Source organism: Pseudomonas sp. JAI115 (assembly GCF_014200835.1).
GTDB classification, from domain to species: domain Bacteria; phylum Pseudomonadota; class Gammaproteobacteria; order Pseudomonadales; family Pseudomonadaceae; genus Aquipseudomonas; species Aquipseudomonas putida_A.
Map to the genome: position 1 here is coordinate 57,672 of NZ_JACHCY010000011.1, position 114,194 is coordinate 171,865.

At 61.1% G+C, this 114,194-nt stretch carries 105 protein-coding genes, 1 pseudogene and 1 riboswitch (1 of these 107 only partly in view); of the genes and pseudogenes, 53 read left to right on the forward strand and 53 right to left on the reverse strand.

Annotation, left to right across the window (positions count from 1 at the left end; genetic code table 11):
* The 3 genes in view from rsmD to HDC30_RS21500 are tightly spaced (each overlapping or abutting the next) and all read right to left on the reverse strand, a layout consistent with a single transcriptional unit that may run on beyond the window.
* Positions 1-301: the start of a 16S rRNA (guanine(966)-N(2))-methyltransferase RsmD gene (gene rsmD, locus HDC30_RS21490; protein WP_041063575.1), read on the reverse strand. 305 nt of this gene lie to the left of the window's left edge; the window shows 301 of its 606 coding nt (coding positions 1-301); the start codon lies at positions 299-301; the stop codon falls past the left edge of the window.
* Positions 301-1,788, reverse strand: a complete 1,488-nt coding sequence (locus HDC30_RS21495; RefSeq protein ID WP_183784812.1) for a pitrilysin family protein — start codon at positions 1,786-1,788, stop codon at positions 301-303. Before HDC30_RS21495 ends, rsmD begins: the two co-directional genes overlap by 1 nt.
* Positions 1,781-3,136: a pitrilysin family protein gene (locus HDC30_RS21500; protein WP_098966083.1), complete on the reverse strand. Its 1,356-nt coding sequence runs from the start codon at positions 3,134-3,136 to the stop codon at positions 1,781-1,783. Before HDC30_RS21500 ends, HDC30_RS21495 begins: the two co-directional genes overlap by 8 nt.
* A gap of 344 nt (positions 3,137-3,480) precedes the next feature.
* On the opposite strand from HDC30_RS21500, the gene ftsY reads away from it, so the two are divergent.
* The 4 genes from ftsY (at position 3,481) to rpoH (ending at position 7,685) form a co-directional block, all read left to right on the forward strand.
* Entirely contained in the window at positions 3,481-5,025 is a 1,545-nt protein-coding gene (gene ftsY, locus HDC30_RS21505; RefSeq protein ID WP_183784814.1) for a signal recognition particle-docking protein FtsY, read from the forward strand.
* On the forward strand, positions 5,022-5,693 hold the full coding sequence (ftsE, locus tag HDC30_RS21510) for a cell division ATP-binding protein FtsE (protein ID WP_003229148.1): 672 nt from the start codon (positions 5,022-5,024) through the stop codon (positions 5,691-5,693). The genes ftsY and ftsE overlap by 4 nt, the downstream gene beginning before the upstream one ends.
* Positions 5,690-6,715 carry a permease-like cell division protein FtsX gene (ftsX, locus tag HDC30_RS21515; RefSeq protein WP_007964135.1) on the forward strand — a complete coding sequence of 342 codons (1,026 nt, stop codon included), beginning with the start codon at positions 5,690-5,692 and terminating at the stop codon, positions 6,713-6,715. The genes ftsE and ftsX overlap by 4 nt, the downstream gene beginning before the upstream one ends.
* Before the next feature lie 115 nt (positions 6,716-6,830).
* Positions 6,831-7,685 (forward strand): RNA polymerase sigma factor RpoH, encoded by an 855-nt coding sequence (gene rpoH, locus HDC30_RS21520; protein WP_003229146.1) that lies wholly within the window; start codon positions 6,831-6,833, stop codon positions 7,683-7,685.
* Positions 7,686-7,883: 198 nt separating this feature from the next.
* On the opposite strand, the gene mtgA is transcribed toward rpoH, so the two are convergent.
* Positions 7,884-8,606, reverse strand: coding sequence for a monofunctional biosynthetic peptidoglycan transglycosylase (gene mtgA / locus HDC30_RS21525; RefSeq protein ID WP_183784816.1), 723 nt, complete (start codon positions 8,604-8,606; stop codon positions 7,884-7,886).
* 74 nt (positions 8,607-8,680) lie between these two features.
* On the opposite strand from mtgA, the gene HDC30_RS21530 reads away from it, so the two are divergent.
* The 4 genes from HDC30_RS21530 (at position 8,681) to trmB (ending at position 10,922) form a co-directional block, all read left to right on the forward strand.
* Positions 8,681-9,052, forward strand: coding sequence for a DUF423 domain-containing protein (locus HDC30_RS21530; RefSeq protein WP_003229144.1), 372 nt, complete (start codon positions 8,681-8,683; stop codon positions 9,050-9,052).
* A gap of 80 nt (positions 9,053-9,132) precedes the next feature.
* A complete protein-coding gene (thiS, locus tag HDC30_RS21535; RefSeq protein WP_027610571.1) occupies positions 9,133-9,333 on the forward strand; it encodes a sulfur carrier protein ThiS in 201 nt (66 codons plus the stop codon).
* A 59-nt stretch (positions 9,334-9,392) separates the two neighbouring features.
* Positions 9,393-10,187: a thiazole synthase gene (locus HDC30_RS21540; protein ID WP_007964131.1), complete on the forward strand. Its 795-nt coding sequence runs from the start codon at positions 9,393-9,395 to the stop codon at positions 10,185-10,187.
* Positions 10,188-10,196: 9 nt separating this feature from the next.
* On the forward strand, positions 10,197-10,922 hold the full coding sequence (gene trmB / locus HDC30_RS21545) for a tRNA (guanosine(46)-N7)-methyltransferase TrmB (protein ID WP_027610572.1): 726 nt from the start codon (positions 10,197-10,199) through the stop codon (positions 10,920-10,922).
* Between the two features lie 238 nt (positions 10,923-11,160).
* Here trmB and HDC30_RS21550 read toward each other — a convergent pair whose 3' ends face one another.
* The 10 genes from HDC30_RS21550 to HDC30_RS21595 all read right to left on the reverse strand — a co-directional run bounded on the left by HDC30_RS21550 (position 11,161) and on the right by HDC30_RS21595 (position 18,192).
* A complete protein-coding gene (locus HDC30_RS21550) occupies positions 11,161-11,484 on the reverse strand; it encodes a DUF3392 domain-containing protein (protein WP_003229134.1) in 324 nt (107 codons plus the stop codon).
* Positions 11,485-11,513: 29 nt separating this feature from the next.
* The gene (hemW, locus tag HDC30_RS21555) at positions 11,514-12,719 is read right to left on the reverse strand and encodes a radical SAM family heme chaperone HemW (RefSeq protein ID WP_027610573.1); all 1,206 of its coding nucleotides are present in this window, start codon (positions 12,717-12,719) and stop codon (positions 11,514-11,516) included.
* Entirely contained in the window at positions 12,716-13,312 is a 597-nt protein-coding gene (rdgB, locus tag HDC30_RS21560; RefSeq protein WP_134784874.1) for an RdgB/HAM1 family non-canonical purine NTP pyrophosphatase, read from the reverse strand. The genes hemW and rdgB overlap by 4 nt, the downstream gene beginning before the upstream one ends.
* Positions 13,309-13,743: a DUF4426 domain-containing protein gene (locus HDC30_RS21565; RefSeq protein ID WP_027610575.1), complete on the reverse strand. Its 435-nt coding sequence runs from the start codon at positions 13,741-13,743 to the stop codon at positions 13,309-13,311. The genes rdgB and HDC30_RS21565 overlap by 4 nt, the downstream gene beginning before the upstream one ends.
* A gap of 26 nt (positions 13,744-13,769) precedes the next feature.
* The gene (gene metW, locus HDC30_RS21570; protein ID WP_003229126.1) at positions 13,770-14,390 is read right to left on the reverse strand and encodes a methionine biosynthesis protein MetW; all 621 of its coding nucleotides are present in this window, start codon (positions 14,388-14,390) and stop codon (positions 13,770-13,772) included.
* Positions 14,391-14,397: 7 nt separating this feature from the next.
* Positions 14,398-15,537, reverse strand: a complete 1,140-nt coding sequence (locus tag HDC30_RS21575; RefSeq protein WP_183784818.1) for a homoserine O-acetyltransferase — start codon at positions 15,535-15,537, stop codon at positions 14,398-14,400.
* Positions 15,538-15,767: 230 nt separating this feature from the next.
* Positions 15,768-16,061, reverse strand: coding sequence for a DUF167 domain-containing protein (locus HDC30_RS21580; RefSeq protein WP_096795761.1), 294 nt, complete (start codon positions 16,059-16,061; stop codon positions 15,768-15,770).
* Positions 16,058-16,648 carry a YggT family protein gene (locus HDC30_RS21585; RefSeq protein WP_027610578.1) on the reverse strand — a complete coding sequence of 197 codons (591 nt, stop codon included), beginning with the start codon at positions 16,646-16,648 and terminating at the stop codon, positions 16,058-16,060. The genes HDC30_RS21580 and HDC30_RS21585 overlap by 4 nt, the downstream gene beginning before the upstream one ends.
* A 10-nt stretch (positions 16,649-16,658) precedes the next feature.
* Positions 16,659-17,477, reverse strand: coding sequence for a pyrroline-5-carboxylate reductase (gene proC, locus HDC30_RS21590; protein WP_183784819.1), 819 nt, complete (start codon positions 17,475-17,477; stop codon positions 16,659-16,661).
* A 28-nt stretch (positions 17,478-17,505) separates the two neighbouring features.
* Positions 17,506-18,192, reverse strand: coding sequence for a YggS family pyridoxal phosphate-dependent enzyme (locus tag HDC30_RS21595; protein WP_027610580.1), 687 nt, complete (start codon positions 18,190-18,192; stop codon positions 17,506-17,508).
* A gap of 56 nt (positions 18,193-18,248) precedes the next feature.
* On the opposite strand from HDC30_RS21595, the gene HDC30_RS21600 reads away from it, so the two are divergent.
* Positions 18,249-19,283 (forward strand): type IV pilus twitching motility protein PilT, encoded by a 1,035-nt coding sequence (locus HDC30_RS21600; protein WP_003229114.1) that lies wholly within the window; start codon positions 18,249-18,251, stop codon positions 19,281-19,283.
* Positions 19,284-19,426: 143 nt separating this feature from the next.
* On the opposite strand, the gene HDC30_RS21605 is transcribed toward HDC30_RS21600, so the two are convergent.
* On the reverse strand, positions 19,427-20,053 hold the full coding sequence (locus tag HDC30_RS21605) for a C40 family peptidase (RefSeq protein ID WP_003229112.1): 627 nt from the start codon (positions 20,051-20,053) through the stop codon (positions 19,427-19,429).
* Between the two features lie 248 nt (positions 20,054-20,301).
* Here HDC30_RS21605 and HDC30_RS21610 point away from each other — a divergent pair, with 248 nt between their 5' ends.
* Entirely contained in the window at positions 20,302-20,733 is a 432-nt protein-coding gene (locus HDC30_RS21610; RefSeq protein WP_007964113.1) for a TM2 domain-containing protein, read from the forward strand.
* A 152-nt stretch (positions 20,734-20,885) separates the two neighbouring features.
* On the opposite strand, the gene HDC30_RS21615 is transcribed toward HDC30_RS21610, so the two are convergent.
* The 7 genes from HDC30_RS21615 to gshB form a co-directional block, all read right to left on the reverse strand.
* A complete protein-coding gene (locus tag HDC30_RS21615) occupies positions 20,886-22,157 on the reverse strand; it encodes a dihydroorotase (protein ID WP_183784821.1) in 1,272 nt (423 codons plus the stop codon).
* Positions 22,154-23,158 (reverse strand): aspartate carbamoyltransferase catalytic subunit, encoded by a 1,005-nt coding sequence (locus HDC30_RS21620; RefSeq protein WP_003229107.1) that lies wholly within the window; start codon positions 23,156-23,158, stop codon positions 22,154-22,156. Before HDC30_RS21620 ends, HDC30_RS21615 begins: the two co-directional genes overlap by 4 nt.
* 28 nt (positions 23,159-23,186) lie before the next feature.
* Entirely contained in the window at positions 23,187-23,693 is a 507-nt protein-coding gene (pyrR, locus tag HDC30_RS21625; RefSeq protein WP_027610583.1) for a bifunctional pyr operon transcriptional regulator/uracil phosphoribosyltransferase PyrR, read from the reverse strand.
* An 81-nt stretch (positions 23,694-23,774) separates the two neighbouring features.
* Entirely contained in the window at positions 23,775-24,212 is a 438-nt protein-coding gene (gene ruvX / locus HDC30_RS21630; protein ID WP_003229101.1) for a Holliday junction resolvase RuvX, read from the reverse strand.
* Positions 24,212-24,784: a YqgE/AlgH family protein gene (locus HDC30_RS21635; RefSeq protein WP_007964108.1), complete on the reverse strand. Its 573-nt coding sequence runs from the start codon at positions 24,782-24,784 to the stop codon at positions 24,212-24,214. The genes ruvX and HDC30_RS21635 overlap by 1 nt, the downstream gene beginning before the upstream one ends.
* A 235-nt stretch (positions 24,785-25,019) precedes the next feature.
* A complete protein-coding gene (locus HDC30_RS21640; protein WP_183784823.1) occupies positions 25,020-25,919 on the reverse strand; it encodes an energy transducer TonB in 900 nt (299 codons plus the stop codon).
* Positions 25,920-26,026: 107 nt separating this feature from the next.
* On the reverse strand, positions 26,027-26,998 hold the full coding sequence (gene gshB, locus HDC30_RS21645) for a glutathione synthase (RefSeq protein WP_183784825.1): 972 nt from the start codon (positions 26,996-26,998) through the stop codon (positions 26,027-26,029).
* A gap of 225 nt (positions 26,999-27,223) precedes the next feature.
* Between gshB and pilG the strand changes: the two genes are divergently transcribed.
* From pilG to madM, 16 genes are all read left to right on the forward strand, one after another.
* Positions 27,224-27,628: a twitching motility response regulator PilG gene (gene pilG, locus HDC30_RS21650; protein WP_003229093.1), complete on the forward strand. Its 405-nt coding sequence runs from the start codon at positions 27,224-27,226 to the stop codon at positions 27,626-27,628.
* A 60-nt stretch (positions 27,629-27,688) separates the two neighbouring features.
* Positions 27,689-28,054 carry a twitching motility response regulator PilH gene (gene pilH, locus HDC30_RS21655; RefSeq protein ID WP_025109154.1) on the forward strand — a complete coding sequence of 122 codons (366 nt, stop codon included), beginning with the start codon at positions 27,689-27,691 and terminating at the stop codon, positions 28,052-28,054.
* A gap of 10 nt (positions 28,055-28,064) precedes the next feature.
* Positions 28,065-28,604 (forward strand): chemotaxis protein CheW, encoded by a 540-nt coding sequence (locus HDC30_RS21660; protein WP_007964098.1) that lies wholly within the window; start codon positions 28,065-28,067, stop codon positions 28,602-28,604.
* 154 nt (positions 28,605-28,758) lie between these two features.
* Entirely contained in the window at positions 28,759-30,813 is a 2,055-nt protein-coding gene (locus HDC30_RS21665; protein ID WP_027610585.1) for a methyl-accepting chemotaxis protein, read from the forward strand.
* Between the two features lie 11 nt (positions 30,814-30,824).
* The gene (locus HDC30_RS21670) at positions 30,825-36,725 is read left to right on the forward strand and encodes an Hpt domain-containing protein (RefSeq protein ID WP_183784827.1); all 5,901 of its coding nucleotides are present in this window, start codon (positions 30,825-30,827) and stop codon (positions 36,723-36,725) included.
* Positions 36,718-37,188 carry a chemotaxis protein CheW gene (locus HDC30_RS21675; protein ID WP_183784829.1) on the forward strand — a complete coding sequence of 157 codons (471 nt, stop codon included), beginning with the start codon at positions 36,718-36,720 and terminating at the stop codon, positions 37,186-37,188. Before HDC30_RS21670 ends, HDC30_RS21675 begins: the two co-directional genes overlap by 8 nt.
* A 508-nt stretch (positions 37,189-37,696) precedes the next feature.
* A complete protein-coding gene (locus HDC30_RS21680; protein WP_183784831.1) occupies positions 37,697-38,062 on the forward strand; it encodes a DUF6124 family protein in 366 nt (121 codons plus the stop codon).
* Positions 38,063-38,382: 320 nt separating this feature from the next.
* On the forward strand, positions 38,383-40,053 hold the full coding sequence (gene mdcA / locus HDC30_RS21685) for a malonate decarboxylase subunit alpha (protein WP_183784833.1): 1,671 nt from the start codon (positions 38,383-38,385) through the stop codon (positions 40,051-40,053).
* Positions 40,053-40,925, forward strand: coding sequence for a triphosphoribosyl-dephospho-CoA synthase (locus HDC30_RS21690; RefSeq protein WP_183784835.1), 873 nt, complete (start codon positions 40,053-40,055; stop codon positions 40,923-40,925). The genes mdcA and HDC30_RS21690 overlap by 1 nt, the downstream gene beginning before the upstream one ends.
* Entirely contained in the window at positions 40,925-41,224 is a 300-nt protein-coding gene (locus HDC30_RS21695; RefSeq protein ID WP_183784837.1) for a malonate decarboxylase subunit delta, read from the forward strand. Before HDC30_RS21690 ends, HDC30_RS21695 begins: the two co-directional genes overlap by 1 nt.
* On the forward strand, positions 41,217-42,068 hold the full coding sequence (locus HDC30_RS21700; RefSeq protein ID WP_183784839.1) for a biotin-independent malonate decarboxylase subunit beta: 852 nt from the start codon (positions 41,217-41,219) through the stop codon (positions 42,066-42,068). Before HDC30_RS21695 ends, HDC30_RS21700 begins: the two co-directional genes overlap by 8 nt.
* Complete coding sequence (mdcE, locus tag HDC30_RS21705) at positions 42,065-42,850, forward strand: biotin-independent malonate decarboxylase subunit gamma (RefSeq protein ID WP_183784841.1); 786 nt, start codon at positions 42,065-42,067, stop codon at positions 42,848-42,850. Before HDC30_RS21700 ends, mdcE begins: the two co-directional genes overlap by 4 nt.
* Complete coding sequence (locus HDC30_RS21710) at positions 42,844-43,464, forward strand: malonate decarboxylase holo-ACP synthase (RefSeq protein WP_183784843.1); 621 nt, start codon at positions 42,844-42,846, stop codon at positions 43,462-43,464. The genes mdcE and HDC30_RS21710 overlap by 7 nt, the downstream gene beginning before the upstream one ends.
* A complete protein-coding gene (gene mdcH, locus HDC30_RS21715; protein ID WP_183784845.1) occupies positions 43,461-44,381 on the forward strand; it encodes a malonate decarboxylase subunit epsilon in 921 nt (306 codons plus the stop codon). Before HDC30_RS21710 ends, mdcH begins: the two co-directional genes overlap by 4 nt.
* Positions 44,382-44,447: 66 nt before the next feature.
* On the forward strand, positions 44,448-44,864 hold the full coding sequence (madL, locus tag HDC30_RS21720; RefSeq protein ID WP_183784847.1) for a malonate transporter subunit MadL: 417 nt from the start codon (positions 44,448-44,450) through the stop codon (positions 44,862-44,864).
* A 1-nt stretch (position 44,865) separates the two neighbouring features.
* Positions 44,866-45,630, forward strand: a complete 765-nt coding sequence (gene madM, locus HDC30_RS21725) for a malonate transporter subunit MadM (protein ID WP_135296751.1) — start codon at positions 44,866-44,868, stop codon at positions 45,628-45,630.
* A gap of 110 nt (positions 45,631-45,740) precedes the next feature.
* Here the strand turns inward: madM and HDC30_RS21730 are convergent, their stop codons facing one another.
* Complete coding sequence (locus HDC30_RS21730; RefSeq protein ID WP_108184070.1) at positions 45,741-46,655, reverse strand: LysR substrate-binding domain-containing protein; 915 nt, start codon at positions 46,653-46,655, stop codon at positions 45,741-45,743.
* Positions 46,656-46,797: 142 nt separating this feature from the next.
* Between HDC30_RS21730 and trhA the strand changes: the two genes are divergently transcribed.
* Complete coding sequence (gene trhA, locus HDC30_RS21735; RefSeq protein WP_007964065.1) at positions 46,798-47,415, forward strand: PAQR family membrane homeostasis protein TrhA; 618 nt, start codon at positions 46,798-46,800, stop codon at positions 47,413-47,415.
* Positions 47,416-47,458: 43 nt separating this feature from the next.
* Here the strand turns inward: trhA and HDC30_RS21740 are convergent, their stop codons facing one another.
* The gene (locus HDC30_RS21740) at positions 47,459-48,376 is read right to left on the reverse strand and encodes a LysR family transcriptional regulator (protein ID WP_027610598.1); all 918 of its coding nucleotides are present in this window, start codon (positions 48,374-48,376) and stop codon (positions 47,459-47,461) included.
* A gap of 108 nt (positions 48,377-48,484) precedes the next feature.
* On the opposite strand from HDC30_RS21740, the gene HDC30_RS21745 reads away from it, so the two are divergent.
* Positions 48,485-49,726, forward strand: a complete 1,242-nt coding sequence (locus tag HDC30_RS21745; protein ID WP_183784849.1) for a D-amino acid dehydrogenase — start codon at positions 48,485-48,487, stop codon at positions 49,724-49,726.
* Positions 49,727-49,767: 41 nt separating this feature from the next.
* A complete protein-coding gene (locus HDC30_RS21750) occupies positions 49,768-50,670 on the forward strand; it encodes a transporter substrate-binding domain-containing protein (protein WP_134784859.1) in 903 nt (300 codons plus the stop codon).
* A 121-nt stretch (positions 50,671-50,791) separates the two neighbouring features.
* Here HDC30_RS21750 and HDC30_RS21755 read toward each other — a convergent pair whose 3' ends face one another.
* Both HDC30_RS21755 and HDC30_RS21760 read right to left on the reverse strand, forming a co-directional pair.
* A complete protein-coding gene (locus HDC30_RS21755; protein WP_183784851.1) occupies positions 50,792-51,511 on the reverse strand; it encodes a 16S rRNA (uracil(1498)-N(3))-methyltransferase in 720 nt (239 codons plus the stop codon).
* A 142-nt stretch (positions 51,512-51,653) separates the two neighbouring features.
* Complete coding sequence (locus HDC30_RS21760) at positions 51,654-53,060, reverse strand: adenosylmethionine--8-amino-7-oxononanoate transaminase (protein ID WP_183784853.1); 1,407 nt, start codon at positions 53,058-53,060, stop codon at positions 51,654-51,656.
* Positions 53,061-53,284: 224 nt separating this feature from the next.
* Between HDC30_RS21760 and HDC30_RS21765 the strand changes: the two genes are divergently transcribed.
* From HDC30_RS21765 to HDC30_RS21775, 3 genes are all read left to right on the forward strand, one after another.
* Positions 53,285-55,066 carry a flavin monoamine oxidase family protein gene (locus HDC30_RS21765; RefSeq protein ID WP_183784855.1) on the forward strand — a complete coding sequence of 594 codons (1,782 nt, stop codon included), beginning with the start codon at positions 53,285-53,287 and terminating at the stop codon, positions 55,064-55,066.
* Positions 55,067-55,342: 276 nt separating this feature from the next.
* Entirely contained in the window at positions 55,343-55,894 is a 552-nt protein-coding gene (locus tag HDC30_RS21770; protein ID WP_096795741.1) for a cytochrome b, read from the forward strand.
* Positions 55,895-55,925: 31 nt separating this feature from the next.
* Positions 55,926-56,519 (forward strand): YceI family protein, encoded by a 594-nt coding sequence (locus HDC30_RS21775; RefSeq protein ID WP_096795740.1) that lies wholly within the window; start codon positions 55,926-55,928, stop codon positions 56,517-56,519.
* A 251-nt stretch (positions 56,520-56,770) separates the two neighbouring features.
* On the opposite strand, the gene HDC30_RS21780 is transcribed toward HDC30_RS21775, so the two are convergent.
* The 4 genes from HDC30_RS21780 to ahcY all read right to left on the reverse strand — a co-directional run bounded on the left by HDC30_RS21780 (position 56,771) and on the right by ahcY (position 62,232).
* Entirely contained in the window at positions 56,771-58,636 is a 1,866-nt protein-coding gene (locus HDC30_RS21780; protein WP_095137511.1) for a DEAD/DEAH box helicase, read from the reverse strand.
* Between the two features lie 221 nt (positions 58,637-58,857).
* Positions 58,858-59,670 carry an ABC transporter substrate-binding protein gene (locus tag HDC30_RS21785; protein ID WP_123588961.1) on the reverse strand — a complete coding sequence of 271 codons (813 nt, stop codon included), beginning with the start codon at positions 59,668-59,670 and terminating at the stop codon, positions 58,858-58,860.
* 146 nt (positions 59,671-59,816) lie between these two features.
* Positions 59,817-60,662, reverse strand: coding sequence for a methylenetetrahydrofolate reductase [NAD(P)H] (metF, locus tag HDC30_RS21790; protein WP_003229047.1), 846 nt, complete (start codon positions 60,660-60,662; stop codon positions 59,817-59,819).
* Between the two features lie 160 nt (positions 60,663-60,822).
* Entirely contained in the window at positions 60,823-62,232 is a 1,410-nt protein-coding gene (gene ahcY / locus HDC30_RS21795) for an adenosylhomocysteinase (protein WP_027610609.1), read from the reverse strand.
* A 23-nt stretch (positions 62,233-62,255) separates the two neighbouring features.
* A riboswitch (S-adenosyl-L-homocysteine riboswitch) is annotated at positions 62,256-62,354 on the reverse strand.
* Between the two features lie 196 nt (positions 62,355-62,550).
* On the opposite strand from ahcY, the gene HDC30_RS21800 reads away from it, so the two are divergent.
* Together HDC30_RS21800 and HDC30_RS21805 are read left to right on the forward strand one after the other, a co-directional pair.
* Positions 62,551-62,958, forward strand: a complete 408-nt coding sequence (locus HDC30_RS21800) for an acyl-CoA thioesterase (protein WP_003229043.1) — start codon at positions 62,551-62,553, stop codon at positions 62,956-62,958.
* A gap of 174 nt (positions 62,959-63,132) precedes the next feature.
* On the forward strand, positions 63,133-64,029 hold the full coding sequence (locus HDC30_RS21805; RefSeq protein ID WP_183784857.1) for a formate/nitrite transporter family protein: 897 nt from the start codon (positions 63,133-63,135) through the stop codon (positions 64,027-64,029).
* Between the two features lie 2 nt (positions 64,030-64,031).
* On the opposite strand, the gene HDC30_RS21810 is transcribed toward HDC30_RS21805, so the two are convergent.
* Positions 64,032-65,321, reverse strand: coding sequence for a cation:dicarboxylate symporter family transporter (locus tag HDC30_RS21810; RefSeq protein WP_245223408.1), 1,290 nt, complete (start codon positions 65,319-65,321; stop codon positions 64,032-64,034).
* Positions 65,322-65,360: 39 nt separating this feature from the next.
* Positions 65,361-65,774: a VOC family protein gene (locus HDC30_RS21815; RefSeq protein ID WP_027610613.1), complete on the reverse strand. Its 414-nt coding sequence runs from the start codon at positions 65,772-65,774 to the stop codon at positions 65,361-65,363.
* A 91-nt stretch (positions 65,775-65,865) separates the two neighbouring features.
* Between HDC30_RS21815 and HDC30_RS21820 the strand changes: the two genes are divergently transcribed.
* Positions 65,866-66,729, forward strand: coding sequence for a LysR family transcriptional regulator (locus tag HDC30_RS21820; RefSeq protein ID WP_183784859.1), 864 nt, complete (start codon positions 65,866-65,868; stop codon positions 66,727-66,729).
* A 30-nt stretch (positions 66,730-66,759) separates the two neighbouring features.
* On the opposite strand, the gene HDC30_RS21825 is transcribed toward HDC30_RS21820, so the two are convergent.
* On the reverse strand, positions 66,760-68,022 hold the full coding sequence (locus HDC30_RS21825) for a sodium:proton antiporter (RefSeq protein ID WP_027610615.1): 1,263 nt from the start codon (positions 68,020-68,022) through the stop codon (positions 66,760-66,762).
* 155 nt (positions 68,023-68,177) lie between these two features.
* Between HDC30_RS21825 and HDC30_RS21830 the strand changes: the two genes are divergently transcribed.
* On the forward strand, positions 68,178-69,011 hold the full coding sequence (locus HDC30_RS21830; RefSeq protein ID WP_027610616.1) for an EamA family transporter: 834 nt from the start codon (positions 68,178-68,180) through the stop codon (positions 69,009-69,011).
* A gap of 39 nt (positions 69,012-69,050) precedes the next feature.
* A complete protein-coding gene (locus HDC30_RS21835; RefSeq protein ID WP_183784861.1) occupies positions 69,051-69,434 on the forward strand; it encodes an MAPEG family protein in 384 nt (127 codons plus the stop codon).
* A gap of 140 nt (positions 69,435-69,574) precedes the next feature.
* On the opposite strand, the gene HDC30_RS21840 is transcribed toward HDC30_RS21835, so the two are convergent.
* Positions 69,575-70,759 carry a murein transglycosylase A gene (locus HDC30_RS21840; protein WP_027610618.1) on the reverse strand — a complete coding sequence of 395 codons (1,185 nt, stop codon included), beginning with the start codon at positions 70,757-70,759 and terminating at the stop codon, positions 69,575-69,577.
* Between the two features lie 128 nt (positions 70,760-70,887).
* On the opposite strand from HDC30_RS21840, the gene HDC30_RS21845 reads away from it, so the two are divergent.
* Positions 70,888-71,337: a cytochrome c gene (locus HDC30_RS21845; protein ID WP_183784863.1), complete on the forward strand. Its 450-nt coding sequence runs from the start codon at positions 70,888-70,890 to the stop codon at positions 71,335-71,337.
* Between the two features lie 126 nt (positions 71,338-71,463).
* On the opposite strand, the gene HDC30_RS21850 is transcribed toward HDC30_RS21845, so the two are convergent.
* The 4 genes from HDC30_RS21850 to HDC30_RS21865 form a co-directional block, all read right to left on the reverse strand.
* Complete coding sequence (locus HDC30_RS21850; RefSeq protein ID WP_007961884.1) at positions 71,464-71,859, reverse strand: DUF1090 domain-containing protein; 396 nt, start codon at positions 71,857-71,859, stop codon at positions 71,464-71,466.
* A 95-nt stretch (positions 71,860-71,954) separates the two neighbouring features.
* The gene (gene ligB / locus HDC30_RS21855) at positions 71,955-73,631 is read right to left on the reverse strand and encodes an NAD-dependent DNA ligase LigB (protein WP_183784865.1); all 1,677 of its coding nucleotides are present in this window, start codon (positions 73,629-73,631) and stop codon (positions 71,955-71,957) included.
* A gap of 235 nt (positions 73,632-73,866) precedes the next feature.
* Positions 73,867-75,057: a methionine adenosyltransferase gene (gene metK, locus HDC30_RS21860; protein WP_027610621.1), complete on the reverse strand. Its 1,191-nt coding sequence runs from the start codon at positions 75,055-75,057 to the stop codon at positions 73,867-73,869.
* An 18-nt stretch (positions 75,058-75,075) separates the two neighbouring features.
* Complete coding sequence (locus HDC30_RS21865; protein WP_183784867.1) at positions 75,076-76,071, reverse strand: metalloregulator ArsR/SmtB family transcription factor; 996 nt, start codon at positions 76,069-76,071, stop codon at positions 75,076-75,078.
* A 259-nt stretch (positions 76,072-76,330) separates the two neighbouring features.
* On the opposite strand from HDC30_RS21865, the gene tkt reads away from it, so the two are divergent.
* The 8 genes from tkt (at position 76,331) to HDC30_RS21905 (ending at position 84,475) form a co-directional block, all read left to right on the forward strand.
* On the forward strand, positions 76,331-78,328 hold the full coding sequence (gene tkt, locus HDC30_RS21870; protein ID WP_183784869.1) for a transketolase: 1,998 nt from the start codon (positions 76,331-76,333) through the stop codon (positions 78,326-78,328).
* Between the two features lie 150 nt (positions 78,329-78,478).
* On the forward strand, positions 78,479-79,537 hold the full coding sequence (epd, locus tag HDC30_RS21875; RefSeq protein WP_027610624.1) for an erythrose-4-phosphate dehydrogenase: 1,059 nt from the start codon (positions 78,479-78,481) through the stop codon (positions 79,535-79,537).
* A gap of 26 nt (positions 79,538-79,563) precedes the next feature.
* The gene (locus HDC30_RS21880; RefSeq protein ID WP_183784871.1) at positions 79,564-80,727 is read left to right on the forward strand and encodes a phosphoglycerate kinase; all 1,164 of its coding nucleotides are present in this window, start codon (positions 79,564-79,566) and stop codon (positions 80,725-80,727) included.
* A gap of 34 nt (positions 80,728-80,761) precedes the next feature.
* Positions 80,762-80,983 (forward strand): hypothetical protein, encoded by a 222-nt coding sequence (locus HDC30_RS21885; protein ID WP_007961876.1) that lies wholly within the window; start codon positions 80,762-80,764, stop codon positions 80,981-80,983.
* Positions 80,984-81,040: 57 nt separating this feature from the next.
* Positions 81,041-81,373 (forward strand): MliC family protein, encoded by a 333-nt coding sequence (locus HDC30_RS21890; RefSeq protein ID WP_183784873.1) that lies wholly within the window; start codon positions 81,041-81,043, stop codon positions 81,371-81,373.
* Positions 81,374-81,652: 279 nt separating this feature from the next.
* A complete protein-coding gene (gene fba / locus HDC30_RS21895) occupies positions 81,653-82,717 on the forward strand; it encodes a class II fructose-bisphosphate aldolase (RefSeq protein WP_003229012.1) in 1,065 nt (354 codons plus the stop codon).
* 622 nt (positions 82,718-83,339) lie between these two features.
* On the forward strand, positions 83,340-83,765 hold the full coding sequence (locus HDC30_RS21900) for a hypothetical protein (RefSeq protein WP_183784874.1): 426 nt from the start codon (positions 83,340-83,342) through the stop codon (positions 83,763-83,765).
* Positions 83,766-84,085: 320 nt separating this feature from the next.
* Entirely contained in the window at positions 84,086-84,475 is a 390-nt protein-coding gene (locus tag HDC30_RS21905; RefSeq protein WP_183784875.1) for a hypothetical protein, read from the forward strand.
* Between the two features lie 92 nt (positions 84,476-84,567).
* Here the strand turns inward: HDC30_RS21905 and HDC30_RS21910 are convergent, their stop codons facing one another.
* On the reverse strand, positions 84,568-85,236 hold the full coding sequence (locus HDC30_RS21910; RefSeq protein ID WP_183784876.1) for a polysaccharide lyase family 7 protein: 669 nt from the start codon (positions 85,234-85,236) through the stop codon (positions 84,568-84,570).
* Between the two features lie 334 nt (positions 85,237-85,570).
* Between HDC30_RS21910 and HDC30_RS21915 the strand changes: the two genes are divergently transcribed.
* The 3 genes and pseudogenes from HDC30_RS21915 to HDC30_RS21925 all read left to right on the forward strand — a co-directional run bounded on the left by HDC30_RS21915 (position 85,571) and on the right by HDC30_RS21925 (position 88,545).
* The gene (locus HDC30_RS21915; RefSeq protein ID WP_183784877.1) at positions 85,571-87,694 is read left to right on the forward strand and encodes a bifunctional diguanylate cyclase/phosphodiesterase; all 2,124 of its coding nucleotides are present in this window, start codon (positions 85,571-85,573) and stop codon (positions 87,692-87,694) included.
* Between the two features lie 43 nt (positions 87,695-87,737).
* Positions 87,738-88,229 (forward strand): M48 family metallopeptidase, encoded by a 492-nt coding sequence (locus tag HDC30_RS21920; protein ID WP_108184051.1) that lies wholly within the window; start codon positions 87,738-87,740, stop codon positions 88,227-88,229.
* 20 nt (positions 88,230-88,249) lie between these two features.
* Positions 88,250-88,545, forward strand: a pseudogene (locus HDC30_RS21925) (helix-turn-helix domain-containing protein).
* 115 nt (positions 88,546-88,660) lie between these two features.
* Here HDC30_RS21925 and HDC30_RS21930 read toward each other — a convergent pair.
* A complete protein-coding gene (locus tag HDC30_RS21930; protein WP_183784878.1) occupies positions 88,661-89,113 on the reverse strand; it encodes a GNAT family N-acetyltransferase in 453 nt (150 codons plus the stop codon).
* 256 nt (positions 89,114-89,369) lie between these two features.
* Here HDC30_RS21930 and HDC30_RS21935 point away from each other — a divergent pair, with 256 nt between their 5' ends.
* Positions 89,370-90,107, forward strand: a complete 738-nt coding sequence (locus HDC30_RS21935) for an ABC transporter substrate-binding protein (protein WP_027610632.1) — start codon at positions 89,370-89,372, stop codon at positions 90,105-90,107.
* A gap of 112 nt (positions 90,108-90,219) precedes the next feature.
* On the opposite strand, the gene yccS is transcribed toward HDC30_RS21935, so the two are convergent.
* From yccS to betI, 9 genes are all read right to left on the reverse strand, one after another.
* Positions 90,220-92,412: a YccS family putative transporter gene (gene yccS / locus HDC30_RS21940; RefSeq protein WP_183784879.1), complete on the reverse strand. Its 2,193-nt coding sequence runs from the start codon at positions 92,410-92,412 to the stop codon at positions 90,220-90,222.
* Positions 92,413-92,641: 229 nt separating this feature from the next.
* Positions 92,642-93,820, reverse strand: coding sequence for an NAD(P)/FAD-dependent oxidoreductase (locus HDC30_RS21945; protein ID WP_115988727.1), 1,179 nt, complete (start codon positions 93,818-93,820; stop codon positions 92,642-92,644).
* Between the two features lie 146 nt (positions 93,821-93,966).
* The gene (gene dbpA, locus HDC30_RS21950) at positions 93,967-95,352 is read right to left on the reverse strand and encodes an ATP-dependent RNA helicase DbpA (RefSeq protein ID WP_183784881.1); all 1,386 of its coding nucleotides are present in this window, start codon (positions 95,350-95,352) and stop codon (positions 93,967-93,969) included.
* Positions 95,353-95,642: 290 nt separating this feature from the next.
* Positions 95,643-97,082: a multidrug transporter subunit MdtD gene (gene mdtD / locus HDC30_RS21955; RefSeq protein ID WP_183784882.1), complete on the reverse strand. Its 1,440-nt coding sequence runs from the start codon at positions 97,080-97,082 to the stop codon at positions 95,643-95,645.
* A 151-nt stretch (positions 97,083-97,233) separates the two neighbouring features.
* Positions 97,234-98,571 carry a TldD/PmbA family protein gene (locus HDC30_RS21960; protein WP_183784884.1) on the reverse strand — a complete coding sequence of 446 codons (1,338 nt, stop codon included), beginning with the start codon at positions 98,569-98,571 and terminating at the stop codon, positions 97,234-97,236.
* Complete coding sequence (locus HDC30_RS21965) at positions 98,571-100,013, reverse strand: TldD/PmbA family protein (RefSeq protein ID WP_027610637.1); 1,443 nt, start codon at positions 100,011-100,013, stop codon at positions 98,571-98,573. The genes HDC30_RS21960 and HDC30_RS21965 overlap by 1 nt, the downstream gene beginning before the upstream one ends.
* A gap of 285 nt (positions 100,014-100,298) precedes the next feature.
* On the reverse strand, positions 100,299-102,002 hold the full coding sequence (gene betA, locus HDC30_RS21970) for a choline dehydrogenase (RefSeq protein ID WP_027610638.1): 1,704 nt from the start codon (positions 102,000-102,002) through the stop codon (positions 100,299-100,301).
* Positions 102,003-102,155: 153 nt separating this feature from the next.
* Positions 102,156-103,628 carry a betaine-aldehyde dehydrogenase gene (gene betB / locus HDC30_RS21975; RefSeq protein WP_027610639.1) on the reverse strand — a complete coding sequence of 491 codons (1,473 nt, stop codon included), beginning with the start codon at positions 103,626-103,628 and terminating at the stop codon, positions 102,156-102,158.
* Positions 103,629-103,690: 62 nt separating this feature from the next.
* Positions 103,691-104,311: a transcriptional regulator BetI gene (betI, locus tag HDC30_RS21980; protein WP_041063389.1), complete on the reverse strand. Its 621-nt coding sequence runs from the start codon at positions 104,309-104,311 to the stop codon at positions 103,691-103,693.
* Between the two features lie 485 nt (positions 104,312-104,796).
* On the opposite strand from betI, the gene HDC30_RS21985 reads away from it, so the two are divergent.
* Entirely contained in the window at positions 104,797-106,737 is a 1,941-nt protein-coding gene (locus tag HDC30_RS21985; RefSeq protein WP_311662212.1) for a BCCT family transporter, read from the forward strand.
* A gap of 249 nt (positions 106,738-106,986) precedes the next feature.
* Here the strand turns inward: HDC30_RS21985 and choV are convergent, their stop codons facing one another.
* The 3 genes from choV to HDC30_RS22000 all read right to left on the reverse strand — a co-directional run bounded on the left by choV (position 106,987) and on the right by HDC30_RS22000 (position 110,021).
* Complete coding sequence (gene choV, locus HDC30_RS21990; protein ID WP_007962646.1) at positions 106,987-108,165, reverse strand: choline ABC transporter ATP-binding protein; 1,179 nt, start codon at positions 108,163-108,165, stop codon at positions 106,987-106,989.
* Positions 108,162-109,007: a choline ABC transporter permease subunit gene (gene choW / locus HDC30_RS21995; protein WP_007962645.1), complete on the reverse strand. Its 846-nt coding sequence runs from the start codon at positions 109,005-109,007 to the stop codon at positions 108,162-108,164. Before choW ends, choV begins: the two co-directional genes overlap by 4 nt.
* A gap of 66 nt (positions 109,008-109,073) precedes the next feature.
* Positions 109,074-110,021, reverse strand: a complete 948-nt coding sequence (locus HDC30_RS22000; RefSeq protein ID WP_027610641.1) for a choline ABC transporter substrate-binding protein — start codon at positions 110,019-110,021, stop codon at positions 109,074-109,076.
* 436 nt (positions 110,022-110,457) lie between these two features.
* Here HDC30_RS22000 and HDC30_RS22005 point away from each other — a divergent pair, with 436 nt between their 5' ends.
* A complete protein-coding gene (locus HDC30_RS22005; protein ID WP_115985992.1) occupies positions 110,458-111,834 on the forward strand; it encodes an L-serine ammonia-lyase in 1,377 nt (458 codons plus the stop codon).
* Positions 111,835-112,434: 600 nt separating this feature from the next.
* Positions 112,435-113,538, forward strand: a complete 1,104-nt coding sequence (locus HDC30_RS22010; RefSeq protein ID WP_007949927.1) for a GlxA family transcriptional regulator — start codon at positions 112,435-112,437, stop codon at positions 113,536-113,538.
* A gap of 87 nt (positions 113,539-113,625) precedes the next feature.
* Here the strand turns inward: HDC30_RS22010 and HDC30_RS22015 are convergent, their stop codons facing one another.
* Positions 113,626-113,889 carry a hypothetical protein gene (locus tag HDC30_RS22015; protein ID WP_007962640.1) on the reverse strand — a complete coding sequence of 88 codons (264 nt, stop codon included), beginning with the start codon at positions 113,887-113,889 and terminating at the stop codon, positions 113,626-113,628.
* Positions 113,890-114,194: the final 305 nt, after the last annotated feature.

Sequence of the window (114,194 nt, forward strand, 5' to 3'; positions counted from 1 at the left end):
GTTCTTTCAGGCTCGACACCGCAACGTGGCTGGCATCCAGCGCCTGACCCATGGCCGCGCCACGCGACAGTGCTTCAAGAAACAGCGCGCCGCTGCCGGCGAACGGGTCCAGCACCTTGGCCCCGGCCACATACGGCGCGAGCCAGTTGAACAGGGTTTCGCGCACGCGGTCCGGTGTCGGGCGCAGGCCCGGTGCATCGGGGAAGCTCAGTTTGCGGCTGCGCCATTCGCCGCCGATGATGCGCAACTGGTTCACACCGTTGTGGACGTTCTGCGCAGGTTTTTTAGGACGAGTAGCCATTAATGCTCCGGAACCCCGAGCGGTTGCTCGGCAGGTTTATCAGATGGGGCCGGTAACGGCTTTTGCGGCACGGTCGGGCCAGCGCTGACGATGACCAGTTTGTCCGTGCTCAGGTGTTTGTTCATCGCGTCTTTGACCTGCTCGACAGTCAGGCTCTGGGACTGACGCATGAAGTCATTCAGATAGCTCAACGGCAGATTATAGAAGCCCATGGCGCCCAGTTGGCCGACGATATCGGCGTTGCTCGCGGTGGACAGCGGGAAGCTGCCGGCCAGCTCGCGCTTGGCGTCGTCGAGTTCTTTCTGGGTCGGGCCGGTCTTCAGATAATCGGCGAGCACGTCCTGCACCAGTTTCAGCGTGCCTTCGCTCATTTCCGCGCGAGTCTGCAGGTTGATCATGAACGGGCCGCGAGCCTGCATCGGGCTGAAACCCGAGTACACGCCGTAGGTCAGGCCACGCTTCTCGCGCACTTCGCTCATCAGGCGGGTACCGAAACCGCCGCCACCGAGGATCTGGTTACCCATCGACAGCGCCGCGTAATCCGGATCGTCACGGTCGATGCCCAGTTGCGCGAGCAACAGGTTGGTCTGCTTCGACGGGAACTCGATGTGATTGACGCTGGCTTTCGGTTCCTGCGGCTGGGCGATCTTCGCCAGCGCCGGGCCTTTAGGCAGCGCGCCGGAGACCTGATTGGCAATCGCCTCGGCTTCGGCGCGAGACAAGTCACCGACCAGCGCGATCACCACGTTGCCGGCCGCGTAGGCCTTGGCGTGGAATTCACGCAGTTGCGCCAGAGTGATCTTCGGCACGCTCTGCGGGTTGCCGTCGCTGGAATGCGCATACGGGTGGTCGCCGTACAAGCGCTTCATCAGCTCGAGGCTGGCGAGTTTGCCGGGGTTCTGTTTCTGGTATTCGAAACCGGCGAGCATCTGGTTCTTGATGCGCGCAAAGGAATCGGCCGGGAAGGTCGGTTTGCCCACCACTTCTGAGAACAGCTTGAGCGCCGGTTCACGTTGCTCGGCGGCACTCAGACTGCGCAGCGAAGCCAGCGCCATGTCCTTGTAGGCGCCGTTGCCGAAATCCGCACCGAGGCCTTCGAAGCCTTGGGCGATGGCGCCAACGTCCTTGCCGGCCACGCCTTCGTTGAGCATGGCGTTGGTCAGGACTGCCAGGCCCGGTGCATTGCCGTCCTGACTGCTGCCGGCGGCGAAGATCAGGCGCATGTCGAACATCGGCAGCTCATGGGCTTCGACGAACAGCACCTTGGCGCCTTCGGCGGTGTTCCAGGTCTGCACGTCGAGCTTGCGGCTGGCCGGGGCCTTGCCGTCGAGTTCGGCCAGCGATTGCAGCTTCTGGCTGGTCTTGGCGTTGTCCAGTGCTTCGCTGGCGTCGGTTTTGACACCGGGCATCAGATAGAACGCAGCGGAGCCGATGACCGCCACGGCGATCAGACCAAGCAACAGGCGTGGGGATTTGCGCTCACTCATGAGTCGTCTCCAGTGGCAGGACGTGGGCGACGCTGAGACGTTCGCGGGTGAAATACAGCTTGGCGGCGTTCTGGATGTCTTGCGGGGTCACGCTTTCCAGATCGGCGAGTTCGGTGTCCATCAACTTCCACGACAGACCGACCGTTTCCAGTTGGCCGATGGCGGTGGCCTGACTGGTGATCGAATCGCGTTCGAACACCAGACCAGCGATCACTTGTGCCCGCACGCGCTCGAGTTCTTCGGCGGACGGTGCGGTGGTTTTCAGCTGTTCCAGCAATTTCCACAGACCGGCTTCAGCTTGCGCCATGGTCTTGTTCTTCTGCGTGTTCGGCGTCGCCGACAGGGTGAAAAGGCTGTCGCCACGGGTGTAGGCGTCGTAGCTCGACGAACCGCCCGAGACCAGCTCTTCGCCGCGTTCCAGTTGCGTCGGGATACGCCCGCTGTAGCCGCCGTCGAGCAGCGCCGAGATCAGGCGCAGGGCGTTGACCGAGCGCTTGTCTTCAGCAGTGGCGATGCTGGGCACGTTGAAGCCGAGCATCAGGCTGGGAAGTTGGGTCTGCACATGCAGGGTGATCTGGCGCTCACCCGGTTCGGCCAGCTCCAGCGGTTTCTTCGCCGGTGGCACGTCACGTTTGGCAATCGGGCCGAAGTAGCGCTGGGCGAGGGTCTTCACTTCGTCCGGTGTGACGTCGCCGACCACCACCAGCGTGGCGTTGTTCGGCACATACCAGGACTGATACCAGTGCCGCAGCTCTTCGACCTTCATCCGGTCCAGGTCCGCCATCCAGCCGATGGTCGGTGTGTGGTAGCCGCTGGCCGGGTAAGCCATCGCCTTGTAACGCTCGTAAGCCTTGGACATCGGCTTATCGTCAGTGCGCAGGCGACGCTCTTCCTTGATGACTTCGATTTCCTTGGCGAACTCGTCAGCCGGCAGGCGCAGATTGGCCATGCGGTCGGCTTCCAGTTCGAACGCTACGCCCAGACGGTCGCGGGCCAGCACTTGGTAATAAGCGGTGAAATCGTCGCTGGTGAAGGCGTTTTCTTCGGCGCCCAGGTCGCGCAGGATCAGCGAGGCTTCGCCAGGGCCGACTTTCTCGCTGCCCTTGAACATCATGTGCTCGAGTGCGTGGGACAGACCGGTCTGGCCCGGAGTTTCGTAGCTGGAACCGACCTTGTACCAGACCTGCGACACCACCACCGGCGCGCGATGGTCTTCGCGCACGACGACCTTCAGGCCATTGTCGAGGGTGAATTCGTGGGTCGGTTGCGGGTCGGCCGCCAGGGCCGAAAGGGGCAGGCAGACTGTGCTGAGCAGCAGGCCTGCAGCGCGGCGGGCTAGAGCATTCATTCGTTTTTTAACCTGTTGGGCTGCCCGCTTGGTCTTAGCGTCGGCGGGCGAGAGGGTGCTAGGATACTGATCCGTTTTACCGGCGACCACGCCTATCAGGTTTTCAGGCCTGATGCGGTTGTATAGGTTGGCGGCAGAAAGCTGCGGTTTATCGACTAGACTTCGCTTTTTCGCCGATTTTGCCGGTTTAGTCCTTCGTTAATACGAATCTTTGGGGTGCCGCTGGCGCCTCGACAAAATGTTGCGCGTGAACAAGCTGGATGAAACACAGTCTGTTCTGCATCGAATATTTATTTGCCGGGGCGCCCTTATGGCGCGTCGCTACCGTGAGATAGCCGTCCTCCATGTTTGGTTCCAACGACGACAAGAAGACCCCAGCTGCGGCTGGCGAGAAGAAAAGCCTGTTCGGATGGCTGCGTAAGAAACCGCAGGAACCCGTCGTCGAACAGCCGCCCGCGATTCCTGAACCGGCTCCGACGCCAGCGCCTGCCATAGAAGAAGAGCCGGCGCCGATCGTGCTGCCGATTGCCGAGCCGGTGCTGCAACCGGCTGAGCCCGAGCCAGAACCTGAAACCCCGGTGGCGGCCGAGCTGCCACTGACGCCGGCGGCCGAGCCGTGGCTGACCTTGCCGGTGGCGGAAGAACCGGTGGCCTTGGTCGAAGAGGCCGCGCCGCATGTGACGCCGCCGATTCCGGCGCCTGCCGCGTTCGTCCCTGAAGTCGCTCCGGCGCCAGTGGTTGAGCCGGTTGTCGAGCCTGCGCCGGTTGTTGCCGAGCCGGCGGCCCCGGTGTTCGTTGCCCCTGTTGCGCCGGTCGTTCAGCAGCCCGAGCCTGCACCTGCACCTGCACCTGCACCTGCACCTGCACCTGCACCTGCACCGGTCGTCGCTGCTCCGGTGGTGCCGGTAGACGTGGTTGCCGAAACGCCATCGGAAGCCCCGCGCAGTGAAGAAACCAAAGTCGGCTTCTTCGCCCGCCTCAAGCAAGGCCTGTCGAAAACCAGCGCCAGTATCGGCGAGGGCATGGCCAGCCTGTTTCTCGGCCGTAAAACCATTGATGACGATTTGCTCGATGAGTTGGAAACCCGTCTGCTGACCGCCGACGTCGGTGTCGAAGCCACTACGCAGATCATCCAGCGCCTGACCCAGAAGGTCGCACGTAAAGAGCTGGCCGACGCCGACGCGCTGTACAAGTCGTTGCAGGCCGAGCTGGCAGCGATGCTCAAGCCGGTCGAACAGCCGCTGAAAATCGCTTCGCAGAACAAACCGTTCGTGATTCTGGTGGTCGGCGTCAACGGCGCCGGCAAGACCACCACCATCGGCAAGCTGGCGAAGAAGCTGCAACTGGAAGGCAAGAAAGTCATGCTCGCCGCCGGTGACACCTTCCGCGCCGCTGCCGTTGAGCAGCTGCAGGTCTGGGGCGAGCGCAACAAGATCCCGGTGATTGCCCAGCACACCGGTGCCGACTCCGCGTCGGTGATCTTCGACGCCGTGCAGGCCGCCAAGGCCCGTGGCATCGACGTGCTGATCGCCGACACCGCCGGTCGTCTGCACACCAAAGACAACCTGATGGAAGAGCTGAAGAAAGTTCGCCGGGTGATCGGCAAGCTCGACGCCGACGCGCCGCACGAAGTGCTGCTGGTGCTCGACGCCGGCACCGGTCAGAACGCGATCAACCAGGCCAAGCAATTCAACCAGACCGTCGAACTGACCGGCCTGGCGCTGACCAAGCTCGACGGTACCGCCAAGGGCGGGGTGATTTTCGCCCTGGCCAAGCAGTTTGGTTTGCCGATCCGCTACATCGGTGTCGGTGAAGGCATCGACGATCTGCGTACCTTTGAAGCCGAACCCTTTGTCCAGGCACTGTTTGCCGAGCGGGAGCGTTCATGATTCGTTTCGAACAGGTCGGTAAACGCTACCCGAACGGTCACGTCGGCTTGCATGAGCTGAGCTTTCGAGTCCGTCGTGGCGAATTTCTGTTTGTCACCGGCCACTCCGGTGCCGGTAAATCCACGCTGCTGCGCCTGTTGCTGGCGATGGAGCGTCCGACCAGCGGCAAACTGCTGCTGGCCGGGCAGGACCTGAGTACCATCAGCAATGCGCAGATTCCGTTCCTGCGTCGGCAGATCGGTGTGGTGTTTCAGAACCACCAGTTGCTGTTCGATCGCACGGTGTTCAACAACGTCGCGCTGCCGCTGCAGATTCTCGGCCTGTCCAAGGCCGAGATCGCCAAGCGCGTCGATTCGGCACTGGAGCGCGTGGCGCTGTCGGATAAAACCGATCTGTACCCGGGCGACCTGTCCACCGGTCAGCAACAGCGCGTCGGCATCGCCCGCGCCATCGTCCACCGTCCGGCCCTGCTGCTGGCGGACGAACCGACCGGTAACCTCGACCCGCGTCTGGCGGCCGAGATCATGGGCGTGTTCGAAGACATCAACCGCCTGGGCACCAGCGTGCTGATCGCCAGTCACGACCTGGCCCTGATTGCGCGTATGCGTCACCGCATGCTGACTCTGCAACGCGGCCGACTGATCGGCGACGGGGAGGCCGGCGTATGAGTGCGACACGCAGTCCGAAGGTTTCCGAGCGCGTGGCCCCGAAGGCCGCCGATCCGCAACCGCCAAAGAAGAAAAAACACGACGATGACGACGGCCCGGACTTCTCCACGCTGTTGCGCTCGTGGATCGAAAGTCACCGCGCCAGCCTGCTGGATAGCCTGCGGCGCCTCGGCAAGCAGCCGATCGGCAGCTTCTTCACCTGCATGGTGATGGCCGTGGCGCTGAGCCTGCCGATGGGTCTGTCGTTGCTGATCAACAACGTCGAGCGTCTGGGCGGTTCGTGGCAGCGTGCGGCGCAGATTTCGTTGTACCTGCAGCTGGATGCCACGCCCGCGCAGGGCGAATCGTTGCGCGAGCAGATCAAAGGCATGCCCGGTGTCGCTGATGCCGAATATGTCGGTCGTGATCAGGCGCTGGAAGAGTTTCAGCAGCAGTCCGGTCTGGGCGAAGCCCTGCGCGAGCTGCCGGAGAACCCGCTGCCGGGCGTGGTGCTGGTGACCCCGAACGAGGTCGACAAGCCGACTCTGGAAGCATTAAGACAAAAACTTTCCGAGCTGCCGAAGGTACAACAGGCGCAACTTGATCTAGTCTGGGTCGAGCGTCTGGCCGCCATCCTCAAGCTCGGTGACCGTTTTGTCTTCGGTCTGACGGTGCTGCTGGTTTCTGCATTACTTTTGGTGATAGGCAATACCATTCGTCTTCATATTGAAAACCGCCGCACAGAGATAGAAGTGATTAAACTCGTCGGCGGCACTGACAGCTATGTGCGTCGTCCCTTTCTGTATATGGGCGCGTTGTATGGCTTCGGTGCGGGTGTCTTGTCCTGGGGTGTGCTGGCGTTCGGCCTGAACTGGCTGAACGACGCGGTGGTTGGACTGGCCGGCTTGTACGGCAGTGATTTCGCGCTGGCCGGAGTGCCAGTTGCCGACGGTCTGTCGCTCTTGCTTGGCGCGGTGCTGTTGGGTTATATCGGTGCATGGATTGCAGTCGCACGTCATCTCAGGGAGCTGGCGCCGAAGTAGAATCTTTTTTGCGCGTGATTGACCTTGCGGTTTTTTTGGGAACTTGTACTTGAATTCCCGGTCAATTTTTCGCAGTGCCGAGAGGCACGAGTATGTAAGTGGGAGGTTTTTTCGCATGACCAATTCTTTGCAACCTGCGTACGCGTTGGTTCCGGGTGCGAACCTGGAAGCCTATGTGCACACCGTCAACAGCATTCCATTGCTGACGCCGGAGCAGGAGCGTGAACTGGCCGAGAGTCTCTACTATGAGCAGGATTTGGGGGCGGCTCGGCAGATGGTGCTCGCCCACCTGCGATTTGTCGTACACATTGCCCGTAGCTATTCCGGCTACGGTCTGGCTCAGGCTGACCTGATCCAGGAAGGCAACGTCGGTCTGATGAAGGCGGTAAAACGCTTCAACCCGGAAATGGGTGTGCGTCTGGTGTCGTTCGCCGTGCACTGGATCAAGGCGGAAATTCACGAGTTCATCCTGCGCAACTGGCGCATTGTGAAGGTCGCGACCACCAAGGCCCAGCGCAAGCTGTTCTTCAACCTGCGCAGCCAGAAGAAACGTCTGGCGTGGCTGAACAACGAGGAAGTCCACCGTGTGGCGGAAAGCCTCGGCGTCGAACCACGTGAAGTGCGCGAGATGGAAAGTCGCCTGACCGGCCATGACATGGCCTTCGACCCGGCTGCAGAAGCTGACGACGACAGCGCTTTCCAGTCGCCGGCCAACTACCTGGAAGACCACCGGTACGACCCGGCGCGTCAACTGGAAGATGCCGACTGGAGCGACAACTCCAACCACAACCTGCACGAAGCGCTGGAAGTGCTGGACGAACGTAGCCGCGACATCCTCTACCAGCGCTGGCTGGCAGAAGAGAAAGCCACGCTGCACGACCTGGCGCAGAAGTACAACGTGTCGGCCGAGCGGATCCGTCAGCTCGAGAAGAGCGCGATGAACAAGCTCAAGTTGTCGATCGCCGCATAACCGGCGCTCAGGCAAACAAAAACGCCCCGATCAGCGATGATCGGGGCGTTTTCATTTCTGTTTCAACACAAATCCCTGTGGGAGCGGGCTTGCTCGCGAAGTCGTCGTGTCAGTCACCGACAATGCTGGCTGACCCACCGCCTTCGCGAGCAAGCCCGCTCCCACAGGGATTGATGGTGTCTGAATGATTGAATGTAGTTATTGGGCCCAAGACGCCCGGCGCGAATCATCAAGCCCCAGCAGATAGCTGGTCCCGCCCAACTGACTCATCTGCTGGCGAATCCACCCGGCCCGGCGCGATACATAAGCCGTCGGATGGCTGGCGCTCCACACGCGCGGGTTAGGCAGCACCGCCGCCAGATAACTCGCCTGCTGCCGCGACAGTGACTTGGCGCTCACGCCAAAGTGATGACGTGCTGCGGCTTCGGCACCAAACACCCCGTCATCCCACTCGACGCTGTTCAGGTAAACCTCAAGAATCCGCTGCTTGGGCCAGAACACTTCGATCAGTCCGGTAAACCAGGCTTCCAGGCCTTTGCGCAGATAGCTGCGCCCCGACCACAGAAACAGGTTTTTCGACACTTGTTGGCTCAAGGTGCTGGCACCGCGAATCGAACCGCCGAGTTCGTTGTGGGCCAATGCGGCCTGGATCGCGCCGAAGTCAAAGCCCCAGTGCTCGGGAAATTTCTGGTCTTCGCCGGCCATGACTGCGACCTTGAGATCGTCGGAGATCTCGTCCCACGGTTTCCAGGTGCGCTGCAGGTCAATCGGCTCGCCGTCGACCCAGGATTCGACCTTGCGCTCGACCATCAGCGCCGTGCCCGGCGGCGGCACGAAGCGAAACAGCAACACTAGCAATACACTGCCGCCCGCGAACCAGAGCAGGGCCTTCGTGAGACGACGCAAAAGTGAACGCAGCATAGAGATGGCTTGGCCGAACCGATAGAGCGGGCCATTATACAGACCCTGCCGAACGAGTCTGACTGGAGTTCCACATGCTGCGTGGCTTTCTGATGCTGGCCGCTTTCTTTGGTTTTACCGGTGTGGGCCTTGGCGCTTTCGCCGCGCATGGCCTGAAAAGCCGCCTGACCCCCGAGTATCTGGCGATTTTCCACACCGGCGTGACCTATCAACTGGTGCACACCCTGGCGCTGTTCGGCGTTGCGCTGCTGGCCACGCAGATTCAGGGACGGCTGGTGACCTGGGCTGGTATCTCGTTCGCCGTCGGCATCCTGTTGTTCTCGGGCAGTCTGTATGTGCTGACCACCACAGGCATCAGCAAGCTCGGCATCATCACTCCGTTCGGCGGTCTGGCGTTTCTGGTTGGCTGGCTGTGTCTTGGACTTGCCGCCTGGCGCCTGCAGTAAACCGCTTGACGCTTGGTGCTGACCTTTAGGTCATGATCGGGCTAGAATGCCACCCCCTAAAAATGATGGCGGCCAGGCGCATGCGCATTCAGTTGAACGGCGAATCCCTTGAACTGCCCGACGGTGAAACCGTTGCGGCTCTGATTGCCCGTATGGACCTGACCGGTCGCCGGGTGGCAGTCGAACTCAATCTGGATATCGTCCCGCGCAGCCAGCATGCCGACACCGTGCTCAACGACGGCGACAACGTCGAAGTGGTGCACGCCATCGGCGGCGGCTGATCGCCGGCCCGCAAGGGCACAGAATTCTGCAAGACCCTCACCCCTAAAGAGGATTCCCCATGAGCATCGTTCGCAGCGACAAGCCTTTTGTTCTGGCCGGTCGTACTTACCAGTCGCGTTTGCTGGTCGGTACCGGCAAGTACCGTGACATGGAAGAAACCCGTCAGGCCATCGAAGCCTCGGGTGCCGAGATCGTCACCTTCGCCGTGCGCCGTACCAACCTCGGCCAGATCGAAGGCGAGCCGAACCTGCTCGAAGTGCTGTCGCCCGATCGCTACACCTTCCTGCCGAACACCGCCGGTTGCTACGACGCTATCGAGGCCGTGCGCACCTGCCGCCTGGCCCGTGAGCTGCTCGATGGTCACAACCTAGTGAAGCTGGAAGTGCTGGCCGACCAGAAAACCCTGTTCCCCAACGTGATCGAAACCCTCAAGGCCGCCGAAACGCTGGTCAAGGAAGGCTTCGACGTGATGGTTTACACCAGTGATGACCCGATCATCGCCCGGCAACTGGCGGAAATCGGCTGCATCGCGGTCATGCCGCTGGCCGGTCTGATCGGTTCCGGTCTGGGGATCTGCAACCCGTACAACCTGCAGATCATCCTCGAAGAAGCCAAGATTCCGGTGCTGGTGGATGCCGGTGTCGGTACCGCCTCCGACGCCACCATCGCCATGGAACTGGGCTGTGACGCGGTGCTGATGAACTCGGCCATCGCCCATGCTCAGCAACCGGTGATGATGGCCCAAGCCATGCAACACGCGATCGTCGCAGGCCGTCTGGCCTACCTCGCCGGCCGCATGCCGAAAAAACTCTATGCCAGCGCCTCTTCGCCGCTGGATGGTCTGATCAAGTAAGAGCCATTGATGACTGAATCGAACGACACGCCTATCCAGACGGAAGAGGGCGACGAGCGCCAACACCGCCGCATCAAGAGCTTCGTGATGCGCGCCGGGCGCATGACCGAAGGCCAGCAACGGGGTCTGGACCAGGGCGCGCCGCTGTACGTGCTGCCGCTGGCCGACGCGCCGGTGGATTACGATCAAGTGTTCGGCCGTTCGGCACCGCGCTCGCTGGAGATCGGTTTCGGCATGGGCCACTCGCTGTTGGAAATGGCTGCGGCGGCGCCGGATCAGGACTTCATCGGTGTTGAAGTGCACCGTCCGGGTGTCGGCGCGCTGCTCAACGGCGTGCTGACTCAGGGCCTGACCAACCTGCGGGTCTACGATTGCGACGCGATTGAAGTGCTCAACCGCTGCATCGCCGACAACAGCCTCGATCGCCTGATGCTGTTCTTCCCGGATCCATGGCACAAGAGCCGTCACCACAAGCGTCGTATCGTTCAGGCGTCCTTCGCCGAACTGGTGCGCAGTAAGCTGAAGGTTGGCGGCATCCTGCACATGGCCACCGACTGGGAGCCGTACGCCGAGTACATGCTGGAAGTGATGAACGTCGCCCCGGGCTACCGCAACCTCGCCGAAGACGGCAAATGCGTACCGCGCCCGGCCGAACGGCCGATCACCAAGTTCGAACGCCGCGGCGAACGTCTTGGGCATGGCGTGTGGGATCTGAAGTTCGAGAAAATCGCTTAAGCAACATGCAATAAAAACGGTGGGAGCGAGCCTGCTCGCGAAAGCGGTCTGACATTCAATGATGAGGTTGAATGTTAAGACGTCTTCGCGAGCAGGCTCGCTCCCACAGTTGTTTTAGGTCTACGGTGCAAGCGGTGTAGGAGCTGCGGCGCGCTGCGATCTTTTGATTTTGATTTTTTAAGATCAAAAGATCGCAGCGTGCCGCAGCTCCTACAGTTGTTTTGGGTGTGCTGAAAGATCAGCGGCGGTCAGCGACTACGCCGATAAGCACCAGCACCACCAGCAGCACCGGTGCCAGGCTGTAGTTGTTGAACTGGCTCAGGCCCTTGACCACCCACGGCGTCGCATAGATCAGCGCGGCGCCGCTGCCGATCACGCACAGCAGGGCCATCAGTGGTACGCGCAGGGCGCCGGCGATGCTGCCCAGACGCTGCTCGACCCAGCCCTTGAAGTCGGCGCCGAACAGCACCAGCAGGCAGCCCACCAGCGCCAGGGCGATTTCCGAGAGGTTGCTGCGGCTCCAGCGGGACACGGTGGCGAGCAGATCGAGTATCAAATCCATGCGGTTTTCCTTGGGGCGGCCGTTAGGGCTCAGCTCAGAAATTTCTGCAGCAAGTCGTTGAGAAACAGTTGTCCGCGCTCGGTGGCCGCCAGACGTGACGGTTCGACCTGCATCAGGCCACTTTGTTCGGCCTCGCGGCGGTGTTCGGCGAGACTTTCCAGCGGCAGGCCGGTGCGTTCGGGATACAGGCGTGATTCCACCCCGGCAGTCAGGCGCAGGGCGTTCATCAGGAACTCGAACGGCATCTCGTCATTGCTCAGGGCTTTCTCGCCGGCCTGGAAACTCTTGGCTGGGTTGAGATAGTCCTTCGGCAGGCGTGTCTTCCAGGTGCGGACGATGCGCCCGTCCGGATGACTGAGCTTGCCGTGGGCGCCAGCACCGATGCCGATGAAGTCGCCGAAACTCCAGTAATTGAGGTTGTGCCGTGCCGGCCGCCCGGGCTGGGCATAGGCCGAGACTTCGTATTGCGCGTAACCGTGCGCGGCCAGCAGCGCTTGTCCGGCTTCTTGAATGTCCCACAGCGTGTCGTCTTCCGGCAGCACCGGCGGCTGGTTCCAGAACACCGTGTTCGGCTCCAGTGTCAGCTGATACCAGGAGATGTGCGTCGGTTGCAGTTCGATGGCCTGACGCAGGTCGCTCAAGGCATCTTCCAGCGACTGATCGGGCAAACCGTGCATCAAGTCGAGGTTGAAGTTATCGAACCCGGCCTGACGCGCCATACCGGCCGCGCGCACCGCTTCGTCGCCGTTGTGGATACGTCCGAGGGCTTCGAGTTTCTGCTGCTGGAAGCTCTGAATGCCGATCGACAGGCGATTGATCCCGAGCTTGCGATACGCAACGAACTTCTCTTGCTCGAAGGTGCCGGGATTGGCTTCCAGGGTGATCTCGATGTCGTGGGCGAACGGGATGCGCTGCTCGACGCCTTTGAGCAAGCGCCCGAGGGCTTGCGCGCTGAACAGGCTCGGCGTACCGCCACCGAAGAAGATCGAACTGATTTCACGGCCATACACCGCGTGCAGGTCCTGATCGAGATCGGCCAGCAACGCGTCGACGTATTCCTCTTCCGGTAGCACCGGGCTGGCGGTGTGCGAGTTGAAATCGCAATACGGGCATTTGCGCACACACCACGGGATGTGGATGTACAGCGCCAGAGGCGGCAGCGTAGGCAGCGGCGCCCGAGGCGAAGAGGCGGCGCCGCCGATGATCAGCGACGACGCGGGGTGGCTGTCGGTCATTTCAGGCCCAGACGCTGGCGCAGCAGATCCATTGCACGGGCGCGGTGGCTGATCTGGTTCTTGTCGGCCGGGCTCAGTTCGGCGCTGGACACGTCACGCTCCGGCACCCAGAACAGCGGGTCGTAGCCGAAACCGTGCTCGCCGCTGGCAGCGGTCAGGATGCGTCCGTGCCACAGGCCTTCGCAGAGAATCGGCAGCGGATCATCGGCATGTCGCACCAGTGCCAGCACGCAAACGAACTGAGCGCCGCGCTCGGCTTGCGGCACGTCTTTGAGGGCCTCGAGCAGTTTGGCGTTGTTCGCCGCATCGCCCTTGCCATCGGCATAGCGCGCCGAGTAGATGCCCGGTGCACCGCCGAGGAAATCCACCGCCAGACCGGAATCGTCGGCCAGCGCCGGCAGGCCGGAGATGCGCGCGGCATTGCGCGCCTTGAGGATCGCGTTCTCGACGAACGACAGACCGGTTTCCTCCGGTTCGACCTTGCTCCATTCGCCGATCGAGCGCAGTTGCACCGAGTCGCCGAGCATGGCCTGGAGTTCCTTGAGTTTGCCGGCGTTATGGCTGGCCAGTACGAGTTGCGTGAGGTTCATCATTCGCCGGGAAAGAGTTCTTGGTTGAAGTTGATGGTGTTGATCTTGTCACCGTTCTGCACCTTGATTTCAAAGGTGCGGGTTTCCTGCTGCTCCACCGGGTACTGGGCGATGTAGTAGATCGCGCCCTGTTCGGTGACCTGGCGGAAGTTCAGCGGCACGCTCTGGCTGGTCAGGTCTTTGACCGTGCCGGTGACGTTGGCGATCAGCGGTTTGCCGTCCTTGATCACCGAGACATTGATCACGCCCTGGTTCTTGCTGCGGATCAGCTCGGCTGCTTTGGCGATGTCGGGTGTCAGGAAGGTCGAGTTGAAAGTGTTGTAGTGCACGGTAACGTCGCCGAACACTTCCTTGCGTTCGCCCTTGATGGCATCGGCGGCCACCGCCGACAGACTCAGGCAGGCGGCCAATAGCACAGTAATCAAGCGACCCATGATCGTTCTCCTCGAAATGTCGTGGTTCAGACCGCGACCCGATGATCTGCAAGCACCGGGCTGCTGACGCGGTAGATACCAATCTCACCTAACAGATTAGGCCATAGCTTACTGGCCCACCCGTGACGGTGCTGTTGATCCACGGCAAGCCGATCAATGACCTTCGCATCACGTTCGCGACAAAGTTCTTCAAAGTCTTCGAAGGTGCAGAAGTGGATGTTCGGCGTGTTGTACCAGGTGTACGGCAGAAACTCCGACACCGGCATCCGGCCCTTGCTTGCCAGATACCAGCGGCAGCGCCAGTGCCCGAAGTTGGGGAAGGTGATGATGCACTGACGACCGACCCGCAGCATCTCGTCGAGGATCTTGTCCGGGTAGTGCACGGCTTGCAGGGCCTGGGTCATGACGACGATGTCGAAACTGTTGCTGGCGAAGTTGCCCAGCCCCTTGTCCAGGTCCTGCTCGATGACGTTGATGCCCTTGGCCACGCACTCGGCGATGTTGTCGGCGTCGTTTTCCAGGCCATAACCGGTGACGTTCTTGTTGTCGCGCAGCCAGGTCAGCAACTCGCCGTCGCCGCAACCGAGGTCGAGCACGCGGCTGCCAGCGGGGATCCATTCCTGGATGATTTCCAGATCAGCTCTCATGGCTTGTTCACACCGTAATTCGGTTCATGTAATTGCCGAACGCCTGCAAATAGCGCGGGATCGGAATCAGGAAGGCGTCGTGGCCCTGTGGCGCGTCGATTTCCAGATAGCTGACGTCTTTGCGTGCCGCCATCAGCGCGTCCACCAGCTCCCGCGAACGGGCCGGGGAGAAACGCCAGTCGGTGGTGAACGACATCACGCAGAACTTGGCGGTGGCGTTTTCGAAAGTTTTCGCCAGGTTATCGTCGAAGTTCGCCGCCGGATCGAAGTAATCCAGTGCCTTGGTCATCAACAGATAGGTATTGGCGTCGAAACGCCCGGAAAACTCTTCACCCTGATAGCGCAGGTAGCTTTCGACCTGGAACTCGACGCTGTGGAAGTCGTAGTTGAGCTTTTCGCTCTTCAGGCCGCGGCCGAATTTCTCGCCCATCGAGTCGTCGGACAGGTAGGTGATGTGCCCGACCATCCGCGCCAGCATCAGCCCGCGCTTGGGGATCACCCCTTGTTCCTGGAACGAACCACCGTGGAACTCCGGGTCGGTAAGGATCGCCTGGCGCGCCACTTCGTTGAAGGCGATGTTCTGCGCCGACAGCTTGGGGGCCGAGGCGATGGCCAGGCAGTGGCGCACGCGATCCGGGTAAGTGATGGTCCACTGCAAGGCCTGCATGCCGCCGAGGCTGCCGCCGATGACGGCGGCGAACTGACGAATGCCGAGCAGGTCAGCCAGACGCGCCTGACTGTGCACCCAGTCTTCGACGGTGAGCACTGGGAAATCGGCGCCGAACGGCTTGCCGGTCTCGGGGTTGATACTGCTCGGGCCGGTGGAGCCGTTGCAGCCGCCCAGATTGTTCAGGCTGACCACGAAGAACTTGTTGGTGTCGATCGGTTTGCCGGGGCCGATGCAACTGTCCCACCAACCGGGCTTGCGGTCGTCGGGGCTGTGATAGCCGGCAGCGTGATGATGACCAGACAAGGCGTGGCAGATCAGCACGGCGTTGCTCGCCTGTGCGTTCAGCGTGCCGTAGGTTTCGTAGATCAGGTCGTAGGCAGGCAGCGAACGGCCACAGGCCAGGGCCAGAGGTTCACTGAAGCGCGCCGTTTGCGGCGTCACCAGACCAACAGAATCGGGGGGAAAGGCAGCTGGCATCGACCCTGCTCTCGTTGAAATGAGGCGTAAGTCTAAAGACCGGGGGGGTTAGCGGCAAGCAACGATAAGGCCTGATCGTTTATTGAGCGAAGTCCTTGTGGTGAGGGGATTAATCCCCGATGGCTGCGTAGCAGCCCTGTAATCTTTGGCCGTGTCGAGAGAATGGGGTTGGCAACAACCAAGGGGCCGCTTCGCGACCCATCGGGGATAAATCCCCTCACCACAGTGGATCAGGCTGGACGCACCAGATCAGGCAACTCCGGCAGCTTCTTCGGCGAACAGATCTTCACCCGTTTCTGCCGGTTCAACTCGCCGCTGAGCAAACTGACCTGGCTTTTGGAAACCCCAAACGCCTTGGCCAGAAAGCCCATCAGATACGCATTGGCCTTGCCCTCGACCGGCGGCGCGGTGAGGCGGATCTTCAGACGGTCACCGTGCAGCCCGGCGAAATCATCGCTGCGGGCTGCCGGTTGCAGATGACATTCGAGGATCAAGTCGTCCCCGTCCCAGCGAAACCAGCTCACATCAGCAGGCGCAGGATTTCCGGCATCATGGTCATTGCCGCCAGATTGTTGATCACCAGCATGTCGATCAGCTTCAGCGCCAGGAAGGCGAAGATCGGCGACAGGTCCAGACCGCCGAGGTTCGGCAGAATCTTGCGGAACGGTGCCAGCGCCGGCTCGCAGATCTGGTTCACCAGTTCAGCGCCCGGATTGTGGCTACCCGGAGCGACCCACGACAGGATCACGCTGATGATCAGGGCGAAGAAGAAAATCTTCAGGAACAGCGCGGTCACGCCGATGATCGACCAGATGAACAGCTGCAGCGGGTTGCCGGTGGTGCCGTAGGTCAGCAGCAGGGTCAGGGCCATCAGGGCCAGTTGCACCAGAATCGCCAGCACCAGCGAAGACATGTCGAGGCCGAAGATGCTCGGGATGATCCGGCGCAGCGGCTTGAGCAGCGGCTGGGTAGCCTTGACCACGAACTGGCACAGCGGGTTGTAGAAGTTCGCGCGCACCAGTTGCAGGACGAAGCGCAACAGCACGATCAACAGGTACAGGCTGCCGAGGGTTTGCAGCACGTAAACCGCTGCGGTGTTCAATCCAATCATGTAAGGCTCCTTATTTGCCCAGTTGTTCGGCCATTTCGGCCGAGCGGTGCGCGGCGGCGCCGAGTGCTTTTTCTACCAGGGCTTCGAAGCCGTTAGCCTGGAATGATTTGATCGCGGCCTCTGTGGTGCCATTTGGCGAGGTCACGCGGCGGCGCAGCTCAGCAGCGTCGACATCGCTGGATACCGCCATGTGCGCGGCGCCCAGAGCCGTTTGCAGGGTCAGTTGCTCGGCGATTTCCTTTGGCAGGCCGAGTTTGACGCCAGCGGCGGTCATCGCTTCGATCAGCAGGAAGAAATACGCCGGGCCGGAACCGGAGACGGCGGTCACCGCATCGAGTTGCTGCTCTTCGTTCAACCACAGCGCGATGCCCACGGCGGACAGCAGCTCTTCAGCCTGCTGACGCTGCTCGGCTGTCACTTCGCTGGTGGCATACAGACCGCTGACGCCCTGACGCAACAGCGCCGGGGTGTTGGGCATGCAGCGCACGATCGGCTGCTCGCCGAGCCATGCGGTCATGCTCGCGCAGGTGATGCCGGCGGCGATCGACACCACCAGTTGCTGCGGTTTCAGACTTGGGCGGATGGCTTCGCACACGGCTTTCATCGCCTGTGGCTTGACCGCCAGTACGATCACGTCGACGCCGTCGATGGCCTGGGCGTTGTCGGCGAAGGTTTCGATGCCGTGTTCGGCGCCGACGCGTTGGCGAGTCTCTTCGCCCGGATCGCTGGCGCGAATCTGGCTGGCTTGCAGACCCTTGGCCCGCAGGCCGCCGATCAGGCTGGCGGCCATGTTGCCGGCACCGATAAAGGCAATGCGTGTGTTGCTCATGTCAGGTCCTTTTTCAGATGGCTGTCGGTCATTGCTGACCGTAATCTCTGGCGCCAAACAGCGCGGTACCGATCCGCACCCACGTGGCGCCTTGGGCGATGGCCGACTCGAGGTCGTGGCTCATGCCCATGGAAAGTGTGTCGAGCGGCAGATTCAGGCTGTCCTGCAAACGTTGCACGGCAGCAAAAGCGGCATCTTGTTCGGCGCGATCTTCGGTCGGCTCGGGAATCGCCATCAGCCCGCGCAGTTTTAACCGGGGCAGGGCGCTGATGGCCTCGGCCAGCGCTGGCAGGTCGGCCGGGGCGCAGCCAGACTTGCTGGCCTCACCGCTGACGTTGACCTGAATGCAGATGTTCAGCGGCGGCAGCTCGGTCGGGCGCTGCTCGGACAGGCGTTGGGCGATTTTCAGGCGATCCACGGAGTGCACCCAGTCGAAATGCTCGGCGATGGCGCGAGTCTTGTTCGATTGAATGGGGCCGATGAAGTGCCAGATCAAGGGCAGGTCGGCCAGTTCGAGCTGTTTGCCCAGGGCTTCCTGCAGATAGTTCTCGCCAAAGTCACGCAGGCCGGCGGCGTAGGCTTCACGCAGGTCCTGCGCCGGTTTGGTCTTGCTCACGGCCAGCAACTGGATGCTGTGTTCATCGCGGTTTGCAGCTTTGGCCGCTGCCTGGATACGCGAACTAACCTGAAGAATGTTGTCTGCTATCGTGGACATCAAGAGGCGCCGGCGGTCTGAAGGTTCGCGGCATTCTACTGGAATTGAGGGACGCTATGGATATCACTGAACTGCTGGCGTTCAGCGCCAAACAGGGCGCTTCCGACCTGCACCTATCGGCCGGTCTGCCGCCGATGATCCGCGTCGATGGCGATGTGCGGCGGATCAATCTGCCGGCGCTGGATCACAAGCAAGTGCACGAATTGATCTACGACATCATGAACGACACCCAGCGGGTCGACTTCGAGAAACACCTGGAAACGGATTTCTCGTTCGAAGTCCCCGGCGTGGCGCGCTTTCGGGTTAATGCGTTCAACCAGAACCGGGGCGCCGGCGCGGTGTTCCGCACCATTCCCTCGAAAGTGCTGAGCATGGAAGACCTCGGCATGGGCGACGTCTTTCGCAAGATCACCGATGCGCCGCGCGGGCTGGTGCTGGTGACCGGGCCGACCGGGTCCGGCAAATCGACCACGCTGGCGGCGATGATCGATTACCTCAATACCCATCGCCATCACCATATCCTCACCATCGAAGACCCGATCGAATTCGTCCACGAATCGCGCAAATGCCTGATCAATCAGCGCGAAGTCCATCGCGATACCCGCAGCTTCGCCACGGCGTTGCGCTCGGCGCTGCGCGAAGACCCGGATGTGATCCTGGTGGGTGAGATGCGCGACCTGGAAACCATTCGCCTCGCACTGACCGCTGCCGAGACCGGGCATCTGGTGTTCGGCACGCTGCACACGACGTCAGCCGCCAAGACCATCGACCGTGTTGTCGATGTGTTCCCCGGCGACGAGAAGTCCATGGTCCGTTCGATGCTGTCGGAGTCGTTGCTGGCCGTGGTGTCGCAGACGCTGATCAAGAAGATCGGCGGCGGACGGGTGGCCGCGCACGAGATCATGCTGGGAACGTCGGCGATCCGGAACCTGATCCGCGAGGACAAGGTGGCGCAGATGTATTCGGCGATTCAGACCGGAGGGTCGTTGGGGATGCAGACACTCGACATGTGCCTGAAGGAACTGGTGACCAAGGGCTTGATCAGCCGCGAGCATGCGCGGGAAAAGGCGCGTACGCCGGATAATTTTTAAGAGAGGCTTGTGTTGCTTTCAATGGCCTCTTCGCGAGCAAGCCCGCTCCCACATTGGATCTGTGTCGTTCACAAATCAAATGTGGGAGCGGGCTTGCTCGCGAAGGGGTCAGTACTGCTTGAGCAGATTCCGGATCAGTCGACTCAGCGCTGAACCACACGCATCTGTTTGCCAGCCGGTTCTTTCGGCAGCACACGCTTGGCAACTACGTAATGCTGTTCCCAGTACGGCTTGTTCAGCGTATCGATGCTCACCGCTTTGCCACGGCGTGGTGCGTGGATGAAGCGGTCGTTGCCCAGGTAGATGGCAACGTGGTTGACCCGACGGCTCTTGATGTTGAAGAAAATCAGGTCGCCCGGCTTCAGATCCTTGCGTTCGACTTTCTCGCCATGCCCGCTGGCCATCGCGTTGGAAGTGCGTGGCAGGTCGAATGTGGCGTCGTTGAACGCATATTTCACCAGACCACTGCAATCGAACCCTTTACTTGGGCTGCTGCCGCCCCAACGGTAGGGAGTACCGAGGACGTTCACCGCACGGCTCAGGACGTTGCTGCTTTCCTTGTTGGCCATCGGTGGCACCAGCTTGCCGTGATTCTTGCTGGCGAGCGTGGTGTGTTTCGTTTGTTTGCTGCTCTTGCTCGAAGGAGCCGAAGCATGGGATTTAGGGGTGAAACCGTTAACGTTGGGAAGACGTTGCTCACGATTGGTGGCGTGGGCGGCCAGTGGCATTAATAGGCAAATAGTTAGCCATGTCTTGAAAAATGGTCGCATTAGGCGTGGCTCTTATGTGTTAACGCGCAACTTTATAACAGCTTTTTTGTCCCTTCCGAGGCCGTTGGTCGATTCCATCGGAGGGCAACGGAACCAAACAAGCGGCAAACGGACGCAATTGTCGGACAGAAGTCCGGTGCTATAAGGCTTTGACGGACGACACGGTAACATTTGCCGTACGTCGGCTACATGTAAAAAAGTCACAAAGAATTAAAGAAAATTTATCTATCGAGTGAATCGAGGTCTTCATGAACCGCTATCAGCAGGTCGCTGCACCGCAGGATACGCACAGCAAAATCATCGGTTATCTGCTGTGGATTTTTGGTTTCACCGGCGCTCACCGCTTCTATTACGGCAAGCCGGTGACCGGGACGATCTGGTTCTTCACCTTCGGTCTGCTGGGCATTGGCTGGCTGATCGACGTGTTCCTGATCCCGGCAATGGATCGCGAGGCGGATCTGCGTTTCACCGCAGGGCCGATCGAATACAACGTGGCGTGGATTCTGCTGACGTTCCTGGGCGTGTTCGGCGTGCACCGGATGTACCAGGGCAAGTGGATCAGCGGGTTGCTGTATCTGCTGACCGGCGGGTTGTTCTTTATTGGTGTGCTGTATGACTTCTGGACGCTGAATGATCAGGTTTCGGTGCGTAACGCGCAGAATCGCGGCGCCTTTCAGTAACCTGTGGCGAGGGGATTTATCCCCGATGGAGCGCGTAGCAGCCCTAAAACATTCAACCGCGGAGGAATTGAATCACCGCGGTTGTAGATTGAGGGCTGCTGCGCAGCCCATCGGGGATAAATCCCCTCGCCACAATGTCCCTCAGCAGCCGGTTACGCCTGGTGACTGATCCGCCCATCCACCAAGGTGTAACGCACCACACCCGGCAGGGTGTGACCGAGGAACGGGCAGTTCTCGCCCTTCGACAGCCAGCCTTCACCAGCCACGGTGGATGCTTTCGGATCGAACAGCACGATATCCGCCGCACTGCCCACCGCCAGTTTGCCCGCCGGCAGACGCAGCGCGTCCGCAGGCCCGGCAGTCAGGCGCGCCAGCAGGGTCGGCAGATCCAGTAAACCATCCTCAACCAGCGTCATCGCCAGCGGCAGCAGCAATTCCACACTGCTGATGCCCGGCTCGGTCGCGCCGAACGGTGCCAGTTTGGCGTCGCGCTCATGCGGTTGGTGATGGCTGGAAATCGCCGAAATCACCCCGGACTTCACCGCTTCACGCAGGCCGTCGCGGTCGGCGCGGGTGCGCAGCGGCGGTTGCACGTGATACAGGCTGCTGAAGTCGATCAGCGCTTCATCGGTGAGGATCAACTGATACAGAGCGACATCGGCGGTGACCTTCAAGCCACGGGCCTGCGCCTGAGCGATCAGGGCCACGCCGCGCGCGCTGGTCAGTTGGCTGAAGTGCGCGCGCACGCCGGTCTGCTCGACCAGCAGCAGATCGCGGGCCAGGGCCACGGTCTCAGCGGTTTCCGGAATCCCCGGCAGGCCGAGGAAACTGGCGACCGCGCCTTCATGCGCCAGACCGCCATCGGCCAGGTCGTGATCCTGCGAATTGAAAATCACCGTCAGGTCGAAGGTCGCCGCGTATTCCAGCGCCCGGCACAGGGTGCGGGTGTTGCGGAAACTCTCCAGACCATTGCCGAACGCCACACAACCGGCGTCGCGCAGCGCCACCAGTTCAGCAAGCTGCTCGCCGTCCAGACCTTTGCTCAGCGCGCCAATCGGGAACACTTTGGTGTTGCCGGCTTCGCGGGCGCGGTCGAGGATCAGCTCGGCCACGGCCGAGGTGTCGAGCACCGGTTTGGTTTTCGGCGGGCAGCACAGGCTGGTCACGCCACCGGCCGCTGCGGCGCGGGTTTCGCTGGCGATCGTGCCTTTGCGACTGTAGCCCGGCTCGCGCAGGGCCACGTTCAGGTCGACTAGGCCCGGTGCTGCAACCAGACCGCTGGCGTCGATGGTTTCCACTGCGGTGAAGCCGGCCGGTGCGGCGCCGAGGGCGACGATCTTGCAGGCTTCAACGTGAATGTCGGTGATTTGATCCAGACCACTGCTTGGATCGATGACGCGGGCGCCGAGAATGCTGAGCTTCACTGGGCGTTCTCCTGCTCGAATTGACGTTGCGCTGTTTGCCCGCTCATGGCCATCGACAGCACGGCCATGCGGATGGCGATGCCGTAGGTGACTTGATTGAGAATCACCGAGTGCGGGCCGTCGGCCACCGCGGACTCAATCTCTACCCCACGGTTGATCGGCCCTGGGTGCATGACGATGCAATCGGGTTTGGCCCCGGCCAGACGCGCGGTGGTCAGGCCGAACAGGCGGTAGAACTCGCCTTCGCTCGGCAGCAAGCCGCCGGTCATGCGCTCACGCTGCAGGCGCAGCATGATCACCACGTCGACGTCCTTCAGGCCTTCGTTCATGTCGGTGTAGACCTTGACGCCGTACTGCTCGATGCCGATCGGCAGCAGGGTCTTCGGCGCGATCACGCGGATGTCCGGGCAACCGAGGGTCTTCAGGGCGAGCATGTTCGAACGCGCCACACGCGAGTGCAGGATGTCGCCGACGATCGCCACCGAGAGGTTTTCGAAACCGCCCTTGTGCCGACGGATGGTGAGCATGTCGAGCATGCCCTGGGTCGGGTGCGCGTGCCGGCCGTCGCCGCCGTTGATGATCGCCACCTGCGGGCAGACATGCTCGGCGATGAAGTGTGCGGCGCCGGAATCACCGTGGCGCACGACGAACATGTCGGCGGCCATCGCTTCGAGGTTGCGCAGGGTGTCGAGCAGGGTTTCACCTTTGCTGGCCGACGAGGTCGACACGTTCAGGGTGATCACGTCCGCCGACAGCCGCTGGGCCGCCAGTTCGAAGGTGGTGCGGGTGCGGGTGGAGTTTTCGAAGAACACGTTGCACACGGTCTTGCCGCGCAGCAACGGGACCTTCTTCACCGCCCGGGCACCGACTTCGAGGAACGAGTCGGCAGTGTCGAGGATTTCCGTCAGCAACTCGCGGCGCAGGCCGTCGAGCGAGAGGAAGTGGCGCAGCTGGCCCTGATCATTGAGCTGCAGCGGGCGCTTGGTATCTAGAGGCGTCATCGCGAGGGGGACTCTCAATAAGGGCGGGTTAGGAATTCAGGTCTTGCAGTTCGAGCGTCAGCGGCTCCGGGCCGGACAGCTTGACCCGCTCATTGGCGGCCAGCGACAGGGTCGCACCCACCACGTTCGGGCGGATCGGCAGCTCGCCGGCGTCCAGGTCGAGCAAGCAGACCAGGGTCACGCTGGCCGGGCGGCCGTAGTCGAACAGTTCGTTCATGGCGGCGCGGATGGTCCGGCCGCTCATCAGTACGTCATCGATCAGCACCAGGTGCTGGCCTTCGATCTCGAAGGGCAGGGCCGAGGGGCGCACTTGCGGGTGCAGGCCGTTCTGGCTGAAGTCGTCGCGGTAGAAGGAAACATCCAGCGTGCCCAACGGTGCGTCGCTGGCCAATTCCTTGAGCAGGGCCTGCGCGACCCAGATGCCGCCAGTGCGGATGCCGATGTAACGCGGTTCGCTGATATCACGCTGTGCAAGGTGCGCCTTGAGGCGGGTCGCCATCTGGCTGATCAGATCGGCGGGATTGGGCAGGCTCATGGTTGCTCCTTCGTGATTCCGAGCCGCGTCCTGCCGGACGTGGCTGGGTTTATAACCAAAAGAAAAGCGCCGAAGCGCTTGTCAGGATTCAAACAATGCAGTGTTTTCATCGAGCCAGCCCTGTAGCAGCAGAGCGGCGGCGATGGCGTCCACCGGGTTGTCGCGGTAACTGCCTTTCTGCCCGCCACGCACCAGTCGCTCACCCTTGGCTTCAAAGGTGGTCAGGCGTTCGTCGTGGGTATAGAAGGGCACATTGAAACGGCCATTGAGACGGCGGGCGAATTTCTCCGCGCGCAGGCACATCTCGCTGGGCGTACCGTCCATGTTCAGCGGCAGGCCGACCACCACGGCGTCGGGTTTCCATTCCTTGAACAGCGCTTCGACCTGATTCCAGTCGGGCACGCCGTTCTGCGCTTTCAGGGTGCACAGCTCACGGGCCTGGCCGGTAATCACCTGGCCGACCGCAACGCCGATCTGTTTGGTGCCGTAGTCGAAGCCGAGAATCAGGCGCAGGGCCATCAGGCGTGCCCCGCCTGACTGGTCAGCAGGCTGAGGTTGATCCCCAGATGCCGTGCCGCCGCTTCCAGACGCAGCTCGCTGCTGGTGTTGAACAGGATGTCGGCGTCGTACGGGCAGGTCAGCCAGGCGTTGTCGGCCAGCTCAGCCTCCAGTTGCCCGGCTTCCCAACCGGCGTAACCGAGGGCGATCACGCTTTTCGCCGGGCCTACGCCGTCGGCGATGGCGAACAGCACGTCCTGCGAGGTGGACAGCGCCAGATCACCGTCCAGCTCGACGGTGGCCTGAAAGGTCTTGCCCGAAGGGTGCAGGACGAAACCGCGATCGGTCTGCACCGGGCCACCAATGAAGATCGGCACATGCTGGCACAGCGCTGGCGGATCGATGTCCGGGCGCAATTGCTCGAGAATGTCAGCCAGATTCAGCTCTTGCGGTCGATTGACCACCAGCCCCATGGCGCCATTGGCCGTGTGCTCGACGATGTAGGTCAAGGTGTGGGCAAAGTTCGGGTCGGCCATGTGCGGCATGGCGATCAGGAAGTGATGCTTGAGGTAGCTGGGGCTGACGTTTTTCATGAGCGATAGTGTGGCGTCGTAGGGGTAAACTGACAAGCTGACGATCAGAGAACAACGCAGATCCATTGTTGAAGCTGAACCTTTGTGGTGAGGGGATTTATCCCCGATGGGGCGCGAAGCGGCCCTGAATCCATTGACGTGATATGCCTGACATACCGCGCATGCTGGTTTTGCGACTGCTTCGCAGCCGATCGGGGATAAATCCCCTCACCACAAAAAAACTGTATGCCGGCGGTCAGTTGCTGGAGAGCTTGTCGCCCCGGGCGAATTTCCAGGTGCGGATGATTTCCAGTCGGTCGATATCCGACAGATCGCCGGTAAACGGCGCAAACGGTGCCGCCAGCCGGACGATGCGCTGCGCCGCCTGATCCAGCAGCGGCTGGCCGGAGGACTCGAGCACCAGCACTTCATACAGCGAGCCGTCACGGTTGATCGAGACCATCAGGCGCAGGTTGCCGTAGATCTGCTTGCGGCGCGCTTCTTCCGGGTAATTGAGGTTGCCGATGCGCTCGACCTTCTTGCGCCAGTCATCCTTGTACCAGGCGCCCTTGTCGCGCATGGTCGAGGCCGCGCTCAAGCGGTGAATGCGCGGGCGTTTGGCGTACAGCTGTTGTTCGTTGGCCAGTTCCGCTACGAGGCTGGCGATGTCGCTGGACAGCTGCGAGCTGTCGAACGTCGGCGCGTTGACCGCAGGTTTGGTCTCGGTCTTGGTTTCTTCTTTCTTGGTCGGCGCCTTTTGCTGTTTCGGCGCCACCGTGGTCACTGCAGCCTTGGGTGCTGCTTCGCGCACTTCCGGTTTGGCGGCCGGGGGCGGGGTGACCTTCTTGACCTGATTGTCCTGGAACGGCGCGACCTCGGTGGTCTTGGGGATCGCCTTCTTGTCGAGGGTGCCGCTGCCTTCCTGGTTTTCCTGAGCGAGGAAATCAGCCTTTTTCGGCTTGGTTTCGCTCTTGAAGGTGGCGAGGGTGATTTCCAGGGTTTTACTGATCTGCTTGGGTTCGACCATGGTAAAGCCGACGCCGAGCAGCAGCGCCAAATGAATCAGCGCCGCGAGAAACAGGGTAAATCCGAGGCGATCGGCCGGGCGCACGCCACGGTGGGCGAGTTCTGCGGGCAGATCGGACGGGAGGGTCATGACAAGAAAACCAACATCGCGTTTTTCAGAGGCTGCGCATGATAACGCAATGTTGGTTTCGCGCCTTGGGCTTCACGCTTCAAGCGACAGGCTGCATATGACACACGTCAAGCTTGCGGCTTTTTGCCGGCGGCTTGCAGCTTCTTGTCGATGGCATCCATCAGCATGCCGCCGATATCGGTACCGAAAGCGTTGTCGATTTCGCGGATGCAGGTCGGGCTGGTGACGTTGATTTCGGTGAGGTTTTCACCGATCACGTCCAGACCGACGAACAGCAAACCTTTCTCGCGCAGGGTCGGGCCGACCTGGGCGGCGATCCAGCGATCCTTGTCGGTCAGCGGCCGCGCTTCGCCACGACCACCGGCCGCGAGGTTGCCACGGGTTTCGCCCTGGGCCGGAATTCGCGCCAGGCAGTAATCCACCGGCTCGCCGTCGATCATCAGGATGCGTTTGTCGCCGTCCTTGATTGCCGGCAGGTAGGCCTGGCCCATGATCTGCTGATTGCCGAGGGCGGTCAGGGTTTCCAGAATCACCGACAGGTTCGGGTCGCCGGCGCGGTGACGGAAAATCGAAGTGCCACCCATGCCGTCCAGCGGCTTGAGGATTACGTCGCCATGCTTGGCGGCGAATTCACGCAGCACATCGGCGCGGCGGCTGACCACGGTCGGCGGGGTGCACTGCGGGAACAGCGTGGCGAACAGTTTTTCGTTGCAGTCGCGCAGGCTCTGCGGCTTGTTGACCACCAGCACGCCAGCGGTTTCGGCCTGTTCCAGCAAGTAGGTGGAGTAGACGAACTCCATGTCGAACGGCGGATCCTTGCGCATCAGGATCACGTCGAGGTCGCTCAGCAGGTTGTCCTGCTCGGCGTCCAGTTCGAACCATTTTTCCGGGTTGGCGAAGACTTTCAGCGGCTTCATGCGCGCCCGGGCCTGACCTTCGGCCTGATACAGGTCGCGCTGCTCCATGTAGAACAGTTCCCAGCCACGTTTCTGCGCGGCCAGCAGCATGGCCAGCGAGCTATCCTTTTTATAGGAAATGCTGGCGATAGGGTCCATGACAATCCCGACGCGAACGCTCATTGGGTTTTCCTCGACAATTGGCTACCGGATCGGTATTGAAAAAGTGCCGCCAGAGTGGCGCTGGCAGGGTTTTCGGTCAAGGAAAAACCCGTCGATAGATTGCATCTGGAGACTGTGCTAAAAAGGCTGGCATAGCGTGCTGGCCCTTGAGCATCAAGGGTTTCCAGCCATTACTCATCGCAAAACGGACAATTTGATTCGCAAAGGCGACGGTAGAGCCCTCTTATGGAACAGCAGTCCAGCGCCTTGAAGGTCATGGTGATCGATGACTCGAAAACGATTCGTCGCACCGCCGAAACGCTGTTGAAAAATGTGGGCTGCGAGGTCATCACGGCGATCGACGGTTTCGACGCCCTGGCCAAGATCGCCGACCACCACCCCGGGATCATTTTTGTCGACATCATGATGCCGCGTCTGGATGGTTATCAGACCTGCGCTTTAATCAAGAACAACAGTGCGTTCAAGGCCACGCCGGTGATCATGCTGTCGTCGCGTGACGGGCTGTTCGACAAGGCCAAGGGGCGGATTGTCGGTTCTGATCAATTTTTGACCAAGCCTTTCAGCAAGGAAGAACTGCTCGACGCGATTCAGGCCCATGTTCCGGGCTTCGCCGCCGTTTTGCCGCAGTAAGACACGTACAGTGACGCTCGGCCAGCGGGCCGGGTGTCGACAAGAAAAATGGGGAAGACCATGGCACGTATCCTGATCGTCGATGATTCGCCGACTGAAATGTACAAACTCACCGGCATGCTGGAAAAGCACGGCCATGAAGTGCTCAAGGCCGAAAACGGCGCCGACGGCGTGGCCCTGGCCCGTCAGGAAAAGCCTGACGCGGTGTTGATGGACATCGTCATGCCCGGCCTCAACGGCTTCCAGGCCACCCGGCAACTGACCAAGGATGCCGAGACCAGCCACATCCCGGTGATCATCATCACCACCAAGGATCAGGAAACCGACAAGGTCTGGGGCACGCGCCAGGGCGCGAAGGATTACCTGACCAAACCGGTCGAAGAAGACATGCTGATCAAGACCCTGAACAACGTGCTGGCTGGTTGATCGCGCGGCCATGAACCAGTCGCTGACCGCGTTCGAGCTGCTGTGGCAGATCGACCAGCGCTGCCGTCTGCTGGCGGCGGATCTGCCGTCGCAGCCCGGCCGTCAGGATCGCTGGAGCGGCATCGGCTTTCGCCTCGGCGAGCACTGGTACGTGACGCCGATGGGCGAAGTCAGCGAAGTTCTGCACGAACCGCGCTGCACTCAGTTGCCCGGGGTCAAGCCGTGGGTCAAAGGGGTGGCTAACCTGCGTGGGCGCTTGCTGCCGATCATGGACCTGTGCGGCTTCTTCGGTCACGAGCTGTCGCCGCTGCGCAAGCAGCGCAGGGTATTGGTGGTGGAGCACAACGATGTGTTCGCCGGGTTGCTGGTGGATGAGGTGTTCGGTCTGCAGCACTTCGAGCAGGACAGCTTCGAACCGATCTCGATCAGCAAACGCCAGGGTTCCAAGGCCGAGTTCGTCAAAGGCTATTTCCGGCGTGAGCAGAACTGGCGGGTGTTCAGCCTGTTTGCGCTGGCTAAATCGCCGGTGTTCATGAGCGTCGCGATATAACAGATTCAACACTGTCCCCTGTGGGAGCGAGCCTGCTCGCGAAGAGGGCGTGTCAGGCAAGATAAATATTGGCTGACCCGACGCTTTCGCGAGCAGGCTCGCTCCCACAGGGATTGCAGCAGGCCTCAAAGATGTGGGTTAAGGGCGAGGACCGATGACAAAAGCAAAAACAGGCAAGTCGGCAGAAGGATCGCGCAGTCGCTCGCAGATCATCGTGCTGTTCATCGCACTGATCGTGTTCATCATGCTGCTGTTCGCCAACTTCGCCTACCTCAACACCCAGGCCAACTACGACAAGCAGTACATCGGCCACGCCGGTGAGCTGCGCGTGCTGTCGCAACGCATCGCCAAGAACGCCACCGAAGCGGCTGCCGGGAAGTCGGCAGCGTTCAAGCTGCTGAGCGATGCGCGCAACGATTTTGCCCAGCGCTGGGGTTACCTGAAGAAGGGCGACCCGGCCACCGGCCTGCCACCCGCGCCGGCCACCGTGCGCCCGGAAATGCGCGCGGTGCAGCTGGATTGGGAACGCCTGCTGAAAAACACCGATGCGATTCTCTCCAGCGAACAGACCGTGCTCTCGCTGCATCAAGTCGCCGCGACCCTGGCCGAAACCGTGCCGCAGTTGCAGATCGAATACGAAAAAGTCGTCGAGATCCTTCTGCAACGCGGCGCGCCAGCCGCCCAAGTGGCGATGGCCCAGCGCCAATCGCTGCTCGCTGAACGCATTCTCGGCGCGGTCAACACCGTGCTCGCTGGCGACGAGAATTCGCAGCAGGCTGCCGATGCGTTTGGCCGCGATGCCACCCGTTTCGGCCAGGTGCTCAACGGCATGTTGCAGGGCAACCCGACCCTGAAAATCAGCCAAGTCGAAGACCGTGATGCCCGTGCGCGGCTGAGTGAAATTTCCGAGCTGTTCCAGTTCGTCTCCGGCTCGGTGGACGAAATCCTCGAAACCTCGCCGGAGCTGTTCAAGGTCCGGGAGTCGGCGAGCAATATCTTCAGCCTGTCGCAGACCCTGCTCGACGAAGCCTCGCACCTCGCCAGCGGTTTCGAAAACCTCGCTGGCGGGCGCAACACCGACACCATCGGCGGCTACGTCCTTGGTTTGCTGGCGCTGGCCTCGATCATCCTGATCGGCATGGTCATGGTTCGTGAAACCAATCGCCAGTTGCGCGAGACCGCCGAGAAGAACGAACGCAATCAGAACGCGATCATGCGCCTGCTCGACGAGATCGAAGACCTCGCCGACGGCGACCTGACCGTGACCGCCTCGGTGACCGAAGACTTCACCGGGACCATCGCCGATTCGATCAACTACTCGGTCGATCAACTGCGCGATCTGGTTGCGACCATCAACCTCACCGCCGGCCAGGTCGCCGCCGCCGTGCAGGAAACCCAGGCCACCGCCATGCACCTGGCCCAGGCCTCGGAGCATCAGGCGCAGCAGATTTCCGAAGCCTCGACCGCGATCAGCGACATGGCTCAGTCGATCGATCAGGTCTCGGCCAACGCCGCTGAATCCTCGGCGGTGGCCGAGCGTTCGGTGGAAATCGCCAACAAGGGCAACGAGGTGGTGCACAACACCATCCACGGCATGGACAACATCCGCGAACAGATTCAGGACACCGCCAAGCGCATCAAGCGTCTGGGTGAGTCGTCGCAGGAAATTGGCGACATCGTCAGCCTGATCGACGACATTGCCGACCAGACCAACATCCTCGCGCTCAACGCGGCGATTCAGGCCTCGATGGCCGGCGACGCCGGGCGCGGCTTTGCCGTGGTTGCCGACGAAGTGCAGCGACTGGCCGAACGTTCGTCCGCCGCCACCCGGCAAATCGAGACCCTGGTGCGGGCGATTCAGACCGACACCAACGAAGCGGTGATCTCCATGGAGCAGACCACCACCGAAGTGGTGCGCGGCGCCCGACTGGCGCAGGATGCCGGGGTGGCTCTGGAAGAAATCGAAGGCGTTTCGAAAACCCTCGCCGCGTTGATTCAAAGCATCTCCAACGCGGCGCAGCAGCAGACCTCGTCGGCCGGGCAGATCTCACTGACGATGAATGTGATCCAGCAGATCACCACGCAGACCTCGTCCGGATCCACCGCCACCGCCGAGAGCATCGGCAATCTGGCGAAAATGGCCAGTCAGCTGCGCCGTTCGGTATCCGGTTTCACCTTGCCGTCGGCGTCCGCGACGGACAAGGCGTGAGTGGAGTGGTTATGGGTGACCGGCACGACTACGTGGCCCTCGAATGGGTCAAGGGTGAAATTGCCGAAACGCTGAAACAGGCGCATCAGGCAATTGAAGCCGTGCTCGATGACCCGCAGGCCGCGCCGGGGCTGGATGAGTGTCTGGCCTATATCCATCAGGTGCACGGCAGTTTGCAGATGGTCGAGTTCTACGGCGCGGCGTTGCTCGCCGAAGAAATGGAGCATCTGGTCGAAGCCTTGCAGCAGGGGCGCGTCAGCCACCGCGACGAAGCCCTGCACCTGCTGCTGCAAGCCTTCGGGCAATTGCCGATTTACCTCGATCGGGTGCAGAGTGCCCGCCGCGATCTGCCGCTGGTGGTGCTGCCGCTGATCAACGATCTGCGCAGTGCGCGCGGCGACAGCCTGCTCTCGGAAACCAGCCTGTTCAGCCCGCCACTGCAGGACTTGCCGCCGTTGAGCGCAGAAGCGCTGGCCGCGCTGGAGCCGGCCGAGTGGCCCAACGTACTGCGCAAGTTGCGCCAGATGCTGCAAATGGCGCTGGTCGGGTTGCTGCGCGAGCAGGATGACCAGACCCACCTCGAATACCTGGCGAAAGTTTTCCAGCGCCTCGAAGCGCTCAGCGCCGATGCGCCGTTGAGTCCGCTGTGGCAGGTCGCTTCAGCGCTGGTCGAAGGCATGCGCGAAGGCACCATTGCCAACAGCCCGGCGCTGCGCAGCCTGTTCAAGGACGCCGACAAGGAGCTCAAGCGCCTGCTCGAACAAGGCCCGCGCGGCCTCAATCAGCCGCCCCCGCCGGAGCTGCTGAAAAGCCTGCTGTTCTATATTGCCAAAGCCGAACATCCCACCGGGCAGATGCTGACCATGAAAGATCGCTACTCCCTGGACGACGCGTTGCCCGACAGTGCGATGGTCGACGAAGAACGCGCGCGCCTGGCCGGCCCCGACCGCGATGCGATGCGTTCGGTGCTGGCGGCGCTGTGCGAAGAGCTGGTGCGGGTCAAGGAACGCCTCGACCTGTTCGTCCGTAGCGACCGTCAGCACACCTCCGACCTGGAGAGCCTGCTGGCGCCGCTGCGGCAGATCGCCGACACCCTCGCGGTGCTCGGTTTCGGCCAGCCGCGCAAAGTCATCATCGATCAACTGGCGGTGGTGCTCAGCCTCGCTCAGGGCCAGCGCGAACCGAATGACGCGACCCTGATGGACGTTGCCGGCGCGCTGCTTTACGTCGAAGCCAACCTCGCCGGCATGGTCGGCACCGTCGAGCCGGAAAGCCCCGAAGACGCGCGCCTGCCGACCACTGACCTGACACAGATCCATCAGATCGTGATCAAGGAAGCACGCATCTGCCTGCAACAGGCCAAGGACATGATCGTCGATTACATCGACGCCGACTGGGATCGCCAGCAACTGCAGCCGCTGCCGGAGTTGCTGACCCAGGTGCGCGGCGCGCTGGCGATGATTCCGCTGAGCCGGGCGGCGAGTCTGGTCGAGGCCTGTAACAGCTTCATTCGCGAACACTTGCTGCTCGATCCGCACCAGCCGGGCTGGCAGCAACTGGATAATCTGGCCGACGTCATCACCAGCCTCGAGTATTACCTCGAGCGCCTGAGCGACGACCCGCAAGCGCCGAATGAACAACTGCTGGATGTCGCACAAAAGAGCCTCGCCAGCCTCGGTTTCTTTCCACACGAACAGCACGTGCCGCTGCTCGACGATGTGCTCAGCCCCAGCGAAGCGCTGGTGATGCAGGACCTGCAAGCGCTGGATGACCCTGACACCGTGCAGTCGCTGGCCGACGTGCTGGCCAGCCCGGTGTCAGCAGTCAACCCGCCGGCCTTGATCACCCCCGGCAGCCTGATGCCGCCGCCGGTCGATGAAGAACCGGTGGACGATGAACTGCGCGAAGTGTTCCTCGAAGAGACCGACGAGGTGCTTGAGGTTCTGCACGAATACCTGCCGCGCTGGACGGCCGACACCCATGATCGCGCCGCACTGACCGAACTGCGCCGCGCCTTTCACACCTTGAAGGGCAGCGGGCGCATGGTTCGTGCGCTGATCCTTGGCGAGCTGGCCTGGGCCGTGGAGAACCTGCTCAACCGCGTGCTGGAACACAGCGTCGAACCTGGCGCGCAGGTGCAGCAGTTGCTCACGGACACGGTGTTGCTGCTGCCGGAACTGATCAGCGAATTTGCCACGCAGCGCCAGCGTCAGCGCAGCGATGTCGATCAACTGGCGGCCCGCGCGCATGCGCTGGCCAAAGGCGTCGAGCCGCTGGCAGCCGAAGACGTCGCCGACGTGGCGGCCCTCGATCCGCTGTTGCTGGAGATCTTCCGCAACGAGGCCGAAACCCACCTCGCCAGCCTCAACCGCTTCCTCGATCAGGCTGCCGAGCATGTGCCGCTGCCGGCCAGCGACGAATTGCAGCGCGCCTTGCACACGCTCAAGGGCAGTGCGTCGATGGCCGGCGTGTTGCCGATTGCCGAACTGGCGGCGCCGCTGGATAAACTGGCGCGCGAGTTCAAGGCACATCAGTTGCCGCTGGATCTCGATGAAGTGGAATTGCTCCTCGAAGCCGAAGGCTTGTTCCGCGTCGGCCTGCGCCAGCTCAAGCACGATCCGCTGGCACCGATTGTCGGCGCGCAGTCGCTGATCAAACGCACCGAAACGCTGCTGGCCGAACGCCTGGAAGCGATCCTCAACGCGCCGACCACCGGCCTGCGGATCAAACGCGATCCGCAACTGATCAACAACTTCCTCGCTCAAGGCATGGACATCCTGCTCGACGCCGAAAGCCTGTTGCAACGCTGGCAGCAACACCCCGGCGAGCGCCAGGAACTCAGCGCGCTGCTGGACGAACTCACTACTCTGGGCGAAGGCGCACACCTCGCCGATCTGCTGCCGGTGGACGTGCTCTGCGAAGCCTTGCTCGACCTGTATGGCGCCGTCGAAGAAAGCAGCCTGGCGGTCAGCGACAGGTTCTTCCACGAAGCGCAGAACGCTCACGAAGCGCTGATCAACATGCTCGACGAACTGGTCGCCGGTCAGGAAATCACCCCACAGCCGCAGCGCATTCGCGCCCTGCACGAACTGCTCGATGAAAGCCTCGATCCGACGGCGATGGGGCTGATTCGCAGCGACGGCAGCCGCACCTTGAGCATCCATGAGCTGGGCGCCGCCACCGCCGAACTCGCCCACGCCAATGCCGAGACCGCGCCGGATGACGAGATCGTCGAGATCTTTCTCGAAGAAGCGGTGGACATCCTCGACAGTGCCGGGCAAGCCTTGCAGCGCTGGTTGAGCGACCCGGACAACGCTGCGCCGCTGTCGTCGTTGCAGCGCGATCTGCACACCCTCAAGGGCGGCGCGCGGATGGCCGAGGTCGATGCCATCGGCGATCTGGCCCATGAGCTGGAAAGTCTCTACGAAGGTCTGGTAGATCGTCGCCACAGCTACAGTGAGCTGCTCGGACGCTTGCTGCACAAGAGCCACGACCGCTTGGCGCAGTTGCTTGAACAGTTGCACAACCATCAGCCACTGACCCCGGCGCAAGACCTGATCGAGTCGATCCGCCAGTTCCGTCAGGGCCAGTCCGGCAGTGCCGAAACGGCGCAGCCGACAGCTGAGCCCGACAGCGCCGCGCATGATCCGGAACTGCTGGAAATCTTCCTCGAAGAAGGTTTCGACATCATCGAAAGCTCCGGCGCGGCGTTGTTGCGCTGGCAGGCCGAGCCGGGCAATCGGCAGGAAGTGGAAACCCTGCTGCGCGATCTGCACACCCTCAAGGGCGGCGCGCGGATGGTCGAGATCGGCCCGATCGGCGACCTCGCCCATGAGCTCGAATACCTTTACGAAAGCCTCGCCACCGGCGTGCTGCAACCGTCCGCCGAACTGTTCGCGCTGGTGCAGCGCGGGCATGACCGCCTGGCGCAAATGCTCGATGGCGTGCGCGCCGGGCAGCCATGCCCGCCGGCGGATCGGCTGATCAACGCGATCCAGAATTTCAGCCACCCGGCGACTCCTGACACACCGTCGCCGTTGCCGATTCCGACCAAGACCGAGCCTGCAGCACCCGCCGCTGATGCCGGCGCGGACATGGTCAAGGTCTCCGCCGAACTGCTCGATGAGCTGGTCAATCTGGCCGGGGAAACCTCGATTTTCCGTGGACGTATCGAGCAGCAAGTCAGCGATGCGCAAACCGCGCTGAACGAGATGGAAACCACCATCGAACGCATGCGCGATCAGTTGCGCCGGCTCGACACCGAAACCCAGGGGCGGATCCTCAGCCGTCAGCAAGTCGATGCCGAACGCCTCGGTTACGAAGAGTTCGACCCGCTGGAAATGGACCGCCATTCGCAGTTGCAGCAACTGTCGCGGGCGCTGTTCGAATCCGCCTCCGACTTGCTCGATCTCAAGGAAACCCTCGAGCGCCGCAACCACGACGCCGAGAACCTGTTGCAGCAACAGGGGCGGATCAACACCGAGTTGCAGGAAGGCCTGATGCGTACGCGCATGGTGCCGTTCGAACGCATGCTACCGCGCCTGAAACGTATCGTGCGGCAGGTCGCCGAAGAGCTGAACAAAGACGTCGCGTTCATCATCGGCAACGCCGAAGGCGAGATGGATCGCAACGTGCTGGAGCGCATGGCCGCGCCGCTGGAGCACATGCTGCGCAACGCCGTCGACCATGGTCTGGAGTCGGCCGAAGTGCGGCTGGCGGCGGGCAAACCGGCGCAGGGCACGATCACCCTGGACCTGACCCGCGAGGGTGGCGACATCGTTTTCGATATTCGCGACGACGGCGCCGGGGTGCCGCTGGAAGCGGTGCGGCGCAAGGCGATCAAGCGCGGCCTGCTGGCACCGGACGCCGAACTCAGCGACCGCGACGTGCTGCAATTCATCCTGCAGCCGGGGTTCTCCACGGCGGAAAAGATCACCCAGATTTCCGGGCGCGGCGTCGGCATGGACGTGGTTCATGAGGAAGTCCGGCAGCTCGGCGGCACCATGAGCATCGACTCGGTGCCGGGGCAGGGCGTGCACTTCCGCATTCGTCTGCCGTTCACCGTGTCGGTCAACCGCGCGCTGATGGTGCAATGCGGCGAGGATCAATACGCGATTCCGCTGAACACCATCGAAGGCATCGTCCGCGTGTTGCCGAATGATCTGGAAGCGCACTACCGCAACGATCCGCCGAGCTACCACTACGCCGGTCAGCGCTACGAACTGTGCTATCTGGGCGAGCTGCTGAAAACCGCGCCGCGCCCGAAACTGCTCGGCCAGAGCCTGCCGTTGCCGGTGCTTCTGGTGCAGTGCAATGACCGGCACATCGCGGTGCAGGTCGATGCGATGGCCGGCACTCGCGAGATCGTGGTCAAGAGCCTCGGCCCGCAGTTCGCGGCGGTGCAGGGCGTGTCCGGGGCGACGATTCTTGGCGATGGCCGGGTGGTGCTGATTCTTGATTTGCTCGCACCGATCCGCGCGATGCAGGCGCGGGTTGCGCAGCGTCCGGCGCAGGCGGAAATCGACAGCGAACCGCAGAAGCCACTGCTGGTGCTGGTGGTCGATGACTCGGTGACCGTGCGCAAGGTCACCAGCCGTTTGCTCGAACGCCACGGCATGAACGTGCTGACCGCCAAGGACGGTGTCGACGCCATGTTGCTGCTCGAAGAACACATGCCCGACCTGATGCTGCTCGACATCGAAATGCCGCGCATGGACGGTTTCGAAGTCGCCACCCAAGTGCGCAACGATGAGCGCCTGCAACACCTGCCGATCATCATGATCACCTCGCGCACCGGGCAGAAACACCGCGACCGCGCGATGGCCATCGGCGTCAACGACTACCTCGGCAAGCCGTATCAGGAATCGGTGCTGCTCGAAAGCATTGCCCACTGGAGCAAGAAACATGCATGAGCGCCGCCACAACGCGCGCACCAGCCAACTCACCGGCCTGCTGCTGCCGCTGGCCGACCGCAACCTGATCCTGCCCAACGTCGCCGTGGCCGAGCTGATCGACTACCAGGCCAGCGCCTTCGACCTCGACACACCGCCGTGGTACCTGGGGCGGGTGAGCTGGCGCGAACGGCAGATTCCGCTGCTGAGTTTCGAGTCGGCCTGCGGGCAGAAAGTCGTCATCGGCGAACGCGCGCGGATCGTCATCCTCAATGCCCTTGGTGGGCTGCCGCAGCTGAAATTCATTGCGCTGCTGGTGCAGGGGATCCCGCGTTCGTACAAGCTCGACAGCCAGTTGAGTTATGTCGATGTGCCGTTGTGTGCGCTGGAGCAGGCGGCGGTGCAGGTCGGGGAACAGGTGGCCAAGGTGCCGGATTTGTTGGGGTTGGAGCAGTTGTTGGTGGAGGCTGGGTTGGCTCACTGATCCGGAATCTTCAGGGGCCTGACTGGCCTCATCGCGAGCAGGCTCACTCCTACAATTGGAATGCGTTCCCCCTGTAGGAGTGAGCCTGCTCGCGATAGCGCCTGCGGAATCCCCCAAAATCCGACAGACAAATCTCAATCCCTTCAGTGCAATAAACACTTTCCAGCACAGCTGTTTAAAGACACTCAGTGTTACGCCTCACCGGCCTACAAATCCTTGCGCCGCTGCCTACGCATGCACCAGAATCCGCCGGCTTGTGCGCCCTCGGCAGGCTGCGTAACTTGATTGCGTCACTGATTCCCAGTGATCGGGTTTAGCAGCCCGGCTTCGTTTTATTCCGGTCGTACAAGTCTCATCCGGTCAGGCATTCGCCTGCGCTTGATGGTGGCTGTGTGCATGGCACCTTCGGGTGCGCCGGGTTCCGGAATGACCGGTCTGCTAACTTGCGCACAGCCGCCACCCTACCGTTTAGCAGCGAGATGGTGCGGCCTCACAGAGGTACATTCCGATGTTCAAAGTAACACCTAACCCGCCGGTCACCGACATGGCATCCCCCTACGAAGCCACCGAATCAAAGAAATTCCACGAAGCCGCCGAACGCGCCCTCGACCATTACCTCGGCCCGCCAAAACCCGACCTCATGGCCACGCCCTACACCCCCAACACGCTGTACATGGCCAACCCCGACGCCGACAGCGAATCCCTGCTGGCCGACGCCAGCGAATCCCTCGGCTCCGCTACGGTCATGCTCAACAACCATGCGGCGTTGGTGCAAGGCACGCACCGCAAGACCCTGCAGGGCATTGCTCAGGTGGTGATGGTGGCGGAGATGGCGGTGAATCGGGTGTTGGATAGGTTGGTGCCGACGGAGTGATTAAAAGCCGACCCTCACCCCAGCCCTCTCCCGGAGGGAGAGGGGGCCGACCGAGGTGTCTGGCGTTGTACATCGACCTGAAAAACCGAGTCGATTATGGATTTGGTAAACCTGGTGAATTCCGGATTCAGTACAACACTCCCAGGTCGGCGTATCCCTTGAGCAACCCCCAATCAGTCCCCTCTCCCTCCGGGAGAGGGCTAGGGTGAGGGCAGCCTTCGATCGTTACCCTGAGCGTAACGATTCACCACCGCGCTTGATTGATGCCCCCACCCCACACGCCTAACGTAGCTCCACGACAGCGAACCCGTGGAGTGAGCATGACAACAACAATTTCCCCCGACTCGCGCTGGACGCGGCGGCGTGACGAGAAGCAGCGGCGTCTCGACAAGGTGCGCGGGCTGGCCGACGGTGTGGTGTTGCCCAGCGACAAGATCGTCGCCGCGCTCGAGGCGCTAATCCATCCCGGCGACCGGGTGGTGCTGGAGGGCAACAACCAGAAGCAGGCGGATTTCCTTTCCCGTTCGCTGGCCAAAGCCGATCCGGAAAAGCTGCATGATCTGCACATGATCATGCCCAGCGTCGGTCGCTCCGAGCATCTGGATCTGTTCGAACGCGGCATCGCCCGCAAGCTCGATTTCTCCTTCGCCGGCACCCAGAGCCTGCGCATCAGCCAGTTGCTCGAAGACGGTCTGCTGGAAATCGGCGCGATTCACACCTACATCGAACTCTATGCGCGGCTGGTGGTGGACTTGATCCCCAACGTCGTGCTCTCGGCCGGGTTCATGGCCGACCGCGCCGGCAACATCTACACCGGCCCCAGCACCGAAGACACCCCGGCACTGATCGAACCGGCGGCATTCAGCGACGGCATTGTCATCGTCCAGGTCAATCAGTTGGTGGATGACGTCAGCGAACTGCCTCGCGTGGATATTCCGGCGTCATGGGTGGATTTCGTGGTGGTGGCCGACAAGCCGTTCTACATCGAACCGCTGTTCACCCGCGACCCACGGCACATCAAACCGGTGCACGTGTTGATGGCGATGATGGCGATTCGCGGGATCTACGAAAAACACAACGTGCAGTCGCTGAACCACGGCATCGGTTTCAACACCGCCGCGATCGAATTGATCCTGCCGACCTACGGCGAATCCCTCGGCCTCAAAGGCAAGATCTGCCGCAACTGGACGCTCAACCCGCACCCGACGCTGATCCCGGCGATCGAGAGCGGCTGGGTCGAAAGCGTGCATTGCTTCGGCACTGAACTGGGCATGGAAAACTACATCGCCGCGCGCCCGGACGTGTTCTTCACTGGGCGCGATGGCTCGCTGCGTTCCAACCGGATGTTCTGCCAACTCGCCGGGCAGTACGCGGTGGATCTGTTTATCGGCGCGACGTTGCAGGTCGATGGCGACGGGCATTCCTCGACCGTGACCCGTGGTCGCCTCGCCGGTTTCGGCGGTGCACCGAACATGGGCCACGACCCGCGCGGTCGGCGTCACGGCACCCCGGCGTGGCTCGACATGCGCCACGACGATTCACAGCAACCGATGCTCGAACGCGGTAAGAAACTCGTGGTGCAAATGGTCGAGACCTTCCAGGAGGGCGGCAAACCGACCTTCGTCGAAACCCTCGACGCGGTGGAAGTGGCGAAGAAAAGCGGCATGCCGCTGGCGCCCATCATGATCTACGGCGACGACGTCACCCATCTGCTCACCGAAGAGGGCATCGCCTACCTGTACAAGGCCCGTTCGCTGGAAGAACGCCAGGCGATGATCGCTGCGGTTGCGGGCGTGACTGTCATCGGCCTGCGCCACAACCCGAAAGACACCGAACGCATGCGCCGCGAAGGCCTGATCGCCTTGCCCGAAGACCTCGGCATCCGCCGCACCGACGCCAGCCGCGAACTGCTGGCGGCGAAAAGCGTGGCCGATCTGGTCGAGTGGTCCGGCGGCCTGTACAACCCGCCCGCCAAGTTCAGGAGCTGGTAATGCACGCACTCAATTTGCAAGCGAAACCCCTGAGCCTGAGCGAACGCCTGGCCGATCTGGCGGTGGATGCGCTGATCGACGAAGCCGATCTGTCGCCAAAACCGGCGCTGGTCGACCGACGTGGCAATGGCGCGCACACCGATCTGCACCTGGGCCTGATGCACGCTTCGGCATTGTCGTTGTGGCCGGCGTTCAAGGAAATGGCCGAAGCGGCGGTTGCAGTCGGCGTAGTCGATTCAACGTTGCGCGAAGCCATTGGCCGCATCGGTCGCGAAGGCGAGCAAGCGATGCTCGCGACCACCAACGGTGTGAACACTCATCGCGGTGCAATTTGGGCCTTAGGATTATTGGTGACCGCCGCTGCACTGGAACCGCAATCCTCCAGCGCCAATGCCGTTACCCTGCGCGCCGCACGTCTGGCCTTGCTGGATGACCGCTACGCACCAAAACCGCTGAGCCACGGCGCACAAGTCGCCCTGCGTTACGGCGCACGCGGTGCCCGCGAAGAAGCGCAACTCGGCTTTCCGTCTGTGCTGCAACGCGGCCTGCCGCAACTCAAACGCAGCCGCGCCAACGGTCACGGCGAACAGAACGCCCGGCTCGATGCGCTGCTGGCGATCATGACCGATCTGGCCGACACCTGCGTGCTCTACCGCGCCGGTGAACAGGGCCTGCACGCCATGCAACACGGCGCGCAAGCGGTGCTCGACGCCGGCGGTAGCGCCAGCCTCACCGGGCGTCGTCGCCTGCACGAACTGGATCAACAACTCATCGCATTGAATGCCTCGCCCGGTGGCGCCGCCGACTTGCTCGCCGCCACGCTGTTGCTCGATCGTATCGAGCGCGACGGCATCCTTCAGGGAGCGTTTTGATGGAAACCTTATCCTTTGAATTCCCCGCCGGGCAGCCGCCGCGCGGGCGCGCGCTGGTCGGTTGTGTTGGCTCGGGCGATCTGGAAGTGCTGATCGAACCGGGGCTGGCCGGCAAGCTGACGATCAATGTGCAGACCTCGGTCAACGGTGCGCAGCAGCGCTGGCAGCATCTGTTTGCGCGGATGTTCGACGGCACCACGCCGCCGGCGCTGGCCATCGATATTCATGATTTCGGCGCCACGCCGGGTGTGGTGCGTCTGCGTCTGGAACAAGGTTTCGAGGAGATCGGCCATGACTGACAGCGCAGCGTTGCTCAACAAACACAGCTTCGTCGAACTCGGCGCACGGCAACGAGCGAAAGCCTTGCTCGATGCCGGGACCTTCCGCGAATTGCTCGACCCGTTTCAACGGGTCATGTCGCCGTGGCTCGAACGCCAGGGCGTGGTGCCGCAAGCCGATGACGGCGTGGTGATTGCCAAGGGCAGCCTCGACGGCCTGCCGGTGGTGATCGCCGCCATCGAAGGCGCGTTTCAGGGCGGCAGCCTCGGCGAAGTCGGCGGGGCGAAGATTGCCGGCGCGCTGGAACTGGCCGCCGAAGACAACCGCAAGGGCATCGCGACTCGCGCCATTCTGCTGCTGGAAACCGGTGGCGTGCGTTTGCAGGAAGCCAACCTCGGGCTGGCGGCGATTGCCGATATTCATGCGGCGATTGTCGATTTGCAGCAGTACCAACCGGTGGTCGGTGTGGTCGCGGGCAGCGTCGGTTGTTTCGGCGGCATGTCGATTGCCGCTGCGCTGTGCAGTTATTTGCTGGTGACCCAGGAAGCGCGTCTCGGTTTGAACGGGCCGCAGGTGATCGAGCAGGAAGCCGGGATCGAGGAATACGACTCCCGCGACCGGCCCTTCATCTGGAGCCTGACCGGTGGCGAGCAGCGTTTCGCCAGTGGTCTGGTGGATCGTTATGTCGCCGATGATGTGGCGAAGATTCGTCAGCAGGTTGGTGTATTGCTGCAGCAGGGTTTGCCCGCTAAGCCGCGCAGTCAGCGCGCCGATTGGTTTCTGCAACGCCTGAACCGTTTGGACACCGCCAAGCAAATCGAGCCTTCGGTGGTTCGCGATCTGTATCAAGGAGAGCGCTCATGAGTGGTTATTCCGTGCGCGGTTTGAACTGGTTCAACGCCCTGAGCGCTGGTGCGAAAGCCGTAGAAGGTTTGCCGCCATCGTTGCAAGTGGCCGATGGCGAACTTGGGCGCTTTATCGCGGTGGTCGCTGACCCGGACAACCGTTTCCCACGGGCTCGCAACGGCGAAGTCGGATTGCTCGAAGGCTGGGGCCTGGCCAAGGCAGTGGATGACGCGATCACGGCAGATCGCGACAAAGCGCAGAAGCGCCCGATCATCGCCATCGTCGACGTCCCGAGCCAGGCTTACGGTCGTCGCGAAGAAGCCCTCGGCATTCATCAGGCCCTGGCCGGTGCGGCGGACAGTTATGCCCGCGCCCGTCTGGCCGGGCATCCGGTGATTGCGCTGCTGGTGGGCAAGGCCATGTCCGGGGCGTTTCTTGCTCATGGTTATCAGGCCAATCGTTTGATTGCCCTGCGCGATCCCGGTGTGATGGTGCATGCGATGGGCAAAGCCTCGGCGGCGCGGGTGACCTTGCGCAGTGTCGAGGAACTGGAAGCACTGGCCGCCAGCGTGCCGCCGATGGCCTATGACATCGACAGCTACGCCAGCCTCGGATTGCTCTGGGAAACCCTCTCGGTGCAGCAGATCGAGCAGCCGACGGCGGAGGATCTGGCGCGGGTGACCGAGTGCCTGAAGCAGGCCATCGACGATATCTCCAGCACTGACTTGCGCAAGCGTCTCGGCGCGAAAAATCGTGAGGCCTCCAGCCGCGTGCGTGAACTGTTGAGGGCGCAGTGGTGAACATGCCACTGGCCCACGACCTGCTGTGGGGCATGACCCCGGCGCAGTTGCCGGCGGATGCGCCGCAGTGGGCGATCGAGTCGCTGGCTGCCGGGCAACCGGTGGTGGTGCGGCGCGCGGTGGGTGCCGAAGGTCTGGTCGCGGTGGGCATTCGCGGTATGTTGCGTGAGCAGCGGCTGGCGGCGTTTATGGCGCTCGATTCGATTGCCTGTCGGGTCAGCCCCGAAGCGCTTTGTCATGTCGATTGCGCGCGCGATCTGCCAGTGATGCAGGCACTCAAACAACTGCGGCCAATGCTTGATGACTGCGGTTGGGTCTGGGGTATCAGCGGTAGTGTCGGGTTTGAATTGGCCAGTGGTTTTAGGGCGATGCACGCGGCCAGCGATCTCGATCTGATTCTGCGTACCCCGCAACTGATCACGCGTAATCAGGCACGCAAACTGGTCGCGGTTTTTGATCACGCCGTGTGCCGGGTCGACGTGCAGTTGCAGACGCCGTTCGGTGCAGTCGCGTTGCGCGAATGGGCCGGCGGGGCTGCACGGGTGCTGCTGAAAAACGCCCATCAAGCGTGTCTGGTGGCTGACCCGTGGAACCCGCAGGAGCAGGCAGCGTGAGCAGCCTGTTGGTGTTCCCCGGCCAGGGCGCGCAGCAACCGGGCATGCTCCAGCGTTTGCCTCGGGCAACCTTGACCGAGGCCAGCGAGGTGCTCGGTGAAGATGTCGCATTGCTCGATTCTGCCGATGCGTTGCGCACGACAAGGGCGGTTCAGCTGTGCCTGCTGATCGCTGGCGTCGCTGCTTCCCGGCAATTATTGCAGGACGGACTCACGGCGGATTACGTCGCCGGTCTGTCCATCGGTGCGTACCCGGCAGCGGTGGTCGCCGGGGCGCTGAGCTTCAGCGATGCGCTGCATCTGGTCAGCCTGCGTGGCGAGTTGATGCAGCGCGCTTATCCACAGGGCTTTGGCATGACCGCCATCATCGGTCTGCAATTATCCACCGTCGAAACGCTGCTGGCGCAGGTGCACAGCATGGAGTCGCCGGTGTACCTGGCCAATATCAATGCCGATAACCAGGTGGTGATTGCCGGCAGCGACAAGGCGATGCAAGCGGTGGCCGAACTGGCGCGCAGTCGTGGCGCCGGTCTGGCGAAACGCCTGGCGGTGAGTGTGCCGTCGCACTGCCCGCTGCTGGAGGCACCGGCGCAAACCCTCGCCGAGGCCTTCGCCAAGGTTGAACTGAAAACCCCGAAAATCGCTTATCTGAGTGGCAGCCGCGCGCGTCCGCTGATCAAGCCTGATGCCTTGCGCGACGACCTCGCCTTCAACATGTGCCGCGTGGTGGACTGGCGCGGCACCGTGCAAAGCGCTTACGAGCGCGGCGTACGTTTACAAATCGAACTGCCGCCCGGTGCGGTGCTGACCGGGCTGGCGCGCCGGGTGTTTGAATCGGGCACGGTCACTGCCTTCGACAGTGCGCGTCTGGACACCTTGCAGGCGCTGTTGCGAGAGGAGGGAGACCGCCGACCCTAAACCGCCGCGACTCAGGCTTCGAACAACAAAAACAACATTCGACGATGCACTTTGAGGACTACAACAATGATTATTTACGGTGTGGCGCTGTTGGCGATCTGTACGCTAGCAGGGGTGATCATGGGCGACATGCTCGGCGTGTTGCTGGGCGTCAAATCCAACGTCGGCGGGGTCGGCATCGCCATGATCCTGTTGATCTGCGCGCGGTTGTGGATGCAGAAACGCGGCGGCATGACCAAGGATTGCGAGATGGGCGTCGGCTTCTGGGGCGCAATGTACATTCCGGTGGTGGTGGCGATGGCCGCGCAACAGAACGTCGTCACCGCCCTGCACGGCGGCCCGGTGGCGGTGCTGGCGGCAATCGGTTCGGTGGTGGTGTGTGGTTGCACCATTGCTCTGATCAGCCGCACTCATAAGGGTGAACCATTGCCTGACGAACCGGTGGAAGTCACCCCGGTCGGCACCCCGGTAGGAGGTAGCTGACATGTGGGCACTCATTGAAAACGGTCTGGAACACAACGGTCTGGTCACTGCCTTCGCCTTCGTCGGCGTGATCATGTGGGTCTCGGTGATTCTCTCGAAACGCCTGACCTTCGGACGCATTCACGGCTCGGCGATTGCCATCGTCATCGGTCTGGTGCTGGCCTGGGTCGGCGGCACCCTGACCGGTGGCCAGAAAGGCCTGGCGGATCTGACGCTGTTCTCCGGCATCGGCCTGATGGGCGGTGCGATGCTGCGGGATTTCGCGATCGTCGCCACGGCGTTCGAAGTGCAGGCGACCGAGGCGAAGAAGGCCGGGTTGATTGGCGTGATCGCGCTGTTGCTCGGTACGATCCTGCCGTTCATTGTCGGCGCGTGTATGGCTTGGGCCTTCGGCTATCGCGATGCGGTAAGCATGACCACCATCGGCGCGGGCGCGGTGACCTACATCGTCGGCCCAGTGACTGGCGCAGCGATTGGCGCGACTTCGGATGTGATGGCGCTGTCGATTGCTACCGGGTTGATCAAGGCGATTCTGGTGATGGTCGGCACGCCGGTCGCGGCGCGCTGGATGGGCCTGGATAACCCGCGCTCGGCGATGGTGTTTGGTGGTCTGGCCGGGACGGTGAGCGGGGTGACGGCGGGGCTGGCGGCGACGGATCGGCGGTTGGTGCCTTATGGGGCGTTGACGGCGACGTTTCACACCGGGCTTGGGTGCTTGCTGGGGCCTTCGCTGTTGTTCTTCATTGTTCGCGGGATTGTTGGCTAGATACGGAATTTCAGTTGCCTGGGCTGACGCTTTCGCGAGCAGGCTCGCTCCCACAGGGAAATGCATTCCAATGTGGGAGCGAGCCTGCTCGCGAAGGGCGCGACTCGGCCTCAAGCCTGGCGATTGGCATACATCCGACACTCCGCCAGCAACGCCAGCAAATTCGGATCACGCTCCTTGGCCTTCAAAAACACCACGCCAATGTGCTGCTGCAAGCGGTACTTCTCCTGCAACGGAATCAGCTTCACCCGGTTCTCGTACACCGCCGCAATCCTTCCCGGCAGCAACGCATAACCCACCCCCGAGCTGACCATGCTCAGCAGGGTGAAGATGTCGTTGACCTGCATCGCCACCTTCGGCTCGAACCCCGCCTGCTTGAACACCCGAATGCCGTCCTGATGGGTGGCGAAGCCTTGGGTCAGGGTGATAAAGGTTTCATCGCGCACTTCCGCGAGATCAACTTCCTGACGCTGGGCGAATCTTGAGTCTGCCGGCGTGGCGAGGAAAATGTCGTCGGAAAACAGCGGGATCTGCTCGCAGTCCGGGTCGCTGACCGTGTCGTCCAGCGACACCAGAATCGCGTCGACTTCCATGTTCTTCAGCTTGTAGAGCAGGTCGATATTCGAGCCGAGGATCAGGTCGATGTTGAGTTCGCTGCGACGGATCTTCAGGCCCATGATCAGTTGCGGTACGGTTTTCACTGTCAGCGAATACAGCGAGCCAAGTTTGAAGCGTTCAGCGGAGAATCCGGCGGCCTCGCGGGTCAGGCGCACGCTTTCGACCACGTCCTGAATCAGCTTCTGCGCGCGTTCTTCGAGCACGTAGGCGCTTTCCAGTGGCGTCAGGTTGCGCCCTTCGTGCTTGAACAGCGGGCAGCGCAGGGCGCTTTCCAGCGAATGGATTGCCCGGTGCACGCTGACATTGCTGGTCTGCAACTCGACAGCGGCGCGCGCCAGGTTGCCGGTGCGCATGAAGGCGAGGAACACCTCGAGTTTTTTCAGGGTCAATTCTTCGTCGATCAGCATGGCGCGGACTCTTTTTGGTATCGACCGATTGTGCCCAATTACCGTGGCGTGCGCAGGCTGGTGTTGAACAGAAACATTGCGCTTTTACGCTCAAGGCCCGAGCCTTGCGCGTTGCGGTAACGAATCTTGAGGTGAGCGACACATGTATCACGGGGAAAAACTCAACGCCTGGACGCATCTGGTCGGGGCAGTGGCCGCATTTATCGGCGGCGTGTGGATGCTGGTGATTGCCAGCCTCGACGGCAGTCCGTGGAAAATTGTCAGCGTGGCGATCTACGCCTTTACCTTGCTGGTGCTCTACAGCGCCTCGACCGTGTACCACAGCGTGCGCGGGCGCAAGAAAGCGATCATGAAGAAGGTCGATCACTTTTCGATCTACCTGCTGATCGCCGGCAGCTACACGCCGTTCTGTCTGGTGACGCTGCGCGGGCCGTGGGGCTGGACGTTGTTCGGGATTGTCTGGGGGCTGGCGCTGATCGGCATCCTGCAGGAGATCAAACCACGCTCCGAAGCGCGAATCCTGTCGATCGTGATCTATGCGGTGATGGGTTGGATCGTGCTGGTGGCGGTCAAACCGTTGATTGCGGCGTTGGGCACGGCAGGGTTTGCCTGGCTGGCGTCGGGCGGGGTGTTGTACACCGTGGGCATTATCTTTTTTGCCCTGGATCACCGGTTACGGCATGCGCACGGGATCTGGCATCTGTTCGTGATCGCCGGGAGTCTGCTGCACTTTGTGGCGATTCTGTTTTATGTCCTCTAACTGAAATTGTCCCCAATCTCCCACATTAGATTGTGTTCCCACATCAGACTTGTGCCGAGTGCAGGTTATTGAGTTGTTGTTCAGCTCGCTGACTGAAAATCTGCAGCAGATCGTTGAGCGTATGCGGTGGTGGCTCGCTGGCGCGGGTCACGGCGTACAAAGTGATCGGCAGTGGCGGGGCGAGGGGGCGGAGGGTGGTGGTTGCCACAGAGGCGCCCAGTGCGGTGAACGGATCGATCACCGCGACGCCGGCGCCGGACTCGACCATCGCCCGTGCCAGCGAATAGGTCTGCACGGCAATCCGCACCCGTGGCGGTGGCTCCACCGCTTCCAGATAGCTGTCGAGCCTTGCCGCCAATGGATCGGCGCTGGATAAACCAATCAGCGGCACATCCGCAAGCGCCATCAGTGGCAGCGGTTTGCCGACGTCTGCCGGCGGCCAGAAGTCCTTTGGCGCCAACGCCACCAGCACCCCCGCCGCCAGCGGCTGCGCTTTCAGCCCCGGGTGATCCGGCAACTGCAACGTCAGGGCCACGTCCACTTCGCGCATCAGCAGGTTCTGCATCAACTCGCGGCTGTGGGCACTGGACAGTTCGCAGGCGATGTCCGGGAATTGCGCCGTCCATTGCCGGATCGCCGGTGGCAGCAACGACAGGGCCAGCGCAGGCGTCGCGCCGATCCGCAGGCTGTGGCCGGGTTCGCGGCGCAGGCTCTGTGCCAGGCGCCGCACGCCCTGCAGACTTTCCGTGACCTTGTCGACTTCGCGCTCCAGCTCCAGCGCTTCCGGGGTCGCCTGCAATTTACCGCGCACCCGCAGAAACAACGGAAAGCCCAACTGCTGCTCGGCGTGCTGCAGCACTTTGGTCACCGCTGGTTGCGAGACGTGCAGCAATTGCGCAGCGGCGCTGACCGAGCCGGTCTGGCGGATGGCCTGGAAAATCTCGATGTGGCGAAGGCGCATGGCGAGTCCATAACCTTTGTTTATAGGTCTGGCATCTTTATTCATTGTTCGGCGCCTGTCACCTCACCCTAACCTCAGCCTCGTCTTCACATAGAAATAGGGACGGACATGGCTCAGCGTGTGTGCATCATCGGCGGCGGCGTGATCGGGTTGGCAACGGCCTATGCGCTGGTGCGCGACGGTTTCGAGGTGACAGTGGTCGAGGCGCGGCAGTCGCTGGGCAGCGAAACCAGCTTCGCCAACGGCGGCCAGTTGTCCTACCGCTATGTGGCGCCGCTGGCCGATGCCGGCGTGCCGTTGCAGGCGATCGGCTGGATGCTGCGCGGCGACTCACCGCTCAAGCTGCGCCCGCGTCTGGACCCGGCGCAATGGCGCTGGATGGCGTCGTTTCTCGCCGCCTGCCGAACCTCGGTCAACCGCGAAAACGCGGCGCATCTGTTGCGTCTGGCGCTGTTCAGCCAGAGCACGCTGAAACGCTGGCGCGAGGATGACGGACTCACCGGTTTCAACTGGCGGCGCAACGGCAAACTGGTGACCTTCCGCAATGCCGCCAGCTTCGACCATGCGCGCAAGGGCCTGGCCGATCCGCAGCAACAACAGGTGTTGTCCGCCACCGAATGTGCGCAACTGGAACCGGCCTTGACCAAGGCGCCATTTGTGGGAGCGATCTACACGCCGGATGAAGAAGTCGGCGACTGTCACGCCTTTTGCCAGCAGTTGGCGGTGCGATTGAAGGCGTCGGGCCGCTGCGAGTTTCGTCTCGGTCAGGCAGTCACCGGCATTCGTCACAGCCACGGCGCCGTCACCGCCATTGAGCTTGGCGACGAAACCCTGCCGGTCGACCAACTGGTGATCGCCGCCGGGCACCGAAGCTCTTTGCTGGCGCTGCCCGGCCTGCACGTGCCGCTGTATCCGCTGAAGGGTTACAGCCTGACCGTGCCGATCGGCAACGGGCATCGGGCGCCGGACGTGAGCATCACCGACTACGACCGCAAGATCGTCTACGCGCGCATCGGCGAACAGTTACGCGTGGCGGCGATGGTCGACATCGTCGGTTTCGACCCGGCGGTAGATCCCGAGCGGTTGGCACTGATCAAGCGCCAGGCCTGCGACACACTTCCCGATGCCGGCAATTACGACGCGGCTGTGGAGTGGGCGGGCATGCGCCCGGCCACCCCAACCGGCGTACCGCTGCTGGGCGCCACGGCGTATCGCAATCTGTGGCTCAACCTCGGCCACGGCGCGCTCGGTTTCACCCTGGCCTGCGGCAGCGGGCAGTTGCTCAGCGAACTGATCGGACAGCGGCGTACATCCATTGATCTGCACGGCTTCAATCCCCGTGCGGCGTGACGGATTCTGCTAAAACACCCCAACCACAACGGAGAATAACAATGCAAAAAATCACGTTGCTCGGCTGCACACTGGCGCTGTTCATCGGCGCCCAGGCGCAGGCCAATGAAGTGCCGCTGACCGGCGCGCTTGGCAAGATCGCCAGCGCCAACAGCATCACCCTGGGCTATCGCGATGCGTCGGTGCCGTTCTCGTATGTGGGCGATCACACCGGGCAGCCGATGGGGTATTCGGTGGAGCTGGCGGGCAAGATTGTCGAGCGGATCAAACAGCAACTGGCGTTGCCGGAGCTGAAGGTGAAGTACAACCTGGTGACGTCGCAGACGCGGATTCCGCTGGTGCAGAACGGCACGGTTGATCTTGAGTGCGGCTCCACCGGGGTGACGGCCGAGCGGCAGAAACAGGTCGCGTTCTCCTACGGTTTCATCTATGTCAAAGGGCAGTTGCTGACCGCAAAGGACAGCGGCATCCACAGCTTCGATGACCTGCGCGGCAAGAACGTGGTGACCACCGCCGGCACCACCAACGAGCGCTATCTGAAGAGCTACAACCTCGACCACAAACTGAACATGTTCGTGATCAGCGCCAAGGATCACGGCGAGGCGTTCCAGATGCTGCAGTCGGGACGGGCAGCGGCCTTCTACATGGACGACGCATTGCTCTACGGCGAGCGGGCCAAGGCGCGGGACCCGCACAACTGGGTCGTGGTGGGGGAGGAACAATCGCGGGAAATCTACAGCTGCATGGTGCGCAAGGATGATCCGCAATTCCTCGCGCTGGTGAACGACGCGCTGGCCGATCTGTACAGCTCGGGGGAGATCAACGGGATTTACCGTAAGTGGTTCGAACAGCCGATCCCGCCGAAAGGCTTGAACCTGGAGTTTCCGATGACCAGCGAGTTGAAGGCGATCATTGCCAGGCCAGTCAGTGATCCGGTGGAGTGACAGTCAGACCGAGGGGAAGCTCTTCGCGAGCAAGCCCGCTCCCACAATAGTTCTCGGGTGTGCACAAAATTTGTGCTCACTTGAAATCCAATGTGGGAGCGGGCTTGCTCGCGAAGAGGCCCTAGAAGTCACCCCAAAGCTGCTGAGCCACCGCCAGTGCAACCACCGGCGCAGTCTCGGTACGCAGCACACGTGGGCCGAGGCGGGCGGCGTGGAAGCCGTTGGCCTTGGCTTGCTCGACTTCGGCGTCGGACAAGCCGCCTTCGGGGCCGATCAGGAACGCCAGTGTCGCAGGCTTGGCATGGCTGACCAATGGCTCGGCCACCGGGTGCAGCACCAGTTTCAGTTCGGCTTCGGTTTGCTTCAGCCAATCGGCCAGCAGCACCGGCGGATGAATCACCGGCACCCGCGAGCGACCGCACTGCTCACAGGCGCTGATCGCCACCTGGCGCCAGTGCAGCAGGCGTTTGTCGGCGCGTTCGTCCTTCAGGCGCACTTCGCAGCGGTCGCTGAAGATCGGGGTGATTTCCGTCACGCCCAGCTCGGTGGCTTTCTGGATCGCCCAGTCCATGCGTTCGCCACGCGACAGGCCCTGGCCGAGGTGGATCTGCAGCGGCGATTCAATCTGCCCGGCTAACTGCTCGTCGATCTGCACGACGACGCGTTTCTTGCCGACTTCCACCAGCGAGCCGCGAAACTCATGGCCGGAACCGTCGAACAACTGCACCGCATCGCCCTCGGCCATGCGCAGCACGCGGCTGATGTAATGCGCCTGGGCTTCCGGCAGCTCGTGTTCGCCGGTGCTCAGGGGGGCGTCGATAAAGAAGCGGGACAGTCTCATTTCGGGTCTCTGGAAAGATATGAATCAGTTGGATCGGTGTCGACTTCATTCGCGAGCAGGCTCGCTCCCACAGGGAAATGCATTCCAGGGTGGGAGCGAGCCTGCTCGCGAAAGCGGCAGTTCAGGCGCCACAAATTTTCAATCAGCCCGGATCGCGGAACCCCGGGTGGAAATCCTTCGGCACCGCGACGCTGACGCTGTCCCGGGTGGCGATGTCGATGCCTTCGCTGGCGACTTCGGCGAGGAAGTCGATCTGCTCCGGGGTAATCACGTACGGCGGCAGGAAATACACCACGCTGCCCAGCGGGCGCAGCAACGCGCCACGCTCCAGCGCATGCTGGAACACCTTCAAACCGCGACGTTCCTGCCAAGGGTAGGCCTCTTTGCTGGCTTTATCCTTGACCATTTCGATCGCCAGCACCATGCCGGTCTGCCGCACTTCGCTGACATTCGGGTGATCGACCAGATGCGCAGTGGCCGAGGCCATGCGCCGGGCCAGTGCCTGGTTGTTCTCGATGACGTTGTCCTGCTCGAAGATATCCAGGGTCGCCAGCGCCGCCGCACAGGCCAGCGGGTTGCCGGTGTAGCTGTGCGAATGGAGGAAGGCGCGCAGGGTCGGGTAGTCGTCGTAGAACGCGCTGTAGACCTCGTCGGTGGTCAGGCACGCCGCCAGTGGCAGGTAGCCGCCGGTCAGGGCCTTGGACAGGCAGAGGAAGTCCGGGCGGATACCGGCCTGCTCACAGGCGAACATGGTGCCGGTGCGGCCGAAGCCGACGGCGATTTCGTCGTGGATCAGGTGCACGCCGTAGCGGTCGCAGGCTTCGCGCAGCAGCTTGAGGTACACCGGGTGATACATGCGCATGCCGCCGGCGCCCTGAATCAACGGCTCGACGATGACTGCCGCCACGCTGTCATGATGTTCTGCCAAGGTCTGTTCCATGGCGGCGAACAGGTTGCGCGAATGCTCTTCCCAGCTCATGCCTTCGGGGCGCAGGTAGCAATCGGGGCTGGGCACCTTGATGGTGTCCATCAGCAGCGCTTTGTAGGTCTCGGTGAACAGCGGCACGTCGCCGACCGCCATCGCTGCCATGGTTTCGCCGTGGTAGCTGTTGGTCAGGGTGACGAAGCGTTTCTTGTTCGGCTGGCCGCGGTTGAGCCAGTAGTGAAAGCTCATTTTCAGCGCGACTTCGATGCAGGACGAACCGTTATCGGCGTAGAACACCCGATTCAGGCCTTCCGGGGTCATCTTCACCAGACGCTCGGACAGTTCGATCACCGGTTGATGGCTGAAACCGGCGAGGATCACGTGCTCCAGCTGATCGACCTGATCTTTGATGCGCTGGTTGATGCGCGGGTTGGCGTGGCCGAACACGTTGACCCACCAGGAGCTGACGGCGTCGAGGTAGCGCTTGCCTTCGAAGTCTTCGAGCCAGACGCCTTCACCGCGCTTGATCGGGATCAGCGGCAGCTGTTCGTGGTCTTTCATCTGGGTGCAGGGATGCCACAGCACCGCGAGGTCGCGTTGCATCCACTGGTTATTCAGGCCCATTTACAGTCTCCTCGAGGCGGCTCGCGTCAGGCGCGGGCAAACAATCGCGCAAGCCTATGCAATGCATCGCGCCGGGACAACCCATTGCGTCGATTGAGCTACTTTGTATGGGCCGATAGACGTCGCTGGCGGCGTTTTGATGGCTGACGTATTCTTCGCGGTTCTTTGGGTCGTCTGACCCGCAAAACTGCTTTTTTCCTACGTGTATTTCCGGAGTTCGCTGAATGTCTGTCGGTTGGCTGCGCGCCTGTGCGCTGGTGATGTTGGGGCTGTTCAGCGTTACGGCGCTGGCCAAGGATAAAACCGCAATCGTGATCGGCGGCGGCCTGTCGGGCCTGACCGCGGCTTACGAGCTGCAGAACAAGGGCTGGCAGGTCACGCTGCTCGAAGCCAAGCCGAGCCTGGGCGGTCGCTCGGGCATGGCCACCAGCGAGTGGATCGGCAACGACAAGACCCAGCCGGTGCTGAACAAATACGTCTCGACCTTCAAGCTGAGCACCACGCCAGCCCCTGAATTCGTGCGTACACCGGGTTATCTGATCGACGGTGAATATTTCTCCGCTGCCGATCTGGCGACCAAGCAGCCGGCCACCGCCGATGCCCTGAAGCGCTACCAGAAAACCCTCGACGATCTGGCGCGCTCGATCGACGACCCGCAGAACCCGGCCGCGACCAATACCCTGCATGCACTGGACCAGATCAACGTCTCGAGCTGGCTCGACAAGCAGAACCTGCCGGCCACCGCGCGTCAGCTGATCAACCAGGACATCCGCACCCACTACGACGAGCCTTCGCGTCTGTCGCTGTTGTATTTCGCTCAGCAGAACCGCGTCTACCGTGGCGTCTCTGACCGCGACCTGCGCGCCTCGCGTCTGGTCGGCGGCAGCCAGGTGCTGGCCCAGGCGTTCGTCAAGCAGATCAAGACCATCAAGACCAACTCGCCGGTTTCCGCGATCACTCAGGACAAGGACGGCGTGACCGTCAAGGTCGGCAGTGTTGGCTATCAGGCTGACTACGTGGTGCTGGCCGTGCCGCTGCGCGCGCTGAACAAGATTGCGCTGACCCCGGCACTGGACGCTCAGCACCTGGCCGCGATCAAGGGCACCAACTACGGCTGGCGCGACCAGATCATGTTGAAGTTCAAGACGCCTGTGTGGGAAAGCAAGGCGCGCATGTCCGGTGAGATCTACAGTAACGCCGGCCTCGGCATGCTCTGGATCGAGCCGGCGCTGAAAGGTGGCGCCAACGTGGTGATCAACCTGTCCGGCGACAATGCCCGCGTGATGCAAGCGTTCGGCGACAAGCAGATGGTCGATCAGGTGCTAATCCGTCTGCACGCGTTTTATCCACAGGCCCGTGGCTCGTTCACCGGTTATGAAATCCGTCGCTACAGCACCGACCCGTCGATGGGCGGCGCCTACCTGGCTTACGGCCCGGGCCAGATCAGCAAGTTCTGGCGCATGTGGGAGCGCCCACTGCAACGCGTAGCGTTTGCCGGCGAACACACCGACACCCTGTACCCGGGCACTCTGGAAGGCGCGCTGCGCACCGGTCAGCGTGCGGCCAGTCAGGTTGAAGACCTGGCTGCCGGCAAGTCGTTTGAACCGGTCAAAGTGGTTCCGGCCGCAGCAGCGGCAGGCGCGGCGGGTGCCGTGGCGGCGAAGAAGGGCAACTTCTTCAGCAACCTGTTTGGCGGTTCGGATGACGAGAAGAAGCCAGAACCTGTGAAGGCGCCTGAGCCGGCTCCAGCACCGGTCACTCCAGCGCCTGCACCGGCTCCGGCACCTGCGCCAGCTCCGGTGGAAGCGCCGAAACCAGCGACCCCGGTGAAGGCTGAACCGGCGAAGAAAGCGGCGGCCAAGCCTGCAGCGAAGAAGCCTGCAGCGAAAACCGACGCGAAGAAACCTGCAGCGAAGAAGGCTGAGCCGGCGAAGAAGCCAGCGGCGAAACCTGCGACCAAGCCCGCAGCAGCTCCGGCGGCAACGACCGATACCAAGGCGCAGTAAGCCTTGCGGTGAATGAAAAAAGCGCGGCGTTTATGCCGCGCTTTTTTTTGCCTGTCAGATCGCTTTCGCGAGCAGGCTCGCGAAGGGCTCGCTCAGACAACGCAATTCCATTGTCTGGCAACAACATCCCGCCACACTTTTCCCGCTTAATCTTTCCTTAACAAGCCACTTACAGACTCTTGATCGTATTTCTCGATATTTCAAAGCAAAATTTTCCGCTTTAATTCGATAGATAACTCGCTAGTCTTGGTTCGCAGTTCTCACAGGATTTGGGCAATGCAGCTACGTAACTCTGCTTCACGCTATGGTTGGGTCAGCATCTTCATGCACTGGGGCGTGGCGCTGGCGGTCTTCGGGCTGTTCGCGCTGGGTCTGTGGATGGTGGGGCTGGATTACTACAGCAGCTGGCGCAAAGACGCGCCGGATCTGCACAAGAGCATCGGTCTGGTGCTGCTGGGTGTGATGGTGTTGCGGGTGTTGTGGCGCTTTATCAGCCCACCGCCACCGACGCTGCAAAGCTACAGCCGCATGACCCGCATCGGCGCCAAGTTCGGCCATGGGTTTCTGTACCTTGGGCTGTTCGCTGTGATGCTTGCCGGTTACCTGATTTCCACCGCAGACGGTGTCGGTATCCCGGTGTTTGGCCTGTTTGAAGTTCCTGCACTGGTTTCCGGGCTACCGGATCAGGCAGACACCGCTGGGGTGATTCATCTCTGGCTGGCATGGGCGCTGGTAATTTTTTCCGGTCTCCATGCGTTGGCAGCATTGAAGCACCACTTTATCGATCGTGATGCGACCCTCACTCGAATGCTCGGTCGCAAAGCCTGAAATTCAACCTCGACTCAAAGGAAAAGAAAGCATGTTGAAAAAGACTCTGGCCGCTCTGGCAATCGGTTCGGCCGTACTGTCCGCGAACGTGATGGCTGCTGATTACACCGTCGACAAGGAAGGCCAGCACGCTTTCGTCGACTTCAAGATCAGCCACCTGGGCTACAGCTACATCACCGGTACCTTCAAGGACATCGACGGCAAGTTCAGCTTTGACGCCGCCAAGCCTGAAGACAGCAAAATCGAATTCAACGTGAAAACCGCCAGCGTGTTCACCAACCACGCCGAGCGCGACAAGCACATCTCCAGCAAAGACTTCCTGGATGTGGGCAAATACGCTGACGCCAAGTTCGTCTCCACCAGCGTCAAATCCACCGGCAAGAACGCCGATGGCAAAGACACTGCCGACGTGACCGGCGACCTGACCCTGCACGGCGTGACCAAGCCAATCGTGGTCAAGGCTGTGTTCCTTGGCGAAGGCAAGGATCCATGGGGCGGCTACCGTGCCGGCTTTGAAGGCACCACCAGCATCAAGCGCTCTGATTTCGGCAAGATGATGGATCTGGGTCCACAGTCCGACAAGGTCGACCTGTACATCTCGTTCGAAGGTGTGAAAGCGAAGTAATTTTCGCCGCCATACAAAAACGCCCCCGGTCGTAAGGCCGGGGGCGTTTTTTATTGCCTGCCACGCCCCTTGTGGAAGCGAGCCTGCTCGCGAAAGCGGTCATTCAGTCAACATCATTGCTGACTGATCCGCCGCCTTCGCGAGCAGGCTCGCTCCCACAGGGGATATGCAGTGATTCAGGGATATTCGTGACGGCAATGAAAAATGCCCCGGCTCTTTCGAACCGGGGCATTTTTCATTGCCGCGATAACTCAGCGATTGCGGGTCAGCAAGGCTGGTTTTTCACCGCGCGGACGGGTCGGCAGTTGATCGAGCTGCTCAGGTGTCGGGAAGCGGTCTGCCTTGGACTCCTTGTGCATGATCTTAGGCCCGGTGCTGCGCGGGTTCTGCACGGCCGGTTCGGCGCGTTGCTGATCATCGCGAGCCGGGCGGCGGTTGCGCGAGGACTCGTCACGACGGCCCTGGCCATCACGCGGAGCACCGTTGCGCGGGCCGTTGCGTTTGCCCGGTGGGGTGCCGGTGCTCGAACCGTTGCTGTTACGCGGGCCGTTCTGGCGACCTTGCGACTGACCGCCGCGTGGAGCGCCTGCACCTGCGCCCTGAGCTGGCGCGCCTGGACGGCGACCACGGCCACCGGCAGGAGCAGCTTTTGGCACGTAATCAACGCGGTTACCGAAGTTATCGATATCGTCGTCGAGGAACTCGTCCGGTGCACGATCAGCCGCAGCGCGTGGTGGCTGGCTCGGACGCTGTTCGCGGGCCGGGGTGCCTTCACGTGGTTTCTGCTGACGGGCAGGGCGCTCGCCGCGTTCGCCGGCGGGTTTTTCCTTGCCCTTGTCTTTGCCTTTGTCCTTGCGACCGCCGCCACCACCGCCGCCATTCGGACCGTCGCCACGCGGGCCACGGGAGTTGCGCGGGTTGCGCATGTCCGGACGCTCACGGGCTTCCGGCTTCTCGGCTTCAATAGTGCTCGAATCGAAGCCCATCAGGTCGCCGTCGGCGATTTTCTGCTTGGTCATGCGTTCGATGCTTTTCAGCAGTTTTTCTTCGTCCGGGGCCACCAGCGAGATCGCTTCGCCCGAACGCCCGGCGCGGCCAGTACGGCCGATACGGTGCACGTAGTCTTCATCGACGTTTGGCAGCTCGAAGTTGACCACGTGTGGCAACTGGTCGATGTCCAGACCGCGCGCGGCGATGTCGGTCGCGACCAGGATGCGCACTTCACCGGCCTTGAAGTCGGCCAGGGCTTTGGTGCGGGCGTTTTGGCTCTTGTTACCGTGGATCGCCACAGCCGGCAGGCCGTGTTTGTCCAGGTACTCGGCCAGACGGTTGGCGCCGTGCTTGGTGCGGGTGAACACCAGTACCTGTTCCCAGGCACCGGCGGTGATCAGGTGCGCCAGCAGGGCACGCTTGTGGCTGGCCGGCAGACGGAACACGCGTTGCTCGATGCGCTCGACCGTGGTGTTCGGCGGTGTGACTTCGATGCGTTCCGGGTTGTGCAGCAGCTTGCCGGCAAGATCGGTGATGTCTTTGGAGAACGTCGCCGAGAACAGCAGGTTCTGACGCTTGGCCGGCAGACGCGCGAGGACTTTCTTCACGTCGTGAACGAAGCCCATGTCGAGCATGCGGTCGGCTTCGTCGAGCACGAGGATTTCGACGTGGGACAGATCGACACTGCCCTGGCCGGCGAGGTCGAGCAGACGACCCGGGCACGCGACGAGGACGTCAACGCCACGGGACATGGCCTGGACTTGCGGGTTCATGCCGACGCCACCGAAGATGCAGGCGCTGACGAATTTCAGGTCACGGGCGTAGATCTTGAAGCTCTCGTGTACCTGGGCCGCGAGTTCGCGGGTCGGGGTCAGGACCAGTACGCGCGGTTGGCGCGGGCCATGACGCTGGGATTTGTCCGGGTGACCGTTGGGGAACAACCGCTCCAGGATCGGAAGGGCGAAACCGCCGGTTTTACCGGTACCTGTCTGTGCCGCAACCATCAGGTCGCGACCTTGCAACACGGCGGGAATGGCCCGCTGTTGCACCGGAGTAGGCTCGGTATAGCCCGCATCTTCGATGGCACGGACTAAAGCCTCGGAGAGACCGAGGGAAGCAAAGGACATGAGTAATCCTGTTTTAGTTAGGGCTTGGCCCAATGGGAGTCTTGCCTGGCGCGAATCGCGTTTAAGAGGACGCGATCCCGTCCGGTCCTGCTGCGGTTCCGAAGGCACGTCAGGAGCGCTCGCGCGGGCTGAAAGCTGCGCTGTAGCGGGTCGAGAGGCCTGTTACGGTTCCGGGCGTCCGGGCGTGAGCCTGGCGGGAACGCCGGAGTATAACAGAGCAATCACTGCGCGCTGCTTTCCTGCTGCTCAACGGTTTTGCGGCTGGCCGAAGCATTGCCCAGCGGCACGGCATCGACCGGTGCTGCGCCGTAACGTGCGCTGAGCTCGGCGTAGGCCGGTTCGCGCTTGAAACGCTTGAGCTCGGCGCCGAAACGCGCCACCAGCAGATCCATCCCGGCATTGCGTCGAACAGCCAGATATTGGCTCTGACGGCTGATGACCGTGGGGTTTTCGGTGATTTGATCGCGAATATTCAGTTGATCGAGCAAATGCTGACCCACGCGGCGATCGGTGATCAGCAAGTCGATGCGTCCGCGCAGCAGTTTGCCGAAGTTGGCTTCGTGGGTCGGTGCCGGTTCACGGGTAAACAGTGTCGACTGACTGAAATCCGGGCTGTACAGATAGCCCGGCGAAGTGCCGATGGTCAGGCCTTTGAGGTCTTCGAGCTGGCGGAACGGATGGGGACGGTCGTTGGCGTAGAACATCACGAACTCGACGTCCGACAGCGGTTCGATGGGGTAGAGCAGGGTGGCGTCGCGCTCGTCGCTGTGAAAGATGTCCAGTGCGCCGTCGGCCTGGCCGGTCTCGAGCATCGACAGGCAGCGCTTCCACGGCAGGAACTGCCACTCGACTTCGATTCCCAGACGCTTGAACACGATGGCGGTGGTTTCGTAATCCAGCCCGAGGTTCTTGCCATCCTCTTCGTAGACGTAAGGCGCCCACGGCTCGGTGACAATACGCAGCTTCTCGCCCCGAGCGGCAAAGCTCAGGCAAGCAAAAACCAGCACGGTGAGTAACTGCGCGAAAAAAGGCATGGCTTGAGATTACGACGAGAAACGCGAAAGAGCCAGAAAGTGCCTGCACAAGCTCTAATTCGGGGATTCAAAAGCAAAAAATCGCAGCAACGACACCCCTGTAGGAGCTGCCGAAGGCTGCGATCTTTTGATCTTTCTTTTAGTGCTTAACGTGGCAGCTTCAGGTTATTCCAGATCGCCAGACTAGGCTCAGCCTGGTTCATGGAATAGAAGTGCAGCCCTGGTGCGCCACCTTGCAGCAGGCGTTCGCACATTTCGCTGACAACTTGCTCGCCGAAGCGCTGAATGCTCTGGCTGTCATCGCCGTAGGCTTCCAGTTGCTTGCGGATCCAGCGCGGAATTTCCGCACCGCAGGCATCGGAGAACCGCGCCAGCTTGCTGTAGTTGGTGATCGGCATGATCCCCGGCACGACTGGAATATCCACGCCCAGCGCCTGCAAACGGTCGACGAAGTAGAAGTAGCTGTCGGCGTTGAAGAAGTACTGGGTGATCGCGCTGTCGGCGCCGGCGCGGGCCTTGCGCACGAAGTTGGCGAGATCGTCTTCGTAATTGCGCGCTTGCGGATGCATCTCCGGGTAAGCGGCAACTTCGATGTGGAAATGATCACCGGTTTCTTCACGAATGAATTCAACCAGTTCGTTGGCGTGACGCAGCTCGCCGCTGGTCATGCCCATGCCGGACGGCAGGTCACCGCGCAGCGCAACGATGCGCTTGATGCCGGCCGCCTTGTACTCGTTCAGCAGGCCGCGCAGGTCGTCCTTGCTGTCGCCGACGCACGACAGGTGCGGGGCGGCCGGTACTTTGACTTCGCTTTCCAGTTGCAGAACGGTGTTGAGGGTGCGATCACGGGTCGAACCACCAGCGCCATAGGTGCAGGAGAAGAAGTCGGGGTTGTACGTTGCCAACTGACGGGCAACGTTGAGCAGTTTTTCATGCCCAGCATCGGTCTTGGTCGGGAAGAACTCGAAGCTGTAGCGACGGTCTTGGGACATGGGAAATACCCTTGGAAACACGAAGCCTGTGAGGCTTGCACCGCCCATGTGGGAGCGGGCTTGCTCGCGAAAGCGGCGGGTCAGGCAACATCAATGCTGAATGACAGACCGCTTTCGCGAGCAAGCCCGCTCCCACAGGGAGAGCAGGCCGCCGCGTCAATCAGTAGCGGTAAGCGTGCGGCTTGAACGGGCCTTCGACGGTGACGCCGATGTAGTCAGCCTGTTGCTTGGTCAGTTGAGTGACCACGCCGCCGAAGCCGCGCACCATTTCCAGGGCCACTTCTTCGTCGAGTTTCTTCGGCAGTACTTCAACGGTCAGACGCTCGGCTTTCTCGGCTGGCGACAGGTCGGCGTACTTCTGGCCGAACAGGAAGATCTGCGCCAGTACCTGGTTGGCGAACGAACCGTCCATGATGCGGCTCGGGTGACCAGTGGCGTTGCCCAGGTTCACCAGACGGCCTTCGGCCAGCAGGATCAGGTAGTCGTCGTTCTGCGCGTCGAAAGCGCCCGGGCCGGTACGGTGGATTTTGTGGACCTGTGGCTTCACTTCTTCCCACGCCCAGTTCTTGCGCATGAAAGCGGTGTCGATTTCGTTGTCGAAGTGACCGATGTTGCAGACAACAGCGCGCTTCTTCAGGGCTTTGAGCATGTTCGCGTCGCAAACATTGACGTTACCGGTGGTGGTCACGATCAGGTCGATCTTGCCCAGCAGCGCTTTGTCGATGCTTGCTTCGGTGCCGTTGTTGATGCCGTCGATGAACGGCGAAACCAGTTCGAAACCGTCCATGCAGGCCTGCATGGCGCAGATCGGGTCAACTTCGGAAACCTTGACGATCATGCCTTCCTGACGCAGGGACTGGGCCGAACCCTTACCCACGTCACCGTAACCGATGACCAGCGCTTGCTTGCCGGACAGCAGGTGGTCGGTGCCGCGCTTGATCGCATCGTTCAGGCTGTGACGGCAGCCGTACTTGTTGTCGTTCTTGGACTTGGTCACCGAGTCGTTGACGTTGATCGCCGGGATCTTCAGCTCGCCCTTTGCCAGCATGTCCAGCAGGCGGTGAACGCCGGTGGTGGTTTCTTCGGTCACGCCGTGAACGCGGTCCAGCACCTGTGGGTACTTGTCGTGCAGCAGCTGAGTCAGGTCGCCGCCGTCGTCGAGGATCATGTTGGCGTCCCATGGCTGGCCATCTTTCAGGATGGTCTGCTCCAGGCACCACTCGTACTCTTCTTCAGTCTCGCCTTTCCAGGCGAAAACCGGGATGCCGGCGGCAGCGATGGACGCAGCGGCCTGATCCTGAGTCGAGAAAATGTTGCAGGACGACCAGCGTACTTCGGCACCCAGGGCAACCAGGGTTTCGATCAGCACGGCAGTCTGAATGGTCATGTGGATGCAGCCGAGGATTTTCGCGCCCTTGAGCGGCTGCTCGGAGGCGTACTTGCGGCGCAGACCCATCAGGGCCGGCATTTCCGACTCGGCGATGATGGTTTCGCGACGGCCCCAGGCAGCCAGGGACATGTCGGCAACTTTGTAATCGTTAAAATCTGCAGGCGTGATAACAGCGCTCATGAAGAGCCTCCATTCGTAATGTATGCGAATGGGCGCCGTTGTGCGTTTAGTGTCCGGCCGTGGCCAGTCAACGCCCCATCCGAGCCTGACAGGTTGATCCTGCTGCAGCGCCCCTCGGACAGGTGGCGGGAAAACGGTAGCAGGTGAACGTTACCATTTTGAAACGGGGGCGATTATAGCCGTCTAGACTGATCTTCCAAAGGGTTTCTGTCGGCCAGATGAAGATCGCTAATAGCGACCATAGTAGAAGGCTCATGGAGCCTGACCGCCCGGTCTGCCAAGATGGCGCCATCTTTCGGCAAACGCTCAGGAGTGAACATGAATTTCCACACCCGCAAATGGGTAAAACCCGAAGACCTGAACCCCAACGGCACCCTGTTCGGCGGCAGCTTGCTGCGCTGGATCGACGAAGAGGCGGCGATTTACGCGATCGTCCAGTTGGGCAATCAGCGCGTGGTGACCAAGTACATTTCCGAGATCAATTTCGTCAGCGCCTCGCGCCAGGGCGACATCATCGAGCTGGGCATCACCGCCACCGAGTTCGGCCGCACCTCGATCACCCTGACCTGCGAGGTTCGCAACAAGATCACCCGCAAGAGCATCCTCACGGTCGAGAAGATGGTCTTCGTCAACCTCGGCGAAGACGGCCTGCCGGCGCCGCACGGTCGCACCGAGATCAAGTACGTCAAAGACCAGTTCAAGGAAGATGAGCTCGTTACCAAGTGACATTGGCGGTGGCTTCATCGCGAGCAGGCTCGCTCCCACATGGAATGCGTTGTACCTGTGGGAGCGAGCCTGCTCGCGAATGCGGTTGTGCATGCACCGAAGATTTATCCGGTCACTGAACAGCCAGGAACCGCAGGGGTCGTAGCTAAAAGCCCCCCACCCGGTTCCCACGCCATGACCACCCCGACAGACGGCAAGACCCCAAACCTCTCGACCGACGAACAACACGAAGTCGAGAAAAACCAGCCGCCCCGCGCGGCGGTTCTGCATGAAATCATCCGCACTCAGGGCGATCAGGAACTGGAGCGCAGCATCGCTGCATTGTGGTGGTCGGCGCTTGCTGCCGGGTTGACCATGGGCCTGTCGCTGATGGGCATGGGCCTGCTCAATTCGCGCCTGCCCGAGGGCGACGAATTCAAGGTCATCGCCAGTTTCGGCTACTGCGCCGGTTTCCTCGCGGTGATTCTCGCCCGCCAGCAGCTGTTCACCGAAAACACCCTGACCGCCGTTCTACCGGTGATGACCAAACCGACCCTGAAAAACTTCGGCCGGCTGATACGCTTGTGGGGCGTGGTCCTGTTCGGCAATTTGTGCGGGACGATTCTGGTGGCGTACGTGATGCTTGAGCTGCCGATCTTCGACAGCAAGACTGATCACGCCTTCCTTGAAATCGGCCGCAAGGTCATGGAAAACCACGCCAGTCAGATGTTTGCCAAGGGCATCGTTTCCGGCTGGATGATCGCCACCATGGTCTGGATGATCCCGTCCATGGAGAGCGCGAAGATGTGGATCATCATCCTCATCACCTACCTGATGGCGCTGGGCGACTTCACCCACATCGTGGTCGGTTCGGCGGAAGTGTCGTATCTGGTGTTTGCCGGCGAGCTGCCGTGGAGTGATTTCTGGATGGTGTTTGCCGGGCCCACGCTGGCGGGGAACATCATCGGCGGCAGTTTCATCTTCGCCCTGATCAGCCATGCGCAGATCCGCAGCGAGAGCGGGGCGCCCAAGACGGATAAACCAGACTCCGGCAAACCCCGCGAAGATCAATCCGACAGCAAGCCCCGATAGTTTCAGGCCTTGAACGGCGGGCTGACCGGTTCTGTCGTCGGTTCGCTTTCAGGTGCCTTGAGCTGCCCCTCCCAGCGCGCTATGACCAGCGGTGCCAGTGCATTGCCCAACACGTTGAGCGCGGTGACCGGCATGTCCATCAAGCGGTAGACGCCGGCGATGATTGCCACGCCTTCCACTGGCAAACCGGCGGTGGTCAGGGTCGCTGTGAGTATGATGAACATGAAACCCGGCACTCCCGCCGCGCCCTTTGACGTCAACACCATGATCAGCACCAGCATGGCCTGATCCGCCAGACCCAGATCAATCCCGTACGCCTGGGCGATAAACAGCGTGCCCAGTCCCGCGAACAGCGAGGCGCCATCAAGGTTGAACGAGTAACCCAGTGGAATGACCATGCTAGTGATCGGGCGCGGAGCGCCATACTTCTCCATTTTCTCGATCAGTTGTGGCATCACCGTGGCCGACGCAGCACTGCTGTAAGCCAGTATCAATTCACTGCGTATTTCCCGAATCAGGTGGAAAAAGCGAATGCCGGCCATCCGCGCCACCAGCCCCAGCACGCCCAACGCGAAGAGCAACACCGCGACGTAAGTGATGCCGATCAGCTTCGCCAGCGGCAGCAACGCGCTGAGGCCGAAGCTGGCCACGGTGACCCCGATCAGGCCGAAGATGCCGATGGGTGAATAGTGCATGACCAGATGCGTGACCTTGAACATGGTGTCCGATACCGCCTGAATCACGGCGATCAATGGCGCCTTCTGCGGCTCGGGCAGCATCGATAGGGCACAGCCGAACAGGATGGCGAAAAACAGCACGGAGAGCAGCTTGCCCTGAGACATGGCCAGGACGATGTTGTCCGGCACGATGTTCACCAGAGTTCGGCCCAGGTTCTGTGTTTCTCCCGTATTCGCCAGACCAATGGCCGGTGATTGCAGGGTGCTGCTGAAGTCCGCGCCGGCGCCGGGCTGGAAAACATTGCCGACGATCAGTCCGAAGACGATGGCAATGCTGGTGATGGTAAAGAAATAAACCAGCGTCTTTATCCCGACCCGGCCCAATGCCCTGGTGCTGCCTGCCCCGGCGATGCCGACGACCATGCACGCAAAGACCAACGGTACGACGATCATTTTCATCAGCCTGATGAACAGGTCACCGGCCGGTTGCAGCAGATTGTCGATGAACCAGATCTTGTGTTCGGGAAACTGGTTGAGAAGGATGCCGACGATTATTCCGGCTGCCAGCCCGAGCATGATGCGGGTGACCAGACTGGTGGGTTTCCTGGTAGTCATGATGTGCCCCTTTTGTTGTTGTGTTTGTTGGGGTGAAGCTCAGTGTGCGAAGAGACCGTCGAAGTCCTTGAAACCCTTGACCTCGATCGGATTGCCGCTGGGATCGAGAAAGAACATCGTGCGCTGTTCGCCGGGTTCGCCGGCGAAGCGGATCACCGGAGGGATTTCAAACGTTGTGCCGAGGCGGCTCAAACGATCAGCCAGCTCCAGCCACTCCTCCAGCGGCAGGACGACGCCAATGTGCGGCATCAATACTTTGTGATCGCCAACCTGGCCGGTACGGGTCGTGGTGAAGGGCGTGCCCACGTGAAGCGAGAGCTGATTGCCGAAAAAGTCGAAGTCGACCCATGTCTCGGTACTGCGGCCTTCGGTGCAGCCCAACACATCTCGATAAAAAGTCCGCGCCTGTTCCAGGTCGCAAACATGGTATGCAGCGTGAAAAGGTCTGTTCATGCGATGTCCCCAAGTGAAGGAGCGCTCAGGGTAAACAGACCGTGCGGCGGGGCATAACGACTTCGCCTTGTTCTGAGCGAAAGGAAAACTTATGGATGTACGGTTTCTGAAAAGTCTGGTGGCGGTGGTCGAGACCGGTTCGATTGCGGCAGCGGCACGGCGCGAGAGTCGCACTGCGGCGGCTATCAGTCAGCGCGTCCAGGCGCTCGAGAGGTTGCTGGGTTGCACGTTACTGCTGCGTACCGCGCACGCTGCCCGGCCCTCGGACCAGTGCCTGCTGATTCTGCCGAAGATCAGGGCGATCATCGAATTGGCCCAGGATCTACAGAGCGATCTGCATCCCGATGGGGTGGCCGGTGAACTGACAATCGGTGCAATTTCCACAGCGCTGACCGGCGTGTTACCCACCTTGATCGAACGATTGGCGCTTACAGCACCTGATTTGAAGCTGAAGATCACCCCGGGTGACTCGAAAAGTCTTTACGAGAAGGTGCTTGCAGGGGAGTTGGACGCAGCGATTCTGGTCAGGCCTCCATTCCAGCCGCCCAAGGCATTGGCACTGGTCGTACTCAAGGTAGAGCCGCTGATTCTGGTGGCTCCAGCCGCGTACGCCGGGCAGTCGCTGGAAACGCTGTTGCGCGTTCATCCGTTCATTCGTTATGACGCACGCTCGTGGGGTGGGCAGATTGCTCAGCGCTACCTCGATGAACACGCCATCGAGCCCAACGTGCTGTGCGAACTGGATGCGCTGGAAACGATCGTCATGCTGGTCGCGCAGGGGATGGGGGTATCGATGGTGCCGCAGTGGGCCGGGATGAGGCTGGAAGGGATGTACGTGTTACCGGTCGAGGACGGGCAGCGTCATGCGCGCGAGTTGGTGGTGATGCATTGCTCGACGCCGCACCGCCCATTGGCGATGCGGCATCTGCTTGATTTGCTGTGCGCGCCGTCGTGAAGGGCTTCACGACGGCGCTGCGGTGATACATCAGTGTGCGGGTTCAGCCACGGTCGTCGGCTCGTCACGGGTGGCGTGCTTGACCAGCTTGCCGATGGTCAGACCCTGCAACAGGATCGACGACAACACCACGATATAGGTGATGCTCAGCAGCAAATCGCGCTCCGGGCCCAGCGGCAGGGCCAGCGCCAGTGCCACCGAGACGCCGCCGCGCAAACCGCCCCAGGTCAGAATGCGGATGGTGCCGCGCGGCACTGTGCGCCAGCGCCGCAGCAGGACAATGGCCGGGGCCACGGTGAGCAGGCGCGACAGCAGGATCGCCAGCGCCAGCAAACTGGCCGCCGCCACGTGCGCCCAGTTGAACGGCAGCAACAACAGCTCCATGCCGATCAGCGCGAACAGCAGGGCGTTGAGCATGTCATCGAGCAGCTCCCAGAAGCCGTCGAGGTACTTGCGAGTCATGTCGTTCATCGCCAGGTTGCGCCCCAGGTTGCCGATGATCAGACCGGCGACCACCATCGCAATCGGTGCCGAGACGTGCAGCTCGGTGGCCATCGCCGAACCGCCGATCACCAGCGCCAGGGTCAGCATCACCGTGATCTGATGCTGCTGGACGCTCTTGATCATCCGGTACACCCCATAACCGATCAGCCCGCCGAACAGCACACCGCCAATGGCTTCGTGCACGAACAGCATGGCCGTGGCGCTGAGGGTCGGCGTCTCGCCCAGTTGGGCGATGCCCAGCAACACGGTGAACACCACCACCGCAGTGCCGTCATTGAACAGCGACTCGCCGACGATGGTGGTTTTCAGCGGCTTCGAGGCATTGGCGGTACGCAGTACGCCGAGCACCGCGATCGGGTCGGTCGGCGAAATCAGCGCGCCGAACAGCAGGCAGTAGAGGAAGCTCACGTGCCAGCCGAACAGGGCAAAGATGTAAAAAGCGAGGCTGCCGATCACGACGGTGGCAATCAGCACGCCGAAAGTGGCCAACAGGCCGATGGGCCAGCGATAGCTGCGCAGGTCGTTGAGGTTGACGTGCAGGGCGCCAGCGAACAGCAGGAACGACAGCATCCAGTTCATCAGCAGATCGCCGAAGTCAATCTGGCCGATCAGTTGCTGCACGCGTTCTTCGAGGCCGGGATAGCCGAGCACGCTCAGGCCTTGCAGCAACAGGGAGAACATCAGCGCGGTGACCATCACGCCGATAGTCGGCGGCAGGCCGATGAAGCGGTAATTGACGAAGGTGAGAAGGGTGGTGAGGCAGATAAAAGCGGCGACAAGTTCTAGCATCCGGGCTCCATTGGATGGGGGTGGAAAGACAGCGCCCCGATTCTTCGGTGCAAAGGTTGGATGGGCTGTTTCGGGGTGGGGACACAATCATGCCCCCTCGGTTGGTCAGCCGCAGACATTGGTGTAGGGTCAACAAAAAAATCAAGGAGTGGGACGTGGCGGCGACAGTTCTGGTGTTAATGGCGGCGCTGTTGCATGCGACGTGGAATACCCTGATCAAGTTCAGTGCCGAACGGCTGCTGGTGGTGGCGTGCATGGACACGGTGGCGCTGTTGTTCGTGGCGCTGGCATTTCCATTCATCAGCCTGCCGCCGGTGGAAATCTGGCCGTGGATTCTGGCTTCGGCGGCGTTCGAGCTGCTGTATCGCTATCTGCTGATTCAAGCTTATCGGGTCGGCGACCTAGGACTGGTCTACCCGCTGATGCGCGGCTTGTCGCCGTTGGTGGTGCTGGCGCTGACCCTGATCTTCGCCGGCGAAGTGCTCACTGCGCAGCAGATCTTCGGGATCATGCTGATTCCGTTGGGCATGGCCTGCCTGCTCTGGCAGGGCGGCGGCGGCAAGCATCTGCCGTGGTCGATGCTCCCGGTGGTGGCGCTGATCGGCTTGTGTATCGGTTGTTATACCTATATCGATGGTCAGGCCTTGCGGCGCTGGTCGCATCCACTGGATTACCTGGTCTGGGTCACGTTGCTCAGCGCCTGGCCGTTCCCGTTGCTGGCATGGGTCGCCAAACGCCCGGCATTTCTGGTGTTCTGGCGCGAGCAGTGGAAGCTGGGTCTGGCGGTCGGGTTCTGCGTGTTGTTCAGCTACGCTCTGGTGCTGTGGGCGATGCAGTTGGGCTCGATTGCCGAGGCGGCGGCCTTGCGTGAGATCAGCGTGATCCTGGTGGTGCTGTTCGGCATGCGCTACCTGAAAGAACCTTTCGGCAGGCCGCGGCTCTTAGCCTGTGGGCTGGTATTGATCGGCATGCTGGTGATGAAGTTCTGACTGCCCGCAACTCTCTATCACTCGAAGAAGGACGGCGTTATGACGGTGGCTCTGTGGTGTGTATTGATCGCGATTTTCCTGCCGTATGTGTGCACGATTGTGGCCAAGGTCTCGGGCGGTTTCAGGCTCAGTGACAATCATGATCCTCGGGATTTTCTCGATAGCGTGGGCGGCGTCGCCCGACGGGCGCATGCGGCGCAGTTGAACAGCTTCGAGGTGATGCCGGCATTTGCTGCCGCAGTGATTGTTGCCCATCTGGTGGGCACGGCGCAGCTGGTGACAGTGAATGTGCTGGCGGTGCTGTTTATCACCAGTCGCCTGCTGTACATCATCTGCTACCTGGCGGATTGGGCGATCTTGCGGTCGCTGGTGTGGTTTGTCGGGATGGGGTTGATTGCTGCGTTCTTCTTTGTGTCGCTCTGAATCTCGGGTGTTGCTGCCGGCCTCTTCGCGAGCAAGCCCGCTCCCACAGGTATCAATGGCGAGCACAAATCCTGTGTACACCAAAGAACCCTGTGGGAGCGGGCTTGCCCGCGAAGGCGGTAGCTCTGGCGCCGAGGCGCTTAAGGCTTGTCCTTAACCGTATCGGCCACCTGCGGTACTTGCGGCAACGCCGCACCTTTAGGCCAGAGCATCCAGATCTGCCCCTGCTGCTTCATGTCCCCGGCTAGTTGCCCGGCAGCATCGCCGGTGCCCCAGAACAGATCCGCACGCACCTCGCCGGCAATCGCGCCACCGGTGTCCTGCGCCGCGACCGGGCGAACCAAAGCGCTGCCATCCGGGCGGGTGGTCGACAGCCACAGCAGGCTGCCCAACGGAATCACCTTGCGATCCACCGCTGCGCTGTAGCCGGCGGTCAGCGGCACATTGAGCGAGCCGCGTGGGCCTTCGTTGCTGTCCGGGTTGCGAGTGAAAAACACGTAGCTCGGGTTGCTGCCCAGCAGTTCCGGAATGCGCGACGGATTGGCCTTGGCCCAGTTGCTGATCGCGCTCATGGTCACGTCTTCTTTCTTCAGCTCGCCTTGCTCGACCAGCCAGCGACCAATCGGTCGATACGGGTGGCCGTTCTGGTCGGCGTAGGCGATGCGCAGTTGTTTGCCATCCGGCGTCTGAATCCGCCCGGAACCCTGAATCTGCAAAAACTGCAGGTTCATTGGATCGGTCAGGTACGCCACTACCGGCGCTTTGACGCCTTTGGACTCGATGGTCGCCGCGTCGTCATACGGCTTGAGCACTCGGCCTTCGAGACGGCCACGCAGGCGCTTGCCCTTCAGTTCCGGGTAAATGCTGTCCAGCGAGACGATGATCATGTCTTCCGGCACGCCGTACACCGGCACGTTCGCCACCTCGGTGGGCGTCAGGCTGCCGGGGTAGACCGGTTCGTAGTAACCGGTGATCAGACCGTTGGGGTTGTCATGCTCGGCGCGCAGTCCGAACACGTCGAGGTTCTGCTTGAGGAACGCGCGAATCTCGTTGGCGCTTTGCGGCACGTTGGCGGCTGCCGCGCAGGTGCCGCCCCAGACCGGATCAGCCTTGAGTCGGGTGCAGGCGCTGCGCCATGAACCGAAACCGGCCACCAGATCGCTGTCGGACACCGCCGGCAAGGCTTCCCAAGTGGCGCTGGAATAAGTGGCCAAGGCATGGGTTTTCGGTTTGGCAGTGTCGCCACCGGTGCAGCCGGCAAGGATTGCCAGCAGTGGCAGGGTTGCGATCAGTGGGTGACGCCAGGCCTTGAAACGGCTGTTCATGGAGTGATTCCTGTGCCGGTTGCCCAAGTGCTCCATGCGCTCCGGCAACCCGTATTTTTAATAGGGCTATTGGTGTTTGTCGGCGACGCGAGGATACTGGCCGCCGAATTCCGTGACCTGAAGCCACCATGACTCTTAAAAGAATTTCTGTTGTATTGCTGGCCTGTCTGACCTTGTCCGCCTGTGGCGGCGTCGATCCGAATTCTCCGCTGGGGCAACGCAAGGCGATCTTCAAACAAATGCTCAAGACCGGCGAAGACCTGGGTGGCATGTTGCGCGGACGCATTCCTTTCGACGGGCCGAAATTCGCCGAAGGCGCGGTGACGCTCGATGCGTTGTCGCATGAACCGTGGAAGCATTTCCCGCAGGTGCGTGAAGAAGATCACACCAGCGCCAAGGACGATGTCTGGCTGCGTCAGGCCCGCTTTCAGGAATTGGCCCGTAACCTTGAGGCGGCCACCGGTGAACTGGTGATCGCCAGCAAGGTTCAGCCGTACAAGGCCAGTAACCTCGGGCCTGCGGTGCAGAAAGTTGAAGATGCCTGCAGCGCTTGCCATAAAGAGTTTCGCGATCATTGATTTCTGTTGTTTGAGCTGACGCCTTCGCGAGCAAGCCCGCTCCCACACTGGATCTGTGTCGTTCACAAATCAAATGTGGGAGCGGGCTTGCTCGCGAAGAGGGCATCAAATTCCCCGCATTAACGGTTACTTGTCGATCTGGTCCAGCGCATCCTGCAGTTCCTTGCGCGACTCGGCGAGCTTGTCCTTGCGCTTGTTGATCTTCTCCGGATCGCCTTTCTTCATCGCCTTGTCGAGATCCGCCTGACGCTTGCTCACTTCGTGCTTGGCTTCCAGCACCTTGTTTTCGCGTTCTTTCTTCAGGCCAGCATCGGTGCAGTTCTTCGTCACTTCATCCAGAGCGGTTTGCAGACCGGCCTGCTGATCGGTGTTGCCCCGGGATTTCGCCTGCTCGAGCTGATTGATGATGCCCTGCTTCTTCGCGGCGCAACCGGTCAGGCCCGGTGCATCTTCGTCAGCCATCACAGGCGCGGCCAGAACGCCACAGAGAGTCAGCAAGGCAAGCGGTGCAAGAAATTTCATAAAAGCTCCATGTGCAAAGGCAGTCGGGTCGGGGGCACTGCGCTGTTTGAGCGTCTGACGGCCCTTGGGTTCCCGGCTGCCGGGGGATTGCGTGATCAGAAACCGTCGATTCCGGCGGCGCGTAATGTGTCACTCAAGGCCAGCACCTGCGGGTCGCGGAAGAATGCGCTCAATTGCGCCGCGCGGCCCGGGCCGATTCCGGCTTCTGCCTGCCATTGTTCGGTGTCGCGTTGTGCCAGCGCCTGCCACGAGTCGGCCAGTTGTGCCTGCCCCGTCGGCGGTAAACCCAATGCTTTGAGCCACTGGGTGAACGGCCGTTGGCGGGCGCTGTGAAAACTGTTGATCAGACGTGCGCTGCTGCGCTCGCCGAAGCCGGCAATGTTAGCAAGCTCTGGCTCGTCGAGGGTCAACCAATCCAGCAGGTTGTTCAGGCGGCCTGTTTCCAGAAGTTTCTCCCAAGTGCCGCGCCCGACATTCTGCAGCGCCAGCCCCTGCTTGCCACTGAGCCAGGTCAGGCGCGCGAGAAACTGGCTTTCGCAACCGGGTGTCGGTTGCCAGCAGCTCAAGGCGTGGAAGTCGCGCGCGTCGGGAATATCGAGGGCGGCTCGTTCGGTGGTGCGCAACACCACACTGTCGAGTCGTGGAATCGTCAACCCGGCCAGGCTGATTGCCACTTGATCGCCGGGGCGGATATCCAGCGCCTGCCAGCGCTTGAGTGACCCGGCACTGACGCGTCTGATCTCGCGGTCATCGAGCATCACCGGCGACAACTCCAGTACCGGCGTGATGCGTCCGCTGCGGCCGACTTTGAAATTCACTTTGCGCACTTCGGCCAGCGCTCGGGCAAACGGGTATTTCCAGGCGATAGCCCAGTAGGGCGCGCTCGCCTGCCAGCGCTCAGCCGGTGGACGCTGGCTCTGGCGCAGGACGATGCCGTCAGAAGCGAACGGCAGGGGCGATCGATACCAGTGCTCGCGCCATTTTTGCGCGTCGGCAAGGTTGGCGATGACCTGACTGAATGGCGCTGTCGTGGCGAAGCCCAGCGTCGCTAGCGTCGATATTCTTTCGGGCAGATTCGCCGGCCCCTGCGGCCAGTCCCAGACGAACAGACCGATCCCGGACGCCTGTTCTGCGCTCAAGGTTTTACGGCTCATCAGCCCTGCAACCGTGGCGCGGGCGTTGACGCTGCCGGCGCTGGCTTGCACATGCTGATTCAGGCGCCGATAGAGCTCGCCCTGCACCAGCAGGTCCAGCGGTTGGGTCAGTTGTTGCGGAATGGCAGCGATCTTTTGCGCCGACGCTGTCCAGTCCTGACCGCTGATCCCGTCGCCGCGACTGATCGCCTGCTGCAACAGGCCGCGACGGTAAATCAGCGTGACCGCTACACCATCGACCTTGGGTTGTACCCAGACATCCTGCCGATCCTTTAACCATGCTTGAACGGCGGCGGCTTGGTGAAGCTTGTCCAGACCGGTGTGGGCGATTGGATGCGCGACGGAGCCAGACGCGCTGCGCAACGGTTCGGGCGCTGCGGGCTGCTGGAAGCACTGGCGCCATTCGATGAGCCGCAGGCGCGATTGATCGTAGAGTTCGTCGGCAATCAGCGAGCGGCCTTCGCGGTGGTAGGCGTCGTCCCATTGGTCGATCTGTTTTTGCAGGGCGGAGATTTCAACTTGCGCTTTGCCGAATGGCCAGTCGGGGCAGGCTGCATGGGCGATCAGAGGGGTGAAACTCAGCAAAAGAACTGAAAACAGGCGCAGCGTGGCAAGCATTTTGAGCGTCCTTGCTCAGGGGGAATGCTTTAAGGCTAGGCGAGGATTCAGAGAGGCACCGGGTGGGTGTTTTGCATCGTGTTTCCGTGCCCATACAGGGGGCGCATGGGCCGGCCTCTCCGCGGGCAAGCCCGCTCCCACAGGGTTCTTTATTGATATTGGAAGGGTATTTCAGGCATGAAAAAGCCCCGCACGGCGTGAACCGTGCGGGGCTTTTTTTGCAGCCGGGGAGGGCTTACAGACCAGCAGCGGAACGCAGAGCGTCGGCGCGGTCGGTTTTTTCCCAGGTGAAGGTGGAGAAGGTGTCTTCGCCAACCGTCTTGGTCTGCGGAGCACGACCGAAGTGGCCGTAGGCTGCAGTTTCCTGGTACATCGGGTGCAGCAGATCCAGCATGGTGGTGATTGCGTATGGACGCAGGTCGAACACTTCACGCACCAGTTTGATGATCTTGTCATCGCTGATCTTGCCGGTACCGAAGGTGTTCAGCGAGATCGAAGTCGGCTGAGCGACACCGATGGCGTAGGACACCTGGATCTCGCAACGCTCGGCCAGGCCGGCAGCGACGATGTTCTTGGCAACATAACGGCCAGCGTAGGCAGCCGAACGGTCAACCTTCGATGGATCTTTACCGGAGAACGCGCCACCGCCGTGACGGGCCATGCCGCCGTAGCTGTCGACGATGATCTTGCGACCGGTCAGACCGCAGTCACCTACCGGGCCGCCAATGATGAACTGGCCGGTCGGGTTGATGTGGAACTGGGTGTCTTTGCTCAGCAGTTCTGCAGGCAGCACGTGCTTGACGATCAGCTCCATCACGCCTTCGCGCAGGTCTTTGTAGGACACTTCAGGGTTGTGCTGGGTCGACAGAACAACGGCGTCGATACCGACCACCTTGCCGCCTTCGTAACGGCACGTCACTTGCGACTTGGCGTCCGGACGCAGCCACGGCAGCAGACCCGATTTGCGGGCTTCGGCCTGGCGCTGCACCAGCTGGTGCGAGAAGGTGATCGGAGCCGGCATCAGCACGTCGGTTTCGTTGCTGGCGTAGCCGAACATCAGGCCTTGGTCGCCGGCGCCCTGATCTTCAGGCTTGGCACGGTCAACACCCTGGTTGATGTCAGGGGACTGCTTGCCGATGATGTTCATCACGCCGCAGGTCGCGCCGTCGAAGCCGACTTCGGAACTGGTGTAGCCGATGTCGCAGATCACGTCACGAACGATCTGCTCCAGGTCAACCCAGGCGCTGGTGGTCACTTCACCGGCCACGATGGCAACGCCAGTCTTGACCAGGGTTTCCACGGCAACGCGTGCGTGTTTGTCCTGGGCGATAATGGCGTCCAGCACCGCATCGGAAATCTGGTCGGCGATTTTGTCCGGATGTCCTTCAGACACGGACTCGGAGGTGAAGAGGGAGTATTCGCTCATCTCGATGTTTTCCTGAATTTACCGATGGTGAGTGTCGCCAGCCGGTCGCTGAAAGTGGCGAACCTGGATCTGGAAACCATTACGTAAGCCTACATAGAGGCTGTCCCCGGGAACGAGTCCCGCAGCGGTGGCCCAACGGGCCAAATCGTCCTGTTCAAACCCCAACCACAGATCACCGCAGGCCTCCCTGGCCCAACTCTGGTTGTGGCTACATAACTCTGTCACGAGCAGGCTACCGCCCGGTTGCAGCAGGCCGGCCATGTGCTTGAGCGCTTCGGCCGGCGCGGCGAAATGGTGCAACACCATGTTCAGTACCACGCAATCGGCCTGAAGGCTGGTGCCATTCAATGCATCGGCCAATTGCAGGCTGACGTTAGCCAGCCGTTCACGTTCACATACCTGACGCGCCAGTTCGAGCATCGCCGGGCTGTTGTCCAGCGCGGTTACGGTGCCGAAGCGGCGGGCCAGTTCCGGCAGGAAAGCACCATCGCCGGGGCCGACTTCAATGGCCGTGGCAGCACCATTGAAGTTCAGTTTGTCGAGCAGGGCCAGCACACTGTCACGGTACTGCGGCAGGCCTGCGATCAAGTCTTGCTGGGCGCGGAATTTCTCCGCGACCCGGGCGAAAAAGTCCTGACTGGCGGCTTCGCGTTGTCCGTGGACCTGGGCGATGCGCGTCTGCACGTCGTCCGGCAGCGCCAGATTGTCGACTTCTTCTAACAATGCGGCGTGCAACTTGCCGCCCAGCAATTCGGTGTGGGGCAGGGCGCGGCGATAGAAAATCGCGTTACCTTCACGGCGTGTCGCCACCAGATCGGCCTGGGCCAGCACTTTTAGGTGGTGGCTCATGCCGGACTGACCGATGCCGAAAATCTGCGCCAGCTCCAGTACGCCGAACGAGTCGTTGGCCAGCGCGCGCAATACATTCAGGCGCAGCGGATCGCCACCGGCCTTGCACAGGGCCGCCAGCTCGTCGCAATCGTCATGGCGAATGGAAGGCACGCGTAAGTTCATAGGGCCAGCAGTCTAGTGACGGTGGGAAATCGCTGCAAGGGCAATATCAAAAAGTTTTGATATTGCTCGATAGATGGCACTTCTCACTGGCTGGTTAACTCTACAAACGAACAGCGGAAAGGTTTCACCAGACGAAACCGCCGTCCAGCACGGGAAAAACGCCTTCGGATGACTATCTGTCATTGCCCCGAAGCGCTCCGGTGAGGGAAAATGCCCTCCTTTTTTCCGTTTCAATCTATTCACACCCAGGAGATCAGCGATGCCTAGCCGTCGTGAGCGTGCCAACGCCATTCGTGCCCTCAGCATGGATGCCGTGCAAAAAGCCAACAGCGGCCATCCCGGTGCCCCTATGGGTATGGCAGATATCGCCGAAGTACTTTGGCGCGACTACCTCAAGCACAACCCGAGCAACCCGTCGTTCGCCGACCGTGACCGCTTCGTGCTGTCCAACGGCCACGGCTCGATGTTGATCTACTCGCTGCTGCACCTGACCGGTTACGACCTGTCGATCGACGACCTCAAGCAGTTCCGTCAACTGCACAGCCGCACCCCGGGTCACCCGGAATTCGGTTACACCCCGGGCGTCGAGACCACCACCGGCCCGCTGGGTCAGGGTCTGGCCAACGCCGTCGGCTTCGCCCTGGCGGAAAAAGTCTTGGGTGCGCAGTTCAACCGTCCTGGCCACAACATCGTTGATCACCACACCTACGTGTTCCTCGGTGATGGCTGCATGATGGAAGGCATTTCCCACGAAGTCGCTTCCCTGGCCGGTACGCTGGGCCTGGGCAAGCTGATCGCCTTCTACGATGACAACGGCATCTCCATCGACGGTGAAGTCGAAGGCTGGTTCACCGATGACACCCCGAAGCGTTTCGAATCCTACAACTGGCAGGTGATCCGTAACGTCGACGGTCACGATCCGGAAGAGATCAAGACCGCCATCGAAACCGCGCGCAAGAGCCCGCTGCCGACCCTGATCTGCTGCAAGACCACCATCGGTTTCGGTTCGCCGAACAAGCAGGGCAAGGAAGACTGCCACGGCGCCCCACTGGGGGACGCGGAAATCGCTCTGACCCGTCAGGCGCTGAACTGGAACCACGGCCCGTTCGAAATCCCGGCCGACATTTATGCCGAGTGGGATGCCAAGGAAAAAGGTCGCGCTGCCGAAGCCGAGTGGGATCAGCGTTTCGCTGCCTACTCCGCGGCGTTCCCGACCGAAGCCAACGAGCTGATCCGTCGTCTGAGCGGCGAACTGCCGGCTGACTTCGCGGAAAAAGCCTCGGCCTACATTGCTGAAGTGGCGGCCAAAGGCGAAACCATCGCCAGCCGTAAAGCCAGCCAGAACACCCTGAACGCGTTCGGCCCGCTGCTGCCGGAACTGCTCGGCGGTTCGGCTGACCTGGCCGGTTCCAACCTGACCCTGTGGAAAGGTTGCAAAGGCGTCAGCGCTGAAGACGCCAGCGGCAACTACATGTACTACGGCGTGCGCGAATTCGGCATGACCGCGATCATGAACGGCGTGTCCCTGCACGGTGGCCTGGTGCCTTACGGCGCGACCTTCCTGATGTTCATGGAATATGCGCGCAACGCGGTGCGCATGTCGGCGCTGATGAAGAAGCGTGTGATCCACGTCTACACCCACGACTCCATCGGTCTGGGCGAAGACGGCCCCACGCACCAGCCGATCGAGCAACTGACCAGCCTGCGGACCACGCCGAACCTCGACACCTGGCGTCCAGCCGATGCCGTTGAATCGGCAGTGGCCTGGAAAAACGCGCTGGAGCGTAAGGACGGCCCTTCGGCGCTGATCTTCTCGCGTCAGAACCTGCAGCACCAGGAACGCGATGCCGGTCAGATCGCCGACATCAGCCGCGGTGGTTACGTGTTGAAGGACTGCGCAGGCGAGCCTGAGCTGATCCTGATTTCCACCGGTTCGGAAGTCGGTCTGGCCGTTCAGGCCTACGACAAGCTGACCGAGCAAGGCCGCAAGGTGCGCATGGTTTCCATGCCTTGCACCAGCGTGTTCGATGCGCAGGACGCCGGCTACAAGCAATCGGTTCTGCCGCTGCAGGTCAGCGCACGTATTGCGATCGAAGCGGCTCACGCCGACTTCTGGTTCAAGTACGTGGGTCTGGAAGGTCGCGTGATCGGCATGACCACTTACGGCGAATCGGCTCCGGCTTCGGCACTGTTCGAAGAGTTCGGCTTCACCCTGGAAAACATCCTGGGTCAGGCTGAAGAGCTGCTGGAAGACTGATCTGGAAAAGATGTCGTCTGAGCTGACGCCTTCGCGAGCAGGCTCGCTCCCACATTGGAATGTATTTCCCTGTGGGAGCGAGCCTGCTCGCGAAGGCGTTGGTTCAGGCAACATCGCACTACCCGATTCAACACGGTAATCGAGAACCCCATGCCTCAACCGCGTCCCTACAAAGTTGCACTCAACGGCTACGGCCGGATTGGTCGTTGCGTCTTGCGTGCGTTGTTCGAGCGTGGCGAGAAGGCCGGGTTTGAAATTGTCGCGATCAACGATCTGGCGGACATGGCCAGCATCGAATACCTGACACGCTTCGACTCCACCCACGGCCGCTTTCCCGGCGAAGTGCGAGTAGACGGCGATTGTCTGCATATTAATGGCGACTGCGTGAAGGTCCTGCGCAGTGCCACCCCCGAAGGCATCGACTGGGCGGCGCTGGGCGTCGACCTGGTGCTGGAGTGCTCCGGCGCCTACCACACCCGCGAAGACGGCCAGCGTTTCCTCGACGCCGGCGCGCCACGCGTGCTGTTCTCGCAACCGATGGCCAGCGAGGCGGATGTCGACGCCACCATCGTCTTCGGCGTCAATCAGGATTGCCTGACTGGCGATGAACTGCTGGTGTCCAACGCCTCCTGTACCACCAACTGCGGCGTGCCGCTGTTGCGTCTGCTGGACAAGGCGATCGGCCTGGATTACGTGTCGATCACCACGATTCACTCGGCGATGAACGATCAGCCGGTGATCGACGCCTATCACCACGAAGACCTGCGCCGCACCCGTTCGGCGTTTCAGTCGGTGATCCCGGTGTCCACTGGTCTGGCACGTGGCATCGAGCGTCTGCTGCCGGAACTTGCCGGGCGAATTCAGGCCAAAGCCGTACGCGTGCCGACGGTCAACGTGTCCTGCCTCGACATCACGATGCAGACCGCCACCGCGACCGATGCCAACGAGGTCAACCGGATCCTGCGCGAGGCCGCCACCAACGGCCCGCTCAAAGGCCTGTTGGCCTATACCGAGTTGCCGCACGCCAGTTGTGATTTCAACCATGACCCACATTCGGCCATCGTCGATGCCAGTCAGACCCGTGTTTCCGGCCCCAAACTGGTGAACATCCTGGCCTGGTTCGACAACGAATGGGGTTTTGCCAACCGAATGCTGGACGTTGCAGACCACTATCTGCAAACAGCGATTTCAAAAAAACCTGCTCTCTAAGAACAGCTACTCAGGAAGTGCGACCCATGACCGTGTTGAAGATGTCCGACCTCGATCTGCAAGGTAAGCGCGTATTGATTCGCGAAGACCTCAACGTCCCAGTCAAGGACGGTGTTGTCACCAGCGATGCGCGTATCCTGGCTTCGCTGCCGACCATCAAGCTGGCCCTGGAAAAAGGTGCGGCGGTGATGGTGTGCTCACACCTGGGCCGTCCGACCGAAGGCGAGTTCTCCGCCGAGAACAGCCTCAAGCCAGTCGCTGACTACCTGAGCAAGGCCCTGGGCCGCGACGTGCCGCTGGTGGCCGATTACCTGGGCGGCGTTGACGTCAAGGCCGGCGACATCGTGCTGTTCGAAAACGTGCGCTTCAACAAGGGCGAGAAAAAGAACGCTGACGAGCTGGCCCAGCAATACGCCGCCCTGTGCGACGTGTTCGTGATGGACGCCTTCGGCACCGCGCACCGCGCAGAGGGTTCGACCCACGGCGTGGCCAAGTTCGCCAAAGTCGCCGCTGCCGGCCCGTTGCTGGCCGCTGAGCTGGACGCACTGGGCAAGGCGATGGGCGCACCGGCCAAGCCAATGGCTGCGATCGTTGCCGGCTCCAAGGTGTCGACCAAACTCGACGTACTCAACAGCCTGAGCCAGATCTGCGATCAACTGATCGTCGGTGGCGGCATCGCCAACACTTTCCTGGCTGCCGCCGGTCACCCGGTCGGCAAGTCGCTGTACGAGCCGGACCTGCTGGACACCGCGCGCGCCATCGCCGCCAAGGTCAGCGTATCGCTGCCGGTGGACGTGGTGGTTGCCAAGGAGTTCGCTGAAAGCGCCGAGGCCACCGTTAAACTGATCGCTGACGTTGCCGCTGACGACATGATCCTGGATATCGGCCCGCAAACCGCAGCCAACTTCGCCGAACTGCTGAAATCGTCGAAAACCATTCTGTGGAACGGCCCGGTCGGCGTGTTTGAATTCGACCAGTTCGGCAACGGCACCAAGGTGCTGGCCCAGGCCATCGCTGACAGCGCCGCGTTCTCCATTGCCGGCGGTGGCGACACCCTGGCGGCCATCGATAAATATGGCGTGGCCGAGCAAATCTCCTACATTTCCACCGGTGGCGGCGCGTTCCTCGAATTCGTCGAAGGCAAGGTGCTGCCGGCCGTTGAAGTCCTGGAAAGCCGGGCCAAGGCCTGAGGCCGCCCGTTTGGCCAAGCAAAGGAGTGTTCAGATGGTCAAGTCGTTAGCGCTGTTGTTGCTGACCGGTACGCTGGCGGCCTGCGGGAGTAACCCGAAGGCCGAGGCGACACCTGCGCCGGATGCGGCACAGAAAGGCTGCTACCAGGCCGACTGGCAGGCCGAAACCAATCCGGTGCTGAACAAGCGCTCGGGGCCGGACGGTCTGGACAAATACGAGACGCAAACCCCGGCCAAGGAACATGGTTGTCCTTGACCGGTCTGACTCTTTAACTCAGGGCTGACGGCGTTGGCTGTCAGTCGAGGAACACGGATGAAAGGCTTGATCGCCATTGTGGCGTTGGCATTGTTGGGCGGTTGCGCGCAGTTGAACCTGTTTCAGTCGTCCGCACCTGCGGACAGCTGGACCACCTGGACCTGCGACAGCCAGGCCAAAGTGCTGTGGCGTTACGCCGATGCCGGCCAGAAGGAAGTCGATGTTCGGCTGGGTGGCGGTGATCAGGTCTATCGCCTTAAAGAAGAGCCGGGCGCCTCGGGCGTGCTGTACAGCGACGGCATGCTGGCGTTTCACGTCAAGGGTGACGAAGGCCTGGTGTACTGGGTCGCCACCAATGACCTGATTGGCCGCGGCTGCAAAGCCGAGTAAGACGATTGAATTGATTCACATAGATCCAAAATGTGTGAGCGGGCTTGCTCGCGAAGGCGGTGGATCAGCTTGCATCAATGTTGAATGTAAATCCGCATTCGCGAGCAAGTCGAATCGTCGCACCGCCGCTCCCACAGGGTTCTCTGTTGTTCACAAGATTTTGGTAACACCGAATCACCAGACCGGGCTTCGACCCCCGATCTGCAATCACTTGAATAGCCGCCGCCGCTCCGGCAGGCTGGCACGATTAACGACCCTCAACCGGGAGAGACACACACAATGGCACTTATCAGCATGCGCCAGATGCTGGACCACGCAGCCGAGTTCGGCTACGGCGTTCCAGCCTTCAACGTCAACAACCTTGAGCAGATGCGCGCCATCATGGAAGCCGCTGACAAGACTGACTCCCCGGTGATCGTCCAGGCTTCGGCCGGCGCTCGCAAATACGCCGGCGCGCCATTCCTGCGTCACCTGATCCTGGCCGCGATCGAAGAATTCCCGCACATCCCGGTGTGCATGCACCAGGACCACGGCACCAGCCCTGACGTCTGCCAGCGCTCCATTCAACTGGGCTTCAGCTCGGTGATGATGGACGGCTCCCTGGGCGAAGACGGCAAGACCCCGACCGACTACGAATACAACGTCCGCGTTACCCAACAAACCGTCGCCATGGCTCACGCCTGCGGCGTTTCGGTTGAAGGCGAGCTGGGCTGCCTGGGTTCGCTGGAAACCGGCATGGCCGGTGAAGAAGACGGCATCGGCGCTGAGGGCGTTCTGGATCACAGCCAGATGCTGACCGACCCGGAAGAAGCCGCTGACTTCGTCAAGAAGACCCAAGTTGATGCCCTGGCCATCGCTATCGGCACCAGCCACGGCGCCTACAAGTTCACCAAGCCACCTACCGGTGACGTACTGGCGATCGACCGCATCAAGGAAATCCACAAGCGCATCCCGAACACCCACCTGGTGATGCACGGTTCCTCTTCGGTTCCGCAAGAGTGGCTGGCGATCATTAACCAGTACGGCGGCGACATCAAAGAAACCTACGGCGTACCGGTTGAAGAAATCGTCGAAGGCATCAAGTACGGCGTGCGCAAGGTCAACATCGACACCGACCTGCGCCTGGCATCCACCGGTGCGATGCGTCGCCTGATGGCCACCAACCCGAGCGAATTCGACCCACGTAAATTCTTCGGCGCAACCGTGACGGCGATGCGTGATGTGTGTATCGCTCGTTATGAAGCGTTCGGTACTGCCGGTAATGCTTCGAAGATCAAGCCGATCTCGTTGGAAGCGATGTTCCAGCGTTATCTGAAAGGTGAGTTGAACGCCAAGGTTAACTAAGCCTGAACGTTAAGCTGCGCTGATAAAAAACCCGCCGAGAGGCGGGTTTTTTGTGGGTGGTAATTTTTTCGCGTAGCGACACTGTTCATGAGGAGTGCCTGATAAGTTGATCTAACTGAGTTCTGCTTATTTCCAATAGATCTCAATGACTGTCAGATCTGACAGTAGGCAATCTCAAGCGATACTCACAAGATAAGACTCCACCTCGTAATGGAGTACACAGCAATGACTACAAAGGACGTTAACCCCAAAGGCCCGGCCCCGGCTACCCAGCCAGTTGAGCCAAAAACGGAAGACCTCAAAAACTCCAAGGGGCCAGCTCCTTTCATACGCCCTAAGCAACCAGAGTAAGCCCCCTGGCTTTAAAATCCACAGACATGTGACTTCTTTTTTACTTCGTGATGGATTGAGGCAATAGCTGTCCATATAAGAAACCCGCCGAGAGGCGGGTTTTTTATGGGTGAGTGATTGGTAAGTCGCACGTCCGGGTTGTCCAGTGATTTCTTTGTTAAAGGCGGATTTGTTATTTCAAAGGGATATAAGTACCTGTCAGATATTACAGGTGTGCGGAAATATGGAGCCGCCTACTATCGGGTTTCACTTGTCCCTCGGAAAGATAGAAATGAAAAACGAAAAGGAAATAAAAGGCGACGCTGGCGTTGACGACTCCTTATTTGGTTCTATGAAAATCACCTACAAGCATCAAAAATATGGTGAGCATTCGATGAAATTTATAGATTATGGTTTTTTATATAAGGGGGAAAAGTCTTTTCAACTTTCTCCAAAGTACCGAGAGTTTGAAGGTCACAAGTATTATTTGTCATTGTCCTTTAAGGCAGGCCTTGATGTTCAAAAGAATTATGAGCTAGGTGGAAAAGATGCACCCGTTCGCGCGCATTTGGAGATTGATGATATAAAAGGTGATCAGTACGCTAGCGGTAAGTTCAATTTGTCAAGAAGTGGCGAATATCCGGAGGGAACCTTTGATATCTCTGAAGAAGGCGTCTTTTCAGCAGTAGGTAAATTTGAGTACAAGAAGTGGCCTTAGTTGATACCGGTTAAAGCTGTACCGACGGTCTGCTGGTTTATTAAGCTTTGCATTGTCCGATAGTTGAGGGGCTGTAAGTTCTATTTATCGTGATAAATATCCAGCTTGGTAAACGCAGGAAGCGGGGGCGGATCTGTTTGAGTCGCCAGCACTCGTATAGTTGATGTCGGTAGTATGGAAAGTTAGGGCTTTGCTTGGTTTTTGTAGTTCAAGGCCAGCTACCAAATGCGAACGGATATAAGCGCCTGTCAGATATTACAGGTGTACTGCCGCTGGTAGGTGGTTATTCTTCCGTTTTACTTACTTTTCGGATGAAAAATATGAGCACTAATAAAAGCATCAAAATAGAAATTCCTGAATTCATGGAGGTTACATTCAAGCATGAAGGTTATGATGAGCAAAAATTTGAGGGCGGAGGCCACCTAACCCACAGGGATGGGTTTTTTTATATTAATACGAAGCAAAGGGAGCTAGGTGGACATAGTTATTATATGAACCTTAAATTCAGAGATAATCTTGCGGTTGACGTGTACACGCTGGACGGAAAAGATGAGCCCGTGAGAGGGCATTTAGAATTTGATGGCATTGAAAATGATAAGTATGCAAGCGGTATGTTGAGATTGACACAGGTAAGCCCGTATCCTGTAGGCGAGTTCGACCTCGTTGAAGGAAAGTTGTCAGCTAAGGGGACGTTTACGTTCAGGCGTTAGTTTTTGATACTGGCCTTAAGTAATACGGCAGACTCTTGGAGTCTGCCGGTTTATTGATCTTTGCATTGTCCGATGGTTGAGCGATGTTAGTACTATTTATCGTGATCAATATCCAGCTTGGTAAACGTCACCTGCCCACCCTCACTGGTATACCCGGTGTTGTCCTGCACATACACCCCAGCCTTGAAGTACAGCGGCTTGTTGCGCCACGTCGCGCTGATTTGTGAATCCCACTGATAACCCGCTGCGCTCACACCCAGTGCACCGCCGGGGCTGAGGTGGATCAGGTAGTTGAATTCGCGGTCGAGTTTGATGCCGGTGGCGAGGGTGATGACGCGGCTTTCGTCGTCATCGGGGTGCATGCGCACCTTGATCACCAGGTTGCCGGTTTCGGTCTTGGTCTTGTACTGGTATTCGAGCTTGACCATCGGCTTCTGGCTTTCATGCGCGTGGATCTGGCCGATGACGATCTTGCCCGAGCTGGGCACCTTGTTCACCGCGAGGGTTGCGCGCAGGGTGTTGTCGGCGTCCGGGTAATACCAGTTGCGCAGGGTGCCGTTGCTGAAGGTTTCGCGCAGTTCGGTGCGCGGGTAGATGGCGTTTTCGGTTTTTGACCCGGTCACCGGTGACCAGAAAAACAGCGTGCCGGTGTCGGAATGGAAGTACTGATCCTTGAAGCCATTCACCAGTTTGGAGGTTTCGACGGTGTACGGCGGACTGCCGACGGGAACGCTGAGGTTCCAGGTTGCGAGATCGATCATGTCGGTTCTTCCACTCAATTCATCCTGAACGCGAGTGCCAGAAGCTCTAGCCCGCGCCTTTTCGGGCGGCAGTTATAAGCGTAGAGGAGTTTTTTGTTAACGCCCGTTTGGCAGATGATTGGCGTCAACATCCTGTCGAAATGCCATCTGTGCCGGTTTTCGGGGGCTGCAGGGGTGACCGTTAGTCGGTAAGTCGCCGCTTTGGCTAAATGATGGCGGCGTGACAGCTTCTGCTTTCACAGATCCGCGACTAGAGTGATGGCTCAGTAACTGTACGGTTTTCCCAAGAACCGGCCGATAGTCCGACAAGAGATGTCCCGACAAGAGAAGCAGCATGGAATGCGCGCAACCCCAGCCAGGTGAAGGCAGCTCTGTCCTTTTGATCGTTGATGATTACCCTGAAAACCTGATCAGCATGCGCGCGTTGCTGCAGTGTCAGGATTGGCACGTCATGACCGCCGCCTCCGGCTTCGAGGCACTCAATCTGCTGCTCGAACACGACGTCGACCTGGTGCTGCTGGATGTGCAGATGCCGGGCATGGACGGCTTTGAAGTCGCGCGATTGATGCGCGGCAGCCAGCGCACACGCCTCACGCCGATCATTTTCCTTACCGCCAACGAACAGTCCCAGGACGCGGTGATCAAGGGCTATGCCAGTGGCGCGGTGGATTACCTGTTCAAACCGTTCGATCCGCAGATCCTCAAACCGAAAGTCCAGGCGTTGCTCGAACACCAGCGCAACCGCCGCGCCTTGCAGCGCCTGAGTCATGATCTGGAGGTCGCGCGGGCCTTCAATGCCTCGGTGCTGGATAACGCGGCGGAAGGAATATTGGTGCTCGGCGAGGACGGTTTGATCCGCTTCGCCAACCCGGCGATTTCGCGGCTGCTGAATGCGCCGGTGAAAGAGCTGGAGGGCAAGGAATTTCTCGATTATCTGCAGAAACCGCACATCCCGCTGTGGGCTGATTCCGAGCTGTTGGCCGGCTATAAACGCGGTGAGACCTTGCGTCTGCACGATGCGTTGTTACGCACGGCGCCGGGGCAACAGGTGCCGGTGGCGTTGTCCTGCGCGCCGTTGCCGCCCGAGCAGCGGGCGATGGTGGTGACGGTGCTGGACATGTCAGTGGTGCGTCACCTGCATCAGCAGCTGGAATTTCAAGCGGTCACCGATCCGTTGACCGGTCTGCTCAATCGCCGGGGCTTTTATCAGACGGTGGAAAACCTGCTGCTGCGCGGTGAACGCAGCGACAGCAGTTGGGTGCTGCTGTATCTGGATCTCGATGGCTTTAAACGGGTCAACGATTCCCTTGGCCACGATGCCGGCGACCGGGTGCTGCGCTGGGTCTCCGAGCAGTTGAAGGCGTGCTTGAGGCCGTTCGATATTCTCGCGCGCATGGGCGGTGACGAGTTCACGGCATTGCTCGATCTGGAGTTCCCCGAGCAGGCGGCGAAGATTGCCGAGAAGCTCATCGAGCGGGTGTCGATCTGTCAGCAGATCGAGGGATTGGACATTGCCCTCGGCGCGAGTATCGGCATCGCCACTTACCCGGACTGCGGCTCGAACCTCGACGGCCTGCTGCGCGCCTCCGACATTGCCATGTACGAAGCCAAGCGCGCCGGGCGTCAGCAGTATCGTTTTTACGATCACGAAATGAACGGCCGCGCCCGCTCTCGGCTGATGCTTGAAGAGAGCGTGCGCAACGCCATCGAGAACCGGGATTTCAATCTGGTGTATCAGCCGCAAGTGGCGATCGACAGCGGGCAGATCCGCGGTTTCGAGGCGTTGCTGCGCTGGCAGCATCCGAGCGTCGGCGACGTGCCGCCGGGGCTGTTCCTGCCGCTACTGGAAGAAGCACGGCTGATCAGTCGGCTCGGCAGCTGGATCTATCATCGCGGCGCCGGCCAGCGCAAAGCCTGGGAAACCCTGTTCGCCGAGGATCTGGTGCTTGGCGTGAGTTTGAGCAACACCCAGTTCGGTCTGCCGAACCTGGTCACCGAATTGCGTCAGGTGCTTGAGCGGCACGCGCTGGAGCCACGGCAACTGGAGGTGGAAATCACCGAAGACGCGCTGATGCACAACCCCGACGAGACCCGCAAACAGCTGCGCCTGCTGCGCAATCTCGGGGTGCGCGTGGCGCTGGATGATTTTGGTTCGGGGCCGTGTTCGCTGGCGCATCTGCGTGATCTGGAGCTGGATACGCTCAAGCTTGATCGACACCTGATTGCGCGGCTGCCGGATTCGACGCGCGACGCGGCACTGGTCAGCAACGTGATCAATCTGTGTAAACAGTACGGCTTGCTGGTGATCGCCGAAGGCGTGGAAACCATCGAACAGTATCAATGGCTGCAAGCGCATGGCTGCGAATATGTGCAGGGTTTCCTGGTGGCGCGTCCGCTGACCTCCGAAGACGCCGCCAGCTTCGCCGAGCCCTTCGACTGGAGCGCGCTGCCGGTTTGAATTCGTTACACTGGCGCTCTTTTCGAACCGTATTGCCGTGCCCATGACTGCGTTGAAATACCTCCAGGCCTATCCCGCGCAATTGCAGGATCAGGTGCGCCAACTGATCGCCGAACAGCGTCTGGGTGACTACCTGAGCCAACGCTATCCGGGGCGTCACGATGTGCAGAGCGACAAGGCGCTGTACAGCTACGCGCTGGACCTGAAGCAGGAATATCTGCGCAACGCACCGGCCATCGACAAGGTGCTGTTCGACAACCGCCTCGACCTGACGCACCGCGCGCTGGGCCTGCACACCACGGTCTCAAGGGTGCAGGGCGGCAAGCTCAAGGCCAAGAAAGAGATTCGCATCGCCTCGTTGTTCAAGGAGGCGGCCCCTGAGTTCCTGAAGATGATCGTCGTGCACGAACTGGCGCACTTCAAGGAATCGGACCACAACAAGGCCTTCTATAAATTGTGCGAACACATGCTGCCGGGGTATCACCAGATCGAGTTCGATCTGCGGGTATACCTGACGTGGCGGGATCTGCAATAGCCGCAACAAGGAGCGGGTAGATGGACGTCAGCAAGACCAAAAGCAGTTTTTCCGGCGCCTGTACGTGGCCTACCTGATCGACAGCGGCCTGGCCCCAAGCGTCCCGGCGCTGACCGAAGTGACCGGCATGCCCCGGCGCACGGCGCAGGACACGATCGCCGCGCTGGCGGATCTGGACATCGTCTGTGAATTCGAGCAGGAAGAGGGCGCGCGCAACCATGCCGGGCGCTATCGGATTCGCGAGTGGGGAGCGATTGATCGCGGGTGGATCGAGCGTAATCTGCGGCAGATCAAGACTGTGCTGGAGTATCCCTGAGTTTTGCAGTGCCTGAGCTGACGCCTTCGCGAGCAAGCCCGCTCCCACAGTCGATCGAGTTCCTTCAGATGGAATGCAATCAAATGTGGGAGCGGGCTTGCTCGCGAAGGGGCTCTTATGGGCGACGCATGCCTATGTGCGGAATGTCATCCTCCAGATACTCCTCACCCGCCACCACAAACCCGTACCTGCCGTAATACCCCTGCAAATGCGCCTGCGCCGACAGATAGATCGGCACCTGCGGCCAATGCTTCCCGGCCTGTTTCAGCGCGTGCTCCATCATCACATGCCCCAGCCCTTTGCCGCGGCCCTGCGGCGCAATGATCACGCGGCCAATCACCACGTCACCGCCCTGGGATTCGGGGTCCAGCAGGCGCAGATAGGCCATCAGTTGATCGCCTTCCCAGCCCATGAGGTGATGGGTGTCGCCGCCCAGATCCTGGCCGTCGAGGTCCGGGTAGGCGCATTTCTGTTCGACCACGAACACTTCCGAGCGTAGCTTCAGCAGTGCGTACAACTCTTCTTTGCCCAGATCACTGTGATGCTTGCAGACCCACTCGATTGTCATCTTCCGACTCCTTGAACTCCGTCGCCCGATACTAAGGGCACTGGCGCCGGATGTCTGTATGGCGGAACAGTCTGTGACAAAGGTCAAAATGCCATCATTCCTTTCTCGCGATAGCGGCTGCTTTGTGTAATCTGCTGGAAAGCGCTGTGCACTGGCTTCAATGAGCTACTGTTAGGGCCTGGGTTTCGCCGGTAAGGGGCCTTGGGGTTTTGACTGAAAACACGCTGGGCAGCCCGCCCGCTAAGGATTTTCAAGCATGCCGCGACTGCATCGAGCCTTTGCTTTGATCGGATTGCTCTTGCTGGCCCAAACCGCCTCAGCGGAGAAGTTGCGACTGGTGTTTGATATCTGGCCGCCCTTTACCGACGACACGCTGGTCAACGGTGGCCTGGCCACCGACATCGTCAGCACCGCGCTGGCGCGGGCCGGTTATGCCAGCGACTATGAACAGGTACCTTGGGCGCGGGCACTGCTGGGGGTGGGCGAAGGACGATACGACGTGCTGGTCAACGCCTGGTACAACGACGAACGGACCAAAATCGGCCAGTTCTCTGGCGAATACCTGCTCAACCGCATCCGCTTTCTCAAGCGCAAGGACACGCCGCTGGAGTACGGCAGCCTGGAACAACTGCACACCTACCCGGTGGCGGTGGTGCGCGGTTATGCCTACTCGCAGGCCTTCGATGCCGATACCGCACTGGAGAAAGTCCCTGTGCATAACTTCGCCATGGCCGTGCGCATGCTGGCGGCGGACCGGGTCAAGCTGACCCTGGAAGATGAATACGTCGCGCGCTATTACCTGGCCCGCGAATCAGCCAAAGTGCGCAACGCCGTGGAGTTTCTGCCCAAGCCGCTGAGCGAGAACAGCCTGCATATTCTGGTAAGCCTGAAGAATCCGCAGCATGAGCAGATTGTGGCCGGGTTTGACAAGGCGATTGCGGCGATGAAGGCAGATGGCAGTTATGACAAGTTGCTGCGCCAGCATGGGATGTGAGAGCTGATCCAGAATTTGTTAAGTGGCTGATGGCCCTATCGCGAGCAGGCTCACTCCTACAGTTTGAAATGCGTTCCCTTGTAGGAGTGAGCCTGCTCGCGATGGCGTCTGATCAGCCGCCGCTGACCTCACTGGTGTCTTTGATCAAATGCGCCGCCAACGTGCGCAACGGCCCCAGCTGCCGGCAGATCAACGCCAGTTGCGTCTGCACCAGTCGCTGTCCTTCATCGATCTCGTCGGGCATCTGTTCCAGCTCATTGGCCAGCGCTTCTTCTTCGTCACTCTGAATCGCCACCGGTTGCTTGTTCGCCAGGCCCTGGGCGATGTCGTCGATGCTCGCGGCCAGTTTCACTCCGGCGCCGTCGATCAGCTGTTCACGCACGTCTGCCGGTAGCTGCGTTTCGCGATGCGCGCCCAACCCGGAGAGGTAGCTGAGCAGGGTGTGCGACAGCACCAGAAAACGGAAACCGACGTCCGCTTCCTTACGGAAATGCCCCGGCTCCATGAGCATGTTCGCCAGCGTTGTCGACAGCGCCGCATCGGCGTTATGCGCGTTGCGTCGGGCCAGGCGATAGGCGAGGTCGTCGCTCTTGCCGGCAGCGTATTGCTGCATGATCTGGCGCAGGTAGATGCTGTTGCAGGTCAGGGTGTTGGCCAGCACCTTGTTCAGGCGTCGGCCCTGCCAGTCCGGCAGGAACAGGAACACCGTCAGGCCGGCGATCAGGCTGCCGAGCAGGGTATCGAACAGGCGCGGCAGGAACAGCCCGTAGCCATCGCCGATCTGGTTGAAGCAGAACAGCACCATGATGGTGATGGCGGCGGTCGCCAGGGTGTAGCGCGTGGTGCGGTTGGTAAAGAACACCACCCCGGCGGCGATCGCGAAGCACGACTGCACCAGCGGGCTGGGGAACAGATCGAACAGCGCCCACGCCACGGTCAGGCCGATGGCGGTGCCGAGAATCCGCTGACCGAGCTTGCGCCGGGTCGCGCCGTAGTTCGGCTGGCAGACGAACAGGGTGGTGAGGATGATCCAGTAACCCTGCGACGGGTGAATCAGGTGCACCATGCCATAGCCGATACTCAGCGCCAGCGGCAGACGCAGGGCGTGACGGAACAGCAAGGACGTCGGTGTCAGTTGCGTACGCAAGCGAATCCACACGTCCTTGAGGTTGCGCGGCGAGCGATCGAGCAGGCTGCTGTCGGTGGCGTCCGCCAGGGCGTCGGGGTTGCTCGCGTCGCTGAGCAAGCGGTCGAGGGTGCCGAGGTTGGCGGCCAGTGCGCGCAGCGAACGCAGGAGACCGCGCCACGCCGGATTGCTCTGAATACGCAGGTGTTCAAGGGAGGCATCGAGGTCCGTCAGCGCTTCGGCAAAACTGGCGTCGTAGACGAACGGCTGGCGCATCTGGATCGATTCGGCCAATGCGCGGCAGGCCTTGCCCTGCTGGCGCAACAAACGCTGGCAGCGGAACAGCACGTCGCTGTGGAAGAACGCATCGGCCAGCGCGTTGTACGGATAGTGCGAGGAGCTGGCGCGCTCGTGGATGTCCTGGGCGAGGAAATACAGCTTCAGATAGCGACTGACTTTCGACCCCGGGCGACCGTTGCCGACCCGGTGCAGAATGATTTCCTTGGCACTGTTCAGCGCGGCGACCACGCGACCGTTTTGCTGCGCCAGTTCCAGCCGTCGGCCTTCGACGTCCAGTTGGCGGATCGGCTCGAACAGCGAGGCTTTCAGCTTCAGGTAGAAACCCAGTTCACGGAACAGCCGCGCCAGACTCTGCTGCACCGGCTGGTTGGAAAACATCGCCTGCCACAGCACCGACAGCAGGCCGTACCACGCGGCACCCGCCACCAGCAGCATCGGTTCGTGCCAGAAATCGGTGACCGCGCCGCCGCGCTGATCCACGCCGATCATGGTGTAGACCGACAGAATCAAGGTCGCCGAGGCAATCGCGCCATAACGCTCGCCGAGTGCGCCGAGCATGGTCAGGCCGAAGCTGGCCAAGGCCAGGGCGATGGCGAACACGATGGGGTAAGGGAAGAGCAGTTCCACCGACAGCGCGGCGATACTGAAACATACCAGCGTCACGGCGAGGGCGTTGAGGCGCCCCTGCCAACTGTCGTCGGTCTCGGCCAGGGCGCTGGCGATGATCCCGAGGAACAATGGGATCAGCAGGCCCATTTCATCCTGATACCAACACAGCGCCATGCTGCCGGTCAGGGCGATGAACACCCGCACGCTGTAGCTGAATTTATCCAGCGCCCACAGGCGCCGCAAAGACTGACGAAACGAGGTCGAGGACATGAAGTGCGAAGGCCTTCCGAGGCGATGCCGCTAAATTGAGCCAGTAATGACGCCGACGCAATGGCGCCGATCACATCTGACAGCAAAAAGTGTTCCTTTTACTTACACCACAAACCACTGTGGGAGCGAGCCTGCTCGCGAAAGCGGAGCGTCATTCAACATTGATGTCGACTGATACACCGCATTCGCGAGCAGGCTCGCTCCCACAGGTCTTGCGTTTGATTTTGGATCAGACGTACTGCGCGGCCGCGTACCCCGAGGCCCAGGCCCACTGGAAGTTGAAACCGCCCAGATGCCCGGTGACGTCGAGCACTTCGCCGACAAAATACAGCCCCGGGCTTTTCAGCGACTCCATGGTCTTGGACGACACTTCGCGGGTATCGACGCCGCCCAGCGTGACCTCGGCGGTGCGATAGCCTTCGGTGCCAGCCGGGACGACTTTCCAGCTGCCGAGCTTGTCGGCGATCTGCGCCAGTTCGGCGTGGGTGTACTGCTTCATCGGTTTGGACACGAACCAGTTGTCCGCCAGCAGATTGGCCATCTTCTTGGTGAAGATCTCGCCGAGCAGGGTTTTCAGTTCACTGTTCGGGCGTTCGGCCACTTGCTGTTGCAGCCATGCCGCGGTGTCGTGATCCGGCAACAGGTTGATCTCCACGGTGTCGCCCGGCTCCCAGAACGACGAGATCTGCAGAATCGCCGGGCCACTGAGACCACGGTGAGTGAACAGAATGTTCTCGCGAAAGCTCTGGTCGTTGCAGCTGACCAGACAATCCACCGAAGTACCGGACAGCTCGGTGCAGAGTTCCTTGAGCTGATCAGTGATGGTGAACGGCACGAGTCCGGCGCGAGTCGGCAGCAGTTCATGGCCGAACTGTTTGGCGACCTGATAACCGAAACCGGTAGCGCCCAGCGTCGGGATCGACAACCCGCCGGTGGCGATCACCAGCGACTGGCACTGAACCTGGCCGAGGGTGGTGTCGAGCAGGTAGCCGCTTTCGACCTTTTCGATGGTCTGGATCGAGGTGTCGAGGTGCAGCTCGACGCCGACCTGATCGCACTCGTCGAGCAGCATGCCGAGGATGTCGCTGGATTTGTTATCGCAGAACAGCTGACCGAGTTTCTTCTCGTGGTACGGCACGCCGTGCTTGGCGACCATGCCGATGAAATCCCACTGGGTGTAGCGCGCCAGAGCCGATTTGCAGAAATGCGGGTTACCCGAGAGGAAATTGCCCGGTTCGGTGTACATGTTGGTGAAATTGCAGCGGCCACCACCGGACATCAGGATTTTCTTGCCGGCCTTGTTCGCATGATCGAGCAGCAACACCTGACGCCCACGCCCGGCGGCGGTCAGTGCACACATCAACCCTGCGGCGCCAGCGCCAATGATCACGACTTCGGTAGAGCGCAAAACGGTGTCCTCACACAAAATTCAAATTCACCGGAAACCAATGTGGGAGCGAGCCTGCTCGCGATAGCAGTGTGTCAGTCACAAAGATATCAACTGACAGATTGCATTCGCGAGCAGGCTCGCTCCCACAGAGATGTGCGTTGTTCTTAAAGGACCCGCACGCGCAACGAACGGCCCTTGATCTTGCCGTTGTTCAAGCGCTGCAGCGCCTGCATGACCACGGTGCGTTCAACCGCCACATACGACTGGAAGTCGAAGATCGCGATCTTGCCGACCTGGGCGCCGGGGATGCCGGCATCGCCAGTCAGTGCGCCGAGGATGTCGCCCGGACGCACTTTGTCTTTACGCCCGCCGGCGATGCACAGGGTGCTCATCGGTGGCTGCAGCGGGGCGCCGCCCTGGGACTTGAGGTTATCGACCTGATCCCAGTTCAGCGGAGCTTTCTGCAGCTGTTCGATGGCTTGCGCGCGATGCGCTTCGGACGGCGCAACGAAGCTGACCGCAATGCCTTTCTCGCCGGCACGACCGGTACGGCCAACGCGGTGAATGTGGATTTCCGAGTCGCGGGCCAGTTCGACGTTGATCACCATGTCCAACGCGTCGATGTCCAGACCACGGGCGGCGACGTCGGTGGCGACCAGGACCGACGTACTGCGGTTGGCGAACATCGCCAGCACCTGATCGCGATCACGCTGTTCCAGATCGCCGTGCAGGCCGACGGCGGAAATGCCCTTGGAGGTCAGGTGGTCAACGGTTTCCTGCACTTGCTGCTTGGTGAAGCAGAACGCCACGCAGGAAGCCGGGCGGAAGTGGTGCAGGACTTTGGTCACTGCGCTCATGCGCTCTTCCGGAGAAATTTCGTAAAAGCGCTGCTCGATCTGCGTGTCGTCATGGAACGCTTCGGCTTTCACCGTTTGCGGATCGCGCATGAATTTCGACGCCAGTTGCTTGATGCCCACCGGGTACGTGGCGGAGAACAGCAGGGTCTGGCGGCGTGCCGGAGTCTTTTCGATGATGTCTTCGATGGCGTCGTAGAAGCCCATGTCGAGCATGCGGTCGGCTTCGTCGAGGATCAGCGTGTTCAGGCCGTCGAGCACCAGCGAACCCTTGCGCAGGTGTTGCTGGATACGCCCCGGGGTGCCGACGATGATGTGCGCGCCGTGCTCCAGCGAAGCGATCTGCGGGCCGAACGACACGCCGCCGCACAGGGTCAGGACCTTGATGTTGTCTTCGGCACGGGCCAGACGCCGGACTTCCTTGGCGACCTGGTCGGCCAGCTCACGGGTCGGGCAGATCACCAGCGCCTGGCAACCGAAGTAACGCGGGTTGATCGGGTTGAGCAGGCCGATGCCGAACGCGGCGGTCTTGCCGCTGCCGGTCTTGGCCTGGGCGATCAGGTCCATCCCCTTGAGGATCACCGGCAAGCTCTGCGCCTGGATCGGCGTCATCTGGGCATAACCGAGGGATTCGAGGTTAGCCAGCATGGCGGCGGACAGCGGCAGAGTATTAAAAGCGGTGGCGATGGTGGTCACGGGACTGGCCTGCAAAACAAAATGTCGCGCAGTGTAGCAGCCCCGTGCCACTTTCCTCGAAAGTTCTGGACGAACAGTGCCTGAATCCCGAGGCGAGAGGGTTCAACTGTGGTGAGTGGATTCATCTGTGGTGAGGGGATTTATCTGTGGTGAGGGGATTTATCCCCGATGCGCTGCGAAGCAGCCCCAAAAGAGGCTGATGCAGTAATAAGGCAGATATAGGGGGCGCTGCGCACCCCATCGGGGATAAATCCCCTCACCACAAAAGCATTCACAAAACATGACACTGCCTAGTGTTCGATGTGTTCATCCGGATGTTCATCCGGGCGTTTGACCCGGCGACCGTCCTCTTTCGACAGTTGCGAGAAGATCGTCGCCGCCAGCATCGCCATGATCCCGACCGTGACAAACGTCAGCTGGAACGCGCCCAGCACGGTCTCGACGCCATCGTTGCCGATCTCCGCCGTAAACCCGCCGAGCAACGCACCGGCACAGGCCACGCCCAGACTCAGCGACAATTGCGCCACCACCGACAGCAAGCTGTTGCCGCTGCTGGCGCTGGCGTCGTCGAGGTCGATCAGGGTTACGGTGTTCATCGCGGTGAATTGCAGCGAGTTGATCGCGCCGAGAACCGCCAGCAGGCACAACAGCAGCCAGTACGGCGTCTGCTCGCTGACCAGGCCCATGCTCGCCAGCATGATCCCCAGCGCCAGAGTGTTGCCGGTGAGCACAATGCGATAGCCGAGGCGTTCGATCAGCGGCCGCGCCATCCACTTGGCGAACATCGCCGCAGCGGCCAGCGGCAGCATGCTCATCCCGGCTTGCGACGGCGAGTAACCCAGCGCGACTTGCAGCAACAACGGCACCAGAAACGGCAGGGCGCCGCTGCCCAGACGGGCGAACAGGTTGCCGATGATTCCGACCGCGAAGGTTCGCGTCTTGAACAACGACGGGGCGAACAGCGGATTCTCGATACGTCCGGCGCGCAGCCAGTACGCCGCCAGACATGCCAGACCGCCGAACAGCAGCAACATCACTCGCAGGTGCGGCAAGTGCAATTCGCCCAGACCTTCCATGGCGATGGTGATCAGGATCATCGCCGCGCCAAACAGCAGGAAACCGAGGCTGTCGAAGCGCGTGCGCTCGCTGCCGCGCAGGTCGGGAATGAACTTCCACACCGCGTAGCAGCCGAGAACACCGACCGGCAGGTTGATCAGAAAAATCCAGTGCCACGTCAGGTATTGCACCATCCAGCCGCCCATGGTCGGGCCGATCAGCGGGCCGAGCAGGCCGGGAATGGTGATGAAGCCCATGATCCGCACCAGTTCCGAACGCGGGTAGGCGCGCAGCACCACCAGCCGTCCGACCGGCAGCATCAATGCGCCGCCCAGACCCTGGATCACCCGCGCGCCGACCAGCATGCTCAGGCTGCTGGATAACGCGCAGAGCAGCGAGCCGAAACTGAACAGCAGGATCGCGCCGAAGAAAATCTTCTTGGTGCCGAAGCGGTCGGCGATCCAGCCCGAGGCCGGAATCAGCAAGGCCACGGTGAGCATGTAGGCGATGACCACACCTTGCATGCGCAACGGGTCTTCGGCCAGATCCCGGGCCATGGCCGGCAGGGCGGTGTTGAGGATGGTCCCGTCGAGGGACTGCATGAAGAACGCAATGGCGACGACCCACGGCAACCAGCGGGCGGTGATGGCGTCGAGAGGCGAGCGTGTGGGCATGGAACCTCTTGTGGTTGGAGTTAATGCATATCCATTGTCGAGCGCGGTCAGTGTGGGAGCGAGCCTGCTCGCGAAGAGGCCATTTCATTCAACATTGATGTCGATTGATCTACCGCTTTCGCGAGCAGGCTCGTTCCCCCAGGTTTTGCTTTTACAGGGTTAGCGTGAGTCGGCTCACCAGCGCCCCCGGCAGCAGTGCCGACGAGGTATTGCGCTGGCTATACGTGCTCGCCGACAGCAGCAACTCGCGCTCGGCGGTCAATGCTTCCAGCTGCGAACCCAGCAGGCTGTAGGCGCTGTCGTCGAAACGCATGGTGCTGACCGGCGCCTGAATCTCGCCGTTCTCGACCCAGAAAGTTGCGAAGCGAGTCATGCCGGTCAGGCGCGCCGCTGGTTGATCCGAGTAGTTCAGGTACCACAGATTGCTGATGTACAGCCCGGTGCCCAACTGCTTGAGGATCTCTGCCTGTGACAGATCACCGGCCGCCATGTTCAGCGCACTCGGCATTTCACCGCCGCCGGCGCCGTTGGCGGTCAGGCCGTATTCGGCGGCACTGCGCGAACCGACCAGTTGATCGCCAGCCTTGCCTTCGACGATCAGCCGCAGATCACTGCGCGGATAACCCTCGCCGGAGAACGCCGGGCTCAACGAACCGCTGACTTGCTCATCCAGTGAGACCAGCGGACTGAACGTCTGATCGCCGACATACAGCTTCTGCAGCGGGCTGCTTTTGCTGGCAATCGACTGCGCCGAGAAACCGCCCCAGCTGAGCATGCCCATGATTTCTTCCAGCGCGGCCGGCGCCAGGTACGCGCGGTATTGCCCCGGTGCGAGGGTGCGTAACGGTCGACCGAGGAACGCCAGTTGCTCGCGGGCCTGCTGGAAGCGGCGGGTGAAGCCTTCGCTGCTCCACTCGTGCCCGGCGTAGCTGGCTTTCACCGCTTCGCCATTGTCGTGGAACAGGCTGAAGTCGAAGTTGAAGCTGTTGGCCTGATGCCAGCCGAACGCCCCCGAGGAACTGGCGAAACCGCGGCTGATTGGGCCGGCAGCATAGAAGCCGACCAGATCCAGACCTTCAGCAGCGCTGCAGATTTCCTCGACCACCTGCTCGGTGTCCGGTAGCGGATGTTCCTGCACGTTGTTGCTCTGCCAGCCGTTGTGGTTGAGCAGCAGGTAGGGATCCTGTGGCAGCAGCGGCAGGGTTTCGCGCAGTTGTTGCAGGCCTTCGGAGAGGCGTTGCAGATCGGCTTCCTGATCACCGGACAGGGTGATGTGCAGGTCGGCATGGCGGCCGTCATTGATCAGCTTCAGCCCGACGTCGGCTTGCTGCACCTGGCCGGCCTGACGCACCTTGGCGTGATTGAACCGTACGAACGCCGAGGATTCGGCGGCGTAACTGAGGGTGAATTGTTCCGGCTCGCGCACGCTGTCGCGCAGCCAATTGACCATGACCTTGAAGGCGTCGGACTGACTCTTCGAAATGCTCATCAGGCGTCTCCCCCAAACACATCAACGTTGCTGAATACGCAGGCCGGTGAAGCGTGGCCGACGCGGATCACCTGGTTCGGCTCGCCCTTGCCGCAGTTTGGCGTGCCCAGCACCATTCGGGTGCCGGCATTGCCGACCGCGCGCAGACTCTTCCAGAAGTGCGCGGAAATGCCCCGGTAGTTCGGATTTTTCACCACACCCTTGAGTTCACCGTTCTCGATCAACTGACCCCACTCGCAACCAAACTGGAATTTGTTGCGCGCATCGTCAATCGACCACGAACGGTTGGTGCTCATCAGAATGCCGTGCTCGATGCCGCTGATCAGTTGCGTCAGCGACTGATCGCCCGGCTCGATGTTGAGGTTGGCCATGCGGTCGATCGGCGGCCGGTTCCAGCCGCAGGCGCGGCTGTTGGCAACCCCGTCGAGACCGGCACGGAACTGCGAAAGCGCGCCGCCCAATGGCCGCAACAGCAAGCCTTCGCGAATCAGGAATTGTTTGCTGGCTTTGCTGCCGTCGTCATCGTGGCCGTAGCTGGCCAGCTCTTCGGGAATGTCCGGATCGAAGGTCACGTTGAGCAGCTTCGAGCCGTATTGCAGGCTGCCGAAGTCGCTGGTTTTGACGAAGCTGGTGCCGGCGTAATTGCGCTCGTCACCGAGGATGCGGTCGAGTTCCAGCGGGTGACCGATGGACTCGTGAATCTGCAGCATCATCTGGTCCGGCATCAGCAATAGATCGCGCGGGCCTTGCGGGGTGTTCGGCGCGAGCAGCAGTTGCAGGGCCTGATCGGCCACCTTCGGGCCGGCGCCGACCAGGCCGCAACGGCTGATCACGTCCGCGCCACCCTGCTGGCCGAAGTTCTCGCGGCCGAGGGAACGGGTCTGGCTGTCGTGGCCGTCGTAGGCGGTGACGTCGAGGCCTGGATAGACGAAGCGCTGGGCCTGGCGCAATTCGGCGCCGGCGCTGCTCAGGTAGATCTGCTCGACGTGGGTGATGCCGATGCTCGCTTCCCAATTCACCAGGCGCTCATCCTTTGGCACCGAGGCGGATTCCGCGCCGAGCAGCTCGAAGCATTCGCTCAGGGACGGGAAGGGTTGCTCAAGATTGGGCGAAAAGTAATCAGCGCGATCGCTCGACACCGGCTGGTTGCGCAGGTCGAGCAAGGCGTGCGGCTTCAGTCGCCGGGCCTGCTGTTCGGCGCGCTCAAGGGCGGCTTGCAGGCCTTGCTGCGACAGGTCGTTGGTCGCCGCGTAAGCCTCGACGCCGTTGACGCGCACAGTGAGCATCGCGCCTTCGTCGCGGCTCAGGCTTGGCGGCTCGGCGACGTTCTTGCGCACCGACAGGTACTGGCCGGACTCGCGTACATACCGCAGGGAAAAAAACTCGGCGCCCGTGCGCAAGGCAGCGAAGCGCTGCTTGAGCTGGGGGTGAAAATCGAACATTCGGGAACCTCCTTGTTATGGAGTTGCGGGGTGAAGCGATTCGGCGGGGAGGGGTGAAACGATTGCGCGAGGTCTAGAGTAGGCCTGCGTGGGGGTAGGATCAAGTGAAGAGGAGGTGTAGGAGGATTTACTGTGCAGCAGGGGGGAGGGGTATTGAATTGCAGGGCCTCATCGCGAGCAGGCTCACTCCTACAGTTAATCTCCAATGTCCACATAATGTGTGGTCGCTGGAGATCCTTGTAGGAGTGAGCCTGCTCGCGATTAGCCGTGACGCGGTATTACGTCTTACTGAGCAACAGGCGTGATATCACGCATCGGCTTGCCCTTCACCGGCGCACCGCCAGCAACGTAGTAGGCAGCATTGCTACGCGGCAGCGGCTTGCGGCCACGGATCTTGTCGGCGATTTTCTCGGCGATCATGATCGTCGGCGCGTTGAGGTTACCGGTGGTGATGATCGGCATGATCGAGGCATCGACCACACGCAGGCTCTGCATGCCGTGCACGCGACCTTCGCCATCCACAACCGCCATCTCGTCGGTGCCCATCTTGCACGAGCAGGACGGGTGGAACGCGGTTTCGGCGTGCTCGCGGATGAACTTGTCCAACTGCTCATCGGTTTGCACGTCGATGCCCGGGCTGATTTCGCGGCCACGGAAGGCGTCCAGCGCAGGCTGCTGCATGATTTCGCGGGTCAGGCGGATGCCGTCACGGAATTCCTGCCAGTCCTGCTCGGTGGCCATGTAGTTGAACAGGATGCTCGGGTGCTGACGCGGATCCTTGGACTTCAACTGGATGCGACCACGGCTCGGCGAACGCATGGAACCCATGTGTGCCTGGAAGCCGTGCTCTTTCACACCGTTGCTGCCGTTGTAGTTAATCGCTACCGGCAGGAAGTGGTACTGGATGTTCGGCCACTCGAATTCCGGACGCGAACGGATGAAACCGCCGGCTTCGAACTGGTTGCTGGCGCCGATGCCGGTGCCGTTGAACAGCCACTCGGCACCGATGGCCGGCTGGTTGTACCAGAGCAGCGACGGGTACAGCGAGACCGGTTGGGTGCAAGCGTATTGCAGGTACAGCTCAAGGTGATCCTGCAGGTTTTCACCGACGCCCGGCAGGTCATGCACCACCGGGATGTCGAGGCTTTCCAGCAGTTTTGCCGGGCCGACACCGGAGCGCTGCAGAATCTGCGGCGAAGCGATGGCGCCGGAGCACAGCAGGACTTCCTTGCGTGCCTTGGCTTCAACACGTTCTTCCGCCGAACCGACCAGGTACCGCACGCCGACCGCACGCTTGCCTTCGAACAGAATCTTGTCGGTCAGGGCGTGGGTGACGATGGTCAGGGTCGAGCGCTTTTTCGCGACGTCGAGGTAGCCACGGGCGGTGGAAGCACGACGGCCGTTCGGCGTCACGGTGCGATCCATCGGGCCGAAGCCTTCCTGCTGGTAGCCGTTCAAGTCTTCGGTGCGCGGGTAACCGGCCTGCACGCCGGCTTCAACCATGGCGTGGAACAGCGGGTTGTTGCCCGCCTTCGGCGTGGTCACGCTGACCGGGCCGTCGCCACCGTGGTAGTCGTTCGGGCCGATGTCGCGGGTTTCCGCTTTACGGAAGTACGGCAGGCAGTCGAGGTAGGTCCAGTCTTCCAGGCCTGGCAGCTTCGCCCAGCCGTCGTAGTCCATCGCGTTGCCACGGATGTAGCACATGCCGTTGATCAGCGAGGAGCCGCCGAGGCCTTTGCCGCGACCGCACTCCATCCGACGACCGTCCATGTGTGGCTCCGGATCGGTTTCGTACGCCCAGTTGTAGCGACGACCTTGCAGCGGGAATGCCAGTGCAGCCGGCATTTGCGTGCGGAAGTCGAAACGGTAGTCCGGGCCGCCTGCTTCGAGCAGCAACACGGTGACGCCTTCGTCTTCAGTCAGACGGGTCGCCAGGGTGTTACCGGCCGAGCCGGCACCGATGATGATGTAATCGAATTCTTGGGACATTGAATGCACCCTCTTTAGATGTGGTCAGGTCGGGCCTCGGCGAGTGCTGCGCACTCGATTCGCGAGCAGGCTCGCTCCCACAGGAGACATATTTCAATGTGGGAGCGAGCCTGCTCGCGAAGACGGCCTCACGAGCAATACAAGACTCGGGTCTTAGAACACCGAGACGTAATCGCCCAGCTCGACCTGTACCGATTTGATGCGTGTGTAGTTGGTCAGCGAGCTGATGCCGTTTTCACGGCCCACGCCCGACTGCTTGTAACCGCCAACCGGCATCTTCGCGTCGGACTCGCCCCAGGCGTTGATCCAGCAGATACCGGCTTCCAGTTGATGAATCACGCGGTGCGCGCGGTTCAGGTCTTTGGTGACGATACCGGCGGCCAGGCCGAAGTCGGTGTCGTTGGCGCGGCGGATCACTTCTTCTTCGGTCTCGTAGGAGAGGATCGCCATCACCGGGCCAAAGATTTCTTCACGGACGATGGTCATCTCGTCGGTGCAGTCGGTGAACACGGTCGGTGCAACGAAGGCGCCTTTGGCGAATTCGCCGTCGGTCAGACGCTCGCCGCCGCACAGCACGCGGGCACCTTCTTCTTTACCCTTGGCGATGTAGCCCAGCACGCTTTCCATGTGGGCGAAGCTGACCAGCGGGCCGAAGTTGGTGTTTTCGTCTTCCGGGTTGCCGATGCGGATGCGCGCGACGCGCTCGACAATCTTGGCTTCGAACGCGGCTTTCAGGTGGCTCGGTACGAATACGCGAGTGCCGTTGGTGCAGACCTGACCGGAGCTGTAGAAGTTGGCCATCATCGCGGTGTCGGCGGCGCGATCGAGGTCGGCGTCGTCGCAGATGATCAGCGGCGACTTGCCGCCCAGTTCCATGGTCACGTCTTTCAGCGACGAAGCCGAAGCGCTGGCCATGACTTTCTTGCCGGTGTCGGTGCCGCCGGTGAAGGAGACTTTCTCGATGCGCGGGTGCTCGGTCAGCCAGGTGCCGACTTCACGGCCGCTGCCGGTCAGTACGTTGAACACGCCGTTTGGCAGGCCGGCTTCGGTGTAGATCTCGGCCAGTTTCAGGGTGGTCAGCGAGGTGACTTCGCTTGGCTTGAAGATCATTGCGTTACCGGCGGCCAGGGCCGGTGCGGATTTCCACAGCGCGATCTGGATCGGGTAGTTCCACGCGCCGATACCGGCGACCACGCCCAGTGGCTCGCGACGGGTGTAGACGAAGGAAGTGTCGCGCAGCGGAATCTGCTCGCCTTCGATCGCCGGCACCAGGCCTGCGTAGTATTCCAGCACGTCGGCGCCGGTGACGATGTCGACGTATTTGGTTTCGGAGAAGGCTTTGCCGGTGTCCAGGGTTTCCAGAGCAGCCAGCTCATCGTTGCGCTCGCGCAGGATGTCGACGGCGCGACGCAAGATGCGCGAACGCTCCATGGCGGTCATCGCGGCCCAGATTTTCTGGCCCTTTTCAGCGCTGACCACAGCACGCTCGACGTCTTCCTTGGTCGCACGTTGCACTTGGGCGAGGACTTCACCGTTCGCCGGGTTGATGGCTTCGAAAGTGGCATCGCTGCCAGCGTCGGAGTACGCGCCATCGATGTAGAGTTTTTGCAGTTCGAAACGGGCCATAGTGTCCTCGCAAGTGCATTAGTGGTTGGCGTCGACCACCGCGCTGAAACTGCGGTGGCGGTTCAGGTACCGAGCGTTTTCTGTGTGCTCTGGCTCACCTGCTTGGCCAATTGGAAATCCATGTATTCGTACGCGATCTGTTGCGCCTGCGCCGTGTCGAAAGCGTCTCCCGACAGCGCGCCGCGCAACCACAAGCCGTCGATCAACGCTGCCAGTCCACGCGCGGCGCTGCGCGCATCTTCGAGCGGCAACACACGGCGGAACTCGCAGCACAGGTTGGAATACAGACGGTGATCGTTGATCCGCTGCAACCTGTGCAAAGACGGCTGGTGCATGCTGGTGGCCCAGAAGGCCAGCCAGGTTTTCATTGCCGGGCCATTGACCTGGCTGGCGTCGAAGTTGCCTTCGATGATCACCTGCAGATGCGCCCGTGGGCTGCTGTCTGCCAGCGCCTGTCGGCGCGCGGTGACGTTCTCGCTGAGGACGTTCATCAGATACCGCATCGTGGCGGCAATCAGGCCGTTCTTGTCCTGAAAGTAGTGACTGATGATGCCATTCGAGACACCGGCCAAACGGGCGATCAGCGCAATGCTGGCGTCCCCCATACCGACCTGATCGACCGCCTGCAACGTGGCTTCGATCAGTTGTTGGCGGCGGATGGGTTGCATACCGACCTTGGGCATCTTGCACATCTCCTTAGGCCTTCCGAAGGGCGATAAACGCCTATCGGATTGAGGGCCAGTCTATTTTGTTTTGATTGAACGTTCAATCAACAAAGAATAAGATCTGCGACAAATCGTCGCTGCCTACAGATTTTTTCTGCTTGTAAATGGCGATAAAACGACATCCGAAAATGCTTGAAACCTGCGTGGGGCATGGCGCGGTTCGCTGTTCGATGGACGTGTTGAATGGGCAAGACGCTCGGGGCCAGGTTTCGGATGAACGTCCGCACAGCTTTGGCCACGAAAGCGATTCGCAACGCCATTTCGGCAGGTTCGGGCTTTTTTCGGGGTGTCTTTATATCACCCGCCGGTCGGCTGCCAACCAACCGATTGGTCGGGTTCCGTGTTGCCTTGTGTTCTTCTCTCGCACTGCCTGGAGCATTTGTGCCATGAGTTCTGCCTCTCTTATAAAGACCCCGCCCGAGAAGGTGACGGTCAACGGTTGGGTGTTTTACACCTCTACCGCGTTGATTCTGTTGTTGACCGCCATTCTGATCATCGCCCCGCAAGAGGCCGGCAGATTGTTGGGTATCGCTCAGGCCTGGTTGTCGCGCAGCTTCGGCTGGTACTACATGGTGGTGATCGCCGCGTACCTGGTGTTTGTGGTGGGCCTGGCGTTTTCCTCCTACGGCAAACTCAAACTGGGCAGCAAGGACGACACCCCGGATTTCAGTTACGGCGCCTGGGCGGGGATGCTGTTCTCGTCGGGTATCGGTATTTCGCTGCTGTACTTCGGCGCGTCCGAGCCGCTGGACCATTACTTCAATCCGCCGGAAGGCGCAGCGGCCAGCAACCTGGCCGCGCGTCAGGCGGTGCAACTGACTTTCCTGCATTGGGGCCTGCACGGCTGGGCGATCTATGCGCTGGTCGGTCTGGCCGTGGCGTACTTCGCTTACCGTCATAACCAGCCATTGGCCCTGCGTTCGGCGCTGTATCCGCTGGTCGGCGAGCGTTGGGTCAAAGGCGCGGCCGGTCATGCAGTGGACGGCTTCGGCATGTTCGTGACCCTGCTGGGGCTGGTGACCAACCTGGGGATCGGCTCGCTGCAGGTGTCTTCGGGTCTGGAAAACCTGTTCGGCATGGAGCACAGCAACACTAACCTTTTGATCGTGATCATCGTGATGAGCACCGTGGCGACCATCGCTGCCGTGTCCGGTGTGGAAAACGGCATTCGTCGTCTGTCCAACCTGAACATCGTGCTGTTCAGCGGCCTGCTGATTTTCGTCCTGCTGTTCGGCCCGACCCTGCACCTGCTCAACGGCTTCGTGCAGAACATCGGCGACTACCTCAACGGCGTAGTGCTGAAGACCTTCGACCTGTACGTCTATGAAGGCGACAGCGCCAAGTCCGACCGCTGGCTGGGCCTGTGGACCCTGTTCTACTGGGCGTGGTGGATTTCCTGGGCGCCATTCGTCGGCATGTTCATCGCGCGTATTTCCCGTGGTCGTACCGTGCGTGAACTGGTGGCTGGCGTGCTGCTGATTCCGCTGGGCTTCACCTTGGCGTGGCTGTCGATCTTCGGTAACTCGGCACTGGATCTGGTGATGAACCAGGGGGCGGTGGAACTCGGCAAGACGGCGCTGGAACAACCGTCGATGGCGATCTACCAGTTGCTGGAACACTACCCGGCGTCGAAAGTCGTTATCGGTGTGTCGATCTTCGTCGGTTTCGTGCTGTTCCTGACCCCGGCCGACTCCGGCGCGGTGATGATGGCGAATCTGTCCTGCAAGGGCGGCAACGTCGACGAAGATGCGCCGCACTGGCTGCGGATCTTCTGGTCGGTGGTAATCACGCTGGTGACCATCGGTCTGCTGTTCGCCGGTAACTTCGAAGCCATGCAAACCATGGTGGTGCTGGCCGGTCTGCCGTTCTCGGTGGTGCTGGTGTGCTTCATGTTTGGCCTGCACAAGGCCATGCGCCAGGACGTGCAGATCGAACAGGAGCAGGCGCAACTGGCTGAGCGCGGTCGTCGTGGTTTCAGCGAGCGTCTGACGCAGCTGGATCTGCAACCGAGCCAATCGGTGGTGCAGCGCTTCATGGACAAACATGTGACGCCGGCACTGGACGACGCGGCTGCGCAACTGCGTGCACAGGGTCTGGAAGTGCAGACGCTGCTGGGCAAATCCAAGCGTTGCATGGGCGTGCGCGTCGAGATGGAAGAGGGCAACCCTTTCGTCTATGAAGTGAGCCTGGACGGCTACCTGGCGACCCCGACCGAATCGGCCCAGTCCGATGAAGCGCGCCAGCGTTACTACCGCGCCGAGGTGTATTTGCACAACGGCAGCCAGGACTACGACCTGATGGGCTTCACGCAGGATCAGATCACACGCGATGTGCTCGATCAGTTTGAAAGCCATCGGCAGCTCCTTGGCCGTGTCTATAGCTAGGATCAAAAGCTCCCCTCACCCTAACCCTCTCCCGGAGGGAGAGGGGACTGATTGGGAGATATTGCAGAAATCCGCCGACCTGAAAGAACGTTGTTGAATCCATAATCGACTCGATCTTTCAGGTCGATGTATAGCGAAAGACAACTTGGTAGGTTCCCTCTCCCTCTGGGAGAGGGCTAGGGTGAGGGGGCTTTCCCTGACTCAATAAAAAAGGGATCGCTCACCGCGATCCCTTTTTTTCATCCCGCCTTACCCCAGGTTCTTGCCCAGCAACGCGTGATACAGCTCGCTGTCGCCCAGAATCCCCACCACATGGTTGTTGTCGTGCAGCACCAGTTTGTTGCCGGTCTGGTAGCGAATCTGCAGCGCGTCGCGCATGCCGATGTTCGAGTCCACCAGTGTCGGCTTGCGCTCCAGCGCTTCCACCGCTTGCCCCGGTGCCCAGTTCTGCAGGTTCAGCACCGAACCGTTCTGCCGCGCACCCTTGATTGTGTTGCCTTCGGCCAGGTCCAGCCACGAATCGCCACCCGGGTCGAGGCACACCGAACCGTTGATGCGTTTGCAGTTGTCCAGCGTGCGCATCAGGCTGCGGCCACACAGAACGTTGAGCGGGTTGGTATGGGCCACGAAGGTGCGCACATAGTCGTCCGCCGGGTTGAGCACGATCTCTTCCGGCACGCTGTACTGGATGATCCGGCCGTCCTTCATGATTGCGATGCGGCTGCCCAGTTTCAGCGCTTCGTCGAGGTCGTGACTCACGAACACGATGGTCTTGCTCAGCTTGCGTTGCAGCTCCAGCAGTTCATCCTGCAGACCCTGACGGATCAGCGGGTCGAGTGCCGAGAACGGTTCGTCCATCAGCAGAATGTCGGCGTCCATCGCCAGTGCCCGGGCCAGGCCGACACGCTGCTGCATGCCTCCGGAGAGTTCATCGGGCTTCTTGTTGCGCCATTGGGTCAGGCCGACCAGTTCGAGCTTGTCGTCGACCAGCTTGCGCCGTTCCTTTTCCGGTCGGCCCTGCATTTCCAGACCGAAACTGATGTTCTCGCGCACCGTCAGCCACGGCATCAGGGCGAACTTCTGGAACACCATGGCGATGCGTTTGGTGCGCATCATTTTCAGTTCGGCCGGGGTGCAGGAAGCGATGTCGATCTGCTTGCCTTCGTGCTCGACGAACAGCTTGCCGCGACTCACGGTGTTGAGGCCGTTGATGCAGCGCAGCAGGCTCGACTTGCCGGAGCCGGACAGGCCCATCAGTACGCAGATCTCGCCCTTGTTGATGTCCAGACTGGCCTTTTCCACGCCGACGATCTGCCCGGTCTTTTTCAGGATCTCGCTGCGGGTCAAGCCTTGATCGAGAAGTTTCAGTGCTTCGCGCGGATCCTTGGTGAAGATCACGTCAACGTTATCGAAGCGAATTATGCTCATGCGTCACCCCCTACTTTGGCGTCGGGTTGTTTGCAGATACGGTCGAGCATGATCGCCAGCAGTACGATCGCCAGGCCCGCTTCGAAGCCCAGGGCGATATCAGCAGTGTTCAGTGCGTTGACCACCGGTTTGCCGAGTCCGTCGGCGCCTACCAGTGCCGCGATCACCACCATCGACAGCGACAGCATGATGCACTGGGTGATGCCGGCAGCGATGCTCGGCATGGCGTGAGGCAGTTCGATCCGTGAGAGCAATTGGCGACGCGAGCAGCCGAAGGCCTTGCCGGCGTCCATCAGTTCTTGCGGGACATCGCGGATGCCCAGGTAGGTCAGGCGGATCGGTGCAGCGATGGCGAATACCACCGTGGAGATCAGGCCCGGCACCACACCCAGCCCGAAGAGGGTCAGGGTAGGAATGAGGTAAACGAAGGTCGGTACGGTCTGCATCAGATCGAGTACCGGACGCATTAAAGTGTAGAACATCGGCTTGTGCGCAGCGACGATGCCCAGCGGTACGCCGATGACCACGCAGACCAGGGTCGCGAACATGACCTGGGCGAGGGTTTCCATGGTTTCCTGCCAGTACCCCAGGTTGAGGATCAGCAGGAACGAGGCAATCACAAAAACAGTCAGCCCCCATTTGCGCTGGATGAAATGCGCGAGCAGGGCGATGAGGCCGATCAAGACGAAGGGATTGAACCAGGTCAGCGCAAACGTCACGCCGTGGATCATCGTTTCCAGTGTCACGGCGATTGCGTCGAAGGTGCTGGCGCCGTGTTGCGTCAACCATTCAACGAAGCCCGCGATGTACTGGCCTAAAGGGATTTTCTGATCAATCAGCATGGTAGTGAACGTCCGCATGCAAGGAATAAACAGCCCGGGCGAGCGAACTCGCCCGGCGTAAGGCAATTACTGTGCGAGCTTGGCTTTCACGGCCTCCAGGCCTGGTTTACCGTCAATGGTGGTCACGCCAGCGAGCCAGGTATCGAGCACCTGAGGGTTCTTTTTCAGCCAGGCCTTGGCGGCCGCTTCAGGCTTCATCTTGTCGTCGAGGATGTTGCCCATCAGGGTACTTTCCATGTCGACGGTGAACTCCAGGTTCTTCAGCAACTGACCGACGTTACTGCATTCGGTGGTGTAGCCCTTGCGGGTGTTGGTCGCCACGGTGGCAGCACCGAAATCGGGGCCGAAGAAGTCATCGCCGCCGGTCAGGTATTGAATCTTGAAGCGCTTGTTCATCGGGTGCGGCGCCCAGCCGAGGAAGACCACGGCGGTGTCGCGTTTCTGCGCGCGGTCGACCTGCGAGAGCATGCCCGCTTCGGACGATTCGACGACCTTGAAGCCGGCGGTTTTCAAACCGAAAGCGTCCTTGTCGATCATGCTCTGGATCAGGCGGTTGCCGTCGTTGCCAGGTTCGATGCCGTAAATCTTGCCATCGAGCTCTTTCTTGAATTTGGCGATGTCGGCGAAGTCATGCAGACCCTTGTCGTACAGGGCTTGCGGTACGGCGAGGGTGTACTTGGCACCCTTGAGGTTGGTGCGCACCACTTCGACGGTGCCGGCATCGCGGTAGGCCTTGATGTCGTTTTCCATGGTCGGCATCCAGTTACCGAGGAACACGTCCATGTTCTTGCCGTCGGCCAGCGACTTGTAGGTCACGGGCACGGAGATCATGGTGGTCTTGGTCTTGTAGCCGAGGGCGTCGAGCACCACCGAAGTGGTGGCGGTGGTGGCGGTGATGTCGGTCCAGCCGACATCGGAGAAGTTAACGGTACTGCACTGCGCCGGTTCTGCAGCTTGCGCCAGTAACGGCAGACTCAGCATGGCGGCCAACAACAACGACGGGGAACCTTTCATGGATGGACTCCTTGGTGTTTTTTTTGGCAGTGTTCCGACTGTGGACCACCGCACTTATAGGTTGCGGTTGGATGGCGTTCTGGAGACAGCTCTACCACGGCGCCTTGCAATCGAGTCATAACGATCATGTACCAGTGAAAATCTGACGCCTACAGGGTGGGTCGTATCCAGTACAGGGATGGTCGCATCCAGTGTCAGTGACGTCGTTTACAGCTTTTTTCCGCCCCGTTTGGCCATCTGAACCGCATAAAAACGGCGAAAACACGGGAGGAAACCGGCACGGCGTTGGTGGGCATGAGTGCGTCGGTGTCAGACGCCGAGCGACCTGACAAAAGCCTGATGATGCGGGCATTCCGGCGGATCGCAGCTTGAGCGTAGCAGCTCCGCCAGCGGGCGCTTAACGCCCCGGACCGGCATCCTCAGGAGCTCTGCAGCAATGGCTATCAGCGTTTTCGACCTGTTCAAAATCGGCATCGGCCCGTCCAGTTCCCACACCGTCGGCCCGATGCGCGCCGCCGCCCTGTTTGTCGAATCGCTGCGCGACCGGCACCTGCTCGAGCAGGTACGGCGTATAGAAGTGCAACTGTTCGGCTCACTGTCGGCTACCGGTATCGGCCACGGCAGCGACAATGCAGTGATCATGGGCTTGATGGGCGAGTGGCCGGACGCAATCGACCCGTCGCAGATCGGCCCGCGTATTCAGGCGCTGCGCGAAACTCACACGCTGTTATTGGATGGTCGTCTGTCGGTGCCGTTTGTCTGGGCTCGCGACATGCGCCTGATCGACGAAAACCTGCCGTTCCACCCCAACGCCATGACTCTGGTTGCCGAAGGCGATCACGGCGAGATTCATCGCGACACCTACTATTCGGTCGGTGGCGGTTTTGTCGTGGATCAGGCGCAGGCATCCAGCGGTGTGGTCGATCTGGATCGCACCGAATTGCCTTATGACTTTTCCAGCGCGGTGGAACTGCTGCAGCTGTGCCAAAAGAACAACCTGCGCGTCGCCGAACTGATGATGGCCAACGAAAAGGTCTGGCGCAGCGAAGAGGAAATCCGCGCCGGACTGATGAAGCTGTGGCGGGCGATGCAGGATTGCGTCGAGCAGGGCCTCAAGCACGAAGGCATCCTTCCCGGCGGTCTCAATGTGCGCCGGCGCGCGGCCAAGTTGCATCGCAGCCTGCAGGAGTTGAACAAGCCCAACGTGATCGGTTCGACGTTGAGCGCGATGGAATGGGTCAACCTGTTCGCCTTGGCGGTCAACGAAGAAAACGCCGCGGGCGGGCGTATGGTCACGGCGCCGACCAATGGCGCGGCGGGGATCATTCCGGCGGTGTTGCACTACTTTATGAAGTTCAGCGAAGCGGTCACCGACGCCAACGTCGTCGATTACTTCCTGGGCGCGGCGGCGGTGGGGATTCTGTGCAAGAAGAACGCCTCGATCTCCGGTGCCGAAGTTGGCTGCCAGGGCGAGGTCGGTTCGGCCTGCGCGATGGCGGCAGCGGGTCTGGCAGAGATTTTGGGCGCGACGCCGGAGCAACTGTGCAACGCGGCGGAAATCGGTCTGGAACATAACCTCGGCCTGACCTGTGATCCGGTCGGCGGCCTGGTGCAGGTGCCGTGCATCGAGCGCAACGCAATTGCCGCTGTGAAGGCGATCAACGCAGCGCAGATGGCCCTGCGTGGCGATGGTCAGCACTTCATCTCGCTGGACCGGGTGATCCGCACCATGCGTGATACCGGCGCCGATATGCATGACAAATATAAAGAGACCTCGCGGGGTGGTTTGGCGGTTAGCGCCGTAGAATGCTGAGACCGAGATGTCCTGTGGCGAGGGGATTTATCCCCGATGGGCTGCGAAGCGGCCCCAAATCCTGCAATCGAGTGTTGCCTGACACACCGCGCTGAATGGTTTACGGCTGCTGCGCAGCCGATCGGGGATAAATCCCCTCGCCACAGGATTTATGTTTGATTTGGAAGCGTCAGACCAGTCAAAACTGCTCGCTAACGGAACACACATAACCGCAGGCGCCACCTTTTAGCGCGTCGTAATCAGATAAGAGCTTTTCCCACTCGCAGTGCGCCATTCGCACTCCCTGCCGTCCGTCACCCGTGCTTGCGGTGACACTCTGAAACAACTGCGCGCAAGCCCGTTCCCACAAGTGCTACCGATCTGCTCACGGGCAGCGGGGCAGGGCTCTCGGCGCCGCTGATGGCACTTCGAAACACCGTGTGTCCGACGTCTTGAATAGACACGTCGCGACGTCGTTTTCAGGAGTTATTGAACAGCCATTCAATTTTAGGCATGGCAATTGCTCTGTCATAACAAAGCCCGTCTCCCACGCGAGAACGCCGGCAATAACAAGAGCCTCCGCCTGAGGCCATCACCCGCTTTGTGTGAGGAGATACCGCGATGACGTCGTTCAACTCCGGGGCCCAACCCCAGAACCGTGCGCCTCAATCCATCGGCTTTCTGCTGCTGGACAATTTCACGCTGATTTCTCTGGCCTCCGCAGTCGAGCCCCTGCGCATGGCCAACCAATTGTCCGGTCGTGAGCTGTATCGCTGGAGCACCCTGACCGTCGATGGCGGTCAGGTGTGGGCCAGTGACGGTCTGCAAATCACCCCCGATGCCTCCATGCACAAAGCTCCGCCCCTGGACACCGTGATCGTCTGCGGCGGGATCGGCATTCAACGCACCGTGACCCGTGAACACGTCTCGTGGCTGCAAAGCCAGGCCCGTCAGTCCAAGCGTCTGGGCGCGGTGTGCACCGGCAGCTGGGCTTTGGCTTGCGCCGGTCTGCTCGACGGCTTCGATTGCAGCGTGCACTGGGAATGTCTGGCGGCGATGCAGGAAGCATTCCCGCGCGTGGCGATGAGCACGCGCCTGTTCACCCTCGACCGTAACCGTTTCACCAGCTCCGGCGGCACCGCGCCACTGGACATGATGTTGCATCTGATCAGCCGCGATCACGGCCGTGAACTGTCCGCCGCGATCTCGGAAATGTTCGTCTACGAGCGCATCCGCAACGAGCAGGATCACCAGCGCGTGCCGCTCAAGCACATGCTCGGCACCAACCAGCCGAAGCTGCAGGAAATCGTCGCGCTGATGGAAGCCAATCTGGAAGAGCCGATCGACCTCGACGAACTGGCGGTGTACGTCGCCGTGTCGCGTCGACAGCTGGAGCGGCTGTTCCAGAAATACCTTCACTGCTCGCCGTCGCGCTACTACTTGAAGCTGCGCCTGATCCGCGCGCGGCAGTTGCTCAAGCAGACGCCGATGTCGATCATCGAAGTGGCGTCGGTGTGTGGTTTCGTCTCGACGCCGCACTTCTCCAAGTGCTACCGCGAATACTTCGGCATTCCGCCGCGTGACGAACGCGTAGGCTCCAACACCACCCAGCAAGTGGCGATGCTGCCGCTGCCGCAGGCGATCGTGATGTCGCCGCTATCGGGACCGATGTCGGCGTTGAGTCAGGCGCGTAATGAGTCGACGTTTGCCAGCGTAAGGCTGTAGACCGAGTCATCGTTCTTCGCGAGCAGGCTCGCTCCCACCTGGAATGCATTTCAAATGTGGGAGCGAGCCTGCTCGCGAATGGATTTATCAGGCGCTATGGCTTTGCTGGTAATCCGCCAACGCCGGCAACAACTGCTTGTCGATCGCCTGGCGCACCGCAGGCTGGATACTGGCGCCGCTGGTGTACATGTCCTTGACCATCTTGCGCAATTCAAACGCGCGAACATTGTCCAGACCACGCACCGCACACTCACAGGCCTGCTCGGCGGTCGAACCGCTCGGCACCTGAAATCCCAATGCCTTGAGCTGGCCCAACAAGTCTTCCTGATCGATCAAATCGGCATACATCATGGCGCGCTTCCTTCTTCGGCAACGGAGGTCGTGACTCGATTCTGGTGGGCATGTGGAGGCACGGCAAGGGCGATTTGTCGCAGTGGCCGCGACGGCTATGAACAGGTCGTTTTCGGCTAACTCAGTGCCAAGGGGAGTCGGCACACTGACCTCAGCTCGCTACAGACGGTTTGGTCACCCTCGACTGGCAGCTCCTCAACAGTACCCTCTGCCCCGATCCTGTCACGGCTTGTATCGGGGCTTTTTTTGCCTGTGAATCCGGGAGAGGGGTGTGGTTGGCGCTGACGCCTTCGCGAGCAGGCTCG

Bases quoted from the DNA above. Each gene is read 5' to 3' on its own strand.
- choW (WP_007962645.1), bottom strand. From the start codon at position 109,007: ATGCTGATTGATCAGAAAATCCCTTTAGGCCAGTACATCGCGGGCTTC.
- madL (WP_183784847.1), top strand. From the start codon at position 44,448: ATGATTATTTACGGTGTGGCGCTGTTGGCGATCTGTACGCTAGCAGGG.
- pyrR (WP_027610583.1), bottom strand. From the start codon at position 23,693: ATGAGCCTGCCCAATCCCGCCGATCTGATCAGCCAGATGGCGACCCGC.
- HDC30_RS21840 (WP_027610618.1), bottom strand. From the start codon at position 70,759: ATGAACAGCCGTTTCAAGGCCTGGCGTCACCCACTGATCGCAACCCTG.
- epd (WP_027610624.1), top strand. From the start codon at position 78,479: ATGCCTCAACCGCGTCCCTACAAAGTTGCACTCAACGGCTACGGCCGG.
- HDC30_RS21620 (WP_003229107.1), bottom strand. From the start codon at position 23,158: ATGACGCCTCTAGATACCAAGCGCCCGCTGCAGCTCAATGATCAGGGC.
- HDC30_RS21820 (WP_183784859.1), top strand. From the start codon at position 65,866: ATGGATGTACGGTTTCTGAAAAGTCTGGTGGCGGTGGTCGAGACCGGT.
- mdcA (WP_183784833.1), top strand. From the start codon at position 38,383: ATGACAACAACAATTTCCCCCGACTCGCGCTGGACGCGGCGGCGTGAC.
- HDC30_RS21845 (WP_183784863.1), top strand. From the start codon at position 70,888: ATGACTCTTAAAAGAATTTCTGTTGTATTGCTGGCCTGTCTGACCTTG.
- HDC30_RS21690 (WP_183784835.1), top strand. From the start codon at position 40,053: ATGCACGCACTCAATTTGCAAGCGAAACCCCTGAGCCTGAGCGAACGC.
- HDC30_RS21680 (WP_183784831.1), top strand. From the start codon at position 37,697: ATGTTCAAAGTAACACCTAACCCGCCGGTCACCGACATGGCATCCCCC.
- HDC30_RS21825 (WP_027610615.1), bottom strand. From the start codon at position 68,022: ATGCTAGAACTTGTCGCCGCTTTTATCTGCCTCACCACCCTTCTCACC.
- HDC30_RS22015 (WP_007962640.1), bottom strand. From the start codon at position 113,889: ATGATGTATGCCGATTTGATCGATCAGGAAGACTTGTTGGGCCAGCTC.
- HDC30_RS21900 (WP_183784874.1), top strand. From the start codon at position 83,340: ATGAAAAACGAAAAGGAAATAAAAGGCGACGCTGGCGTTGACGACTCC.
- tkt (WP_183784869.1), top strand. From the start codon at position 76,331: ATGCCTAGCCGTCGTGAGCGTGCCAACGCCATTCGTGCCCTCAGCATG.
- HDC30_RS21760 (WP_183784853.1), bottom strand. From the start codon at position 53,060: ATGGGCCTGAATAACCAGTGGATGCAACGCGACCTCGCGGTGCTGTGG.
- HDC30_RS21675 (WP_183784829.1), top strand. From the start codon at position 36,718: ATGCATGAGCGCCGCCACAACGCGCGCACCAGCCAACTCACCGGCCTG.
- HDC30_RS21670 (WP_183784827.1), top strand. From the start codon at position 30,825: ATGGGTGACCGGCACGACTACGTGGCCCTCGAATGGGTCAAGGGTGAA.
- metK (WP_027610621.1), bottom strand. From the start codon at position 75,057: ATGAGCGAATACTCCCTCTTCACCTCCGAGTCCGTGTCTGAAGGACAT.
- HDC30_RS21640 (WP_183784823.1), bottom strand. From the start codon at position 25,919: ATGACCCTCCCGTCCGATCTGCCCGCAGAACTCGCCCACCGTGGCGTG.
- HDC30_RS21920 (WP_108184051.1), top strand. From the start codon at position 87,738: ATGACTGCGTTGAAATACCTCCAGGCCTATCCCGCGCAATTGCAGGAT.
- HDC30_RS21635 (WP_007964108.1), bottom strand. From the start codon at position 24,784: ATGAAAAACGTCAGCCCCAGCTACCTCAAGCATCACTTCCTGATCGCC.
- thiS (WP_027610571.1), top strand. From the start codon at position 9,133: ATGCGCATTCAGTTGAACGGCGAATCCCTTGAACTGCCCGACGGTGAA.
- betI (WP_041063389.1), bottom strand. From the start codon at position 104,311: ATGCCCAAGGTCGGTATGCAACCCATCCGCCGCCAACAACTGATCGAA.
- betA (WP_027610638.1), bottom strand. From the start codon at position 102,002: ATGTCCCAAGAATTCGATTACATCATCATCGGTGCCGGCTCGGCCGGT.
- proC (WP_183784819.1), bottom strand. From the start codon at position 17,477: ATGAGCAACACACGCATTGCCTTTATCGGTGCCGGCAACATGGCCGCC.
- HDC30_RS21695 (WP_183784837.1), top strand. From the start codon at position 40,925: ATGGAAACCTTATCCTTTGAATTCCCCGCCGGGCAGCCGCCGCGCGGG.
- HDC30_RS21595 (WP_027610580.1), bottom strand. From the start codon at position 18,192: ATGTCCACGATAGCAGACAACATTCTTCAGGTTAGTTCGCGTATCCAG.
- gshB (WP_183784825.1), bottom strand. From the start codon at position 26,998: ATGAGCGTTCGCGTCGGGATTGTCATGGACCCTATCGCCAGCATTTCC.
- madM (WP_135296751.1), top strand. From the start codon at position 44,866: ATGTGGGCACTCATTGAAAACGGTCTGGAACACAACGGTCTGGTCACT.
- HDC30_RS21585 (WP_027610578.1), bottom strand. From the start codon at position 16,648: ATGATTGGATTGAACACCGCAGCGGTTTACGTGCTGCAAACCCTCGGC.
- HDC30_RS21770 (WP_096795741.1), top strand. From the start codon at position 55,343: ATGCAGCTACGTAACTCTGCTTCACGCTATGGTTGGGTCAGCATCTTC.
- HDC30_RS22005 (WP_115985992.1), top strand. From the start codon at position 110,458: ATGGCTATCAGCGTTTTCGACCTGTTCAAAATCGGCATCGGCCCGTCC.
- ftsX (WP_007964135.1), top strand. From the start codon at position 5,690: ATGAGTGCGACACGCAGTCCGAAGGTTTCCGAGCGCGTGGCCCCGAAG.
- metW (WP_003229126.1), bottom strand. From the start codon at position 14,390: ATGAGAGCTGATCTGGAAATCATCCAGGAATGGATCCCCGCTGGCAGC.
- HDC30_RS21550 (WP_003229134.1), bottom strand. From the start codon at position 11,484: ATGGATTTGATACTCGATCTGCTCGCCACCGTGTCCCGCTGGAGCCGC.
- metF (WP_003229047.1), bottom strand. From the start codon at position 60,662: ATGTCCCAAGACCGTCGCTACAGCTTCGAGTTCTTCCCGACCAAGACC.
- trmB (WP_027610572.1), top strand. From the start codon at position 10,197: ATGACTGAATCGAACGACACGCCTATCCAGACGGAAGAGGGCGACGAG.
- HDC30_RS21540 (WP_007964131.1), top strand. From the start codon at position 9,393: ATGAGCATCGTTCGCAGCGACAAGCCTTTTGTTCTGGCCGGTCGTACT.
- HDC30_RS21500 (WP_098966083.1), bottom strand. From the start codon at position 3,136: ATGAATGCTCTAGCCCGCCGCGCTGCAGGCCTGCTGCTCAGCACAGTC.
- ftsE (WP_003229148.1), top strand. From the start codon at position 5,022: ATGATTCGTTTCGAACAGGTCGGTAAACGCTACCCGAACGGTCACGTC.
- HDC30_RS21910 (WP_183784876.1), bottom strand. From the start codon at position 85,236: ATGATCGATCTCGCAACCTGGAACCTCAGCGTTCCCGTCGGCAGTCCG.
- HDC30_RS21610 (WP_007964113.1), top strand. From the start codon at position 20,302: ATGAACCGCTATCAGCAGGTCGCTGCACCGCAGGATACGCACAGCAAA.
- mtgA (WP_183784816.1), bottom strand. From the start codon at position 8,606: ATGCTGCGTTCACTTTTGCGTCGTCTCACGAAGGCCCTGCTCTGGTTC.
- HDC30_RS21600 (WP_003229114.1), top strand. From the start codon at position 18,249: ATGGATATCACTGAACTGCTGGCGTTCAGCGCCAAACAGGGCGCTTCC.
- mdcE (WP_183784841.1), top strand. From the start codon at position 42,065: ATGAGTGGTTATTCCGTGCGCGGTTTGAACTGGTTCAACGCCCTGAGC.
- trhA (WP_007964065.1), top strand. From the start codon at position 46,798: ATGTATCACGGGGAAAAACTCAACGCCTGGACGCATCTGGTCGGGGCA.
- HDC30_RS21850 (WP_007961884.1), bottom strand. From the start codon at position 71,859: ATGAAATTTCTTGCACCGCTTGCCTTGCTGACTCTCTGTGGCGTTCTG.
- HDC30_RS21730 (WP_108184070.1), bottom strand. From the start codon at position 46,655: ATGCTGATCGACGAAGAATTGACCCTGAAAAAACTCGAGGTGTTCCTC.
- HDC30_RS21530 (WP_003229144.1), top strand. From the start codon at position 8,681: ATGCTGCGTGGCTTTCTGATGCTGGCCGCTTTCTTTGGTTTTACCGGT.
- ftsY (WP_183784814.1), top strand. From the start codon at position 3,481: ATGTTTGGTTCCAACGACGACAAGAAGACCCCAGCTGCGGCTGGCGAG.
- HDC30_RS21565 (WP_027610575.1), bottom strand. From the start codon at position 13,743: ATGGGTCGCTTGATTACTGTGCTATTGGCCGCCTGCCTGAGTCTGTCG.
- HDC30_RS21935 (WP_027610632.1), top strand. From the start codon at position 89,370: ATGCCGCGACTGCATCGAGCCTTTGCTTTGATCGGATTGCTCTTGCTG.
- HDC30_RS21800 (WP_003229043.1), top strand. From the start codon at position 62,551: ATGAATTTCCACACCCGCAAATGGGTAAAACCCGAAGACCTGAACCCC.
- HDC30_RS21665 (WP_027610585.1), top strand. From the start codon at position 28,759: ATGACAAAAGCAAAAACAGGCAAGTCGGCAGAAGGATCGCGCAGTCGC.
- HDC30_RS22000 (WP_027610641.1), bottom strand. From the start codon at position 110,021: ATGAAAGGTTCCCCGTCGTTGTTGTTGGCCGCCATGCTGAGTCTGCCG.
- HDC30_RS21495 (WP_183784812.1), bottom strand. From the start codon at position 1,788: ATGAGTGAGCGCAAATCCCCACGCCTGTTGCTTGGTCTGATCGCCGTG.
- HDC30_RS21700 (WP_183784839.1), top strand. From the start codon at position 41,217: ATGACTGACAGCGCAGCGTTGCTCAACAAACACAGCTTCGTCGAACTC.
- HDC30_RS21750 (WP_134784859.1), top strand. From the start codon at position 49,768: ATGCAAAAAATCACGTTGCTCGGCTGCACACTGGCGCTGTTCATCGGC.
- HDC30_RS21865 (WP_183784867.1), bottom strand. From the start codon at position 76,071: ATGAACTTACGCGTGCCTTCCATTCGCCATGACGATTGCGACGAGCTG.
- HDC30_RS21815 (WP_027610613.1), bottom strand. From the start codon at position 65,774: ATGAACAGACCTTTTCACGCTGCATACCATGTTTGCGACCTGGAACAG.
- pilH (WP_025109154.1), top strand. From the start codon at position 27,689: ATGGCACGTATCCTGATCGTCGATGATTCGCCGACTGAAATGTACAAA.
- betB (WP_027610639.1), bottom strand. From the start codon at position 103,628: ATGGCCCGTTTCGAACTGCAAAAACTCTACATCGATGGCGCGTACTCC.
- HDC30_RS21810 (WP_245223408.1), bottom strand. From the start codon at position 65,321: ATGACTACCAGGAAACCCACCAGTCTGGTCACCCGCATCATGCTCGGG.
- HDC30_RS21745 (WP_183784849.1), top strand. From the start codon at position 48,485: ATGGCTCAGCGTGTGTGCATCATCGGCGGCGGCGTGATCGGGTTGGCA.
- HDC30_RS21885 (WP_007961876.1), top strand. From the start codon at position 80,762: ATGGTCAAGTCGTTAGCGCTGTTGTTGCTGACCGGTACGCTGGCGGCC.
- HDC30_RS21785 (WP_123588961.1), bottom strand. From the start codon at position 59,670: ATGCCTTTTTTCGCGCAGTTACTCACCGTGCTGGTTTTTGCTTGCCTG.
- ligB (WP_183784865.1), bottom strand. From the start codon at position 73,631: ATGCTTGCCACGCTGCGCCTGTTTTCAGTTCTTTTGCTGAGTTTCACC.
- HDC30_RS21775 (WP_096795740.1), top strand. From the start codon at position 55,926: ATGTTGAAAAAGACTCTGGCCGCTCTGGCAATCGGTTCGGCCGTACTG.
- HDC30_RS21930 (WP_183784878.1), bottom strand. From the start codon at position 89,113: ATGACAATCGAGTGGGTCTGCAAGCATCACAGTGATCTGGGCAAAGAA.
- HDC30_RS21905 (WP_183784875.1), top strand. From the start codon at position 84,086: ATGAGCACTAATAAAAGCATCAAAATAGAAATTCCTGAATTCATGGAG.
- HDC30_RS21835 (WP_183784861.1), top strand. From the start codon at position 69,051: ATGACGGTGGCTCTGTGGTGTGTATTGATCGCGATTTTCCTGCCGTAT.
- HDC30_RS21755 (WP_183784851.1), bottom strand. From the start codon at position 51,511: ATGAGACTGTCCCGCTTCTTTATCGACGCCCCCCTGAGCACCGGCGAA.
- HDC30_RS21890 (WP_183784873.1), top strand. From the start codon at position 81,041: ATGAAAGGCTTGATCGCCATTGTGGCGTTGGCATTGTTGGGCGGTTGC.
- HDC30_RS21965 (WP_027610637.1), bottom strand. From the start codon at position 100,013: ATGTTCGATTTTCACCCCCAGCTCAAGCAGCGCTTCGCTGCCTTGCGC.
- HDC30_RS21960 (WP_183784884.1), bottom strand. From the start codon at position 98,571: ATGAGCATTTCGAAGAGTCAGTCCGACGCCTTCAAGGTCATGGTCAAT.
- pilG (WP_003229093.1), top strand. From the start codon at position 27,224: ATGGAACAGCAGTCCAGCGCCTTGAAGGTCATGGTGATCGATGACTCG.
- HDC30_RS21740 (WP_027610598.1), bottom strand. From the start codon at position 48,376: ATGCGCCTTCGCCACATCGAGATTTTCCAGGCCATCCGCCAGACCGGC.
- mdtD (WP_183784882.1), bottom strand. From the start codon at position 97,082: ATGCCCACACGCTCGCCTCTCGACGCCATCACCGCCCGCTGGTTGCCG.
- fba (WP_003229012.1), top strand. From the start codon at position 81,653: ATGGCACTTATCAGCATGCGCCAGATGCTGGACCACGCAGCCGAGTTC.
- HDC30_RS21765 (WP_183784855.1), top strand. From the start codon at position 53,285: ATGTCTGTCGGTTGGCTGCGCGCCTGTGCGCTGGTGATGTTGGGGCTG.
- HDC30_RS21805 (WP_183784857.1), top strand. From the start codon at position 63,133: ATGACCACCCCGACAGACGGCAAGACCCCAAACCTCTCGACCGACGAA.
- choV (WP_007962646.1), bottom strand. From the start codon at position 108,165: ATGAGCATAATTCGCTTCGATAACGTTGACGTGATCTTCACCAAGGAT.
- HDC30_RS22010 (WP_007949927.1), top strand. From the start codon at position 112,435: ATGACGTCGTTCAACTCCGGGGCCCAACCCCAGAACCGTGCGCCTCAA.
- yccS (WP_183784879.1), bottom strand. From the start codon at position 92,412: ATGTCCTCGACCTCGTTTCGTCAGTCTTTGCGGCGCCTGTGGGCGCTG.
- hemW (WP_027610573.1), bottom strand. From the start codon at position 12,719: ATGACCGACAGCCACCCCGCGTCGTCGCTGATCATCGGCGGCGCCGCC.
- ahcY (WP_027610609.1), bottom strand. From the start codon at position 62,232: ATGAGCGCTGTTATCACGCCTGCAGATTTTAACGATTACAAAGTTGCC.
- rdgB (WP_134784874.1), bottom strand. From the start codon at position 13,312: ATGATGAACCTCACGCAACTCGTACTGGCCAGCCATAACGCCGGCAAA.
- HDC30_RS21780 (WP_095137511.1), bottom strand. From the start codon at position 58,636: ATGTCCTTTGCTTCCCTCGGTCTCTCCGAGGCTTTAGTCCGTGCCATC.
- ruvX (WP_003229101.1), bottom strand. From the start codon at position 24,212: ATGGCCCTGCGCCTGATTCTCGGCTTCGACTACGGCACCAAACAGATC.
- HDC30_RS21660 (WP_007964098.1), top strand. From the start codon at position 28,065: ATGAACCAGTCGCTGACCGCGTTCGAGCTGCTGTGGCAGATCGACCAG.
- HDC30_RS21915 (WP_183784877.1), top strand. From the start codon at position 85,571: ATGGAATGCGCGCAACCCCAGCCAGGTGAAGGCAGCTCTGTCCTTTTG.
- rpoH (WP_003229146.1), top strand. From the start codon at position 6,831: ATGACCAATTCTTTGCAACCTGCGTACGCGTTGGTTCCGGGTGCGAAC.
- HDC30_RS21605 (WP_003229112.1), bottom strand. From the start codon at position 20,053: ATGCGACCATTTTTCAAGACATGGCTAACTATTTGCCTATTAATGCCA.
- HDC30_RS21575 (WP_183784818.1), bottom strand. From the start codon at position 15,537: ATGCCAGCTGCCTTTCCCCCCGATTCTGTTGGTCTGGTGACGCCGCAA.
- HDC30_RS21880 (WP_183784871.1), top strand. From the start codon at position 79,564: ATGACCGTGTTGAAGATGTCCGACCTCGATCTGCAAGGTAAGCGCGTA.